The sequence below is a fragment of the Bradyrhizobium sp. USDA 4474 genome, assembly GCF_054057515.1.
In genome coordinates, this window is the sequence record NZ_JBSRZJ010000002.1 from 6,129,436 (window position 1) to 6,244,072 (window position 114,637).

The 114,637-nt window shown below is 64.5% G+C and carries 105 protein-coding genes, 1 pseudogene and 2 riboswitches (2 of these 108 running past the window's edge); of the genes and pseudogenes, 73 read left to right on the forward strand and 33 right to left on the reverse strand.

Translation table 11 applies throughout. From position 1 onward, the window contains the following. Nucleotides 1-441 carry the 5' portion of an oxalate/formate MFS antiporter gene (oxlT, locus tag ACVW16_RS30345; RefSeq protein ID WP_456702671.1) on the reverse strand. The gene continues 906 nt to the left of window position 1, outside the view, so the window shows 441 of its 1,347 coding nt (coding positions 1-441); its start codon is at nt 439-441; the stop codon falls past the left edge of the window. A 417-nt stretch (nt 442-858) separates the two neighbouring features. After that, nucleotides 859-996: a hypothetical protein gene (locus ACVW16_RS30350; RefSeq protein WP_237859263.1), complete on the reverse strand. Its 138-nt coding sequence runs from the start codon at nt 994-996 to the stop codon at nt 859-861. Between the two features lie 297 nt (nt 997-1,293). Here ACVW16_RS30350 and ACVW16_RS30355 point away from each other — a divergent pair, with 297 nt between their 5' ends. Further along, a complete protein-coding gene (locus tag ACVW16_RS30355) occupies nt 1,294-2,625 on the forward strand; it encodes an Hsp70 family protein (RefSeq protein ID WP_456702672.1) in 1,332 nt (443 codons plus the stop codon). A 267-nt stretch (nt 2,626-2,892) separates the two neighbouring features. Here the strand turns inward: ACVW16_RS30355 and ACVW16_RS30360 are convergent, their stop codons facing one another. After that, on the reverse strand, nt 2,893-3,336 hold the full coding sequence (locus ACVW16_RS30360) for an SRPBCC family protein (protein ID WP_456702673.1): 444 nt from the start codon (nt 3,334-3,336) through the stop codon (nt 2,893-2,895). 1,018 nt (nt 3,337-4,354) lie between these two features. On the opposite strand from ACVW16_RS30360, the gene ACVW16_RS30365 reads away from it, so the two are divergent. The 5 genes from ACVW16_RS30365 (at nt 4,355) to rarD (ending at nt 9,203) form a co-directional block, all read left to right on the forward strand. Beyond that, on the forward strand, nt 4,355-4,645 hold the full coding sequence (locus ACVW16_RS30365; RefSeq protein WP_456734589.1) for a hypothetical protein: 291 nt from the start codon (nt 4,355-4,357) through the stop codon (nt 4,643-4,645). Next, nucleotides 4,642-5,481, forward strand: coding sequence for a sugar phosphate isomerase/epimerase family protein (locus ACVW16_RS30370; RefSeq protein ID WP_456702675.1), 840 nt, complete (start codon nt 4,642-4,644; stop codon nt 5,479-5,481). Before ACVW16_RS30365 ends, ACVW16_RS30370 begins: the two co-directional genes overlap by 4 nt. Before the next feature lie 160 nt (nt 5,482-5,641). Further along, on the forward strand, nt 5,642-7,396 hold the full coding sequence (locus ACVW16_RS30375) for an FAD-dependent oxidoreductase (protein WP_456802540.1): 1,755 nt from the start codon (nt 5,642-5,644) through the stop codon (nt 7,394-7,396). A gap of 28 nt (nt 7,397-7,424) precedes the next feature. After that, a complete protein-coding gene (locus ACVW16_RS30380) occupies nt 7,425-8,258 on the forward strand; it encodes an aldo/keto reductase (protein ID WP_456734591.1) in 834 nt (277 codons plus the stop codon). Between the two features lie 57 nt (nt 8,259-8,315). Beyond that, nucleotides 8,316-9,203, forward strand: a complete 888-nt coding sequence (gene rarD, locus ACVW16_RS30385; protein ID WP_456702678.1) for an EamA family transporter RarD — start codon at nt 8,316-8,318, stop codon at nt 9,201-9,203. Nucleotides 9,204-9,365: 162 nt separating this feature from the next. Here the strand turns inward: rarD and ACVW16_RS30390 are convergent, their stop codons facing one another. Continuing rightward, nucleotides 9,366-10,049, reverse strand: coding sequence for a TetR/AcrR family transcriptional regulator (locus ACVW16_RS30390; protein WP_456702679.1), 684 nt, complete (start codon nt 10,047-10,049; stop codon nt 9,366-9,368). 208 nt (nt 10,050-10,257) lie between these two features. On the opposite strand from ACVW16_RS30390, the gene ACVW16_RS30395 reads away from it, so the two are divergent. The 4 genes and pseudogenes from ACVW16_RS30395 to ACVW16_RS30410 all read left to right on the forward strand — a co-directional run. Then, on the forward strand, nt 10,258-11,151 hold the full coding sequence (locus ACVW16_RS30395; RefSeq protein ID WP_456734593.1) for an NAD(P)/FAD-dependent oxidoreductase: 894 nt from the start codon (nt 10,258-10,260) through the stop codon (nt 11,149-11,151). 8 nt (nt 11,152-11,159) lie between these two features. Continuing rightward, nucleotides 11,160-11,945 carry an SDR family NAD(P)-dependent oxidoreductase gene (locus ACVW16_RS30400; RefSeq protein WP_456702681.1) on the forward strand — a complete coding sequence of 262 codons (786 nt, stop codon included), beginning with the start codon at nt 11,160-11,162 and terminating at the stop codon, nt 11,943-11,945. 190 nt (nt 11,946-12,135) lie between these two features. Further along, nucleotides 12,136-13,008, forward strand: coding sequence for a class I SAM-dependent methyltransferase (locus ACVW16_RS30405; protein WP_456734594.1), 873 nt, complete (start codon nt 12,136-12,138; stop codon nt 13,006-13,008). A gap of 29 nt (nt 13,009-13,037) precedes the next feature. Further along, nucleotides 13,038-13,157, forward strand: a pseudogene (locus ACVW16_RS30410) (efflux RND transporter periplasmic adaptor subunit); the annotation flags it as partial. 227 nt (nt 13,158-13,384) lie between these two features. Here ACVW16_RS30410 and frc read toward each other — a convergent pair. The 3 genes from frc to ACVW16_RS30425 all read right to left on the reverse strand — a co-directional run bounded on the left by frc (nt 13,385) and on the right by ACVW16_RS30425 (nt 17,264). Further along, nucleotides 13,385-14,662, reverse strand: coding sequence for a formyl-CoA transferase (gene frc / locus ACVW16_RS30415; RefSeq protein WP_456702683.1), 1,278 nt, complete (start codon nt 14,660-14,662; stop codon nt 13,385-13,387). A gap of 63 nt (nt 14,663-14,725) precedes the next feature. Beyond that, on the reverse strand, nt 14,726-16,459 hold the full coding sequence (gene oxc / locus ACVW16_RS30420) for an oxalyl-CoA decarboxylase (protein WP_092226699.1): 1,734 nt from the start codon (nt 16,457-16,459) through the stop codon (nt 14,726-14,728). A gap of 73 nt (nt 16,460-16,532) precedes the next feature. Continuing rightward, the gene (locus ACVW16_RS30425; RefSeq protein WP_456702684.1) at nt 16,533-17,264 is read right to left on the reverse strand and encodes a GntR family transcriptional regulator; all 732 of its coding nucleotides are present in this window, start codon (nt 17,262-17,264) and stop codon (nt 16,533-16,535) included. Between the two features lie 309 nt (nt 17,265-17,573). Here ACVW16_RS30425 and ACVW16_RS30430 point away from each other — a divergent pair, with 309 nt between their 5' ends. The 7 genes from ACVW16_RS30430 to ACVW16_RS30460 all read left to right on the forward strand — a co-directional run bounded on the left by ACVW16_RS30430 (nt 17,574) and on the right by ACVW16_RS30460 (nt 26,800). Next, nucleotides 17,574-19,703, forward strand: coding sequence for an acetate--CoA ligase family protein (locus tag ACVW16_RS30430; protein WP_456702685.1), 2,130 nt, complete (start codon nt 17,574-17,576; stop codon nt 19,701-19,703). Between the two features lie 114 nt (nt 19,704-19,817). Further along, a complete protein-coding gene (locus ACVW16_RS30435; protein WP_456802541.1) occupies nt 19,818-20,657 on the forward strand; it encodes an IclR family transcriptional regulator in 840 nt (279 codons plus the stop codon). 195 nt (nt 20,658-20,852) lie between these two features. Continuing rightward, the gene (locus ACVW16_RS30440; RefSeq protein WP_456734596.1) at nt 20,853-22,655 is read left to right on the forward strand and encodes an adenine deaminase C-terminal domain-containing protein; all 1,803 of its coding nucleotides are present in this window, start codon (nt 20,853-20,855) and stop codon (nt 22,653-22,655) included. Between the two features lie 166 nt (nt 22,656-22,821). Further along, complete coding sequence (gcl, locus tag ACVW16_RS30445) at nt 22,822-24,606, forward strand: glyoxylate carboligase (RefSeq protein ID WP_456734597.1); 1,785 nt, start codon at nt 22,822-22,824, stop codon at nt 24,604-24,606. Between the two features lie 11 nt (nt 24,607-24,617). Further along, nucleotides 24,618-25,403, forward strand: a complete 786-nt coding sequence (hyi, locus tag ACVW16_RS30450; RefSeq protein ID WP_456734598.1) for a hydroxypyruvate isomerase — start codon at nt 24,618-24,620, stop codon at nt 25,401-25,403. Nucleotides 25,404-25,414: 11 nt separating this feature from the next. Further along, nucleotides 25,415-26,302: a 2-hydroxy-3-oxopropionate reductase gene (locus ACVW16_RS30455; RefSeq protein ID WP_456734599.1), complete on the forward strand. Its 888-nt coding sequence runs from the start codon at nt 25,415-25,417 to the stop codon at nt 26,300-26,302. A gap of 114 nt (nt 26,303-26,416) precedes the next feature. Continuing rightward, complete coding sequence (locus ACVW16_RS30460; protein WP_092226691.1) at nt 26,417-26,800, forward strand: DUF1236 domain-containing protein; 384 nt, start codon at nt 26,417-26,419, stop codon at nt 26,798-26,800. A gap of 69 nt (nt 26,801-26,869) precedes the next feature. Here ACVW16_RS30460 and ACVW16_RS30465 read toward each other — a convergent pair whose 3' ends face one another. Both ACVW16_RS30465 and ACVW16_RS30470 read right to left on the reverse strand, forming a co-directional pair. Beyond that, nucleotides 26,870-27,466 (reverse strand): thiamine pyrophosphate-dependent enzyme, encoded by a 597-nt coding sequence (locus tag ACVW16_RS30465; RefSeq protein ID WP_456702691.1) that lies wholly within the window; start codon nt 27,464-27,466, stop codon nt 26,870-26,872. 8 nt (nt 27,467-27,474) lie between these two features. After that, complete coding sequence (locus ACVW16_RS30470) at nt 27,475-28,041, reverse strand: thiamine pyrophosphate-binding protein (protein ID WP_456702692.1); 567 nt, start codon at nt 28,039-28,041, stop codon at nt 27,475-27,477. Nucleotides 28,042-28,282: 241 nt separating this feature from the next. Between ACVW16_RS30470 and ACVW16_RS30475 the strand changes: the two genes are divergently transcribed. Further along, nucleotides 28,283-29,332, forward strand: coding sequence for a hydroxyacid dehydrogenase (locus ACVW16_RS30475; protein WP_456702693.1), 1,050 nt, complete (start codon nt 28,283-28,285; stop codon nt 29,330-29,332). A 172-nt stretch (nt 29,333-29,504) separates the two neighbouring features. Further along, nucleotides 29,505-29,717: a hypothetical protein gene (locus ACVW16_RS30480; RefSeq protein WP_177242959.1), complete on the forward strand. Its 213-nt coding sequence runs from the start codon at nt 29,505-29,507 to the stop codon at nt 29,715-29,717. Between the two features lie 3 nt (nt 29,718-29,720). Here ACVW16_RS30480 and ACVW16_RS30485 read toward each other — a convergent pair whose 3' ends face one another. The 3 genes from ACVW16_RS30485 to ACVW16_RS30495 all read right to left on the reverse strand — a co-directional run bounded on the left by ACVW16_RS30485 (nt 29,721) and on the right by ACVW16_RS30495 (nt 33,232). Further along, nucleotides 29,721-30,299, reverse strand: a complete 579-nt coding sequence (locus tag ACVW16_RS30485) for an N-acetyltransferase family protein (protein ID WP_456734600.1) — start codon at nt 30,297-30,299, stop codon at nt 29,721-29,723. A 6-nt stretch (nt 30,300-30,305) separates the two neighbouring features. Further along, nucleotides 30,306-32,663, reverse strand: a complete 2,358-nt coding sequence (locus ACVW16_RS30490) for an Orn/Lys/Arg family decarboxylase (protein ID WP_456734601.1) — start codon at nt 32,661-32,663, stop codon at nt 30,306-30,308. Between the two features lie 89 nt (nt 32,664-32,752). Then, complete coding sequence (locus ACVW16_RS30495; RefSeq protein WP_456702696.1) at nt 32,753-33,232, reverse strand: Lrp/AsnC family transcriptional regulator; 480 nt, start codon at nt 33,230-33,232, stop codon at nt 32,753-32,755. A 133-nt stretch (nt 33,233-33,365) separates the two neighbouring features. Between ACVW16_RS30495 and ald the strand changes: the two genes are divergently transcribed. From ald to ACVW16_RS30510, 3 genes are all read left to right on the forward strand, one after another. After that, nucleotides 33,366-34,481: an alanine dehydrogenase gene (gene ald, locus ACVW16_RS30500; protein WP_456702697.1), complete on the forward strand. Its 1,116-nt coding sequence runs from the start codon at nt 33,366-33,368 to the stop codon at nt 34,479-34,481. Nucleotides 34,482-34,795: 314 nt separating this feature from the next. Next, on the forward strand, nt 34,796-35,014 hold the full coding sequence (locus ACVW16_RS30505; RefSeq protein WP_456702698.1) for a hypothetical protein: 219 nt from the start codon (nt 34,796-34,798) through the stop codon (nt 35,012-35,014). A gap of 111 nt (nt 35,015-35,125) precedes the next feature. Then, nucleotides 35,126-36,184, forward strand: coding sequence for a YeiH family protein (locus ACVW16_RS30510; protein ID WP_456702699.1), 1,059 nt, complete (start codon nt 35,126-35,128; stop codon nt 36,182-36,184). Nucleotides 36,185-36,234: 50 nt separating this feature from the next. Here the strand turns inward: ACVW16_RS30510 and ACVW16_RS30515 are convergent, their stop codons facing one another. From ACVW16_RS30515 to ACVW16_RS30535, 5 genes are all read right to left on the reverse strand, one after another. Further along, the gene (locus ACVW16_RS30515; RefSeq protein WP_456734603.1) at nt 36,235-37,107 is read right to left on the reverse strand and encodes an ABC transporter ATP-binding protein; all 873 of its coding nucleotides are present in this window, start codon (nt 37,105-37,107) and stop codon (nt 36,235-36,237) included. After that, nucleotides 37,104-38,015, reverse strand: a complete 912-nt coding sequence (locus ACVW16_RS30520) for an ABC transporter permease (RefSeq protein WP_456734604.1) — start codon at nt 38,013-38,015, stop codon at nt 37,104-37,106. The genes ACVW16_RS30515 and ACVW16_RS30520 overlap by 4 nt, the downstream gene beginning before the upstream one ends. Further along, nucleotides 38,012-39,433, reverse strand: coding sequence for an ABC transporter substrate-binding protein (locus tag ACVW16_RS30525; RefSeq protein ID WP_456702701.1), 1,422 nt, complete (start codon nt 39,431-39,433; stop codon nt 38,012-38,014). The genes ACVW16_RS30520 and ACVW16_RS30525 overlap by 4 nt, the downstream gene beginning before the upstream one ends. A gap of 182 nt (nt 39,434-39,615) precedes the next feature. Next, nucleotides 39,616-40,389: a Crp/Fnr family transcriptional regulator gene (locus ACVW16_RS30530; RefSeq protein WP_456734605.1), complete on the reverse strand. Its 774-nt coding sequence runs from the start codon at nt 40,387-40,389 to the stop codon at nt 39,616-39,618. A gap of 73 nt (nt 40,390-40,462) precedes the next feature. Beyond that, nucleotides 40,463-40,759, reverse strand: coding sequence for a DUF971 domain-containing protein (locus tag ACVW16_RS30535; RefSeq protein ID WP_456738139.1), 297 nt, complete (start codon nt 40,757-40,759; stop codon nt 40,463-40,465). Between the two features lie 211 nt (nt 40,760-40,970). Here ACVW16_RS30535 and ACVW16_RS30540 point away from each other — a divergent pair, with 211 nt between their 5' ends. From ACVW16_RS30540 to ACVW16_RS30690, 31 genes are all read left to right on the forward strand, one after another. Further along, nucleotides 40,971-41,744 (forward strand): ferredoxin--NADP reductase, encoded by a 774-nt coding sequence (locus ACVW16_RS30540; protein WP_456702703.1) that lies wholly within the window; start codon nt 40,971-40,973, stop codon nt 41,742-41,744. Between the two features lie 101 nt (nt 41,745-41,845). Further along, nucleotides 41,846-43,588: a fumarate reductase/succinate dehydrogenase flavoprotein subunit gene (locus ACVW16_RS30545; RefSeq protein ID WP_456734606.1), complete on the forward strand. Its 1,743-nt coding sequence runs from the start codon at nt 41,846-41,848 to the stop codon at nt 43,586-43,588. 29 nt (nt 43,589-43,617) lie between these two features. Continuing rightward, nucleotides 43,618-43,851, forward strand: a complete 234-nt coding sequence (locus ACVW16_RS30550; RefSeq protein ID WP_092226673.1) for a 4Fe-4S dicluster domain-containing protein — start codon at nt 43,618-43,620, stop codon at nt 43,849-43,851. Between the two features lie 2 nt (nt 43,852-43,853). Next, nucleotides 43,854-44,831, forward strand: a complete 978-nt coding sequence (locus tag ACVW16_RS30555) for a HEAT repeat domain-containing protein (RefSeq protein ID WP_456702705.1) — start codon at nt 43,854-43,856, stop codon at nt 44,829-44,831. A gap of 114 nt (nt 44,832-44,945) precedes the next feature. Further along, nucleotides 44,946-46,118 carry a fumarylacetoacetate hydrolase family protein gene (locus tag ACVW16_RS30560; RefSeq protein ID WP_456702706.1) on the forward strand — a complete coding sequence of 391 codons (1,173 nt, stop codon included), beginning with the start codon at nt 44,946-44,948 and terminating at the stop codon, nt 46,116-46,118. 338 nt (nt 46,119-46,456) lie between these two features. Beyond that, nucleotides 46,457-47,422: a galactofuranose ABC transporter, galactofuranose-binding protein YtfQ gene (gene ytfQ / locus ACVW16_RS30565; RefSeq protein ID WP_456734607.1), complete on the forward strand. Its 966-nt coding sequence runs from the start codon at nt 46,457-46,459 to the stop codon at nt 47,420-47,422. Between the two features lie 116 nt (nt 47,423-47,538). Then, on the forward strand, nt 47,539-49,080 hold the full coding sequence (locus ACVW16_RS30570) for a sugar ABC transporter ATP-binding protein (RefSeq protein WP_456734608.1): 1,542 nt from the start codon (nt 47,539-47,541) through the stop codon (nt 49,078-49,080). Next, on the forward strand, nt 49,077-50,069 hold the full coding sequence (locus ACVW16_RS30575) for an ABC transporter permease (protein WP_456702708.1): 993 nt from the start codon (nt 49,077-49,079) through the stop codon (nt 50,067-50,069). The genes ACVW16_RS30570 and ACVW16_RS30575 overlap by 4 nt, the downstream gene beginning before the upstream one ends. Continuing rightward, nucleotides 50,066-51,046 (forward strand): galactofuranose ABC transporter, permease protein YjfF, encoded by a 981-nt coding sequence (yjfF, locus tag ACVW16_RS30580; RefSeq protein WP_456702709.1) that lies wholly within the window; start codon nt 50,066-50,068, stop codon nt 51,044-51,046. The genes ACVW16_RS30575 and yjfF overlap by 4 nt, the downstream gene beginning before the upstream one ends. Further along, entirely contained in the window at nt 51,043-51,810 is a 768-nt protein-coding gene (locus ACVW16_RS30585) for a FadR/GntR family transcriptional regulator (RefSeq protein ID WP_456734609.1), read from the forward strand. The genes yjfF and ACVW16_RS30585 overlap by 4 nt, the downstream gene beginning before the upstream one ends. Then, entirely contained in the window at nt 51,807-52,733 is a 927-nt protein-coding gene (locus tag ACVW16_RS30590) for a Gfo/Idh/MocA family protein (RefSeq protein ID WP_456702711.1), read from the forward strand. The genes ACVW16_RS30585 and ACVW16_RS30590 overlap by 4 nt, the downstream gene beginning before the upstream one ends. 2 nt (nt 52,734-52,735) lie before the next feature. Then, nucleotides 52,736-53,812 carry an aldose epimerase family protein gene (locus tag ACVW16_RS30595; protein ID WP_456734610.1) on the forward strand — a complete coding sequence of 359 codons (1,077 nt, stop codon included), beginning with the start codon at nt 52,736-52,738 and terminating at the stop codon, nt 53,810-53,812. Then, entirely contained in the window at nt 53,812-54,690 is an 879-nt protein-coding gene (locus ACVW16_RS30600) for an SMP-30/gluconolactonase/LRE family protein (protein WP_456802629.1), read from the forward strand. Before ACVW16_RS30595 ends, ACVW16_RS30600 begins: the two co-directional genes overlap by 1 nt. A gap of 76 nt (nt 54,691-54,766) precedes the next feature. Beyond that, nucleotides 54,767-55,843, forward strand: a complete 1,077-nt coding sequence (gene chvE, locus ACVW16_RS30605) for a multiple monosaccharide ABC transporter substrate-binding protein (protein ID WP_456702713.1) — start codon at nt 54,767-54,769, stop codon at nt 55,841-55,843. 163 nt (nt 55,844-56,006) lie between these two features. Beyond that, nucleotides 56,007-57,584, forward strand: a complete 1,578-nt coding sequence (gene mmsA, locus ACVW16_RS30610; RefSeq protein WP_456702714.1) for a multiple monosaccharide ABC transporter ATP-binding protein — start codon at nt 56,007-56,009, stop codon at nt 57,582-57,584. Beyond that, nucleotides 57,581-58,771 carry a multiple monosaccharide ABC transporter permease gene (mmsB, locus tag ACVW16_RS30615; RefSeq protein ID WP_456702715.1) on the forward strand — a complete coding sequence of 397 codons (1,191 nt, stop codon included), beginning with the start codon at nt 57,581-57,583 and terminating at the stop codon, nt 58,769-58,771. The genes mmsA and mmsB overlap by 4 nt, the downstream gene beginning before the upstream one ends. 215 nt (nt 58,772-58,986) lie before the next feature. Continuing rightward, nucleotides 58,987-59,649, forward strand: coding sequence for an HAD family hydrolase (locus ACVW16_RS30620; protein ID WP_456734611.1), 663 nt, complete (start codon nt 58,987-58,989; stop codon nt 59,647-59,649). A 6-nt stretch (nt 59,650-59,655) separates the two neighbouring features. Then, nucleotides 59,656-60,606 (forward strand): sugar-binding transcriptional regulator, encoded by a 951-nt coding sequence (locus ACVW16_RS30625; protein ID WP_456734612.1) that lies wholly within the window; start codon nt 59,656-59,658, stop codon nt 60,604-60,606. Between the two features lie 297 nt (nt 60,607-60,903). Then, a complete protein-coding gene (locus tag ACVW16_RS30630) occupies nt 60,904-62,157 on the forward strand; it encodes an ABC transporter substrate-binding protein (RefSeq protein WP_456705230.1) in 1,254 nt (417 codons plus the stop codon). A gap of 89 nt (nt 62,158-62,246) precedes the next feature. Then, entirely contained in the window at nt 62,247-63,119 is an 873-nt protein-coding gene (locus ACVW16_RS30635) for a carbohydrate ABC transporter permease (RefSeq protein ID WP_456702718.1), read from the forward strand. A gap of 4 nt (nt 63,120-63,123) precedes the next feature. Beyond that, on the forward strand, nt 63,124-63,954 hold the full coding sequence (locus ACVW16_RS30640) for a carbohydrate ABC transporter permease (protein ID WP_456734613.1): 831 nt from the start codon (nt 63,124-63,126) through the stop codon (nt 63,952-63,954). Nucleotides 63,955-63,970: 16 nt separating this feature from the next. Then, on the forward strand, nt 63,971-64,978 hold the full coding sequence (locus ACVW16_RS30645; RefSeq protein ID WP_456734614.1) for an ABC transporter ATP-binding protein: 1,008 nt from the start codon (nt 63,971-63,973) through the stop codon (nt 64,976-64,978). A 20-nt stretch (nt 64,979-64,998) separates the two neighbouring features. Continuing rightward, nucleotides 64,999-65,772, forward strand: a complete 774-nt coding sequence (locus tag ACVW16_RS30650) for an SDR family NAD(P)-dependent oxidoreductase (protein ID WP_456702721.1) — start codon at nt 64,999-65,001, stop codon at nt 65,770-65,772. A gap of 38 nt (nt 65,773-65,810) precedes the next feature. Continuing rightward, the gene (locus tag ACVW16_RS30655; protein WP_456734615.1) at nt 65,811-67,457 is read left to right on the forward strand and encodes an FGGY-family carbohydrate kinase; all 1,647 of its coding nucleotides are present in this window, start codon (nt 65,811-65,813) and stop codon (nt 67,455-67,457) included. 5 nt (nt 67,458-67,462) lie between these two features. Continuing rightward, nucleotides 67,463-68,398, forward strand: coding sequence for a carbohydrate kinase family protein (locus ACVW16_RS30660; RefSeq protein ID WP_456702723.1), 936 nt, complete (start codon nt 67,463-67,465; stop codon nt 68,396-68,398). 110 nt (nt 68,399-68,508) lie between these two features. Beyond that, complete coding sequence (locus tag ACVW16_RS30665) at nt 68,509-69,930, forward strand: amidase (RefSeq protein ID WP_456734616.1); 1,422 nt, start codon at nt 68,509-68,511, stop codon at nt 69,928-69,930. Between the two features lie 85 nt (nt 69,931-70,015). Then, nucleotides 70,016-70,966 (forward strand): ABC transporter permease, encoded by a 951-nt coding sequence (locus tag ACVW16_RS30670; RefSeq protein ID WP_456702725.1) that lies wholly within the window; start codon nt 70,016-70,018, stop codon nt 70,964-70,966. Then, nucleotides 70,963-71,856, forward strand: a complete 894-nt coding sequence (locus ACVW16_RS30675) for an ABC transporter permease (RefSeq protein WP_456702726.1) — start codon at nt 70,963-70,965, stop codon at nt 71,854-71,856. Before ACVW16_RS30670 ends, ACVW16_RS30675 begins: the two co-directional genes overlap by 4 nt. Nucleotides 71,857-71,858: 2 nt before the next feature. After that, nucleotides 71,859-72,866 carry an ABC transporter ATP-binding protein gene (locus ACVW16_RS30680; RefSeq protein ID WP_456734617.1) on the forward strand — a complete coding sequence of 336 codons (1,008 nt, stop codon included), beginning with the start codon at nt 71,859-71,861 and terminating at the stop codon, nt 72,864-72,866. Further along, on the forward strand, nt 72,863-73,867 hold the full coding sequence (locus tag ACVW16_RS30685) for an ABC transporter ATP-binding protein (RefSeq protein ID WP_456734618.1): 1,005 nt from the start codon (nt 72,863-72,865) through the stop codon (nt 73,865-73,867). Before ACVW16_RS30680 ends, ACVW16_RS30685 begins: the two co-directional genes overlap by 4 nt. 57 nt (nt 73,868-73,924) lie before the next feature. Continuing rightward, nucleotides 73,925-75,418: an ABC transporter substrate-binding protein gene (locus ACVW16_RS30690; RefSeq protein WP_456702729.1), complete on the forward strand. Its 1,494-nt coding sequence runs from the start codon at nt 73,925-73,927 to the stop codon at nt 75,416-75,418. 260 nt (nt 75,419-75,678) lie between these two features. On the opposite strand, the gene ACVW16_RS30695 is transcribed toward ACVW16_RS30690, so the two are convergent. The 8 genes from ACVW16_RS30695 to ACVW16_RS30730 all read right to left on the reverse strand — a co-directional run bounded on the left by ACVW16_RS30695 (nt 75,679) and on the right by ACVW16_RS30730 (nt 84,872). Then, entirely contained in the window at nt 75,679-76,731 is a 1,053-nt protein-coding gene (locus ACVW16_RS30695) for an SDR family oxidoreductase (protein ID WP_456738140.1), read from the reverse strand. 5 nt (nt 76,732-76,736) lie between these two features. After that, a complete protein-coding gene (locus tag ACVW16_RS30700) occupies nt 76,737-78,443 on the reverse strand; it encodes a GMC family oxidoreductase (protein WP_456734619.1) in 1,707 nt (568 codons plus the stop codon). After that, nucleotides 78,433-79,083, reverse strand: a complete 651-nt coding sequence (locus tag ACVW16_RS30705) for a gluconate 2-dehydrogenase subunit 3 family protein (protein WP_456702730.1) — start codon at nt 79,081-79,083, stop codon at nt 78,433-78,435. The genes ACVW16_RS30700 and ACVW16_RS30705 overlap by 11 nt, the downstream gene beginning before the upstream one ends. Further along, nucleotides 79,076-80,038, reverse strand: a complete 963-nt coding sequence (locus ACVW16_RS30710) for a hypothetical protein (RefSeq protein ID WP_456702731.1) — start codon at nt 80,036-80,038, stop codon at nt 79,076-79,078. The genes ACVW16_RS30705 and ACVW16_RS30710 overlap by 8 nt, the downstream gene beginning before the upstream one ends. Then, entirely contained in the window at nt 80,035-81,141 is a 1,107-nt protein-coding gene (locus ACVW16_RS30715) for an enolase C-terminal domain-like protein (RefSeq protein WP_456702732.1), read from the reverse strand. The genes ACVW16_RS30710 and ACVW16_RS30715 overlap by 4 nt, the downstream gene beginning before the upstream one ends. Continuing rightward, nucleotides 81,141-82,916: a thiamine pyrophosphate-requiring protein gene (locus ACVW16_RS30720; RefSeq protein ID WP_456702733.1), complete on the reverse strand. Its 1,776-nt coding sequence runs from the start codon at nt 82,914-82,916 to the stop codon at nt 81,141-81,143. Before ACVW16_RS30720 ends, ACVW16_RS30715 begins: the two co-directional genes overlap by 1 nt. Before the next feature lie 388 nt (nt 82,917-83,304). Continuing rightward, complete coding sequence (locus ACVW16_RS30725) at nt 83,305-83,925, reverse strand: alpha/beta hydrolase (protein WP_456734621.1); 621 nt, start codon at nt 83,923-83,925, stop codon at nt 83,305-83,307. After that, nucleotides 83,922-84,872 carry a ring-cleaving dioxygenase gene (locus tag ACVW16_RS30730; protein WP_456702735.1) on the reverse strand — a complete coding sequence of 317 codons (951 nt, stop codon included), beginning with the start codon at nt 84,870-84,872 and terminating at the stop codon, nt 83,922-83,924. Before ACVW16_RS30730 ends, ACVW16_RS30725 begins: the two co-directional genes overlap by 4 nt. Nucleotides 84,873-84,996: 124 nt before the next feature. Here ACVW16_RS30730 and ACVW16_RS30735 point away from each other — a divergent pair, with 124 nt between their 5' ends. Then, on the forward strand, nt 84,997-85,914 hold the full coding sequence (locus ACVW16_RS30735; RefSeq protein ID WP_456702736.1) for a LysR substrate-binding domain-containing protein: 918 nt from the start codon (nt 84,997-84,999) through the stop codon (nt 85,912-85,914). 172 nt (nt 85,915-86,086) lie between these two features. Here ACVW16_RS30735 and bluB read toward each other — a convergent pair whose 3' ends face one another. Genes bluB through cobU form a run of 3 tightly spaced genes read right to left on the reverse strand, consistent with a single transcriptional unit; the run spans nt 86,087 to nt 88,008 of the window. Beyond that, nucleotides 86,087-86,719 carry a 5,6-dimethylbenzimidazole synthase gene (gene bluB, locus ACVW16_RS30740; protein ID WP_456734622.1) on the reverse strand — a complete coding sequence of 211 codons (633 nt, stop codon included), beginning with the start codon at nt 86,717-86,719 and terminating at the stop codon, nt 86,087-86,089. A 3-nt stretch (nt 86,720-86,722) separates the two neighbouring features. Then, nucleotides 86,723-87,508: an adenosylcobinamide-GDP ribazoletransferase gene (gene cobS, locus ACVW16_RS30745; RefSeq protein WP_456734623.1), complete on the reverse strand. Its 786-nt coding sequence runs from the start codon at nt 87,506-87,508 to the stop codon at nt 86,723-86,725. Then, nucleotides 87,505-88,008, reverse strand: a complete 504-nt coding sequence (cobU, locus tag ACVW16_RS30750) for a bifunctional adenosylcobinamide kinase/adenosylcobinamide-phosphate guanylyltransferase (protein ID WP_456734624.1) — start codon at nt 88,006-88,008, stop codon at nt 87,505-87,507. The genes cobS and cobU overlap by 4 nt, the downstream gene beginning before the upstream one ends. A gap of 120 nt (nt 88,009-88,128) precedes the next feature. Here cobU and cbiB point away from each other — a divergent pair, with 120 nt between their 5' ends. After that, nucleotides 88,129-89,070: an adenosylcobinamide-phosphate synthase CbiB gene (cbiB, locus tag ACVW16_RS30755; RefSeq protein WP_456734625.1), complete on the forward strand. Its 942-nt coding sequence runs from the start codon at nt 88,129-88,131 to the stop codon at nt 89,068-89,070. Nucleotides 89,071-89,081: 11 nt separating this feature from the next. Continuing rightward, nucleotides 89,082-90,047, forward strand: coding sequence for a threonine-phosphate decarboxylase CobD (gene cobD, locus ACVW16_RS30760; RefSeq protein WP_456734626.1), 966 nt, complete (start codon nt 89,082-89,084; stop codon nt 90,045-90,047). Here the strand turns inward: cobD and ACVW16_RS30765 are convergent. Then, nucleotides 90,036-91,469, reverse strand: coding sequence for a cobyric acid synthase (locus ACVW16_RS30765; protein WP_456738141.1), 1,434 nt, complete (start codon nt 91,467-91,469; stop codon nt 90,036-90,038). The two genes, cobD and ACVW16_RS30765, sit on opposite strands and share 12 nt — an antisense overlap. A gap of 20 nt (nt 91,470-91,489) precedes the next feature. Beyond that, nucleotides 91,490-92,173, reverse strand: coding sequence for a cob(I)yrinic acid a,c-diamide adenosyltransferase (cobO, locus tag ACVW16_RS30770; protein WP_456734627.1), 684 nt, complete (start codon nt 92,171-92,173; stop codon nt 91,490-91,492). Nucleotides 92,174-92,213: 40 nt separating this feature from the next. Beyond that, nucleotides 92,214-92,432: riboswitch (cobalamin riboswitch) on the forward strand. Nucleotides 92,433-92,528: 96 nt separating this feature from the next. Between cobO and ACVW16_RS30775 the strand changes: the two genes are divergently transcribed. Genes ACVW16_RS30775 through cobJ form a run of 7 tightly spaced genes read left to right on the forward strand, consistent with a single transcriptional unit; the run spans nt 92,529 to nt 100,418 of the window. After that, nucleotides 92,529-92,903, forward strand: a complete 375-nt coding sequence (locus ACVW16_RS30775) for a DUF1636 family protein (protein ID WP_456734628.1) — start codon at nt 92,529-92,531, stop codon at nt 92,901-92,903. Further along, nucleotides 92,900-93,934: a cobalamin biosynthesis protein CobW gene (gene cobW / locus ACVW16_RS30780; RefSeq protein ID WP_456702744.1), complete on the forward strand. Its 1,035-nt coding sequence runs from the start codon at nt 92,900-92,902 to the stop codon at nt 93,932-93,934. The genes ACVW16_RS30775 and cobW overlap by 4 nt, the downstream gene beginning before the upstream one ends. Beyond that, complete coding sequence (cobN, locus tag ACVW16_RS30785) at nt 93,934-97,176, forward strand: cobaltochelatase subunit CobN (RefSeq protein WP_456734629.1); 3,243 nt, start codon at nt 93,934-93,936, stop codon at nt 97,174-97,176. The genes cobW and cobN overlap by 1 nt, the downstream gene beginning before the upstream one ends. Continuing rightward, nucleotides 97,173-98,324: a precorrin-3B synthase gene (gene cobG / locus ACVW16_RS30790; protein ID WP_456734630.1), complete on the forward strand. Its 1,152-nt coding sequence runs from the start codon at nt 97,173-97,175 to the stop codon at nt 98,322-98,324. Before cobN ends, cobG begins: the two co-directional genes overlap by 4 nt. Next, nucleotides 98,324-98,953 carry a precorrin-8X methylmutase gene (locus ACVW16_RS30795; RefSeq protein ID WP_456734631.1) on the forward strand — a complete coding sequence of 210 codons (630 nt, stop codon included), beginning with the start codon at nt 98,324-98,326 and terminating at the stop codon, nt 98,951-98,953. Before cobG ends, ACVW16_RS30795 begins: the two co-directional genes overlap by 1 nt. Before the next feature lie 2 nt (nt 98,954-98,955). Next, the gene (locus ACVW16_RS30800; RefSeq protein WP_456734632.1) at nt 98,956-99,687 is read left to right on the forward strand and encodes a precorrin-2 C(20)-methyltransferase; all 732 of its coding nucleotides are present in this window, start codon (nt 98,956-98,958) and stop codon (nt 99,685-99,687) included. After that, a complete protein-coding gene (cobJ, locus tag ACVW16_RS30805) occupies nt 99,684-100,418 on the forward strand; it encodes a precorrin-3B C(17)-methyltransferase (protein ID WP_456734633.1) in 735 nt (244 codons plus the stop codon). The genes ACVW16_RS30800 and cobJ overlap by 4 nt, the downstream gene beginning before the upstream one ends. Here cobJ and ACVW16_RS30810 read toward each other — a convergent pair. Continuing rightward, nucleotides 100,394-101,140: a cobalt-precorrin-6A reductase gene (locus ACVW16_RS30810; protein WP_456702750.1), complete on the reverse strand. Its 747-nt coding sequence runs from the start codon at nt 101,138-101,140 to the stop codon at nt 100,394-100,396. The two genes, cobJ and ACVW16_RS30810, sit on opposite strands and share 25 nt — an antisense overlap. A gap of 10 nt (nt 101,141-101,150) precedes the next feature. Here ACVW16_RS30810 and cbiE point away from each other — a divergent pair, with 10 nt between their 5' ends. Genes cbiE through cobT form a run of 7 tightly spaced genes read left to right on the forward strand, consistent with a single transcriptional unit; the run spans nt 101,151 to nt 107,323 of the window. Next, a complete protein-coding gene (gene cbiE / locus ACVW16_RS30815) occupies nt 101,151-102,332 on the forward strand; it encodes a precorrin-6y C5,15-methyltransferase (decarboxylating) subunit CbiE (RefSeq protein WP_456738142.1) in 1,182 nt (393 codons plus the stop codon). Further along, entirely contained in the window at nt 102,329-102,697 is a 369-nt protein-coding gene (locus ACVW16_RS30820) for a cobalamin biosynthesis protein (RefSeq protein ID WP_456734634.1), read from the forward strand. Before cbiE ends, ACVW16_RS30820 begins: the two co-directional genes overlap by 4 nt. After that, nucleotides 102,694-103,476, forward strand: a complete 783-nt coding sequence (gene cobM / locus ACVW16_RS30825; RefSeq protein WP_456734635.1) for a precorrin-4 C(11)-methyltransferase — start codon at nt 102,694-102,696, stop codon at nt 103,474-103,476. Before ACVW16_RS30820 ends, cobM begins: the two co-directional genes overlap by 4 nt. Further along, entirely contained in the window at nt 103,476-104,786 is a 1,311-nt protein-coding gene (locus ACVW16_RS30830; protein WP_456734636.1) for a cobyrinate a,c-diamide synthase, read from the forward strand. Before cobM ends, ACVW16_RS30830 begins: the two co-directional genes overlap by 1 nt. Further along, a complete protein-coding gene (gene cobA, locus ACVW16_RS30835; RefSeq protein ID WP_456734637.1) occupies nt 104,783-105,514 on the forward strand; it encodes a uroporphyrinogen-III C-methyltransferase in 732 nt (243 codons plus the stop codon). Before ACVW16_RS30830 ends, cobA begins: the two co-directional genes overlap by 4 nt. Further along, nucleotides 105,511-106,260 carry a precorrin-6A synthase (deacetylating) gene (gene cobF / locus ACVW16_RS30840; protein ID WP_456734638.1) on the forward strand — a complete coding sequence of 250 codons (750 nt, stop codon included), beginning with the start codon at nt 105,511-105,513 and terminating at the stop codon, nt 106,258-106,260. The genes cobA and cobF overlap by 4 nt, the downstream gene beginning before the upstream one ends. A 10-nt stretch (nt 106,261-106,270) precedes the next feature. Then, nucleotides 106,271-107,323: a nicotinate-nucleotide--dimethylbenzimidazole phosphoribosyltransferase gene (cobT, locus tag ACVW16_RS30845; protein WP_456734639.1), complete on the forward strand. Its 1,053-nt coding sequence runs from the start codon at nt 106,271-106,273 to the stop codon at nt 107,321-107,323. Here cobT and ACVW16_RS30850 read toward each other — a convergent pair. Then, nucleotides 107,316-107,888 (reverse strand): histidine phosphatase family protein, encoded by a 573-nt coding sequence (locus ACVW16_RS30850; RefSeq protein ID WP_456734640.1) that lies wholly within the window; start codon nt 107,886-107,888, stop codon nt 107,316-107,318. The two genes, cobT and ACVW16_RS30850, sit on opposite strands and share 8 nt — an antisense overlap. 73 nt (nt 107,889-107,961) lie before the next feature. Beyond that, a riboswitch (cobalamin riboswitch) is annotated at nt 107,962-108,164 on the forward strand. Between the two features lie 116 nt (nt 108,165-108,280). Between ACVW16_RS30850 and ACVW16_RS30855 the strand changes: the two genes are divergently transcribed. From ACVW16_RS30855 to ACVW16_RS30865, 3 genes are all read left to right on the forward strand, one after another. Next, the gene (locus ACVW16_RS30855) at nt 108,281-110,629 is read left to right on the forward strand and encodes a TonB-dependent receptor domain-containing protein (protein WP_456734641.1); all 2,349 of its coding nucleotides are present in this window, start codon (nt 108,281-108,283) and stop codon (nt 110,627-110,629) included. Nucleotides 110,630-110,641: 12 nt separating this feature from the next. Then, nucleotides 110,642-112,084: a PepSY domain-containing protein gene (locus ACVW16_RS30860; protein ID WP_456734642.1), complete on the forward strand. Its 1,443-nt coding sequence runs from the start codon at nt 110,642-110,644 to the stop codon at nt 112,082-112,084. A gap of 135 nt (nt 112,085-112,219) precedes the next feature. Beyond that, complete coding sequence (locus ACVW16_RS30865; protein ID WP_456702760.1) at nt 112,220-113,653, forward strand: NAD-dependent succinate-semialdehyde dehydrogenase; 1,434 nt, start codon at nt 112,220-112,222, stop codon at nt 113,651-113,653. Between the two features lie 54 nt (nt 113,654-113,707). Here the strand turns inward: ACVW16_RS30865 and ACVW16_RS30870 are convergent, their stop codons facing one another. After that, a protein-coding gene (locus ACVW16_RS30870; protein ID WP_456734643.1) for an MFS transporter crosses the window boundary here: on the reverse strand, nt 113,708-114,637 show its 3' portion. Its footprint extends 207 nt past the window's final position; only the last 930 of its 1,137 coding nucleotides appear in the window; its start codon lies off the right edge, out of view; the stop codon is at nt 113,708-113,710.

Consider the following 114,637-nt stretch of genomic DNA (forward strand, 5'->3'; position numbering starts at 1 on the left):
ACCGGCGGCGAGGCCGCGGCGATCGGGAAACCATTTCAGCGCATTGCCGACGCAGGTGCCGTACACCGCGCCCGCGCCCATGCCGCCGAACACGGCCGCCGCGTAGAGCAGGGGAAGCGAGTCAGCATAGGAGTTGAGCACCCAGGACAGCGTGATCATCACGGCACCGAACATGATGACGATGCGCGGGCCGTATTTGTCGACGAACCACGCCTCGACCGGCACCAGCCACGTCTCCGTGATGACGAAGATGGTGAAAGCGAGCTGGATCGAGGCGCGACCCCAATGGTGTGCGTGATCGATCGGATCGACGAACAGGGTCCAGCCATATTGCAGGTTGGCAATCATCGCCATGCAGGCGATGCCCATGGCGAGCTGGAGCCAGCGGAAACCTGTGCGAAGAGGCGCAGCGGTGACGGCGCCGTCCGTGCTGGAAATCATCAACAACCTCCCAAGCGCCTGTCTGTCACGACAGCGCCGCCCACATGGCGGAGTGTCGCAAATATTGTGGCTTATGGTGCAAGCGCGGCAAGCAGCTTGGTATACCATATTCCAGAATGCAAGCCCTATGTCGGGGGTAAGCTCAAGAAAAGTGCAGGATTCCCCGGGGTTTCCGGTATCGGGGTATTTTCGGGAAGCCGAAACGCCCGGCCAAGAGGCGGGCGCGATGCGCGAGATGGAAGCGAGGTCGGATGTTGATTGCGCCGCCACCACCTTGCGCCAGCGCTTGAACGCCACGAGCGCCAGCAGCAAGGTCAGGATCCGGCCGCGAGGACGAGCACGTGGATCTCGCGGCGGGCGAAGAACACGAGGCCCGACAGGACCACGAACCAGATCGGATCATGGCCCCGGGTGCGCTTACAGGCCGAAGCGGGGGAGATCGCCGTTCTGGTTGGAAATCTCGGCGCTCGCCATCAGGAAGCGGTCGACGGCCGCCATGAAGCGGGCGAACAGCGAGGCGGAGGGCGCAAGCGCGACGGAAGCGGTCTTGGACATCGGAATTCCCTTTCTTAAAGACAGTCAGCAATACTGCCTCATTTCGAAGGTTGTTCTATGTATACCAGATGCCAATGTCCACACACACCACTGCATAACAGCATGTGAATGCCGCATTGCAGCATACTACCTTCGTTAAAGCAGGCCGTTTAGGCCTGGAAACGGGGCTTTTTCGGCCTCAGAACAGCGAGAGGTAGGTCCGGGCTACTCCGGACCGGGCCGTGCCGGGCTCTTGGCACCGCAGTGCAAAACCGTTAGTGGTTCGCCCCCTTTTCCTATCATCAGTCAGAGTGGTTCATGTCGAGCGCCTCGCCCGCCGTCTCGATCGGCATCGATTTTGGGACCAGCAACACTGTCGTCGCACTTGCCGCGGACGATCGCCGGGTCGAGGCCATCAGGTTCGACCACGGCGGACAGCGCCACAGCACTTACGTCTCGGCACTGTGCTTCTGGGAGGACCGGCCGGGCGCCGGCGCCCAGGCCGAAGGCGGACCGTGGGCGATCGAGCAGTTTCTCGAGGGGCGCCACGTCTATCGTTTCCTGCAGTCGTTCAAGACCTTTGCGGCAAGCTCGAGCTTCAACACCACGCAGGTGTTCCGGCAGCGCTTCAAGTTCGAGGACATTCTGGCGGCATTCCTGCGCACGCTGGCGCGTCATGGCGGTGACAGGTTCGGCTTCGAGGCAGCTAACATCACCGTCGGCCGTCCCGTGCGCTTTGCCGGCGGCAATCCCGACGACGATCTCGCCATGCAGCGCTACCGCGCCGCGTTCGAGCGCCTGGGCGCCGGTCACGCGCGTTATGTCTACGAGCCCGTCGGCGCGGCGTTCTCCTTCGCCCGGCGCCTCGAGCGCGACGCCACCGTGCTGGTTGCGGATTTCGGCGGCGGCACCAGCGATTTCTCGGTGATGCGGTTCTCCCGCGCCGGCGGCCATTTGCGGGCCGAACCGCTCGGACACGCCGGCATCGGGATTGCGGGCGACACGTTCGATTATCGCATCGTCGACCACGTGGTCTCGCCGCGGCTCGGCAAGGGTTCGAGCTTCCGCTCGTTCGACAAGGTGCTGCCGATCCCGAACAGCCACTACACCAACCTCGCACGCTGGCATCAGCTCGCGCTGATGAAGAGCAACGGCGATTTGCGCGAGCTCAGGGAGCTTGCGCGCACGGCGGTGGAGCCTGAACAGCTCGAGGATTTCATCACCATCGTCGACCTCGATCTCGGCTTCTCGCTGTACCGCGCGGTGTCTGACGCCAAGGTCGCGCTGTCGGCCAAAGACGAGGTGGATTTCCGCTTCAAGGGCGGCGGCGTCGATATCGGCTCCGCCATCACGCGGAAGAAATTTGATAGCTGGATTGCCGACGACATCGCGCGGCTGGGCGCTACCGTCGACAAGGTGCTGGGCGAAGCCCGCATCACCGCGCGCGAGGTGGAGAAGGTGTTCTTGACCGGCGGCACCTCCTTCGTTCCGGCGGTTCGAAAACTGTTCGCCGACCGGTTCGGCAACGAGCGGCTGATGTCGGGCGACCAGTTCGAATCGATCGCCTACGGCCTGGCGCTGATCGGACACAGTGCCGAACCGGATCGCTGGACCGCGGATGGTGGGTTGAAGTCGAAGGCCGGCGCATAACCCTCGTTGCGATCAGCGGCCGCACACCCGGTGCGGGTTATTCTCGCGGAGGGTTCCTCATTCTCCGTGATTGCGACGAGCTCTTGCGGCGAAGCAATCCAGGCTGCCACCGCGGAGGGATTCTGGATTGCTTGCCGGCGCCCTCATCGGGCCGCGCTTCGCGCGGACCCGCTGGCTCGTTATGACGACGTGCGGAGATGCGCGCATCCGATCGAACAGATTGACCCGCGGCTTTCATTCGGATCGCACCCGACGGCGCGCTACAAGCTACTGATTGATCTCGGGCTCGACGAGCTTGGCAAGATTGCGCAGCGATTCCTGCCAGCCGAGATAGCAGGCCTCGACTGGAATGGCGTCGGGTAGGCCGGCCTGCGTGATATCGACTTCGGTGCCGACCAAGACCTTCTTCAGGGTTACGGTCACCTCGATCACGCCCGGCAGGTTGGGGTCGTCGAATCGATCCGTGTAGCGCAGGCGCTGGCCGGGGACGAGCTCGAGATATTCGCCGCCAAACGAATGGCCGTTGCCCGTGGTGAAGTTCCGGAAGGACATCTTGAACGTGCCCCCGACCTTCGGCTCGAGATGATGCACGGTGCAGGTGAAGCCGTTGGGCGGAAGCCATTTCGCCAATGCATCCGCCTCCACGAAGGCGCGATAGACTTTTTCCGGGCTGGTCGTGAGAACGCGGTGCAGGCGTACGGTGCCGGGCATGTTTGTCATTCCTTATAAGCTGATGGGCTCGACATTATCGTCTGTTGGCCCTTCATGCACCGAGGACGAAGGAGAGGCTCTCGATCCGACAAAGCATTGCAGAAAAAGAGAGCCGCCGGAACCGGCGGCTATGTCGCCTGGCTGATCTGCGGCTCATCGCGTGCAGTCTTCACCTGCACACAACGTTCCCATGCGGCCCCGGCCGTTGAGATTGCCTGGCGGCAGCAGGGGTCACCGTGCTCGCGGAAGTCTTGCCATTGTCCGCATTGTAGATCCTGCCCGACGACTTCCTGGCGCCGCCGCATGCATGTCGATGAAGAGGGAGATGCCGACCGTCTTCCGGCCGCGCAGCGCCGGATCGGAAATCTCGCCGCAATCAAAATCCCTTCCAGCTCTGTTAGTCCGGTAGAAGCAAAGCAGCCCGTAGCCCCGCAAGACGCCGTCAATCGAGCGCCTCAACGGCGAGATCAAGCCCCGCGGCGAGCCTTCGGGGTCTTCCCAACGGGGATGCCATCGTCCGGTTCATCGGCGCGATGCTGCTCGATCAGGATACACCCGCTACACCACGCTGACACAACCGGTTATTGACATTGACGCACTTAAAAATTGCATATCACACATAGGCAATTAAGAGTTGCATATGTCCGCCGTGCCCGCTATAGGGCGGTAGTGGCAGAGGGAAGCAAGCGTGAAGCAGCATTGGAGACAGAACCAAAGAAGCAACCGGGAAAAATGCGCGTGGCTTTTGCCGGGTGCGCTTGATGCGGAACGTCGGAGATCTTCAGAAAATCTCGGCCGATGTCCCGTGTCGCTCGCCTGTGAAGAGAGCGGTGAAAGCCGGTGCAGGGCGCACGGACTGATGAGTTCGCCGTTCAAGTGAGCCGATGGGCCATCAACATGTGGGATGCCGCGGCATGACCATGCTGACCCGTGATCCTAACTATCGTTGCCGCTGGTTTTCGGCTGAGAGGATCGTCGCATCTTTTGGTTGTGTTCCTGAGTTCCTCTGGGGCATCGGATGATCCGCGATCTGCTGGCGTCTCGTGAGTTCATCGTTTCGCAGGACTGGCCGAAGAGTTTGGCGCGGACCTTCCCGGCACTCTCCAGACGCGAGCAGCCCTCAGTCGCCCGGGGCACGATCGCGGACGATCTCCGGTCGCATGGCCTGCCGCGACAGCAATTTCGAACCCCGCTGGAGCCGAAAGCGACGCGCGTCGCGATGGACGATCCCGCGATCGACCTGCCTGATTTGCAGATGAGCGAGCGTGGCCTGCGTGGTCAAGCGACGCGCGGGGGAAGGTCACCATGAGCAATCCCTATTCATTGGCGCACCTGACGGCTTTGGGACTTCCTCCACCCCAGTTGATCGAGGCCGCAAGCGATGCCGGTTACCAATATGTGGGCCTGCGGCTCAACCGGACGACACCCAACGAGCCATTGTACGATCTGCTTCATGATCCGAAGCTCATGAGGGAAACAAAGGCGAGCCTCGCCAATTCCGGGTTGGAGGTCTGGGACATCGAGGCGGCCCGCATGGATCCACCACGTGATCATCTGCACTATCGGGAGTTTCTCGAAGCCGGTGCCGAACTCGGAGCTCGGTATATCCTCGCCCAGTTGCCAGATCCCGAAAAGAATCGCGCGATTGACCGGTTTGGGTCCTTATGTGAGATGGCCAAGCCGCTCAATCTGAATGTTAGTCTCGAGTTCGTGTCGTGGACGGAGACGCCGGGTCTCGTCGATGCCGCTTATATCGTGCGCGAGGCCAATCGTCCTAACGCCAGTATCTTGCTCGACACGCTGCACTTCGATCGTTCTTGCTCGAGCCTGGAGCTTCTAAGGGCGCTCCCGCCCGAATGGTTCAAGTGGGCTCACGTTTGCGACGCTCCGGCGCATCATCCGCCTGATCCCGAAGGGGTGATCTATGCGGCGCGGTGTGAAAGACTTGTTCCCGGTGAAGGAGGAATAGACATAAAGCGTATCCTCGCCTGCTTGCCGGACGACATCGTATACGCTCTCGAGATACCCAACGACGCCTCCGTGTCGAAAATCGGATTTCGCGAACATGCTCGCCGGGCAATAGGTGAAACCAGATTTCATTTGGAAGACGATCGAGTCTCCAAAAAGTTCGATGCAAGACGGTAGTGCAAACACTCGGTGCTGAGCTCAGTCATGTCGCTGCATCTGCAATCGCAATCGAACCGACGTCGAGCCGATGCAGATCAAGCGTACACCCTGACATTGACAGGCATCTGCGGACCTCTGCCATGCGGAGTGACGGCTATGGCGGTAAAGGGTGCAACACATGAACCATGAACGAATACTCGAATGCGACGTGCTTGTGCTCGGCTCCGGCGCGAGCGGCTTGTCGGCGGCGGTCACTGCCGCAACGCATGGCCTGCGTGTGATAGTGATGGAGAAGGAAGAGGTTTTCGGTGGAACGAGCGCGTGGTCGGGAGGCTGGATGTGGATTCCTCGCAATCCGCTGGCGAGGCGTGCCGGCATCCGGGAAGAGATTGATGCGCCACTGACGTACCTGAAAGGTGAATTAGGGACACAATTCGATGCCGCTAAGGCGACCACGCTGCTTGAACGTGGCCCCGAAATGGTTGATTTCTTCGAGCGTCACACCTCAGTGCGCTTCGTCGAAGGCAATATTCCGGATTTCCATCCGACACCTGGTGCCGCGGCAGGGGGGCGGTCGGTTTGTGCCATGCCATTCGACGCGCGCGAACTTGGCCCATTGCTCGACAAGCTACGCGAACCCCTATCGGTCATTACGATCAAGGGCATGGGGATTGCGGCCGGCCAAGACATCACAAATTTCTATCGAGCGACGCGCTCGATAGAGTCCGCGCTCTACGTAGCTCGCCGGCTGCTCGCATTTGCTTGGCATAAGCTCCGGTACGGACGTTCGATGCACCTCGTCAATGGCAACGCGCTGGTCGCCCGCCTGCTGAAATCGGCGGTCGATCGCGAAGTCGACTTGCGCACTCGTGCGCGCGCCGTTGCCTTGCTGAGGAATGATCGCCGCGTGACGGGAGCCATTGTCGAAGTCGCCGGTACCAGGCATGAGGTGCGCGCGACGCGCGGCGTCGTGCTTGCCTGTGGTGGCTATCCACACGACGTAGAAAGAAGGGCTCAGACGTTTGCCTATACACCCTCTGGTCTCGACCATTGGTCTGCGGCTCCGCGCACAAATACCGGAGACGGCATCCGTCTTGGGGAGGCCGTCGGGGGGCGCTTCAACAATACACTTGACGCGCCTGCCGCGTGGGCGCCCGTTTCGCTGGTTCCTCAGCGCGGGGGCGCGGATATCGTCTTTCCCCACTTGCTCGACCGTGCAAAGCCTGGCGTGATTGCGGTGACGCGCGCCGGCAGACGTTTTGTCAACGAAGCCGCGTCATATCGAGACTTTGTCTCCGCGCTGCTGGCAAGCACGCCATCCGGCGAAGAGGTGTGCGCCTGGCTGATCTGCGATCATCGTTTCCAGCGACGCTACGGTCTCGGCTTCTCCAAGCCATTTCCCTTTCCCGTAGGCCCATATCGACGCTCGGGATATCTCGTGCAGGCCGCGAGCTTGAGCGAACTCGCGATGAAATGCCACATCGACCCGCAAGCGTTGAAGAACACCGTAGAAAGCTACAACACGCATGCCAAGGAAGGCACTGATCCCCAATTCCACAAAGGCTCTACAGTCTATAACCGCGCGCAGGGAGATGCCGAACATCAGCCGAATCCCTGCCTCGCCCCGATCGAAGAGAGTCCGTTTTACGCGGTTAAACTGTTGCCCGGGAGTCTCGGCACGTTCGCGGGATTGGCGACCGACATCGACGCGCGGGTGCTCGATGAGAACAATTGCGCTATTCCCGGCCTGTACGCGGTAGGCAACGACAGCGCCAGCATGATGGGCGGCTTTTATCCGAGCGGCGGCATAACTCTGGGTCCGGCAATGACGTTCGGATACCTCGCGGGGCTCGCGCTTGCCCGTAGAAATGGGGCGCCGCAGCGCGATTTCTTCGCAGCTAAGGACAAAGCGGCTGCCGACAGCCCAGTTTGATTTCGAGAGCTAAGTGGAAAGACGAACCATGAACAATACTGTCATCAAATCCCGCCAGCTGAACATGCCGAAACTCGGCCTGGGGACGTGGCCAATGGTCGGCGAAGAATGCACCCGGGCCGTGCTTCAGGCGCTCGAGCTCGGATACCGTCACGTGGACACTGCGGCGGCCTACCAAAACGAAGATGCGGTGGGCCGAGCGCTCGTCGAAACCGACGTGCCGCGCGAAAACATCCATGTGACGAGCAAGGTCTGGTGGGACAAGTTGGCCCCGGACGACATGCGTCAGTCGTTTGACAACACGCTCCGGGCGTTGCGGAGCGAGTACGTAGATCTGTTTCTGATTCACTGGCCGGGAAAAGGTGGCGACCTGGCGCGCTCGATCGAGACGCTGGTCTCGCTCAAAGAGCAGGGGCGCGCGCGCAACATCGGCGTGGCAAACTTTCCCCTGCCATTGCTGCGCCAGGTCGTTGAGGGGATGGGGGCTCCCTTGGCCGCCATCCAGGTCGAGTATCACGTCACATTGGGCCAGAGAAACTTGCTTCAATTCGCTCGTGACCATGAAATGGCATTGACCGCCTATAGTCCACTCATGCGCAACAAAGCGCACGAAATACCTGAGCTTGTTCGCATCGCTGAGAAGCACCGGGTGCTTCCGACCCAGGTGGCCCTCAAATGGCTGCTCGATCAACCGAATGTTGCCGCGATTCCCAAAGCCAGCAGCAGGAAAAACCAGTCGAGCAATCTGGCGTCCTTCGACGTGCAACTCGACGATGAGGATCGCGCATTGATTGCGACCTTGCCGAAGGATCAACGGGTGGTTAGTCCGGAGTACGCACCGCAGTGGGACCCGCCGGTCTGATCGCGGTTCCGAGGACGCCTCGGCAGCAGGCCGCCGTCAATCTCGCAGTCGGGTACGATGAATTTGGGATTTCTTTACGCGCTGATCGCCTTCACGATTTGGGGGCTTTTTCCGTTCTATTTCAGGTTGCTGAAGGTCGTCCCACCTCTCGAAGTGCTTGCGCACCGGATGGTATGGTCGCTTGTCTTCGTAGCCGTTGCGCTTGCGATACGTCGCGACACGCGTTGGCTCGTCACTGCGCTTCGCGAGCCAGGCAATTTGGTGCGTTTCGGAGCGTGCGCTGGGCTGCTGTCTGCGAATTGGGGCTTATATATCTGGGCGGTCAACAGCGGCCGCATCGTCGAGGCGAGCCTTGGATACTTCATCAATCCACTCGTCAGCGTGCTATTCGGGTTTGCGTTCTTGCACGAGCGTCTGCGGCCTCTGCAATGGGGGGCAATCGCATTCGCAGTAGGGGGCGTTCTGTGGCTTACGTGGGAAAATAGTGCGCTGCCATGGATCAGCCTGGTGCTCGGGGTCACGTTCGGTGCATATGGCCTGTTGCGCAAGACCGCGAAACTCGGTCCCCTCGATGGGCTGGCATTGGAAATCACGCTGCTCTTTCCTGCCGCGTTTTTCTATTTGTTATGGCTCGCAGCGCACGGCGACAGCCATTTCGGCAGCGTGCATCCCGGCCTGCAGCTGCTGCTGGCCGGAGCCGGTCCCGTGACGGCGGTACCACTGTTGCTGTTCGCGGCGGGAGCACGTCGCATCCCGCTGTCAACACTGGGGATCATGCAATACATAACGCCTACGCTGCAGCTGCTCCTCGGCGTATTTGCTTATGATGAGCCGTTCGGTCGTGTGCAGCTGATCGGCTATGGTGCGATCTGGATCGCGCTCATGTTGTACTCGGTCGAAAGTCTGTGGCCTCGGGAAGCGAAGGTGGAGGCGAGGGCGCACTGATCCTGAAGGGTGGGGCGAGCAGCCTCGGAAGCACGTTCTGCAAGGCACAGGCTGTTCACGCCGGGCATGTCCAGTTTGTAAGCAGGACGAAGGCGGACATCAGGACGTGGACTCATTACGGCTGTCTGCCTTGACCTGCTGGCCGACTAGGTGACGCACGATTCAAATTTTGTTTTTTGACCTTGAGGCAGGCAAATCTCCGCCCACTTGGTCGTTGTCACGGTGCGCGGCGATGAACATGGCGACGGCCGACCGGCAATAGGATTCGATTTCGTTGTCGTCCTCTGCTTTCGCCTGATCGAAGCGTGCGATCATCAGGAGATCGGATCCTTTGAAAAGCGCGGCGAACAATCGGGCGGACCGGAGAGGATCGGGCACGTTCAGAACCGCCTTCGCGTGCAACTGACGCAACAGGGCCTCGATTTCGGCGATGACATGGGCGGGGCCGGCTTCGAAATGGAGCTTGCTTAACGCGTTTTGACTCGTCTTGTCAGCCATGACCATGGCTTCGAGGCTGCGGACGTCTGATCTCAACAGCGTGCGAAGCAGTGATGATCCCACCGCCACGAGCTGATCTTCGACCGAACCGTCTACGCCTTCAAGAAGGGGCTGTGGTGCAAACAACTGGTGGCAGCCGGCCGCCATGGCCGCGCTGAACAGCGCCTCCTTGTTCTCGAAGTGCCTGTAGATGCTGAGCTTGGATATCTTCGCTCGCTGGGCGACCTTGTCCAATGTCGTCGCTTGAAAACCCAACTCCACAAAGAGCTCGCGCGCGGCGTCGATGATGGTTTGGCCAAGCGCCTCGTTGGCGGGCCGGCCGCGCCGGCCCTGGCTGTTTTCGGTCACGGAAATTCCAGTACTTGACAGTATCCTAATTCTTGAATTACGATACCATGAAGTATCTGAAATGTGCAAGCCAGGGGTAGGGTGACTCCTTCGATGCAAAGACGAGCCCTGCTGAAGTTGGCTGCGCTTTCCCATCGACCTCGCACGCGCTCAGGCCACCGCCAAGCCCAACTCGTCTCCCTCCATCCACAACACGGAGCCCATCACCATGGATGACGTCATCATCATCGGCGGCAGCTTTGCCGGTCTCGCCGGCGCCCTTCAGCTCGGCCGCGCCCGCCGCAAGGTCACCGTTCTCGATACCGGTCTGCCACGCAACCGCTTCGCCGGCCACTCGCATGGACTGCTCGGCCACGATCACAAGCCGCCGCTGGACATCCTGGCGGAGGCGCGGCGGCAGTTGGCGCGTTATCCCGCGATCAAGCTTTTCAGTGCCCGGGCCGACAGCGTCTCCGGCGCCATCGACAATTTCTCTGTCCTTACTGGCGATGGTGAAAGCCTTCCGGCGCGTCGTCTGATCCTGAGCTATGGAGTAGCCGACCAGATGCCTGATGTTCCGGGCTACGCCGAAAGCTGGGGCACGTCCATCGTGCCATGCCCCTATTGCGACGGCTTTGAAGTCGCCGGCCAGCATTGGGGCCTCGTCTGGTCCGGCCCGCAGTCGCACAATCAGGTCAGGCTGTTCCACGATTGGACCGACAAGTTGACGCTCTTCGCCGATGGTCATGACATTCCGGCTGATATCCAGGCCGATCTGGCGCGCCGCAACACACCGCTCGTCGATGGCCGGATCATCGAGATCGCCCATCACGCGGGCCATATAGCGACCGTCAATCTCGATACCGGCCGCAAAGTCGCGGTCGACATCCTGTTCGCCAATCCGCGCAACAAGCCGTCCGCAAGCCTGCATGAATCACTGGGCCTTGCCACCGTGGCTACGGCCGCTGGCATCGTCCTCAAGGTCGACGAGCGCCGTCAAACCAGCACGCCCGGCATCTACGCCGCCGGCGACCTCACCACGCCCTTCTTGCCCTCGGTCACCCAGGCATCATCGCAGGGCGCGATGGCGGGTATCTTTGCCCAGCAGTCGATGGTGGTTTGAGAGGACCAATGAACAGCTTCGCAGGAAAATGGGCCCTGATCACTGGGGCGTCGAGTGGCCTCGGCCTCGACTTCGCAGATCTCCTGGCTGCGCAGAAAGTCAATCTCGTATTGGCGGCCCGAAGGCGGGAGTCGATGGAAAAGCTTGCCGCCGATCTTCGCCGCAAATACGGGGTGGATGTGCTGGTCGAGGCGATCGATCTTGCCGCGCCGGGCGCGGCCAGCCACTTGAAAAGCAGTCTCGATGCGAGGTCGGTGACGATCGACATCTTGCTGAACAGTGCCGGATACGGCTTGCACGGCGCTTTGTTGGACATGCCAATCGAGCGCACGACGGACATGATCCAGCTCAACATCACGACGCTTACAGAGCTGACCTACCTGTTCGGCCGTGACATGGCCGCGCGGCGATCTGGACATATCCTTCTCGTCGCCAGCCTCATGGCCTTCCAAGCCGTTCCAAGCTACGCGGCCTATGCGGCGACCAAGGCGTATGTCCTAGCCCTTGGCGAGGCCCTGCACGACGAACTCCGCTCGCATGGTGTGGTTGTTACCACTCTCTGCCCGGGGCACACCGCGACGGGCTTCGATGCGGTTGCCGGTGCAGCCACAACCGCCTTGCTGCGCCTCCTCACCATGAAGCCTCGTCCGGTCGCCGCGAGTGGTATCGCGGCGCTCTCAGAAGGAAGGGCGATAGTGATCCCGGGCCTGGCGAACAAGATGGCAGCCTTTTCTAATCGCCTGACGCCGCGATCAATGCAAAGGGCCACGTTGAAAAGAATAGTGAACGCTTAACTCCTGGAGCGCTGGCGCGGCTCATCGAAAAAAGCGCGGGTTCTGAAGGCCAAAAGATGCAGACGGGCGTCGGTCCGGACCTGATCGTTCCTCCAGCGGAGAATGGATCGATTCATCCCGTTCGCCCTCGCTACTCGCTAAAGACGATGCGCGCTTTGGCATCGGACAGCTTAGAGAACAAGGATATGTCATGGCGCAGCAAAATGCCGATCGTCCCGATTGGAATGGCCAAAGCGGGGAGCGCTGGATCGTCCACCAGGCCCAGCTCGACGCCAGGCTGGCGGTGTTCGGCGAGGCCGCGATCGAAGCCGCCGCGCCCGCGGCGGGCGAGCGCGTGCTGGACGTCGGCTGCGGCGCGGGCACGTCAAGCCTGGCTCTGGCCGTCCGCGTCGGCGCGGGGGGCCAAGTGCTGGGCGTGGACATATCCGAGCCACTGATCGCCCGAGCGCGCGCGATTGCGCCACCGGATATGCCGGTCGTGTTCCGCGTGGCCGACGCCAGCAGCGCCGAGCTGCCAGAGGGGGCGTTCGACATTTTGTTCTCGCGTTTCGGGGTGATGTTCTTCGGCGATCCGACGGGGGCGTTTGTCCATATGCGCCGCGCGCTCAAGCCGGGCGGGCGGGTCGCTTTCGTCTGCTGGCGCGGCGCGGCCGAGAACGATTGGATGCGCCTGCCGATGGGCGCGATTAAGGGCATCGTCCCGGCGACCGCGCCGCCCGATCCCGAAACGCCCGGCCCGTTCTCGTTCGGAGACCGGGGGCGGGTGGCGCGCATCCTGACGGGGGCCGGCTTCAACGATATCGCTATCGCGCCCTTCGATGCTTCCGTTCCGTTTGGCGAGGGCGCGATGCGGGACGCGGCGATCGACGACGCGGTGAAGATGACGTTCGAGGTCGGCCCGCTGTCGCGCGCGCTTGTTGATCAGCCCGACGACATCCGCGCCCGCGCCTCGGCCGCGGTTCGTGCCGCCTTCGCGGACTGCCCCGGCGAGCGGTCGGTGATGATCGACGGCGCGACGTGGATCGTCACGGCGCGCAATCCCGCGCAAGCTGATAGCGATTAGCAGGGGGAGACGCCGCCTCGCTGGCGTTGATGGCCGCTGCGCTGGCCGGGTGCAAGGATACCGTGGCGCAAAAAGCCGAACCGCCCCGGTCGGTTGTGGTTGCGACCGCGCATTTTGACGCTCAGACCCCAGAGCGCATCACAGCTGGTTAATGAGTACACAGCCTGGCCTTTTTCGAGTGATGGCATCATGCCCCTGTTTTGCCCGACGCGTCAACCGATAATTCGAAAAATACGAAGTTGCATTTGGCGCGGGGGGCTACGGTGCATGGGGTTGTTTTCGGGTTTTGGTGTGAGCCCGTGGCCGGACGGTCTCACCACGCAAAAAAGGGCCGCCCGGAAGGCGGCCCTTTCGTCTCGCTCGAAGCGGCTCCGCGTTACTCGGCGGCCTGCTTCTGCGGCGGGTCGAGTGCGCCTGACTTGTGGATATCGGCGACCTGGTGGTCGCTGAAGCCGAGCACGCTGCGCAGGATCTCGTCGGTGTGCTCGCCGAGCAGCGGAGAGCGGGTGACCTCGGCCGGGCTATCCGACAGCTTGATCGGGTTGCCGACCGAGATGTACTTGCCGCGGGTGGGGTGATCGACCTCGACCACCGTGCCGGTCGCGCGCAGCGACTGGTCCTCGGCGATCTCCTTCATCGACAGAATCGGGCCGCACGGGATGTCGTCCTTGTTGAGAATCTCCATCGCCTCGAACTTCGTCTTCGTCATCGTCCACTGTTCGATGCGGGCGAAGATCTCGTTCAGGCGCGGCAGGCGCGCCGCCGGCTTGGCATAATTCGGATCGGTCTTCCAGGTCGGCTCGCCGATCACGTCGCAGATCTTCTCCCAGACCGGCGCCTGGGTGATGAAGTAAATGTAGGCGTTGGGATCGGTCTCCCAGCCTTTGCACTTCAGGATGCGGCCGGGCTGGCCGCCGCCGGAGTCGTTGCCGGCGCGCGGCACGGCATCGCCGAACGGAATGCCTTCGCCGAACTGGCTGTACTCCTTGAGCGGGCCGTGGGCGAGGCGCTGCTGGTCGCGCAGCTTGACGCGGGCGAGGTTGAGCACGCCATCCTGCATCGCAGCCGTGACGCGCTGGCCCTTGCCCGAATGCGTGCGCTGATAGAGCGCGGTGACGATGCCGAGCGCCAGATGCAGGCCGGTGCCGCTGTCGCCGATCTGCGCGCCGGTGACGAGCGGAAGCCCATCGCGGAAGCCGGTGGTGGAGGCGGCGCCGCCGGTGCATTGCGCGACGTTCTCATAGACCTTGCAGTCTTCGTACGGTCCCGGGCCGAAGCCCTTAATCGACGCCACGATCATCTTCGGGTTGATCGCCTGGATCTTCTCCCAGGGGAAGCCCATGCGGTCGAGCACGCCCGGGCCGAAGTTCTCGACCAGCACGTCGCACTTCTTGATCAGCTCGGTCAGGACTTCCTTACCCTTGGGGTTCTTGGTGTCGAGCGTGATCGAGCGCTTGTTGTGGTTGAGCATGGTGAAATACAGGCTGTCCACGTTCGGGATGTCCTGCAGCTGGCCGCGGGTGATGTCACCCACGCCCGGGCGTTCCACCTTGATCACGTCGGCGCCGAACCATGCCAGCAGCTGCGTGCAGGTCGGTCCTGACTGGACGTGCGTGAAGTCGAGAATGCGAACGCCCTCGAGCGCCTTGGTCATGATGTTGCTCCGTACTCTGTCTGCCCCTGCAAACCACAGGGAATAAGGGTTGAAGGGGAGGACTTACTTCTTCTTCTGCAGAACGCTCTGCGGATTGAGGTTGCCGATGCGGCCGCTCTCGGAACCTGCGGCCGGATCGATCACCGCGTTGATCAGGGTGGGCTTGCGTGACGCCATCGCCTCAACGACGGCGCGCTTCAGCTCGTCCGGCGAGGTCGCGTTCACGCCGACGCCGCCGAAGGCTTCCATCATCTTGTCGTATCGCGCGCCCTTGACGAACACCGTGGTTGCGGGATCGGCGTTGGCACCGTTGACGTCGGTGCCGCGATAGATGCCGTCATTGTTGAAGATGACCACGCAGATCGGCAGATTGTAGCGGCAGATCGTCTCGACCTCCATGCCGGAGAAGCCGAAGGCCGAGTCGCCTTCAACCGCCAGCACGGGATGGCCGGTCTCGAGCGCAGCCGCAATCGCCTGGCCCATGCCGATGCCCATCACGCCCCAAGTGCCGACGTCGAGACGCTTGCGCGGGCGGTACATGTCGATGACGCCGCGGGCGAGGTCGAGCGTGTTGGCGCCTTCGTTGACGAGGATCGCTTCGGGATGATCCTTGATCACGTTCTTCAAAACGCCGAGCGCGCCGTGATAGTCCATCGGCGATTTGTTGTTCATAAGCTTCGGCGCCATCTTGGCGACGTTCTCGTCGCGCTTGGTCGCGATCGCCTTCGTCCATTCGGCGGGCGGCGCGGTCCAGCCCGAGGCGATCGCCTGATTGAAGGCTGAGACCACCGAGCCGATGTCGCCGACGACGGGCGCGACGATCTCGACGTTGGAGTCCATTTCCTTCGGCTCGATGTCGACCTGGATGAACTTCTTCGGAGCTTCGCCCCAGCTCTTGCCCTTGCCGTGCGAGAGCAGCCAGTTCAACCGCGCGCCGATCAGCATGACGACGTCGGAATCCTTCAGCACCGTCGAGCGCGCAGCGCCGGCGCATTGCGGATGCGTGTCGGGCAGGAGGCCTTTGGCCATGCTCATCGGGAGGAACGGCACGCCGCTCTTCTCGACGAAGCTCCTGATCTCTTCATCGGCCTGCGCATAGGCCGCGCCCTTGCCGAGGATGATGAGCGGACGCTTCGCGTTCTTCAGGACATCAAGGGCGCGCTTGACCGAAGCGGGCGAGGGGATTTGCGCGGGCGCCGCGTCGATCACCTTGACCAGCGACTTCTGGCCGGCATCGGCGCTCATCACCTGGCCGAACAATTTTGCCGGCAGATCGAGATAGACGCCGCCCGGACGGCCCGAAACCGCGGCGCGGATCGCACGGGCAAACGCGATGCCGATGTCTTGGGCGTGCAGCACGCGATAGGCCGCCTTGCACAGCGGCTTTGCAATCGCGAGCTGGTCCATCTCTTCGTAGTCGCCCTGCTGGAGGTCGACGATCTCGCGCTCGGAAGAGCCCGAGACCAGGATCATCGGGTAGCAGTTGGTGGTGGCGTGGGCGAGCGCGGTGAGACCATTGAGGAAGCCGGGGGCGGACACCGTGAGGCAGACGCCGGGCTTCTTGGTGAGATAGCCGGCGATGCCAGCGGCGTAGCCGGCGTTCTGCTCGTGACGGAAGGAAATCACGCGAATGCCGGCAGCCTGCGCCATGCGGCCCAAATCCGTGATCGGGATGCCCGGCACATTATAGATGGTGTTGATGCCGTTCAGCTTGAGCGCGTCGATGACGAGATGAAAGCCATCCGTCAGTTCCTGCTCGGTGCCCGGTGCTTCGGACTTGGTCGCGGTGTTCAGCATGGGCCTTGTCTCCCTGGTCTCAGGATACGGGGCGAGTGCTTCGCCCTCCTGGTGAATGTTGCTAGGTGAAGAGTTACGTGAACAGTTCCTGACCGTGCTCTTCGACGTAAGCGGCAAGCCCAAGGGTGTGGTCGCGGGCCCGCTTCTCGGCGAGTTCGGTGTCGCGCGCTTCCAGCGCCTCGATCATGGCAAGATGCTCGGGCAGCGACACCGCGATGCGGTCCTTGCGGCCGATGGTCAGCTGGCGATAGCCGCGCACGTGCAGCAAGAGGTCGTTGGTGAGATCGACAAGAACAGGGGATTCCGACAACGAGATCAGCGACTGGTGGAAGGCGATGTTGGCGCGCGAATATTCCTCGACGTGGTCCTCGGGCAGGCGGTCCTTGCCGAAGTCCTTGAAGAAGTCGCGCAGCGCCGAGATATCCTTCTTGCGTGCGGTGGTGGTGATGAGGCGCGCCGCCATGCTCTCCAACGCCGCCCAGGCGCGGATCATGTCGACGATCTCGCTCTTGGTCCTTCGCACCACCATGATGCCGCGGCGCGGCACGGTCTTCACGAAACCGTCCTGCTCCAGCATCGCGATGGCTTCGCGGATCGGCGTACGGCTGACGCCCAGGCGTTCGGACAGTGCGCGCTCGTCCAGCATCACCGGTTCGGGCGTCGAGTAGATGTCCATCCTGAGGATGGCTTCCTTCAAGGCGTCATACGCCTTGTTCTTGAAGCTGCTCTCCGGGGCGATACGAACGATTGCGATGTCTGCCTCGGCCATGTTCGGCAACGCCTTGGTTGTTTTCCGCAGTGACACGACGATTCTCCTCCAGTGGGAGTCGTCTTTTACAGGAATATTTACCGGAAAGTTTTTGGCATACCACATGCCAGAATGTCAAGCCGGCTATTTTTTGCGGCGTTCTGGGTGATGCTGTGACTTGACAAGTTGGCTTCTGGCATACCAAATGCCATCGTCAGTGATTTATGATCCAGAGCTGGCGGACTCATCAAGGCATTTCGCCGCTCCGTTCCGCTGGATGGAACAGAGCGCGTCGACGGCAGGTATCACGGCAGCCGCATCACGCGCGCTTTGCAAAGCAAGAACTGAAGGTCAAGGGAGAAGCTCATGTCCAATTCCAAAGACGTCGTCCGCAGGGTCCTTGACCAGGTCAAGGCCGATAACCGCACCAGCCTGACCGCGCCGGAAGGCAAAATGGTCTGCGACGCCTATGGCATTCCGGTGCCGAAGGAGGGCGTGGCGAAGTCGGCGGGCGAGGCCGGCAGGATGGCGTCCTCGATGGGCTTCCCGGTCGTGATGAAGATCGTCTCACCGGACATTCTCCACAAGACCGAGGCCGGCGGCGTCATCGTCGGCGTCAAGACGGCCGAGGATGCCGAGAAGGCCTACGAGACCATCCTCGGCAACGCCAAGAAGTACAAGGCGGACGCCAAGATCGAGGGCATCCAGGTTCAGCAGATGCTGGCCGGCGGCACCGAAGTCATTGTCGGTTCGATCACCGACGGCTCGTTCGGCAAGTTGGTCGCCTTCGGCCTCGGCGGTGTGCTGGTCGAAGTGTTGAAGGACGTCACCTTCCGCCTCGCGCCCGCGACCAAGGAAGACGCGCTGTCGATGCTCGATGGCATCCAGGCACACGAAATTTTGAAGGGCGTACGCGGCGGCGAGCCGGTGAACCGCACGGCGCTTGCTGACGTCATCGTCAAGGTCTCGCAACTCGTGACCGATTTCCCTGAGATCGTCGAGCTCGACCTCAACCCCGTCTTCGCCACCGCGAAGGACGCGATCGCGGCCGACGTGCGCATCGTCGTCGACTTCGCCTATGTGCCGAAGCCGAAGCCGCGTCCGACCGCAGAGATTGTCGCAGCCATGAGCCGCATCATGCAGCCGAAGGCGGTCGCCGTTGTCGGCGCCTCCGCTGAGGACGGCAAGATCGGCAACTCCGTGATGAAGAACCTCATCAACGGCGGCTACAAGGGCGAGATCTATCCGATCCACCCCAAGGCATCCGAGATCCTCGGCTACAAGGCGTACAAGAGCGTCAAGGACGTGCCCGGCGTGATCGACACTGCGGTGTTCGCAATCCCCGCGAAGTTCGTGGCGGCGGCGCTTACCGAATGCGGTGAGAAGAAAATCCCGGGCGCGGTGCTGATCCCGTCGGGCTTCGCGGAGGCCGGCGCGCCGGAACTCCAGGCCGAGATCGTCGAGGTCGGCAAGAAGTACGATATCCGCCTGATGGGGCCGAACATTTACGGCTTCTATTATACGCCGGCGAATCTGTGCGCGACCTTCTGCACAGCCTACGATGTCAAGGGGCACGCAGCGCTGTCGTCGCAGTCGGGCGGCATCGGCATGGCCATCATCGGTTTTTCGCGCTCGGCGAAAATGGGTGTGTCGGCGATCGTCGGCCTCGGCAACAAATCCGACATCGACGAGGACGATCTGCTCGCCTTCTTCGAGCAGGATCCGAACACGAACCTGATCGCGCAGCACTGCGAAGACCTCAAGGACGGCCGCGCCTTTGCGGAAGCCGCCAAGCGTGTCTCCAAGAAGAAGCCAGTCGTCGTGCTCAAGGCCGGCCGCACCTCGGCGGGCGCGAAGGCGGCCTCGTCGCACACCGGCGCGCTGGCGGGTAACGACAAGATCTATGAGGACGTCCTGGCGCAATCGGGCGTGATCCGTGCGCGCAGCTTGCGTCAGCTGCTCGAATTCGCCCGCGGCGTGCCGGTGCTGCCGACGCCGAAGGGCGAGAACGTGCTGATCATCACCGGTGCCGGTGGCTCGGGCGTGCTGCTGTCGGATTCCTGCGTCGACAACGGCCTGTCGCTGATGTCGATGCCGCCGGATCTTGATGCGGCCTTCCGCAAGTTCATCCCGCCGTTTGGCGCCGCTGGAAATCCCGTGGATATCACCGGCGGCGAGCCGCCGATCACCTATGTCAACACGGTGAAGCTCGGTCTGTCGGACGAGCGCATCCACTCGCTGATCCTTGGCTACTGGCACACCATCGTCACGCCGCCGATGGTGTTCGCCCGCAATATGGTCGAGGTGAAGAAGGAGATGGAGGCCAAGGGGTTTGTGAAGCCGATCGTCGCCTCGCTCGCCGGCGACGTCGAGGTTGAGGAGGCCGCCGAATATCTCTACCAGAACGGCATTCCGGCCTATGCTTACTCGACCGAGCTTCCAGTCGAAGTGCTCGGTGCCAAGTACAAGTGGGCCCGCGGCGCGGGCCTGCTCTAAGCTAACTCTTCTGTCGTCCTGGGACGTCGCGAAGCGTCGAACCCGGGATCTCGAGATTCCGGGGTCGCGCTCATGCGCGCCCCGGAATGACGCCAGCCGAAGCGGCAGGTCGCGATGGGCAAGAACGTGATCCGGCGTAAATCCATCGAGCCACGATCGGCATCCGAGGCCGACCGGGACGGCGGCGTGCAATCCGTCGACCGTGCGCTGTCGATCTTGGAAACTCTGGCTGAGGACGACGAAGGCTATCGCCTCAGCGATCTCGCCGTCCGCACCGGCCTGTCGGCCTCGACGGTGCATCGCCTGCTGGCGACGCTGGAAAGCCGCCGCTTCGTGCAGTTCGACCGTGTCGAATCCAAATGGCATGTCGGCGTGCGCAGCTTTACCGTGGGCGCACGCTTTGCGCGCCGGCGCAATTTTACCGCGCAGGCGATTCCCTATTTGCGCAGGCTGCGCGACCTCACCCGCGAGACCGCCAATCTTGCTGTGGTCGACGACGAGTTCATCATCGTGCTGACCCGCATGGAGAGCCGCGAGATCATGCGTTCGCTGACCAAGGTCGGCGGCCGCGTCGCGATGGTGACATCGGGCGTCGGCAAGGCGGTGCTCGCGACCTATTCCGACGAGGACGTCAGCGCCGTCATTCGCCATCACGGCATGCCAAGGTTGACGGAGAAATCCATCGTGCGGCCGGGCGATCTGTTCAAGGAGCTCGCATCGGTTCGCAAACAGGGATTTGCCGTTGACGACGAGGAGGCGGAAATCGGTCTGCGTTGCGTCGCCGCCGTGGTCTATAGTGCGCTCGCTGAGCCGCTTGCCGCGATCTCGGTGTCCGGCATGACCAGCCGCATCACCGATACGCGGCTGCCGGAGATCGGCCGCGTGGTGCGGGAGGTCGCGGCGGAGCTCACGGCGGCGCTCGGCGGCGTCGTGCCGGCGATGAAACAGGGGTGAATTATGGGAGCGGATTTGGGTCAAACCCGCCACTGCACCACGGCCGAGAGACGGAACTCGCGCAGATCTGCGAGGTGGGGGACAGCCGGCGGTTCGCCGCCTACAGCTTAAGCAGGCGTGCTGCTATATTTGAGCTTGCCCGCTATGGCGCAGAGCGTAACGATTGTGGGGGTGTAAAGCCACACAAGGGTTCTAATGACCAAACTCACCCGGTTTGCCGTCGCGCCACTGCATACGATGACACGGCGTCTCGCCGATGTCGCCTCCGCGCGTATCGCGCCCGACCTTGTCATCACGGGCGCGCGGGTGCTCTCGACCTATTCGGAGCGGATCCACCCGGGCCGGGAGGTCTGGATCACCGCGGGCCGCATCGCCGCGGTGAAGCCGTCAGGCACGGCGAAGAAGGCTTGGAACGATGTGCCGCAGTATGACGCCGCTGGGGGCATCCTCGCGCCGGGGCTGGTCGATCCGCACATCCACATCGAATCCTCGATGGTGACGGCCTGCGCCTACGCGGAGGCCGCGCTGCTGAACGGTACCACCACGATTTTCTGCGATAGCCACGAGATCGGCAACGTCATGGACGTTGCCGGCGTCGAGGCGATGCTGGAGGACGCTCGCGAGGCGCCGCTTTCGATCTTCTTGACGGTGCCGAGCACGGTGCCGGCGACCTCGGCGGAGCTCGAGACCGCCGGCGGGGACCTCACGCCCGAGAAGATCGCCGGCCTGTTCGATCGCTGGCCTGAAGCTGTCGCACTCGGCGAGAAGATGGATTTCGTCCCCGTGACTATGGGCGACGAGCGCAGCCACGCTATCCTCGCGGCGGCCTTGAAGCGCGGGCGGCCAGTGTCCGGCCATGTCTACGGCCGCGAATTCGTCGCGGCCTACGCAGCCTCCGGTGTCACCGACACCCATGAAGCGATCGATCGCGACATTGCCGACGATCTGCTCGACGCCGGCGTCTGGGTGTTTTTGCGCGGCGGACCACCGACCACGCCGTGGCATTCGTTGCCGCAGGCGATCCGGACGATCACCGAGCTTGCAGCCTCGCACAAGCGGACTGCTGTTTGCACCGACGACCGCGATGCCGACGATCTGCTGCTCTTCGGCCTCGACTGGGTGGTGCGCGAGGCCGTGAAGGCGGGGATGTCGCCGGAGCAGGCCTGGTCGATGGGCTCGCTGCACGGCGCCACGCGTTTCAACATGGACGGCGACATCGGCGGGCTCGGCGGCGGCCGCCGTGCCGATCTCGTGCTGATGGACGATCAGCTCAAGCCGCAATGCACCTGGTATGGCGGTGAGTTCGTGGTCGAGCACGGCAAGATTACGCCGCTTCTCGACCGAGCGCTGTCGCAGCGCTATCAATATCCCAAGGCGGCCTATGCGACCGTCAAGCTGTCGGACAAGCTGAAGCTTACGCCGGAGCTGCCGGCGAAGGCCTGCACCGTCAATGCGATCAAGACCGCGCTGCCGGGCATTACGCTGATTCATGAGAAAGTCGCGATCGAGCCCGCGAAGGATTGGCCGTCGCTGTTTGCGCGTTACGGCCTGTGCTTCGTCTCGGTGGTCGAACGGCACGGCAAGTCGGCCGGCAACGTTGCTCATGGCTTGCTGAAGGATTTTGGCCTGAAGCGCGGCGCGGTCGCGTCCAGCGTCGGCCACGATAGCCACAATATCATCGTCGCCGGAACCAACGAGGGCGATATGCAGGTCGCGATCTCAGCGATTAAAGCCCAGCAGGGTGGCGTCTGCGTCGTCGCTGATGGCAAGGTGAGGGCGCTGGTCCCCCTCCCCATCGCCGGCCTCTTGTCCGACAAGCGCGTCACCGAGGTGGCCGAGGAGGTCAAGGTGTTGAAGAAGGAATGGGCGGAGGCGGGTTGCACCATCCCCTACATGGGCTTCAACCTGATTCCGCTATCGGTCATTCCGGAAATTCGCATCACCGACAAGGGCCTCGTGCTGGTGCCGCAGATGGAGCTGGCGCCGCTCTTCGAATGATCTTCCTTGACGTATTTTCTTTCACGTATTTTTCGGTCTAACTGCTTGAGCCGGATGTGGTTTTCTCGCAGCTGCCGCATCGTGGAAAATAATTTCCATCTCGTTGAGATCGGCTTCCACGCACCCGATGATCTCGCTCGCTGACTTAAACCGAGCGAGGTCCGATATGGCGAAGATGCGAGCTATCGATGCGGCCGTGCGCATTCTGGAGAAGGAAGGCATCTCGACGGCCTTCGGCGTCCCCGGGGCTGCGATCAATCCGCTTTACTCGGCGCTGAAGAAGCGCGGCTCGATCCGTCATATCCTGGCGCGCCATGTCGAGGGCGCCTCCCACATGGCCGAGGGCTATACCCGGGCCAAGGCCGGCAATATCGGCGTCTGCATCGGCACATCGGGGCCGGCGGGCACCGACATGATCACCGGACTCTATTCGGCGATCGCCGATTCCATTCCGATCCTCTGCATCACCGGACAGGCGCCCCGTGCGCGGCTCTACAAGGAGGATTTCCAGGCGGTCGATATCGAGTCGATCGCGAAGCCCGTGACCAAATGGGCCGTGACGGTGCGCGAGCCGGCGCTGGTGCCGCGTGTGTTCAGCCAGGCTTTCCATGTGATGCGCTCGGGCCGTCCAGGGCCGGTGCTGATCGACATGCCGCTCGACGTGCAGCTTGCCGAGATCGAGTTCGACGACGAGACCTACGAGCCCTTGCCGGTCTATAAGCCGACTGCAACGCGCAAGCAGATCGAGAAGGCGCTGGAGATGCTCAACGCCGCCGAACGGCCGCTGATCGTGGCGGGCGGCGGCATCATCAATGCTGATGCCTCGGAGCTGCTGGTCGAGTTCGCCGAGATCGCGAACGTGCCTGTCGTGCCGACGCTGATGGGATGGGGTGCGATTCCCGACGATCACGTCCTGATGGCCGGCATGGTCGGCCTTCAGACCAGCCACCGTTATGGTAACGCCACGATGCTGGAGTCGGACTTCGTGCTCGGCATCGGTAATCGCTGGGCCAACCGTCACACCGGATCGGTCGAGACCTACACCAAGGGCCGCACCTTCGTGCATGTCGATATCGAGCCGACCCAGATCGGGCGCGTGTTCAATCCTGATCTCGGCATCGTCTCGGACGCGAAGGCCGCGCTCGAGCTCTTCGTTGCCGTCGCCAGGGAGTGGCGACGTTCCGGCAGGCTCCGCGAGCGCCAGGCGTGGCCCGCGGCCTGCCGTGACCGCAAGAAGACCATGCTGCGCAAGAGCCATTTCGATAACGTTCCGATCAAGCCGCAGCGCGTCTATGAGGAGATGAACGAGGCGTTCGGCCGCGATACCTGCTACGTCTCCGTGATCGGCCTGTCGCAGATCGCTGGTGCGCAGTTCCTCGGCGTCTACAAGCCGCGCAACTGGATCAATGCGGGGCAGGCGGGGCCTTTGGGCTGGACGCTGCCGGCGGCGCTTGGCGTGCGCGCGGCGTGCCCGGATCGCGAGATCGTCGCGTTGTCGGGTGATTACGACTTTCAGTTCCTGATCGAGGAGCTCGCGGTCGGGGCGCAGTTCAATCTGCCTTACATCCACGTCGTCGTGAACAATTCATACCTCGGCCTGATCCGCCAGGCGCAGCGCGGCTTCGACATGGACTATCACGTCCAGCTTTCGTTCGAGAACATCAACGCGCCGGAGATCGGCGGCTACGGCGTCGACCATGTCGCCGTCGCCGAGGGGCTCGGCTGCAAGGCGATCCGCGTCACCCGCCCTGGGGACACGCAGGCGGCATTCGCCACCGCACGCGAGTTGATCAAGCAGCACCGCGTGCCCGTGGTGGTCGAGTTCATCCTCGAGCGCGTCACCAACATCGCAATGGGGACGGAGATCGACAACATCGTCGAGTTCGAGGAGGTGCTGGACCTCCCGCTCGACGAGGTCGGGGTCGCGCGCGTGTTGCAGCCGGCAGAATAAGGGAGCGCATCATGCCGAAATTCGCCGCCAACCTGACCATGCTCTTCAACGAGGTGCCGTTCATCGACCGCTTCGCTGCTGCCAAGGCGGCCGGTTTTGGCGGGGTCGAATACCTCTTCCCCTATGATCTCGGCAAGGAGCTGTTGCGCGAGCAGCTCGAAGCCCACGGGTTGACGCAAGTTCTACACAATCTGCCCGCCGGCAACTGGGGCGCCGGCGAGCGCGGCATCGCGATCATGCCCGATCGCGCTGCTGAATTCCGCGACGGCGTGTTCCGCGCCATCGACTATGCCAAGGCGCTCGATTGCGACCGGCTCAACTGCCTCGTCGGCATCGCGCCTGCGGATGCCGATCCGCGCGAGCTGCGGGAAACGCTGGTTGGAAACCTGCGATTCGCGGCCTCGACGCTGGCGCGCGAAAACATCAAGCTGCTGGTCGAGCCGATCAATACGCTCGACATTCCCGGCTTCTTTCTCAACGGCACCGAGCAGGCAGTGCAGCTGATCTCCGAGGTGCGGTCGAACAATCTGTTCGTCCAGTACGACATCTATCACATGCAGATCATGGAGGGCGATCTCGCTCGCACCATGCAGAAATATCTGCCGGAGATCGCGCACATCCAGCTCGCCGACAATCCGGGCCGAAATGAGCCCGGCAGCGGCGAGATCAATTATCCTTTCCTGTTCCGCCATCTCGACGCGATTGGCTATCGCGGCTGGATCGGCTGTGAATACAAGCCGCGCACCACGACGCTGGGAGGCTTGTCCTGGCACGCGGCGCAGACTTTCGAGACCTGAGGACATCTGACATGATCGACATCGGTTTCATCGGACTTGGCACCATGGGACGGCCGATGGCCGGCCATCTTCTGGCCGCGGGCCATCGCGTTCTCCTGCATGACGTCGCGCCTGTCGCGCCGGATCTGATCGCCGCCGGCGGCATCGCGTGTAAATCGGCCAAGGAGGTCGCGGAGGAGGCGGATGCCGTCATCATCATGGTGCCGGATACGCCGCACGTCGAAGCCGTGCTGTTCGGCCAGGACGGCGTTGCGGGCGGCATCTCCAAAGGCAAGATCGTGGTCGACATGAGCTCGATCTCGCCGCTGGCGACCAAGGAGTTTGCGAAGAAGATCGCGGCGCTCGGCGCGGACTATCTCGATGCGCCGGTGTCGGGCGGCGAGGTCGGCGCCAAGGCCGCGAGCCTCACCATCATGGTCGGCGGTCCCGAGCGGGCCTTTGGCACCATGAGGCCTGTTTTCGACAAGATGGGCAAGAACGTCACCCACGTCGGCGCCAATGGCGACGGTCAGACTACGAAGGTCGCCAACCAGATCATCGTCGCGCTGACGATCGGGGCGGTCAGCGAGGCGCTGCTGTTTGCGTCCAAGGCAGGCGCCAATCCCGCGCTCGTACGCAAGGCGCTGATGGGCGGCTTCGCCTCGTCGCGGATCCTCGAAGTGCATGGCGAGCGCATGGTGAAGCGCAATTTCGATCCAGGTTTCCGCATCGAACTGCACCAAAAGGACCTCAATCTCGCGCTCGAAGGCGCGCGTGCGCTTGGCCTGTCGCTGCCCAGCACAGCAGTGGCGCAGCAATTGTTCTCGTCCTGCACCGCGCATGGCGGCAAGGGCTGGGATCATTCTGCGATGATACGCGCCCTGGAACTCATGGCAGGCCACGAGATCGCTGCGTCCTGAACTGTTACGCCGTAACAGTCGCCCGTGCTGATGTGTGTTTCATCATGCGGGAACCGGAACAATGATCCGGTCCCGCGGTTGATGGCGCATAACAATCACTGGAGACATCAGGACATGAAAACCCGTTTTGCGATTTCGTTGGCTGCCGCGTCGCTGCTGGCGTCGAGTGCAGCCTTTGCTCAGTCGACGACCGCCGAAGGCGCAGCGAACGGTGCGCGTGCGGGCGGCGACATCGGCGGCCCGGTCGGTGCGATGGTCGGCGGCACTGTCGGTGCGGCCGTCGGCGCCGGCCTTGAAATTCCGAATGCGATTCTTGGCGGCATCCCGCGCGACGACTCCGTCGTGGTGCACGAGCGCGTCGTGGTCGGCGAACCGCTGCCTGATACCGTGGTGTTGCGCCCGGTGCCGAATTACACGCAGTATCGGTATGCGGTCGTGAACGATCGCCGCGTGATCGTCGAGCCGCGCACGCGCCGCGTCGTCAAGATCATCGACTGATCGGCAAAGCAGGCGACTAGAAATGGAGCCCGCGGACGTTCCGCGGGGCTTCTCGTTGATGACGAAGGCCTAAAGCGGCTGGCGCACGCCAAGACCGTGCATGAAGCGCTCCCGAATCTGCACGGGATCCCGGCGGGTGGTGCCGACGCCAGGCTTGTCGTCGATGCGCAGCGCGATCAGGCTTGGCTCGTCGACCGCCATGGCCTCGTCGACGAGCCGCTCGAAATCCTCCTCGTCCGCAGCCCAGGCGCTGTTGCTGAGGCCCGAGCCCGAGGCGATTGCGACGAGATCGGCAACGCCCGCGGCCGGCGTCGGCTGCGCACCGGTGATCTGGTAGATGCCGTTGTCCATGACGATCATGATGAGGTTCTTCGGCTTCAAGGCTGCGATGGTCGAGAGTGCGCCGAGTTGCATCAGCAGCGAGCCGTCGCCTTCGAGCGCGAACACGCGGCGCTCGGGCTGCGCCAGTGCGACGCCAAGCGCGATCGGGAAGGCGAGGCCCATGCTGCCCAGCATGTAAAAATTCTGCGGGCGGTGGCCGGCAGCCCAGAGATCGAAATTGGTGTTGCCGATGCCGCCGATCACCGCTTCCTCGTGCTTGAGTTTCGCAATCAGGCGCGAGGTCACATCGAAGCGGTTCATCACCTTGGTGTTGCGCGTGGTCATGACCGGGCTCACTTGTCGAAAACCTTGCCGCCGGTGAGCAGCGGATTGAGGATCAGCGCCACCGGCGCCTGCGTGGTGACGGCCTGCTTGATCGAGCGGTCCGCGATGAATTCGAGCTCGTCGAGCCGGGTGATCGTGTGATGCTCCAGCGCCAGCGAATCCAGCACCGGACGCATGGTACGGCAGACCAGCGACTGGCCGTAGTTGAATTCGCCGAGCGTGCCGCGCTCGGAGACGAACATGATCAGCGGGATCTGGTAGGGCACCGCGAGCGAGGCGAGCGTATTGGCGAGCGTCGCAAAGCCCGAGGTCTGCATCAGCACCGCGCCGCGGCGTCCGCCCATCCAGGCGCCGGAGACGATGCCCACCGCCTCTTCCTCGCGGGCGGTGGCAAAGGTCGTGAAGAAGGGATCGGCGTGCAAACTCTTGATCAGCGGCGTCAGCACGCGGTCGGGCACATAGGGGATGAGGCTGATCTCGTTCCGCTTCAGGGTATCCAGGACGATGCCATGCCAACTTCTGTCGCCGGACGCCTGCGTCACCTGGGACGAGGTCTGCTGTTCCGCAATCGCCATCGCGCTCTCCCTTCAGCCACGCATGCTTCTTCCTTGTCAGCCGCAGCGATCGGCCGAACTTGACGGAGCGGGCGGGATTGTCAACATGTCCGGGCCGACACCGTGATCTGCGCCAGACGGCCTGCCATAGCCAGCACCGCCATGTCATAAGCGGCGCAATGAGAAAGCGGAGAGAACGCGGGAAGGGGGCGCGCATTGCGCTGAGCTTGCGGGTCTCCATGAGAGAGCCGGAAGGGTCCTGATGTCAGCCAACAGCAAGCGCGTCTTCTATGTCAAATACCTTGCCAGTCCCGTCTATATCGACATCCTGAAGGCGCGGCCCGACGTCCGGCTCGATCGCATCGAGAACGACAGTCCTGAAGAGTTCTACGCCCCGACCCTGAGTGCGGCGCATGTCTACCAGATTGGCGCTGCCCGCGACGAGCTGGCGCCACATTTCCACGTCGACGCCGCGTTCCTGAAGCGCACGCCGAACCTGCTGCTGGTCTCCAGCAATGGCGCCGGCTTTGATCCCGTCGACGTCGAGGCCTGCACGGATGCGGGCGTGCTGGTCGTCAACCAGTCCGGTGGCAACGCGCATTCGGTGGCCGAGCACGCGCTGGCGATGATGCTGACGCTGTCCAAGCGCATCATCCAGTCGGATCGCAAGCTGCGCCGAGAATCCAACGTCAACCGCAATGAGCTCATCGGTAACGAGGTCGAGCACAAAACCGTCGGCATCATTGGCCTCGGCAATGTGGGCCGCCGCATCGCGGCGTTGTGCAAGGGTCTGCTGGGCATGACGGTGCTGGCTTACGATCCCTATCTCTCGAAAGAGGTGATGGCCGAGCGTGGCGGTGAGAAGGTCGAGCTCGACGAGCTGCTGCGCCGCGCCGACTTCGTCTCGATCTCCTGCCCGCTGAACAGGGGTAGCCGCAACATGATCAGCGTGCGCGAATTCGGCCTGATGCAGCCGCACGCCTATTTCATCACGACCGCGCGCGGTTTCATTCACGACGAGGATGCGCTGCTTGGGGCGCTGCGCGACAAGCGGATCGCGGGTGCCGGCCTCGACGTCTGGTCCAAGGAGCCACCGCCGCCGGAGCATCCGCTGCTGCAGTTCGACAACGTGCTGGCGAGCCCGCACACCGCGGGCGTCACCGTCGAGGCGCGCCAGAACATGGGCCGCATCGCCGCCGAGCAGGTGCTGGAGACGCTCGACGGCAAGCGCCCGCCGCGCATCATCAATCCCGAGGTCTGGCCTGTTTATGCCGAGCGCTTCAGGCAGGCGTTTGGTGTCTCGCCCGGGTAGCGGCGCTTCGATCCTCGGCTACAAGGATAAAAACAGCAGTCGGCGGATTTTGCCGACGGCGTGAGCGTGGGTTACGGGAACCTCGCCAGGGCTTTTTGATCCACCTCAAAATCTCCTTCCCCCATTCGGCCTAAATGGGATTAGAGTGCCGCCGGGGCAGCAGGGAGGTCCCATGTCCACTTACGTCGTCAAGTTCATGAAGGACGTGCTTGGTCAGTACGGCCGGCAGATCGAAGTTTGCCAGGGGGCACTCGAGATCGACGCCGCCGACGAGGACGAAGCCAGGGAGCGGGCGAAGGCGAGGTTTTGCAAGGACCAGGCGTTGCATCACTGGTCCCTGCACGCCGACCGCATCCAGGTCAGACCGGCTGACTTTCCTTCGTAAGGTTTAGCGGCCGGGAGCGGTGAGCGATGGCGGCGCGGTGACGCCGGCGCCTAGCGAGCGCTGCACCATGGCCGTATCCGACCAGTGGCCGTGCCGGTAGGCCACGCCGCAGAGCAGGCCGACTCGCGCAAAACCGAACTTTTCGTGTAGCGCCAGCGACGGCGCATTGTCGGCATCGATATAACCGATCATCTGGCGGAAGCCGGCGGCCGCACAGGCGTCGATCAACTCCCGCAGCAGCAGCCGTCCGACGCCGCGGCCGAGATGCGCGTGGTGGACGTAGATCGAGTGCTTGGCCGTGTAGCGGTAGGCCGGGCGCTTCCGAAACAGCACCGCATAGGCATAGCCGACAACATCGCCGTGCCAGGTCGCGACCAGATGGGGCAGGCGGGTCTGTTTCAGATTCTTGCGCCGGTCGCGCAGATCGTCCGGCTCCGGCGCGCCGGTTCCTTCGACCTCGCGCGGCACGCCATTGCGGACGTGATGACGATAGATTGCCAGCATCGCCTCGACATCGCTCTCGCGTGAGGGCCGGACCAGGACCGGCTCGTCCTCGGAGCGTGGAATCGCTGTCTGGTTCATCGGCACCTACTCGGCAACGACATAAGTATAGAGCCCGATGCGACCGCGTGCATCCACCTCCTTGTAGACGCCCTGGATTTCCACATCGAAGCCGGGAAACCTGTTGAAGCAGGTCTCGAACATCTTGAGATAGTCCACCATGGGCTTGGCCCGCTCCGTCAGCCGCTCGCCGGGTACGATGGTGGCGATCCCCGGCGGATAGACCACGAAGGGCGTGGTGGCGATGCGGCCCTCAATCGCCTCGATCGGCAGATAGTCGACGTCGTTCTTGAACAGATAACGCGCCGCATCGCGTGGCGACATGGCGATCTCGGGCATCTGCTCGGGCTTGAACTGCCGTGCCTGGAGTGCGCTGACATCGGCTGAGCGGAAGAAGCGGTGCATCTCGCCGCAGAGATCGCGCAGTCGCACTCCGGCATAGCGCGCCTGCCGCCGCTGATAAAATTCCGGGATGGCATCGGCCAACAGGGCATTGTCATCGTGCAGCCTCTTGAACGCGACGAGCCCGGAGATCAGCGTGCCGGCCTTGCTCGCCTCCACGCCGGGCGTGAGCAGGAAGAGCAGCGAGTTGAGGTCGTTCTTTTCGGGCACGATGCGGTTTTCGCGCAGATATTGCGCGACGACCGGGGCTGGAATGCCGTGCTCGGCATAGGCGCCGGTGGCGCGGTCGAAGCCGGGCGTGAGCAGCGTCAGCTTGTTCGGATCGGTCATGGCAAAGCCTTCCACCAGATCGGGAAAGCCGTGCCAATTGCCGTCGGGCGAAAGCTGCCAAAGCACGGGATTGGTGGCGAGCTCGTCGGTCGACAGGGTTTCCCAGGCGACGTCGTGCGCGGCGCCGGGGCGGCTGACGTCGGGGATGGCGATGCGATCCGGAACGAAGGGTTCGAAGAACCAGCGCCGGTCCGCGTTCTGCTCCTTCTCCTCGAATTCCCGGCGCATGGCTCGGATTTTTTTGCGGAGCTCGATGCCGAGACGAATCGTGTCGTCCCACAGCACCTCGCCGGAGCGGCCCTTCATCATCTGCGCACCGACATCGAGCGACGCGAAGAGTGGATAGAACGGCGAGGTCGATGCGTGCTGCATGAAGCTTTCGTTGAAACGGCGGTGCTCGACGCGCCGCTTCTGGCCGCGGATGTGGCGGTCCTTGATGTGGATCTGCGAGGCCTGTGAGAAGCTCGCGAGCTGCTTGTGGGTCGATTGGGTCGCGATGATACCCGGCGCCTCGGGGGGAAGGTTGGTGAGGCCCATGGCGAAGCGGCCGGCATAGAGAGGGTGGAATTTCATGAAGCCGGCCCACGCTTCGTCGAACAGGATGTATTCGCAGAGATGGCCGATGCGCTTCAGGATCATCTCGGCATTGTGGATCGTACCGTCATAGGTGCATTGCTCGACCACGGCGACGCGGAATGGCCGTTCCTTGCGCCACGCCTCCTTGTCCGAGACCAGCGGATGATAGCGAATCGCTTCCCGCAAGGCTTTTTCGTCGAGTGCATCCCAGCGCATCGGGCCGATCAAGCCCCAGGCGTTGCGGATGGTCGGGACATAGACCGGGATGCCGCCATTGATCATCAGCGCTCCGTGATGCGCCGCCTTATGGTTGTTGCGGTCGAACAGCACGAGGTCGCCATCGGTGACGAGCGCGCCGAGTGCGACCTTGTTCGAGGTCGAGGTGCCGTTGAGCACGAAATAGGTCTTCTCCGCGCCGAAGATCTGGGCCGCTTCCTTCTGCGCCTTGAGTGCCGGACCCTCATGGGTGAGGAGGTCGCCGAGATCGAGCACGGAATTGTCGAGATCGTCGCGGAACACGGACTCGCCGAGATGCTCGACGAAGACCCGGCCGATCGGGCTGCGGTTGTAGAACACCCCGCCATTGTGGCCCGGACAGGTCCAGAGTTGGTTGCCTTCCTCGGCATAGTCGACCAGCGCGCCGAAGAACGGCGTCTTCAGCGTCTCGGCATATTGCTTGAGCCGGCTGATCAGGTTCTTGGCGATGAAGGTCGGCGTCTCCTCGGACAGGAAGACGTAGCCGTCGATGAAGTCGAGCACCTCGACCGGCAAATCCTCGAACCGCTTGCGCCGGATCAGCAGGATGATCGGGAAGTCGAGGCCCCGGCGACGCATCAAATTGATCAGTGCCGAGGTCCTGCCTTCAAGCCCCTTCTTGCCCCAGTCCACCACCATGCAGCCGATCGCGGCATCGGTTTGCACCGCAATTTCGGCGTCCTCCAGCTTGCGGGCCCGAACCACTTCGAAGCCGGAGCGCTGGATTTCCTCGATGATCTGGTTGAAGCGGATGCCCTCGAGATCGTCGGCGTCGAACACGGGTGCGGCGAACAGGAAGTTGAAGCGCTTGAAATAGTCCATGGCGTGTCCCGAATGAGCGAGACGGACAGGTCTCTGCACATTCGGTGACAGTTATATGACAGGGGTGGCGATTGAGCGCAGGAAGCGCTCTACCGCTTCGCTTCGCCGAACACCACGGTCGGTACCGCGCGATTGACGACCTCGCGCAGCGCGAAGCTCGATTGCACGCGCGCCACCCGCGGCAGGCGCGACAACTCGGTGCGGTGAATGCGCTCGAAATCCTGGATGTCGCGGGCGAGCACGATCAGAATGTAGTCGTCCGTGCCCGACATCAGGAAGCAGCGCACGACCGAGGGGCACTTTACCACCTCCGCCTCGAACGCGCGCAGCGCCTCGTCGCTCTGGCTCTCCAGTGCGATGCGCACCAGCACCGTCGTGGTGAGCCCGAACTGCGCCAGATCGAGCGCCGCCTGATAGGCCTGGATGTAGCCATCGTCCTCCAGCGCTTTCTGCCGCCGCGCGAGTGCCGTGCTCGACAGGCCGATCTTGTTGGCGAGCTCTGTATGGCTGGCTCGCGCATTGGCAGTGAGTTCCGCGAGGATTGCGAGGTCTTTGCGGTCCAGGGCCAAGGTTTCGTTTCCAGCGTGAAAGGGCGTTTGCGCGCTCACAACCGGCGCGGAGAGGTTGAAGCTAGCGGATATTTGCACGAAACCAAACCCGCGACGTCGTTACGATCATGGGGTGAATCGAAAGGAGCCCAGGATGCGCGTCGGTGTGCCCAAGGAGATCAAGGTTCAGGAATATCGCGTCGGGCTCACCCCGGGCGCTGTCCGCGAGTATGTCGCGGCCGGGCATCAGGTGATGGTCGAGACTGCCGCCGGCAGCGGTATTGGCGCCTCCGACGAGGTCTACCAGCGGGCAGGGGCATCCATTGCTGCGAGTGCGAGCGACATCTTTGCCAGGTCAGACATGATCGTGAAGGTGAAGGAGCCGCAGAAGAGCGAATGGGGTCAGCTCCGCGAAAACCAGATCCTCTTTACTTATCTCCATCTCGCGCCGGACCCTGATCAGGCCAAGGGCTTGCTTGCCTCCGGCTGCACTGCGATCGCTTATGAAACCGTCACTGACGCGGCAGGTCACCTTCCCCTGCTTGCGCCGATGAGCGAAGTCGCCGGCCGTCTCGCCATCGAGGCCGCCGGCGCCGCGCTCAGGCGACCGGCCGGCGGTCGCGGCCTGCTGCTTGGCGGCGTCCCCGGCGTCCAGCCCGCGCGTGTCGTCGTGCTGGGTGGTGGCGTGGTGGGAACGCAGGCCGCGCGCATGGCCGCAGGCCTTGGCGCGGAGGTCTCTGTGATTGATCGCTCGATTCCGCGTTTGCGCGAGCTCGACGATCTCTTTGCCGGACGCGTGCGCACGCGCTTCTCGACCATCGAGTCCGTCGAGGAGGAGGTGTTCGCGGCCGACGTCGTGATCGGCGCGGTGCTGGTGCCGGGCGCCAGCGCACCAAAGCTCGTCACGCGTGCGATGCTGAAATCGATGCGGCCGGGCGCCGTGCTGGTCGATGTCGCGATCGACCAGGGCGGTTGTTTCGAGACCTCGCATGCGACGACGCACGCGGAGCCGACTTACGAGGTCGACGGCGTCGTGCATTATTGCGTCGCCAACATGCCCGGCGCGGTGCCGGTGACGTCGAGCCAGGCGTTGAACAATGCGACGCTGCCATTCGGGCTGATGCTGGCCAACAAGGGCTTTGCCGCCGTGTTGGAGAACCCGCACTTACGCAACGGGCTGAATGTGCATCGCGGGCGCATCACCAACAAGGCGGTGGCGGAAAGCCTCGGCCTGGAATTCGCGCCAGTCGGTGGTGGGCTGGCGGCGTAACTTACTTTCCTTTTCCCGTTGCGGGAGAAGGCGGCGCGAAGCGCGGGATGAATAGCCTCACCCGGCTTCGCTTCGCGAACCCCGGCTCGGAAGCTGACCCCTCTATAGGCGAGATTCGCACAGGGGCGGCGACCGTGCCGGCGAGATCGTTGCCCTCGCTTCGGTGCCCAGATCGGCCAGAAGAAGAAAACTATTGTCGCGACACCGTCCCACGGAAGGACTTTCCCCTCGGAAGGACAAAAACGCCAATCGCTTCCATTGCCGTTTAGGCCCGAAACGACGACATTCAACCAGGATTTGATGGATTGACGGCCATGGAACGCACTGGATTTGAGCCCTTCGGCGAGCCGCTGGTGTCCTCAGCGGACACCCAGCCGCAGTCGCGCGCATCAAAGCTGCTGCTGCGGGCCGGCACGGGCGTGTTCTGGACGCTGGTGGCGGGCATCGTGCTCGCGCGCGCGGCGTTCTTCCAGCCGGGCGTCTACGACAGCTTCAGCCACGTGGCTTCCCTGGCCAAGAACCTGTTGTTCTGAGCCCGATTATTCCGGGCTGAGGATACGACTTCCCTCGGCCCTGATATGCCGAAAACTTATTCCCCAACCCGAGCGCCGTGCGTATAAATCTTTCTCCTCTGGGAGAGATTTGTGTCGCAGAATCAAGCATCCAGCCCGGCCGGCGCCAAGCCGACCACAGCCTTTGGCCGCGTTGTCGCGCTGATTCCCGGCATTCTCCTGTGCATCGCGGTGGCCGGCGTCTCGGCTCTTCTGGAACGGGCAGAACTCGGCGTGTTCGAACATCCTTACGTCGAGGCCCTGGTCATGGCGATCCTGCTGGGAATGGCCTTGCGCAGTTTCTGGAAGCCGGCGCCGCGCTGGCAGGCCGGCATCGCCTTCAGCGCCAAGCAGCTGCTCGAAGTCGCCGTCATGCTGCTGGGCGCCTCCATCAGCTTTGCCGCGATTGCGGCCTCCGGCATTGCGCTTCTGGCGTCGATCGCCGCTGTTGTCGTGATCGCGCTCTCCGTCTCCTTCGGCCTCAGCCGGCTGCTGGGCCTCTCCACGCGACTGTCGATCTTGATCGCTTGCGGCAACTCCATCTGTGGCAATTCCGCGATTGCGGCAGTCGCGCCGATTATCGGCGCCAACAGCGACGAGATCGCATCCTCGATCTCCTTCACCGCCATTCTCGGCGTGATGATGGTGCTGGGCCTGCCGTTGTTGATTCCGCTGTTGCAGCTCACCGCGACGCAATATGGCATCCTCGCAGGGCTGACTGTCTATGCCGTGCCGCAGGTGCTCGCGGCGACGGTACCGGCGGGGCTGGTATCCACGCAGATCGGCACGCTGGTCAAGCTGATGCGTGTGCTGATGCTGGGACCCGTGGTCGTCGGTCTCTCGCTGATCGCCTCGCGCTGGCAGGCCGGCGCCAAGAAGACCAATGTCGGCTTCTTCCGCCTGGTGCCCTGGTTCATTCTCGGCTTCCTCGCGCTGGCGACGTTGCGGTCGCTCGAGATTGTCCCGGGTACGGTGGTTGGTCCCGTGACGAAGATCACGAGCTTCCTCACGGTGGTATCGATGGCCGCGCTGGGCCTTGGGGTTGATGTTCGCGTGCTCGCCAATGTCGGAGGCAGAGTGACGGCGGCGGTGACGCTGTCGCTGATGCTGCTGCTCGGCATCAGCATCGCCCTGGTGCACTGGTTCAAGTAAGGCACGCGAAGCGCGTGCACTGGCTCTCCGTGCAAGCCGGGCCGAGTAAGCTAAATCACATCCGCCAGCGAATGGCCGTGCAGCTCTATGTTCAGCCCCTGCATACCCAAGTCGTTGATTTCGCCACCCATCGCTTTCAGGCTCTCCTCGCGAATCAATGACATCAGCCCGCGACGCAGCGCCAGAAATTCAGACGACATCATCATCGACTGCTGCCGCGGCCGCTCCAGGGGAATCGGGATCTCCGCCTTGATCGAGCCGGGGCGGGCGGTCATGCAGTAGACGCGGTCGGACAGGAAGATCGCTTCATCGATGTCGTGGGTGACGAACAGCACCGAAATCTTCAGTCGCTGCCACATGTTGGTGAGGATCTGCTGCATGATGACGCGCGTCTGCGCGTCCAGCGCCCCGAAGGGCTCGTCCAGCAGCAGCACTTTCGGGCCGGTCGCGAGCGCGCGGACGATGCCGACGCGCTGCTTCATGCCGCCGGAGAGCTTTTCCGGATAGTGCTTTTCGAACGCTTCGAGCCCGGCTAGCCCGAGCAGGGTGCGCGCGGCTCGCTCGCGCTGCGAGCGAGGCATGCCGCGCATCTTCAGGCCGAATTCGACATTTTCCCGGACCGTCTTCCAGGGAAACAGCGAATATTGCTGGAACACCATGCCGCGCTCGGCGCTCGGGCCGTTCACGCGCTCGCCATCGACGGTGACAATACCCGTGGTGGGCTTGAGGAAGCCCGCGACCGCGTTGAGCAGGGTCGACTTTCCGCAACCGGAGGGCCCGACGATCGACACGAACTCGCCGGGCTTCACATGGATCTGCGTGTCTGTGACGGCCTGGACGGGGCCCTCGATGCTGTCGTAGCTGAGAGAAAAATTCCTGACCTCGATATGGCCTTTCGGTTCGCTCGCAAGCATCTCGCTCATCTTGTCGACCTCCACGGCATCACCAGATGTCCCGCGCCCCTGATCAGCAGGCTCGACCCGAGACCGAGCACGCCGATCGCGATCATGCCGAGTGCGATGTCGGCATACTGGACCAGCGAATAGGCCTCCCAGGTGAAGTAGCCGATGCCGTACTGGCCGGAGATCATCTCGGCGGCGATCAGCGACACCCAGGCGACGCCCATACCCACGGTGAGACCAGTGAAGATGTGCGGCAACGACGCCGGAAAATACACCTCGCGGAAAATCGAGCGTTCGCGTGCGCCAAGACATTGAGCCGCGCGCACCAGCACGGGATCGACCAGCGTCATGCCGTGAAGCGTGTTGACCAGGATCGGGAAGAACGAGCCGAGGAAGGTGATGAAGACGATGCTCTGCTCGTTGGTCGGCCACAGCATGATCGCCATCGGGACCCAGGCAATTGCCGGAATCGGCCGCAGCACTTCCGCGACCGGGAAGATGACCTCGTGGACCAGCTTGAATCGACCCATGATCAGGCCGAGCGGCACGCCGACGATGGCCGCGAGGGAGAAGCCGACGAGAATGCGCCGGCAGCTCAGCACGATGTGCATCAGGAACTTGGGATCGTGGATCGCCTTGGTGAAACTCCCATAGACTGCGACCGGCGAGGGCACGTTGGTGAAGCGCACGAAGAACACGACGCGGTAGGTCGTGAGCAGGTGCCAGACCAGCAGGAACGCAAGCAGCGAAATGATGCCGATCGCGGTCGCGCGGAGCCGGCCCTGGTTCAGCCGGTACCAGCGCAGCGCGAGCGTGCCGAACGAGGGCGGAGTCACCGGGGGCGTGACGGCGGGCAATCGCGCCGCCTCGGCAATCGCTGCCGGCATGTTGCTGTCCTCGGGGTGTCTGACGAGGGCGGGACTGCTCACGTCTTGCCTCCGCCGACTGCCGCTTTCACCGCATCGTCGAAACCGAGCACCTTGCCGCTGATCTTGGCGGCGTAGGCCTCCGCGTCCTTCTTCAGCAGGAACGGCGCGACCTCGCCATTGCCGACCGCGAAGAAGGCCTGGTCGGCGAACAGCTTGATGCCGCGGGTGGTGTCGAAGACGTAGGCGACGTTGATCTTCTTGCCCTTGGCCTTGAAGTCGGCATAGGCCCCCAAGGTGCAGGCGGCGGATGAGAACGGCATGATGCCGGCCTCATCCACCCAGACTTCACCGGCCTTGCGCGGATCGGTGATCGGCTTCTTGCAGAAAGCGTCTTCGCCGGTGATTTCGTAGTTCTTGGTGCTGCCAAGCTGCGCGTCATAGTCGAGCTTCATCTCGGCATAGGCCTTGCGGACGTAGCTGTCGTCGACCCATTTCTTCGGATCGAACTCCTTCATGCGTCCGAGGTTTTGCAGCACCTTGACGTCGGTGGCGGCCGCATCGACCAGCGCCGGCTTGACGGTGGGATCGGTGATCATGTTTCCACCCGGGCCCAAGAAGATGTAGACGACCTCCTTGTTGATGCCGGTCCATTCCTGGATTTTTTCAGATGCAAGCTTGGGATCGTCGCGTAGCCATTGATTGGCGGCGATCAGCGCCTTCATGTAGGCCACGACGACTTCGGGGTACTTTTCGGCGAAGTCGGTACGGACGACGATGCCGTGGAAGGTCGGCAGATTGGTCTCGACGCCGTCAAAAATCTTGCGCGCAAAGCCGCGGAAAGGCAGCAATTCGGCGAATGGAACGAAGTCGGCATGCGCGTCGATCTTTTTTTCCTGGAGATTGGTTGAGCCGACTTCAGGGCTCTGGCTCACGAGCTGGAAGAAATCCGATGAATAGCCGCGGTCCTGCATCGCCTTCAGCACCATTCCGTGCGCGGCGGAGCCGAAGGGCACGCTGACCAGCTTGCCCTTGAGATCGGCCAGATCGTAGTACGGCGAATCCTTGTGGACGACGATGCCATTGCCGGAGCCGGAGAGGCTGTAGGCCGCGATGCCGATCAGCCGGCTCTTGCTCTCGGGATTGCTGTCGAAAGTGAAGCCGTTCACGATCAGCGGGTAGTCGCCCATCATGCCGATCTGCAACTTGTTCGCCATCATCGCGTTGGTGACGGGCGGACCTGACGTGAAATTCTGCCACTCCAGCTCGAACTTGATGTTCGCGTATTTGCCGTCCTTGGGCAGGTATTTTTCCAAAAGATGAAGCTGCCGGATGACGACGCCTGCGGTCACCGTGTTGGTGGTGGTGTCCTGCGTTCCGATACCGAGCGTGACGGTTTCCGCCGCGGCCGGCTGCGCAATCAGAAGCGCCAGCGACGTCACCGACATCGCGATCGAGGGTGTGGGAAGATGGCGGACCATTCTCATCCTCATCAGGTTGGATGTGCTGTGGTTGCCATGATTGGGGGAGGGCGTGGACAGGGCAAATCCGGAATGTTGACGGCAGTCGATTAGTTGCCGGGGAAAAGCTGATTGCATACTCCTTGAGCAATCCTGCACTATAAAGCCGCTTGCCTGGGCAGTGATCTTGCCCGCAAACTCGTTCAGTCAGATGCGTGGCCGCGCATCTCTTCCAGTACGTCGGTCCGACAGACCACGATCTGGGACCGCCTGGTCACGACGATTCCCTTCTCCTGCATCCGCTTCAGGCTGATCGTGACCCATTGCCTTGTCGCGCCGACCATATGGGCGATGTCGGCATGGGTGAATGCTGCCGCGATCACCCGGCCCTCCCCATCCTCTACGCCGTAGAGCTCGACGAGGTGCAGCAACAGATGTGCAAGGCGCTGCGTAATCGAGCGCGTTCCCAACATCTGCGCCAGTGCCGAATAGCACTTGCCCTTGAAGGTGAGGCCTTCGATCAGACCGATCGCAAGGTTTGGGATCTCTGCAGCAAGGGACCGCAGTTCCTTTCCGGGCAGGTGCACCACGCTGCAATTGCTGGACGCGACGCCGGACCATTGATGGACGGTGCCCTCGAACACCTCGGGACCGCCGACGAAATTGCCGACGTGCCAGTAGGCCAGCGTGATCTCGCGCCCGAGCGGGGAGCTGTAGAACACGCGGATGCGGCCACTTTCGATCAGCCAGATACCGTCATGCTTCCCGCCCTGGCTGAACAGCGTCTGGCCGCGGTTAAGCACCTTTCGCCGGCCCTGCTTCAGCACCAGTTCCCGCTCGCGCGGTGAGAGCTTGTCCATCAGAGGCGGCGGCCCACCGATGGATTGCTGGTTCTCGGTCAGCAGCAGCGAGGAGCTGCCCGCAGGCCGGACTGCCGGGGGAACAGTCCCGCTAACCGCACTCGCCGCCTGCAACATCGTCTGCCTCCGGACCGTTCAAGTCGTTCCAAAGAGGAGCAATGTCCGTGCCAGATGGGTGGCAAGCGGGTCGCTAGGGCCCTGCAAGGCTTGGCAAATAGGACTTTGGGTAGATTCCGCGATTATGCCCGTCCGAGAACGAGATGTTGAGCCCATAGCCGAGATCGCCGATCCCGATGATGGCGATCCCCGGCAACCGTTCGGGAAAGCGCTCGTCGAAGCGGGCGCGGGTGCAGTGAGCGCACTTGCAGGACAAACGGAGCCGCTCGGCGGAAACGCTGAGCGTTTCGCCGTCGGTGGTCCGCACGAGAAGTGTCGCCAGATCGGCGCTTGCTTCGTAGCCGGTCACCGTCGGTGCCACCAGGGTCATGTTCATGACGAACCTCCGACTCCTCTCTAGGCGCAGGTCGTCACGCGCGGATAGCAACTAATTGCCGGCCCAAGTGCGCAGTCGACCCGGCAGTGTGCCTCCGCTTCGATCATCGCCGACGAAATGTGAAACTAATCCACCGGGAATTTCACTTCCGAATTGCGGGACTCCGCTCTCTCCGAAACTTTCTGCGTCGTCGAGAGGAGAGACCATGAGCGCATTTCAGAAGGAAACGGTTTTGTCGGTCAGGCACTGGACCGATTCCCTTTTCAGCTTCACCGCGACGCGCGATCCCGGCTTCCGCTTCCAGAACGGCCAGTTTGCGATGATCGGGCTGGAGGTGGAGGGCAAGCCCGTGATGCGCGCCTACAGCATGGCGAGCGCCAATCACGAGGAAGCGCTCGAATTCTTCTCGATCAAGGTGCAGGACGGTCCATTGACCTCCCGCCTGCAAAAGATCAGGGAAGGCGATATCATTCTGGTCGGTCGCAAGGCGACAGGCACGCTGATCACCGGTAACCTCATTCCTGGCAAACGCCTGTTGCTGCTTTCGACCGGCACGGGACTCGCGCCCTTCGCGAGCTTGATCAAGGACCCCGACGTCTACGAGAATTACGAGACAATCGTGCTCGCTCACGGCTGCCGCCAGGTCTCCGAGCTTGCTTATGGCGAGCACCTGGTCGATGGACTGCGCAACCACGAGTACTTCGGGCCGCTGATCCGCGATAAACTCGTCTACTACCCGACGGTCACCCGCGAACCGTTCAGGAATCGCGGTCGCATCACCGATTTGATCGCCTCCAGCCAGCTGTTCGACGACATCGGCCTATCGGGCCTGGATATCGAGACCGACCGCATCATGCTGTGCGGCAGCCCGGCGATGCTGGAGGAACTGCCCGCGATGTTTTCAGCGCGCGGCTTTGTCGAGGGCAGCCACAGCCAGCCCGGCCATTTCGTCATCGAGAAGGCCTTCGTCGAGCGGTGAGCGCAAATCGCGTCCCGGCGACAACTAATTGCTATCGGCGGGACGCCACCTGAACAAATCTGATGCAAAGGCGCCGGCTATCGGCGAACCAGGAGCAAGTGATGGCACTAGATCAGATCGTCGATGGGCTTTCGGAAGTATCTTGCGATGTGCTCGTGATCGGCGGCGGCACGGCCGGCCCGATGGCGGCGCTGAAGGCGAAGCTGAAGAACCCGAAGGCCAACGTCGTCCTGCTCGAAAAGGCCAACGTCAAGCGCTCCGGTGCGATTTCGATGGGCATGGACGGACTGAACAACGCCGTCATCCCCGGCTACGCGACGCCGGAGCAGTACACCAAGGAAATCACCATAGCCAACGACGGCATCGTCGACCAGAAGGCGGTCTACAAATACGCGCAAAACTGCTACAGCATCATCGAAGAGCTCGATAGTTTTGGCATTCGCTTCCTGAAGAACGAGAATGGCGACTACGCCGTCAAGAAGGTGCACCACATCGGCACCTATGTTCTGCCGATGCCGAACGGCGAGACCGTGAAGAAGGCGTTGTACCGCCAGCTCCGCCGCGCCCGCATTCTGATCTCCAATCGCTACATGGCGACGCGGCTGCTGAAATCGTCCGACGGCCGCATCGCCGGCGCAATCTCCGTCAACACCCGCACCGCCGAGATCCTGGTGATCAAGGCCAAGGCCGTGATCCTCTGCATGGGCGCCGCCGGCCGCCTGGGCCTGCCGACCTCCGGCTACATGTTCGGCACCTACGAGAATGCCGCCAATTCCGGCGACGGCTATTCCATGGCCTATCACGCCGGGGCCGCGCTCGCGAACCTCGAATGCTACCAGATCAATCCGCTGATCAAGGACTACAATGGCCCGGCGTGCGCTTATGTCGCCGGTCCCTTCGGCGCCTTCACGGCCAACAACGAGGGCTCGCGCTTCATCGAATGCGACTATTGGTCGGGCCAGATGATGCTGGAGTTCTACAACGAACTGCTGTCAGGCAAGGGCCCTGTGTTTCTCCAGCTCAAGCACCTCCACCCCGACACCATCTCGGAGATTGAATCCACGCTGCACAAGGTCGAGCGTCCCACGCGCGGCCTGTTCCAGCAGGGGCGCGGCGTCGACTACCGCAACGACTCGATCGAGATGCACATCTCCGAAATCGGCTTCTGCTCCGGCCACAGCGCCTCTGGCGTGTTCGTCGACGACAATGCCCGCACCACCGTGCCCGGCCTTTACGCCGCCGGCGACATGGCGAGCGTGCCTCACAATTACATGCTGGGCGCCTTTACCAACGGCTCGGTCGCCGGCATCGACGCGATGGAATTTGCCGAGAACCATGATTTCGCGGAGTTCGATGCGCAGGACGTGGCGAGGGAACAAGAGCGCGTGATGGCACCGACCAGGCGCGAGGACGGCATTCCACCCAACCAGCTCGAGTACAAGACCCGCCGTTTGGTCAACGACTATCTGCAGCCGCCGAAGGTCACGCGCAAGTACGAGCTCGGCATGCGTCGCCTCGCCGAAACCCGGCAGGACATGCAGGAGCATATGATCGCGCGCAACGCGCACGAGTTGCTCCGCGCCCTCGAAGTACAGTCGATCATGGACTGCGCCGACATGGCGGTGCATGCCTCGTTGTACCGCGAAGAGAGCCGCTGGGGCCTCTACCACTGGCGCACGGATTTTCCGGAGAAGGACAACGAGAACTGGTTCTGCCACACGCTGCTCAGCAAGGAGAACGGCAAAATGACCAGCCAGAAGCGTGCCGTAGAGCCCTATGTCGTGCCGATCGCCGACGACGAGAAGGACCTCTACGACAAGCAGCGCATTCGCGCCACCGCCTGATCCACCGCACGATCAACAGGAGACATGAAATGCCTCTCGCGTCCCATCAGACATCGGTTCCGGTCGTCGTCGACGACGCCAAATGCATTGCCGACAAGGGCTGCACCGTGTGTGTCGACGTCTGTCCGCTCGACGTGCTGCGCATCAGCGATATGACCGGCAAGGCCTACATGGCCTATGACGAGTGCTGGTACTGCATGCCCTGCGAGGCCGATTGCCCGACCGGTGCCGTCACCGTCAATATTCCCTATCTGTTGAGGTGATCATGTCGAGCCCGTTCGAATCCTACGACGATCTCGAAGACGCCGACGAGCGGCTTCAGGCGGCAGATCCCGCCGAACGCCGCGTCGCCATCATCGCGCTCGGCCATTCCGGCGATCCCGCGGCCGTGGTCCATCTCACCAACATGGTCGCCGATCCCGACGCCGGCGTGCGCCAGCAGGTGGCGATGGCGCTCGGTGAGTTCGACGGGCCGGAAGCCGCAAGTGCGCTGGTCAAGCTGCTGGTCGATCCGGAACGGATCGTGGCGGCGGCGGCGGCCGACAGCATGGCCGAGTTCAAGGATCCCGCTTGCGCCAACGTCGTCCTGCCGCTGGTCAAGCATGCCCATGCCTTCGTTCGCATGGGGGCGCTACGTGCGCTGAAGGAGCTGCGCTGCAAGGATACCCTGAAGCCGGCGCTGGAGGCGCTGCAGGATTCCGATGCTGCGGTGCGCGTGCAGGCGATCGGCGTGATCGGCTTCCTCAAGCTGGAGGAATCCATCCCCGCGCTGACCGCGCTGATCAACGATCCCGACGCACATGTCCGCCGCGCCGCGGTTAGCGCGTTGGCATTTTCGCAGATGAAGCCCGCAGCCGAGACTATCACGCGTGCGCTGAAGGACAGCGACTGGATGGTCCGCGAAATGGCCGCGGAGACGCTCGGCCTCAACGTCAACGGCTCGCTTGCCGCCGACCCGCTCGTTAGCTCACTCTCCGACGAATACTGGCAGGTGCGGTTGAAGGCGATCCGCAGCCTCGGCAAGATGAAAATCGAGCGGGCGGTGCGCCCGATCGGCAACTGCATCAACCACGATCAGGCGAATTTGCGGAAGGAAGCGGCCGCCGCGCTCGGCGAGATCGCCCATCCCGACGGTGAGGCATTCTTGGCCGTCATCGCCGACGATGCCGATCCCGATGTCCGCAAGAACGCGCGCTGGGCGCTGCAACAGATTGCCGCCCGGAAGGCACGCGCAGGCGCATAGCAGCGGGGCATCCTGCCGCTCTGGACTTCCCATGCCAGACGTTTATTGGTCTTCGCCAATCTGATCGGCCGTCGTTCGAACGCGGCCGATCCAAAAACAGCGAGGACGCCGGCCATGACCATTTTGACGGTTGAAGATCTTCTCCCCGAGGATGGAACGAAGGGAACGCTGGTCGGTCGGGTCTGGCTGCCGCAGGCGAACGGTCCGGCCGTTGTCGCCGTGCGCGGCGATGGTGTCTTCGACGTCACTGCGACGTTTCCGACCATCAGCGCGCTCTGTGAAGAGGACAATCCGGCCAAGGCGCTCGCCACGACCAAGGGCGAGCGTATCGGCGATCTCGAGGCGATCGTCGCCAACACTGCGCCGGATGGCCGTGATCCCAGCAAGCCCTGGCTGCTTGCGCCGGTCGATCTCCAGACGTTGAAAGCCGCCGGCGTCACCTTCGCGATCTCAATGCTCGAGCGCGTGATCGAGGAGCGGGCAAAGGGCAATCCGGCCTCGGCCGAAGCGATCCGCAAAGAGGTCACGCGGCTGATCGGTGACGATCTGTCAAAACTCAGGCCGGGCTCGGACCAGGCGATGCACCTGAAGCAGGTGCTGATCGATCAGAACGCCTGGAGCCAGTATCTCGAAGTCGGCATCGGCCCCGATGCCGAAGTCTTCACCAAGGCGCCGACCTTATCCTCGGTCGGCACCGGCATGGATGCCGGCCTGCATCCGAAGTCGACCTGGAACAATCCGGAGCCGGAGCTGGTGCTGTTCGTATCGAGCCGCGGCAACATCGTCGGCGCGGCGCTTGGCAACGACGTGAATCTGCGAGACTTCGAAGGCCGCTCGGCGCTGCTGTTGTCGAAGGCCAAGGATAACAATGCGTCGTGCTCGATCGGTCCGCTGCTGCGGCTGTTCGATGACGGCTTCACGCTGGATGATGCGCGCAAGCTCGACATCAGCCTGAACGTGAAGGGCACGGACGGCTTCGTTCTCGACGGCCATTCCTCGATCAGCAAGATCAGCCGCGATCCGACCGACCTCGTCGCGCAGACCATCGGTAAGGTGCACCAATATCCCGATGGGTTCGTGCTGTTCCTCGGCACCATGTTCGCGCCTGTAAAGGATCGCGATGCGCCGGGGCAGGGGTTCACCCATAAGCGCGACGACATCGTCACCATTGCCGCCCCTCAGCTCGGCAAGCTCGTCAATCGCATGCGCACCAGCGACGAGTGCGAGCCGTGGACCTTCGGCATCGGCGCGCTGATGAAGAATCTGGCGCAGCGGAAACTGATCTAGCGCCTCGCCTCAGCCTCTTGCGGCTGCAGAACTGCGCGCACTTCCTTTTATGAGGCCGTTATGCCCGGGGCTTGTCCGGACATAACGCGTTGCCGAGCGGCTGGACGGCCCACGGAATCGTACGCAACTATAAATTGAGTTTTGTTCGAAACATCTTGCTTGGCGTGTGTTTGCGCTTACCCTCCCTGTCTCCACATCATTCGGCTCAATAGTCAAATAATATGACTATACAGCGGCGAACTTCCGTGAAATGGTGCCCTCCGCCGCCGCAGGGGCCGGCCCGAAGGTGCCATATTACCAAATGGTGCCTCGGATAACATTCTTGGGAGATACGCCTGATGACCCTCAAAGCCCTTTTTGCGGCCAGCGCCACGGCCGCGTTGCTGCTTTCGCTGCCGGCCAATGCCGCCGAGCTGACTGTCGGCTTCTCTCAGATCGGATCGGAATCCGGCTGGCGCGCCGCCGAGACGTCGGTCACCAAGCAGGAGGCGACCAAGCGCAAGATCAACCTCAAGATCGCCGACGCGCAGCAGAAGCAGGAGAACCAGATCAAGGCGATCCGCTCCTTCATCGCGCAGAACGTCGATGCGATCTTCCTGGCGCCGGTTGTCGCGACGGGTTGGGATGCGGTGCTGAAGGAAGCCAAAGAAGCCAAGATCCCGGTCGTGCTGCTCGACCGCGACATCGACCCGTCGGGCAAGGACCTCTATCTCACCGCCGTCACCTCGGACAGCGTGCACGAAGGCGAGGTCGCCGGCGACTGGCTGGCCAAGACCGTCGGCGACAAGGCCTGCAACATCGTCGAATTGCAGGGCACGGTCGGCGCGAGCGTCGCGGCCAACCGCAAGAAGGGCTTTGACACTGCCATCGCCAAGCACGCCAACCTGAAAATCGTGCGCAGCCAGACCGGTGACTTCACCCGCGCCAAGGGCAAGGAAGTCATGGAGAGCTTCATCAAGGCCGAAGGCGGCGGCAAGAACATCTGCGCGGTCTACGCCCACAACGACGACATGATGGTTGGCGCGATCCAGGCGATGAAGGAAGCCGGTCTCAAGCCGGGCAAGGACATCCTCACGGTGTCGATCGATGCCGTGCCAGATATCTTCAAGGCGATGGTGGCCGGCGAGGCCAATGCGACGGTCGAGCTGACGCCGAACATGGCCGGCCCGGCCTTCGATGCGGTTACGGCGTTCAAGGAGAAGGGTACCGTTCCACCGAAGTGGATCCAGACCGAATCCAGGCTGCTCACCGCCACAGACAATCCGCAGAAGGAATACGACAGCAAGAAGGGCCTCGGTTACTGAGGCGGGCGTCTCGCCGGACCACGTCCTGTGGTCCGGCACCCCCTTCGCAATCGTTGCGCGAACGAATAGGCTGGGCGTCCGCAGCATAAGCGGGCGCCGGTGGGAGTGACGTCGTTATGGAGAACAGCCTCGATCCTGCTCCGCCCCTCCTGGAGGTGCGCGGGATCAGCAAGAGCTTTGGCGCGGTGCGCGCGTTGCAGGAGGTCGACTTCACGCTTCGCGCCGGCGAGATCCATGCGCTGCTCGGCGAGAACGGTGCCGGCAAATCCACGCTGATCAAGGTGGTTACCGGCGTGTTTCCGCGCGATGCCGGTGTTGTGAGGCTGGGCGGCGAAGAGGTCGCGCCGCGTTCGGCCAAGGCGGCGGTGCAGGCCGGCATTGCGACCGTCTACCAGGAAGTCAATCTGCTTCCAAACCTTTCGGTGGCACAGAACCTGTTTCTCGACCGCCAGCCGATGCGCTTCGGCGTCGTGCGCGAAGGCGAGATGCGCCGTCGCGCCAAAGCGCTGCTCACGGAGTTCGGCCTCGATATCGACGTCGCGGCATCGCTCGGCGATTATTCGGTGGCCATACAGCACGTCACTGCGATCGCGCGCGCGGTCGATCTCTCCGCACGCGTGCTGATTTTGGACGAGCCGACGGCGAGCCTCGACCGCCATGAGGTCGAGATCCTCTTCCGCATCATGCGCCAGTTGGCCAAGCGCGGCATCGGTATCGTCTTCGTCAGCCATTTCCTCGATCAGGTCTACGAGATATCCGATCGCCTTACCGTCTTGCGCAATGGCCGCCTGGTCGGCGAGCGCGAGATCGCGTCGCTGCCGCGGCTCGAGTTGATCCGGATGATGCTCGGCCGGGAGCTCGCCGAGACCACCAACGCGCGGGCTGCCGCCGGCGAGCACATGGTGCGCGAGGTCTGCGCGCGTTTCGACAATTACGGCAGGGCCGGCTATGTCGCCCCCTTCAATCTCGAGCTGCGCCATGGCGAGGTCGTCGGCCTCGCCGGGCTCCTCGGATCGGGTCGGACCGAGACGGCGCGGTTGGTGTTCGGTGCCGAGCGCGCTGACGTTGGGCAGGCGAGCGTTGAGGGCGCCCCCGTACGCCTTCAGTCGCCGCGCGACGGCGTGCGCCACGGCTTTGGCTATTGCCCGGAGGAGCGCAAGACCGACGGCATTGTCGCCGAGCTCACCGTGCGCGAGAATATCGTGCTCGCGCTTCAGGCCAAACGCGGCCTGCATCGGCCACTGTCCCGTCGCGAGCAGGACGAGATTGCACGTCGCTACGTGAAGATGCTCGACATTCGTCCGCCCGATCCCGAGCGTCCGGTGGGCCTGCTCTCCGGCGGCAATCAACAGAAGGTTCTGCTGGCGCGTTGGCTCGCGACGTCGCCGCGGCTCCTCGTGCTGGACGAACCCACCCGTGGCATCGATGTCGGCGCGCATGCCGAAATCATCCGCCTGATCCGCGAACTCTGCGACGACGGGCTGGCGCTGCTTGTGATCTCCTCCGAACTGGATGAAATCGTGACTTATTCCGACCGCGTGGTCGTGCTGCGCGACCGCGCCCATGTCGAGGAGCTCTCGGGCGAGGCAATCGACGTCACCAACATTCTTGCGGCGATCGCCGCCGATGGCGCCGCGATGCAAGAGGTGCGGGCATGACAGCGCTGTTGCCGCGCCGCGGCCTTGCCCAGATCCTGGCCTTGATCGTCATCCTCGCGGTCGACCGCGTGGTTTCGCCGCAATTCTTCGACCTGCGCCTCCAGGACGGCCGTCTGTTCGGTAGCCTGATCGACGTGCTCAACCGAGGCACGCCGGTGGCGTTGCTCTCGCTCGGTATGGTGCTGGTGATCGCGACGCGCGGCATCGATCTTTCCGTCGGCGCGGTGATGGCGATCTCCGGTGCAATCGCTGCGAGCCTTGCCGACAGCCACGGCTTGCCGGTGGTGCTGGCCGCGGCGCTCGGTATCGGCATCCTCTGCGGCCTCTGGAACGGTTTTCTTGTCGCGGTCCTTGGCATGCAGCCGATCGTGGCGACGCTGATCCTGATGGTGGCTGGGCGTGGCATCGCCCAGCTCATCACAGAAGGGCGGATTGTGACCTTCACGTCGCCGGACCTGGTCTGGCTCGGCAACGGTGCCATTCTCGGGGTGCCGGTACCGATCACGATTGCGGTCGGCATGTTGATCCTCACCGGCGCCATCGTACGCGGCTCCGCGCTCGGTCTCCTGATCGAGGCGACTGGTGGCAACGCCCGCGCGAGCGAGCTTGCCGGTGTGGGCACGCGCGCGATGATTCTGGCGGTCTATGTCTGGTGCGGGGTCTGTGCGGCGCTCGCCGGCGTGATCGCCGCGGCCGACATCATGGGCGCGGATGCCAACAATGCCGGCCTCTGGCTCGAGCTCGACGCCATTCTGGCCGTCGTGATCGGCGGCACCTCGCTGTTCGGCGGGCGCTTCAGCCTGATCCTGGCAGTGTTAGGCGCGCTGATCATCCAAACCATGAATACCGGTATTCTGCTATCGGGCTATCCGCCGGAGTTCAACCTGCTGGTCAAGGCCGTGGTGGTGCTCGCGGTGCTGCTGCTGCAATCACCGAAGCTGTCGGGCTTTTCCGGTATCATGGCGCGGCTGCGGGGGACGAAACCATGAAAGGCCTGCCGCCCGTCCTGATCACGGCCATCGTGCTGGTCGCCGGCTTCGCAGCCTGCGCACTGCAGTTTCCCAACATCGCCTCGACCCGCGTCGTCGGCAATCTTCTCACCGACAACGCCTTTCTCGGCATCGTCGCGACCGGTATGACCTTCGTCATCATCTCCGGTGGTATCGATCTGTCGGTCGGCTCGGTGATTGGCTTCACCACCGTGTTCGTCGCGCTTGCGATCGAGCGCTGGGGCATGCCGCCGCTGGTCGCGTTTGTCGCCATCCTCGTGCTCTCGGCGGCCTTTGGCGCTGCGATGGGCGCCATCATCCACGTATTTGATCTGCCGCCGTTCATTGTGACGCTGGCCGGGATGTTTCTGGCGCGCGGCGCGAGTTTTCTGCTTTCGACAGAATCGGTGCCGATCACCGCGCCGGTCTATTCGACCGTGTCGGATTTTGCGCTGCACATGCCCGGTGGCGGGCGGCTGACGGCGATAGCGATCATCATGCTGGTGATCGTGATCGGCGGCATTCTGCTGCTGCGTCTCACCCGGTTCGGCGCAAATGTCTATGCGCTTGGCGGCGGCCGGGCCACCGCAAGCCTGATGGGTGTTGCGGTAGGCAAAATGACGGTGAAGATCTACATGCTGTCGAGCCTGCTCGCGGGCATCGCCGGCATCGTGTTTTCCTTCTATACCAGCGCCGGCTATTCGCTCTCCGCCGTCGGTGTCGAGCTCGATAGCATCGCGGCCGTGGTCATCGGCGGCACGCTGCTCACGGGCGGGCAGGGCTCGGTGATCGGCACCTTCCTCGGCGTGCTGATCCAGGGCATGATCCAGACCTACATCAATTTTGACGGCACGCTGTCGAGTTGGTGGACGAAGATCGCGACCGGCATCCTGCTGTTCGCCTTCATCGCACTTCAGCAGGGGCTGGTCGCGCTGGCGCGCCGGCCGGTGTCGAACCGCGCGGGAGCCGTCCCATGACCTCGCGTATCGTCGTCATCCCGACACGGCGGGCGCATTCGAACCATGCGGAGGTGGCCCGCTCGATCGGCGTCGACATCATCGGTGGGCGCTATGCGGAAGGGGTGCGGCTTCCGGGCGATGCCGAGCTGACGGCAATGTTCGGCGTATCGCGGCCGGTGTTGCGCGAGAGCGTGAAGACGCTGGTCGCCAAGGGGCTTTTGACGACCAAGGCGCGGGTCGGCACAGTCGTGCGCGGGCGCGCGGCCTGGAACATGTTCGACGCCGACGTGCTGGCCTGGCATCTCGACGCCGGCATCGACAGACACTTTCTCAACGATCTCGCCGAAATACGTCTTGCGGTCGAGCCGCGCGCGGCGGCGCTCGCGGCCAAGCGTCGTTCCGAAGACGACATTGCCGAGCTTCAGCGCAGCATGGATTGCATGCGGCAGGAGACGTCGGAATCAGTCGGCTTTGCCGAAGCCGATCTCGCCCTGCATCTTGCGGTCGCGCGAGCGTCGGGCAATCCGTTCATGCGTTCCATCGGTCACGTGATCGAGGCTGCGTTACGTACGGCTTTCATGCTCAGTGCACCGGCCGGTTCGGAAGACCGCGAGATCGCCTTGATCTGGCACCAGAAGATCGTCGATTCGATCGCAGCCGGGGATGCGGACGCGGCGGCCGAGGCCATGGCCTTCGTCATTCACAACGGCATGCGCCGGCATAAGGGGATGGCGGCCGAAACAGCTCCGGCGGCACCTGCAGAACCTGGAGACAATTCGTGACAGCCCTTCGTATCGCCATCGTCGGTTTCGGTAAAATCGCCCGCGACCAGCATGTCGGCGCTATTGCTGCGACAGCTGGCGCGACGCTTGCCGCCGTTGCCAGCCGCAACGCCTCGCTGCCGGGCCTGCCGCATTTTGCGACCATCGAGGAACTGCTGGAAAAGGGTCCGGAGATCGATGCGGTGTCGCTCTGCACACCACCTCAGGTGCGCCGCGCCCAGGCTGCTGCGGCGCTCGCGGCCGGCAAACATGTCATGCTGGAGAAGCCGCCCGGCATCGGCGTGGCCGAACTCGATCCGCTGATCGCAATGGCGGCGGATGCAAAGCGCACTTTGTTTGCGACCTGGCATTCGCGCCATGCGCCGGCGGTCGAGCCGGCCCGCGAATGGCTGGCTACGCGCCGGATCAACTCGGTGCACATCAATTGGAAGGAAGACGTCCGCGTCTGGCATCCCGGCCAGACCTGGATTTGGGAGCCCGGCGGCCTCGGCGTGTTCGACCCCGGCATCAACGCGCTCTCGATCCTGACCCGCATCCTGCCAAAGCCGGTGTTCGTCACCGCGGCGGAGCTGGCCTTTCCGGCCAATTGCCAGTCCCCGATTGCCGCCAATCTGACGCTGACCGACATCAGCGGCCTGCCGATCACGGCCGAATTCGATTTCCGCCAGACCGGGCCGCAGAGCTGGGATATCGTCGCGGAAACCGACCAGGGCCGGATGACGTTGTCCCGTGGTGGCAGGATTATGGCGGTCGACGGCAATGTTGTTGCCGACGCGCCCGATGAGGAATATCGAGAACTCTACCGGCACTTCGTCAAGCTCGCCGCATCAGGCGCGAGCGATGTCGATCTGGCACCGCTTCGTCTCGTCGCCGACTCGTTCCTGCTCGGCAAGCGCAACATCGTCGAACCGTTCGTGGACTAGGCATGTTTGGTGCGAAAATTGCAAAGGACGTGTTCGGAACGCTGCCGGACGGGCGCCATGTCGAGCGTATCGTGCTGCGTGGGGAGGGCGGGTTTGAGGTCCGCATCATCACCCATGGCGCGGTGATCCAGGCGCTCGTCGCGCCGGACGCCAAAGGCGGCTACGACGATGTTGTGCTCGGTCATGACGCCTTTGCCGGCTATCTCTCCGAACGCAAGTTCTTTGGCGCGACCGTCGGCCGCTATGCCAACCGCATCGCCGACGGGCAGTTCTCGCTCGATGGCGAGACCTTCCAGCTTGCAATCAATAATGGTCCGAATGCGCTCCATGGCGGCCTCGACGGCTTCGACCGCAAGCTCTGGGACGTTGCCGAGATCGACGACGGGGCCAACCCTGCGGTCACGCTAACCTACACGAGCCCGCATGGCGAGGAGAACTACCCCGGCAAGCTCGACGTCCGCCTGACCTATCGCGTCACCGGCCCGACAGAGCTGTCGCTGACGATGGAGGCAAGGACCGATCGGCCGACCATCGTGAACCTGACCAACCACAGCTTCTTCAATCTGGAAGGCGCCACGTCAGGCACGTCTGCACTCGACCACAAACTGACGGTCGCGGCCGAGCGTTTCCTGGCCATTGACCCCACTGCCATTCCATTGCCGGAACCGCCCCGTGCGGTGGCTGACACACCGTTTGACTTCCGACACGCTCACGCCGTCGGCACGCGCATCCGCGAGAGCGATCAGCAATTGCACAACGGCAGGGGCTACGACCACACTTATTGCCTCGCGCGCGATGGCAAGCTCGCGCTCGCGGCCCGGCTGGAGGCCCCGCGCTCGGGGCGGGTGATGGAGCTGTTCACCGACCAGCCCGGCTTGCAAGTCTATTCCGGCAACTATCTCGACGGCACGATCTCGGGCAAGGGCGGCAAGCTGATCCGCCAATCGGACGCGTTGTGTCTGGAGCCGCAAATGTGGCCCAACTCGCCGAACCGGCCGGACTTTCCGAGCCCTCGCCTCGATCCCGGCGAGGTCTATCACCATCACACCGTCTATCGCTTTGCGGTGAGGTCGCCATGATGGAGGAGGTGCCGACATCCGTTCTTTCGGATCATCCCTGCCATCTTGGCGAGGGGCCAACCTATGACGTGACGACCGACACCGCCTGGTGGTTCGACATTCGTGAGGGGAAGCTGTTCGAGGCGCATCTTGGCCGCGGTGACATCCGAATCCACGCGCTCGGCCGGATGGCGAGCGCGCTGGGGCGGATCGACGCGGCACGGCAGTTGGTCGTCGCGGAGGATGGTTGTTACGTCCGTACCGTGGCCGATGGCGCGATGACACTGTTCTGTCCGCTCGAAGCGGATGATCCCACCACGCGCTCCAATGATGGCCGCGTGCACCAATCCGGCACGTTCTGGATCGGCACCATGGGGCGCAAGGCCGAGCGCGGGGCGGGGGCGATCTACGCGCTCCACCGCGGCAAGATCTCGACGCTGTTTCCGGGCATCAGCATTCCGAACTCGATATGCTTCTCGCCGGATGGCGCGACCGGCTATTTCGCCGACACCGCCCGCGCCGTGCTCTATGCCGTGCCGCTCAATCCCGATACGGGGCTGCCGCGCGGCAAGCCGGAGGTATTGCTGCGCCACACCGGCGTCGGAGGGCTCGACGGGTCGGTGTGCGATGCCGACGGGCAGATCTGGAACGCCTGCTGGGGCGCAGGCCGCGTCGATGTCTATTCTCCGCAAGGCGAGCGCCTGCGCTCGCTGCGCGTGCCGGCCAGGCAGGCGAGCTGTCCCGCTTTCGTCGGTCCGGATCTGTCGCGGCTGCTCGTCACGTCTGCCTGGCAGGATATGGATGCGGAGGCGCGCGCCGCCGATTCGCTGGCCGGCTCCACTTTTGTGCTACAAGCCTCCGCGCACGGTCGCGCGGAGCCCGACGTCAAGCTTGCATAGGAGATCCGAAACCGACCTCTACCTGCGTACTGGACCAAAACCCAACAAACAGTCTGACACCCAAAGGGAGTGAAGCATGTTGAAATTGAAGACCACGTTTCTCGCGATGGCGCTGGCCGGCGCCGCAACCATGGCCTCGGGCCTCACCGCCTCCGCGCAGGACAAGGCAACCGTCGGCATCGCCATGCCGACGAAATCCTCCGCGCGCTGGATCGCAGACGGCGACAACATGGTGAAGGTGCTGAAGGAGCGCGGCTACAACACCGACCTGCAATATGCCGAGGACGACATTCCGAACCAGCTCTCGCAGGTCGAGAACATGGTGACCAAGGGCGCCAAGGCGCTGGTGATCGCCGCGATCGATGGCACAACGCTGTCGGACGTGCTCAAGCAGGCCAAGGCCAAGGGCATCACGGTCATCGCCTATGACCGCCTGATCCGCGGTACGCCGAACGTCGATTACTATGCGACCTTCGACAACTTCCAGGTCGGCGTGCTCCAGGCGGAATCGATCGTGAAGGGACTCGGCCTGAAGGACGGGAAGGAAGGACCGTTCAACATCGAACTGTTCGGGGGCTCGCCCGACGACAACAACGCCTTCTTCTTCTACAACGGCGCGATGTCGGTGCTTCAGCCCCTCATCGACAGCAAGAAGCTCGTCGTCGTGTCCGGCCAGATGGGCATGGACAAGGTTGCGACCTTGCGTTGGGACGGCGCCACCGCCCAGGCCCGCATGGACAACCTGCTCAGCGCCTACTACGGCAACAAGAAGGTCAACGCGGTGCTGTCGCCCTATGACGGCCTCTCGATCGGTATCATCTCCTCGCTGAAGGGCGTCGGCTACGGCAGCGCCGATCAGCCAATGCCGATCATCTCGGGTCAGGACGCCGAAGTGCCCTCGATCAAGGCGATGCTGCGCGGCGATCAGTACTCGACCATCTTCAAGGACACCCGCGATCTCGCCAAGGTGACCGCCGACATGGTCGATGCCGCGCTCGCCGGCAAGCAGGTCACGGTGAACGACACCAAGACCTACGAGAACGGCGCCAAGACCGTTCCGTCCTATCTCCTGAAGCCGGTCGTGGTGTACAAGGACAATTGGGAGAAGGTCCTGGTTGAGAGCGGCTACTACAAGAAGTCGCAGTTCCAGTAAGACTTTCTTCCCTCTCCCCGCGTGCGGGGAGGGGGTTAGGGTGAGGGGCTCTCCACGGGGTGGTGACAGCCGCTCTCGCGGAGCCTGCGCCTCACCCGTACCAACGGCCGCGACCTCTCCCCGCAAGCGGGGAGAGGTGAATTGAATAGACGGGACGAAACCAATGACCGCCATGCTGGAGATGCGGAACGTCAGCAAGAGTTTTGCTGGTGTGCAGGCGCTGCGCGACGTCAACTTCTCGGTCGAGGCTGGCCAGATCCACGCCCTGGTCGGCGAGAACGGCGCCGGCAAATCGACCTTGATGAAGGTGCTGAGCGGGGTCTACCCGGCAGGCAGCTACGAGGGGACCATCGTCTTCGAGGGCGAGGAGCGCCGCTTCCGCGACATCAACGATTCCGAGGCGCTCGGCATCATCATCATCCACCAGGAGCTGGCGCTGATCCCGCTGATGTCGATCGCTGAAAACATCTTTCTCTCGCACCCGCCCTCCAGGCTCGGCGTGATCGATCGCGACGAGGTTTACCGGCGCACGCGCGAGCTGCTCGCGCAGGTCGGCCTCAAGGAGTCGCCGGATACGCTGATCACCGATCTCGGCGTCGGCAAGCAGCAGCTGGTCGAGATTGCGAAAGCCCTATCCAAGCGCGTGCGGATGCTGATCCTGGACGAGCCGACCGCGAGCCTCAACGAGGCCGACAGCGCCGCGCTGCTTGAACGGCTGATGAAGTTTCGCGAGCAGGGCATCGGCTCGATCCTGATCTCCCACAAGCTGAACGAAGTCGCCCGCGTTGCCGACCACATTACCGTGCTGCGCGACGGCCGCACGGTCGACGGTATCGACTGCCGCGCCGAGCCGATTCAGGAAGACCGCATCATCCGCAGCATGGTCAACCGCGATCTCGCCCATCGCTTTCCAGAACGCAAGCCTCAGATCGGCGGGCCTGTGCTTGAGGTTTCGAACTGGTCGGTCTACCACCCCATTCATCCCGAACGGCAGGTGATCAAGAACGTCAATTTCGGCGTGAAGCGCGGCGAGGTCGTTGGAATCGCCGGGCTGATGGGGGCAGGCCGCACCGAGTTCGCCATGAGCCTGTTTGGCCGCTCCTGGGGCACCAATATCAGCGGCCGGATCGTGCTTGAGGGCCATGAGATCGCGCTGCCGAGCGTTGCCGCCGCGATCGACGCCGGCCTTGCCTATGTCACCGAGGACCGCAAGCAGCTCGGCCTGATTCTGGCTGACGATGTCCGCAAGAATATTACCCTGGCAAGCCTCGACCAGGTCGCGCCGCGGCGGGTGATCGACGATATCGCCGAGCTGAAGGTCGCCAGCGACTACCGCAACCGCATGCGGATCCGCTGTTCCGACGTCTACCAGGAGACCGGCCAGCTCTCCGGCGGCAACCAGCAGAAGGTCGTCCTGTCGAAATGGCTGATGACCGACCCCAAGGTGCTGATCCTGGACGAGCCGACACGGGGCATCGACGTCGGTGCCAAATACGAGATTTATTGTATCATCAACGAGCTTGCGGAGGCCGGCCGCGGCGTGGTGGTAATCTCTTCGGAGATGCCCGAGCTGCTCGGCATCTGCGACCGCATCTGCGTCATGAACGACGGCGCCTTCGTCGGCGAGTTCCGGGGCGCGGATGCGACACAGGAAAAGATCATGCGCGCCATCATGCGCAACGAACGAAGCAACGGTAACGGCGCGGTCGAGGCCGCGGAGATGGGAGGGTCGCAGCCATGACCGACAAGACGGTTTCGCTGCCTGAGGAGCGCCGGCACGGCAGCTTCATCAAGAACAATCTGCGAAACTACGGCATGCTGATGTCGCTGATCGCGATCATGCTGTTTTTCCAGGTCATGACCAGCGGCACGCTGCTGCAGCCGCTCAACCTGACCAACCTTGTGCTGCAGAACAGCTACATCGTCATCATGGCGCTGGGCATGCTGCTGGTGATCGTCACCGGGCACATCGACTTGTCGGTCGGATCGGTCGCCGGCTTCGTCGGCGCAGTCGCCGCTCTCCTCATGGTGACCTACAAGGTCGACTATACCCTCGCCTTCATCGCCTGTCTCATCGTCGGCGCGGCCATTGGTGCCGCGCAGGGCTATTGGGTGGCCTATTTCAAGATCCCGTCCTTCATCGTGACCTTGGCCGGCATGCTCGTGTTCAAGGGTCTCGCGCTCGCGGTGTTGCAGGGCCAATCGCTCGGGCCGTTCCCGTCGACCTTCCAGAAACTGTCCTCGGGTTTCATTCCGGAACTGCTGCCCGAGACCGGTACGCTGCATCCGACATCGATGCTGATCGGCGCGTTGCTGGCGCTGGGGCTGGTCTACGCCAGCGCCAAGGGCCGCGCGCGCGAGGTCTCGCACGGCATCGAGGTCGAGCCCTACGCGTTCTTCCTCGGCAAGAGCGTGGTGCTCGCCTGCGCCGTGCTGTACTTCACCTATCTGATCGCGACCTATCGTGGCCTGCCCAACGTGCTGGTGATCATGAGCGTCCTGATCGCGCTCTATGGCTTCGTCACCCGCCGTACCGTGATCGGCCGGCATATCTATGCCGTCGGCGGCAACGCCAAGGCGGCTGGCTTATCGGGTATCAAGACCGAGCGGCTGACTTTCTTCACGTTCGTCAACATGGGCGTGCTGGCCGCGCTCGCCGGGCTCGTCTTCGCCGCACGCCTCAACACCGCGACGCCGAAAGCGGGTCTCGGCTTCGAGCTCGACGTCATCGCCGCCTGCTTCATCGGCGGTGCCTCGGCCTATGGCGGCGTGGGCCGGGTCGGCGGCGCCGTGGTCGGCGCCATGATCATGGGTGTGATGAACAACGGCATGTCCATCCTCGGCATCGGCATCGACTACCAGCAGGTCATCAAGGGCCTGGTCCTGCTCGGAGCCGTCTGCATCGACGTGTATAACCAGCGGCGGTAGGTGGTCTCGTGGGTGGGCATCGGCGCGCAGCACCGGGCCCACCATCTTTCCCCGATTGAAAAGAAGTGGTGGGCGCGCCTCTGCCCTCGCTCCTTCGACCGACGGCGGACAAGTCGCTTTGCCGCCTACCTGACGGAAAGGCCCGCCACGCCCCGAGACGCTCTGTTCCCTTGTGAGCTATTGCTCATCATCTGGGTATATGATCGAATGCGGGGATGGACCAGCGCCGGCCTGAACCCGATCTCATCATCTTCGATTGTGACGGCGTGCTCGTCGACAGCGAGTTGCTCAGCTGTCGCTGCCTGTCCGACGTCTTGGCGGAGTTCGGCTTTCAACTCAGCGTGGAGCAGGCGCTCGAGCTATTTCTCGGACGCAGCACCAAGGCGATCGAGGAGCACTATGGCGATCTCGGCCAGGCCTTGCCTGACGACTTTCTTCCGCGCCTGAAGGCCCGTGTGCTCGAGACGTTTGCGGGCGCGCTCCAGCCGATCCCCGGCGTCGGCGCGGTCCTGTCCGAATTGAATACGCCGCGCTGTGTCGCATCGTCGAGCGACCTCGACCGTGTCTCCTTGTCGCTTGACGTCACCGGCCTCGCGCCGCATTTCGGCGATCGGCTCTACACCGCGCAGATGGTCAGGCGCGGCAAGCCGGCGCCGGATCTCTTTCTGCACGCCGCCGGGAAGATGCAGGCCAGCCCTTCGCGCACGCTGGTGATCGAGGACAGTGTCAGCGGCGTACAGGCCGCCAAGGCGGCGGGCATGACGGTCTGGGGATTTGTCGGCGGTGGCCATTATCGCGCCCGCGATGGCCGGGCTATATTATCCGCTGCCGGAGCCGATCGGGTCTTCGCGCACATGAGCGATTTCTGGGAGGCGTGAGGCCGTATGGCCGCGGAGAACGAAAAATCAAGGCTCGATGACGCGGCGCGCGCCGGCTGGCTCTATTTCATTGCCGGCCACACCCAGGACGAGATCGCAAAGATGCTGCAGGTATCGCGCGCCTCGGCGCAGCGGCTGGTGTCGCTGTGCCTCGCCGAACGGCTCATCACCTTTCGACTCGATCATCCGATCGCTGCCTGCATGGAACTGGCCGCACGGTTGAAGGAGCGGTTTCACCTCAGCCATTGCGAGGTCGTGCCGGCCGACCCTGCTGCGCCACAGGCCACGGCCGGTATCGCCGAGCGCTGCGCCAACCTGCTCGATGCGACGCTACGCTCGGAGACCCCCGTGATCGTCGCGCTTGGCACGGGGCGGGCGGTGCGCGCCGCGGTCGAGCGCGTCACGCCGATCGACCGGCCCAACCATCAGATCGTCTCGCTGGTCGGCAACATCTCGGCCGACGGCTCGGCGAGCTTCTACGACACCGTCGGCCGTCTCGCCGACCGGACCGGCGCGCGGCACTATCCGATGCCGCTGCCGTTCCTGATGTCGTCCGAAGACGAGCGCAACAAGATGGTACGGATCGAGCCGATCGCCAAGGTGAAGGCGGTCGCGGCCAAGGCGGATCTGCGCCTCGTCGGCATCGGCCAGATGGACCAGAAGGCGCAGGTCCATGTCGACGGCTTTGTCACGCGTGACGAATTGTTCGAGATGATGCGGCAGGGTGCCATCGGCGAGATCACCGGCTGGGCCTATGATTCCAAGGGGCGACTGCTCAAGGCCGGCACCAACAAGCGCCTCACCAGCATTCCGCCGGAGGTGCCGGCGAAGACCACGACGATCGGGGCTGCAATCGGTGCGGCCAAGGTGCCGGCGATTGCGGCCGCGCTGAACGGGCGACTGATCAACGGCCTGATCACCGACGAGGCCACCGCCAGGGCGATCCTGGAGCGCTGAGCTGGCGCGGCAACGGGATTCGGCTCCGTCTCCCGCTTGCGGAAGAGGTCGAGCAAGCCGTGGGCGCTCGGCTCGAATAATGATCATCATCCGCGCACGCACTACGCCGTCCGCTCCCGCACCGCAGCACTCATAAGTTGCCGAGATGCGTGCGCGCCTGCTTGACATCTGCCGCACCTCGGCCGAACATACGCTCAACGCGTGGGCATATGCTCAAAGCGCGAGTTGAGGGAGGACACCGTGAAACACGTTCTGGGCGCCGTCTGCGGCGCATACGTACTGCTTGCCGTCCCCGCGATGGCTGAAACGACCCTGACGATCGCCACCGTCAATAACGGCGACATGATCCGGATGCAGGGCCTGACCGGCGAATTCACCAAGGCAAACCCCGACATCTCCGTGAAATGGGTGACCCTCGAGGAAAACGTGCTGCGCCAGCGCGTCACCACCGACATCGCCACCAAGGGCGGCCAGTTCGACGTGCTGACCATCGGTACCTACGAGGTGCCGATCTGGGCCAAGAAGGGCTGGCTGGTGCCGCTCGCCAATCTCGGCGCCGATTACGACGTCGCCGACCTCCTGCCGAAGATCAGGGATGCGGTCTCCGTCGACGGCAAGCTCTATGCCGCGCCGTTCTACGGCGAGAGCTCGATGGTGATGTACCGCACCGACCTGTTCGACAAGGCCGGCTTGAAGATGCCGGAGAAGCCGACCTGGGACTTCATCATCGACGCCGCCAAGAAGCTGACCGACAAGAACGCTGGCGTCTATGGCATCTGCCTGCGCGGCAAGGCCGGCTGGGGCGAGAACATGGCCTTCCTCTCGGCCATGGCCAATTCCTACGGCGCGCGCTGGTTCGACGAGAAGTGGGAGCCGCAGTTCAACACGCCGGAATGGAAGACGACGCTCACGACCTACGTCAATTTGATGAAGGAGGCCGGCCCTCCCGGCGCGAGCTCGAACGGCTTCAACGAGAATCTGGCGCTGTTCAACGCCGGCAAGTGCGGCATGTGGATCGATGCGACGGTGGCGGCATCCTTCGTCACCAATCCAAAGGACTCCAAGGTCGCCGACAAGGTCGGTTTTGCGCTCGCGCCCAACGCCGGACTCGGCAAGAACGCCAACTGGCTGTGGGCGTGGAGCCTCGCCATACCCGCCGGCTCGAAGAAGGCCGAAGCCGCCGAGAAGTTCATCGCTTGGGCCACCAGCAAGGACTACACCAAGCTCGTGGCCTCGAAGGAAGGCTGGGCCAACGTGCCGCCGGGCACGCGCACCTCGCTCTACGAGAACCCTGAGTACCTGAAGGCCGCCCCGTTCGCCAAAATGACCTTGGCCTCGATCGACGCGGCGGACCCGAACCATCCAACCGTGAAGCCGGTGCCGTATGTCGGCGTGCAATATGCCGCGATCCCCGAGTTCCAGGGCATCGGCACGCAGGTGGGGCAGCAGTTCTCCGCCGCGCTTGCGGGCTCGATGACGGTCGATGCGGCGCTCGCCGCTGCGCAATCCGCAACCGAGCGTGAGATGAAGCGCGCCGGCTACATCAAATGAACCCGAGCTCTCCCTGAGCTCAAACTCGCGGCCATCCACTCCTTGCGCGATGGATGGCCGCCTTCTTCCTCCAAGCGGAGAGCCTGAGGATGGCAACCCGGCAGACGCAATTCCTGGCGCGGTCGCTCCTGACCCCGGCCGTCGGACTGCTGTTCATCTGGATGATCGTTCCGCTCGCGCTGACGATCTATTTTGCGACGCTGCATTACAGCCTGCTCGATCCCGGCTCGGAATCGTTCGTCGGGCTTGAAAACTTCCGCTACTTCCTCACCGATCCGGCCTTCCTCGCCTCGCTTCAGAACACGCTGGTGCTGGTCGGTTCGGTGCTGGCATTGACGATCCTGCTGGGTATTCCCCTGGCGCTGTTGATGGACCAGCCCGTCATCGGCCGTAACTTCGTCCGGCTCATGGTGATCGCGCCATTCTTCGTCATGCCGACGGTGAGCGCGCTGGTCTGGAAGAATTTGCTGATGCACCCGGTGTCTGGCCTGTTCGCCTGGCTCGCCAAGCTGATCGGGCTGACGCCAGTGGACTGGTTCAACGACCTGCCGCTGTTCTCGGTGATCCTGATCGTGGCCTGGCAATGGCTGCCATTCGCGACCCTGATCCTGCTCACTGCGCTGCAATCGCTCGACGAGGAGCAGAAGGAGGCAGCCGAGATGGATGGCGCCAGCGCCATCTCGACCTTCATCTACATCACGCTGCCGCATCTGGCACGCCCGATCACCGTGGTGATCCTGATCGAGACCATCTTCCTGTTGACCGTGTTCGCCGAAATCTTCGTCACTACCGGCGGTGGGCCCGGCCTGCAAACCACCAACATCGCCTTCCTGATCTATTCGCAGGCGCTGATCCAGTTCGACGTCGGCAGCGCATCCGCAGGCGGCCTCGTGGCTGTGGTCATCGCCAACGTCGTCGCCTTCTTCCTCGTCCGCATCGTCGGCCGCAACCTGGAAGCCTGACATCATGGCGCGCAAGTCAACCACACGGCAGGTCGCGATCTCGACGATCGGGGCATGGTTCTTCGGCTTCCTGATCTTCTTCCCGATCCTCTGGATGGTGCTGGCGAGCTTCAAGACCGAGCTCGAGGCCTTTGCCATCCCGCCATCCTTCCTGTTCTTCCACTGGACCACGGAAAACTATGCGACGGTGCAGGAGCGCAGCGACTATCTGCTCCACGCCATGAACTCGATCATCATCGCCGGCGGTTCGACGCTGGTTGCGCTCGTGATCGCGGTCCCCGCGGCCTGGTCGATGGCGTTCTCGCCGACCAAGCGCACCAAGGATCTCCTGCTCTGGATGCTGTCGACCAAGATGATGCCGCCGGTCGGCGTTCTGGTCCCGATCTACCTGATCTACAAGATGTTTGGATTGCTCGATTCCCGCATCGGCCTCGTCTTTATCCTTTGCCTCGGAAATCTTCCGATCGTCATCTGGATGCTCTTCACCTATTTCAAGGAGATCCCGCGCGACATCCTCGAAGCGGCGCGCATGGACGGCGCCACGATCGGCCGCGAGCTCGTCTACGTGCTGACGCCGATGGCGATCCCGGGGCTCGCGTCGACCTTGCTGCTCAATCTGATCCTGGCTTGGAACGAGGCGTTCTGGACGTTGAACCTGTCGACCTCGAATGCCGCGCCGCTCACGACGTTCATCGCGTCCTATTCCAGTCCGGAAGGACTGTTCTGGGCAAAGCTGTCGGCGGCATCCACGCTGGCGATCGCTCCCATTCTCGTCCTCGGTTGGTTCAGCCAGAAGCAGCTCGTGCGCGGGCTCACCTTCGGCGCGGTGAAGTAAAAGGGGCTGGCGGAACATGGGTCAGATCACACTTCAGGGCGTACAGAAATCGTTTGGCCCGGTGCACATCATCAAGGGCGCGGATCTTGATATCGCCGACGGATCTTTCGTTGTCTTCGTCGGTCCGTCCGGCTGCGGCAAGACTACGCTTCTCCGGCTGATAGCGGGCCTTGAGGATGTCACGGGCGGCGCCATCCTGATCGATGGCAAGAATGTCGTCGACACGCCGCCCGCCAGGCGCGGGCTGTCGATGGTATTCCAGTCCTACGCGCTCTATCCGCATATGAGCGTGCGTGGCAATATCGGCTTCGGCCTGAAGATGGCGGGATTGCCCAAGGACGAGATCAACCGCAAGGTCGAGGCCGCCGCTGCGACGCTGAACCTCACGCCTTACCTCGACCGCAAGCCGCGTGAGCTCTCCGGCGGCCAGCGCCAGCGCGTCGCGATCGGCCGTGCCATCGTTCGCGAGCCCAAGGGGTTCCTGTTCGACGAGCCGCTGTCCAATCTCGACGCCGCATTGCGCGTACAGATGCGCATCGAGGTGACACGGCTCCAGAAGCAGCTCGGCACCACGGCGATCTACGTCACCCACGACCAGGTCGAGGCCATGACCATGGCCGACAAGATCGTCGTGCTCAACGCCGGCAAGATCGAGCAATACGGCTCGCCGCTGGAGCTGTACGAGCGGCCTGCCAACCTTTTCGTCGCCGGCTTCATCGGCTCGCCCAAGATGAACTTCGTGACAGGCGAAAGCGCCGCGCAGCAGGGCGCCGCTACGATCGGCGTTCGGCCGGAGCATCTCAAGATTGAGCGCGACGGTGATGGCGGCTGGCAGGGCACGATCGCGGTGGCCGAGCACCTCGGCAGCGACACCTTTCTTTACGTCGATGCGGGGCCGCTCGGGATGTTGACGGCGCGTTACATCGGCGAATTGAGCCTGCATGCCGGCGACCGCGTGTCGCTGGTGCCGGACCCCGCCCGCATTCACCGCTTCGATGCCAGCGGCAATGCGATCAGGAACTAACAAGAAACGGGAAGACGACCATGTATCTGGAAAAATTCAAGCTGAGCGGCAAGACCGCGTTCATCACCGGCGGCGGGCAGGGCATTGGCCTGGCCTGCGCCGAAGCGCTGGCCGAGGCCGGAGCCAAAGTGATCATCGGCGACCGCGACAGCAAGGTCGCTGGCGATGCCAGGGCCAGCCTGAAGGCGAAAGGTTACGATATCGAGACCGCCATTATGGACGTCACCGACACCAAGCGGGTGGCGGAGGTGGCGAACGATCTCGTCGCCCGCCACGGCAGGGTCGACGTCCTCGTCAACAATGCCGGAATTGCCCGCAGCGAAACGCCGGCTGAGACGGTGACCGACGAGCACTGGCTCAATGTCATCGACGTCAACCTCAACGGCACCTTCTGGTGCTGCCGCGAGTTCGGCAAGCACATGCTCAAGGCCAAGAGCGGCGCTATCGTCAATGTCGGCTCGATGTCCGGCTTCATCGTCAACAAGCCGCAGGAGCAGTGCTTTTACAATGCCTCGAAGGCCGGCGTGCACCATCTGACCAAGTCGTTGGCCGCGGAATGGGGCGCCCGGGGCATCCGCGTCAATGCGGTGGCGCCGACCTATATCGAGACGCCGCTCAACGCCTTCGTGAAAAGCAACGCCAAGATGTACGACGCCTGGATCGGTGGAACCCCCATGGCGCGGATGGGGCAGGTCGAGGAGATCGCCTCGGTCGTCCTGTTCCTGGCATCCGAGGCTGCCAGCCTGATGACCGGCAGCATCGTGCTGGTGGATGGCGGCTACACTTGCTGGTAGGCTTGCGTCAAGACTGACGGAAGCGACCGGGAGCGACAATGCCGCGAGCGTATATCGGCGTCGACGTAGGGACCACGAGCACGCGGGCAGGGGTGTTTGACGAAGCGGGAACGCTGCTTGCGACCGCCAGGCATCCGATTCGGATCTGGCACGAGGCCGGCGACATCGTCGAGCAGTCGTCGGAAGATATCTGGGAGGCCTGCGTCAAATCGGTACGGGCGGCGATCGCGGAAGCAGCGATTGCGCCTGAGAGCGTCGGCGGCATTGGTTTCGACGCAACCTGTTCCCTGGTGGTGCTCGATATCAGGGGCCAGCCGGTTACGGTCAGCGCCTCTGGCGAGGCGCAGCGCAACGTCATCGTCTGGATGGATCACCGTGCCATCGCGGAGGCGCGGCTGATCAACGAGACCGAAGACGCCGTGCTGCGCTATGTCGGCGGCTCGATCTCGCCCGAGATGGAGATGCCGAAACTGTTGTGGCTCAAGCGGCACATGCGTGCGAGCTTTGACGCCGCCGGGCATTTCTTCGATCTGGCGGACTATCTGACCTGGCGCGCCACCGGATCGCTGCAGCGCTCGACCTGCACCGTTACCTGCAAATGGAACTACCTCGCGCATGATGGCGGCGGCTGGAGTGCCCCGTTCTTCAAGCGCATTGGCCTGGCCGACTTCGTCAGCGAGAACTACGCCCGCATCGGCACCGAGATCGTCGCACCCGGCACACGGCTCGGTGCTGGTCTGACCCGCGGGGCCGCCGCCGATCTCGGCCTGTCCGCAGGCATTCCGGTTGGTGCTTCCTTGATCGATGCCCATGCCGGCGGCATCGGCGCGATTGGCGGCCGTGACGGGTCGGGCGGAACGACCGATGTCACGGACCGCCTGGCCTACATCATGGGGACGTCGGCCTGCATCATGGCGACGACGAAGGACCCCTGCTTTGTGCCCGGCGTCTGGGGTCCTTATTATTCGGGCATGGTGCCGGACTTCTGGCTCAACGAGGGAGGGCAGTCGGCCGCCGGCGCGGCGATCGACCATCTCCTGAACTCGCATCCGGGACACGCGAAGGCGAGCGCGGCGGCGAAGACCGAGGGTGTCGACCTCATCGAGTTCCTCGAACGCCGCATCATCGCGCGTGCCGGCGATGCCAGCCGCGCAGCGCTGCTCGCCCGCGACGTCCACGTGCTCCCCGAATTCATCGGCAATCGCTCGCCTTACGCCGATCCCGATACGCGCGCGGTGATCGCAGGCCTTGATCTCGACACCGATGTCGGTTCGATGGAACGGCTGTTCATCGCGGGTCTGTGCGGGCTCGCCTATGGGCTCGCGGAGGTGATCGAGGCCTTTGCCGCACATGGCGTGCATGCCGGCATCATGATCATGGGCGGCGGCGCCAGCCGCAGCCCGCTGGTGCGGCAGATCATGGCTGATACCACCGGCCTCACCGTCGCGTTGCCCCAGACGAAGGAGCCGGTGCTGCTGGGTGCAGCGATGCTCGGCGCGGTCGCCGGTGGCGCCTATGCCTCGATCGGCGAGACCATGGCAAAGATGTCGGCGCTTGGGCGCAAGAGCGAGCCGACGACGCCTGAAATGGCGGCGTTTCACACGAGGAAGCGCGAGGTATATAAGCTGCTGCGCGACGTCGATCGCCGCAGCCGCGCGGCGATGCGCGATATCGTCAAGGGTTGAGGGACATGCTGATTTCCTGCGGCGATGCGCTGATCGATTTCGTGCCGACGAGAAACGCGGAGGGACGCGAGGCCGTGATGCCGGCGGTTGGCGGCTCCTGTCTCAACGTTGCGATCGGGATGGCGCGGCTCGGCGCTCCGACGGGTTTCGTCGGCGGCATCTCGACGGACATGTTCGGACGCATGATCGCGGAGCACGCCGTGGCGTCGAACGTCGATCTGGGTCTCGCCACCCGCGGCGATCATCAGACCACGCTGGCCTTCGTGCGCATCGTCGCCGGCGAGTCCAATTACGCCTTCTATGACGCCGAGACCGCGACGCGGAATTGGAGGTTTCTGCGTGGGACCATTCCGTTCAATAAGGTGGCGGCTGTCCATGTCGGCTCGACCACGCTGGTCAACGACCAGGGCGCTGCCGAAACGAAGGCTCTGATTGCGGATGCGAAGGCCTCGTCGACGATTTCCTTCGATCCGAACTGCCGGCCCAACCTCGTCAAGGATAAACCGGCCTATCTCGCACGAATGAATGAGTTCGCTGCCAGCGCCGATCTCGTCAAAATGTCAGACGTCGACTTCGCCTATCTTTTCGGCGAAGAGTCGTATCAACAGCGCGCGAGCGCGATGTTGGGGCGGGGTCCGAGCCTTGTCGTGGTCACCCGCGGCAACAACGGCGCCATTGCCTGGCATGCAAAGGCCGGGCAGATCGAGGTCGAGGCGCCGAAGATTGAGGTCGCCGACACCATCGGCGCCGGCGACACCTTTCAGGCTGCCTTGCTGTTCGCGCTTTACAAGCAAGAGCGTATCGCCCGGGCGCAATTGAAGGACATCGGCCCAGACGAGCTCCGCCGCGCGCTGTCCTTTGCCGCCAACTGCGCCGGCCTGACCTGCACCCGCCCCGGTGCCGATCCGCCCTGGAGCCACGAGATCAGCTGGAGCTGGTAGTCCGCGCGATTCCCGGGATGTCCCGGCGGATTGCGGCCATGCATCCGCCGAAATGGACAGGTGAGTTGCGCGCTGGCAAGGTCCGCACATCCTGACGCGAGCCTGTCCTGATGAGCGACGACCTCTGTTTCCTCTCTGCCACGGAACTGCGCGAACGTATCACCCGCAAGAAGGTGTCGCCGGTCGAAATCACCACCGCGGTGCTCGCGCGCGCCGAAGCGTTGCAGCCCGAGCTGAATTGCTTCATCACATTGTGCGGCGACGAAGCGATGGCCGCGGCGCGCGAAGCCGAGCGCAAGGTCATGTCTGACGAGCCACTCGGCTTGCTGCATGGGCTGCCCGTCACCGTCAAGGACATCGTCAACACCAAGGGGGTGAAGACGACCTTCGGCGCCGTTCCCTACAAGGACAATGTGCCCGCCGAGGATGCTGTCGCGGTCGCAAAGCTGCGCAGCGCAGGTGCGATCCTGATCGGCAAGACCACGACGCCGGAGTTCGGGAGCAAGTGCCTGACCGACTCGCCGCTGTTCGGCCGCACCCGCAACGCCTGGGACGCGCGGCGCTCCTCCGGCGGCTCCAGCGGCGGCGCGGCGGTGGCCGTGGCGAGCGGCATCGCGCCGCTGGCGATTGCCACCGACGGCGGCGGCTCGACGCGGATTCCCGCGGCCTGCAACGGCGTGGTCGGGCTGAAGCAGAGCAATGGCGTGATCGCGCACAGTCAGGCGCTGGATGCGTTCGGAAACCAGACCTATGTCACGCCGACCACGCGCACCGTCGCGGACACCGCGCTGATGATGCAGGCAATGGCCGGCGAGGATGCCTGCGATCCCTGGTCGATCGGCGTGCCCGTGCCCGACTTCATCGGCACGGCCGCCCCGCGCGGCGATCTGCGCGGACAAAAGATCCTGTTCTGTGCGTCGCCACCGGGCCGACCCGTGTCCTCGGATGTGACCACGGCCTTCAGGGCGAGCCTTGATCGCCTCGCGGGTCTGGGCGCGGAGCTGGAGGAGTTTTCGGGCGAGGGATACGACGTCGAGCCGATCTGGCGCGCTATCAACCACACCGTCTGGCGCTCGCGATTTTCAAAGCTGGTGGCCGAGCATGGTGACGTCCTCAGCGAAGCCTTCGTCAAGCAAATCGCGTTGGCGACTGATGTCAGCGGCGTCGACTACCAGGAGGCGATGTTCGCGCGCACCGCGTTGTTCCGTCGCGTGCAATCCCTGCTTGCGCGCGGGCACCTTCTGGCGATGCCAACCCTCACCCGCACCGCGCTGCCGATCGACCAGGACCTGTTCGGCCGGATCGAGATCGACGGCCAGCAGTTTGACAGCGTCCGGCCGCACTGGTTCCCCTGGACCATGCCGTTCAACATGACCGGCCACCCCGCGATCAGTCTACCCTGCGGTTTTGGTCGCGACGGAATGCCGATTGGGCTCCAGCTCGTGGGCCGCTTCCGGGGCGACGCGGAATTGCTGCACGTCAGCGCGCTGTTTGAGGCCTCGTCCGATCTCCTGTCCCGTCGGCCGGCCTAGGAGGGGACGATGGGCCGCAAAGGGCTTGCGTCCGGCGTCCGGACATGTTGATCGTGCCGCGGATGAGCCCTGAAGCTGAGCGCGCATGAGCGTATTTGTCCTCCGACGTGTCCTGACATTGCTGGCGACGCTGGTCGGCGCATCCGTCATCATTTTCCTGGTGTTGGACGCGCTGCCGGGTAATGCCGCGCAGATGCTGATGGGTGCCGATGCGTCGCCCGATGCGGTGCGCGCGCTCACCGTCAAGCTCGGGCTCGATCAGCCGCTGGCGGTTCGTTATCTGCATTGGATCACGGGTCTCCTCGTCGGCGATCTCGGCAACTCCTATGTCTACGGCACGCCGGTCGCGAGCCTGATCGCGGAACGGCTGGTGCTGACCGTTCCGCTCGCAATCATGTCGATGCTGATCACGGTGGTGCTGGCGCTCTCGGCCGGCATCTACACTGCCGCCAACCATAACAAGCTCGGCGATGTCGGGGTGATGTCGCTAACCCAAATCGGCATCGCGCTGCCGAATTTCTGGTTCGCCATTCTCCTTGTGCTGCTGTTCGCCGTTCGGCTGCAATGGCTGTCCGCCGGCGGTTTTGCCGGTTGGGACGACGGCATCTGGCCCGGCGTCAAGTCGCTGCTGCTGCCGTCGATCTCATTGGCTGTGGTGCAGGCCGCCATTCTTGCCCGTGTCACGCGGTCTGCGGTGCTGGAAGTGCTGCGCGAAGACTTTGTCCGCACGGCGCGCGCGAAGGGGCTCGGCAGGCGCGAGGTGCTGTGGAGCCATGTGCTGCGCAATGCCATGATTCCTGTCATGACAGTGATGGGCTTGCAATTCGCCAATCTGCTTGCGGGCACGATCGTGATCGAGAACGTGTTCTACCTGCCGGGGCTTGGCCGCCTGATCTTCCAGTCGATCGCCAACCGCGATCTGATCGTGGTGCGCAACTGCGTGATGCTGTTGGCGGCCATGGTCGTCATCGTCAATTTCGTGGTCGACGTGCTCTATGCCTTCATCGATCCTCGCATCAAGGTGCACGACCTGTGAGTGCGCCCCTGACCACCTCTGCCGACGCAACGGTCGCAACGCAACCCTTGTCGGCCCAGACGTTCTGGGGTCGCGCGCTGCGGCACCCCAGCTTTGTGATCGGCGGCGCGCTGAGCCTTTTGGTGGTCATCTCCGCGCTGCTTTCGCTGGTCTGGACACCGTGGTCGCCCTATGAGATCGACATCGCCTCGAAACTCCAGCCGCCGTCGGCGGCGCATTGGCTGGGCACCGATACGTTCGGTCGCGACATCGTATCGCTGTTGCTCGCCGGCGCGCGCTCGACCATCCTGGTCGGCGTCATCGCCGTCAGCATCGGTCTGACCTTCGGCGTCTGTCTCGGCCTGATCGCATCGGCCAAGCGCGGCTGGACCGAAGAGATCATCATGCGCTTCTCCGACTTCACTTTCGCCTTTCCGGCCGTGCTCTCGGCCATCATGCTTGCCGCGGTCGCGGGTCCAGGCATGGTGACCTCGATCATCGCGATCGGTATCTTCCAGATCCCGACCTTGACCCGGCTGACGCGCGGTTCGGCAAACGCGGTCTGGGCGCGCGAATTCGTGCTGGCCGCGCGCGCGTCAGGGAAGGGCGCCTTCCGCATCACCGTCGAGCATGTGCTGCCGAACATCCTGTCGATCCTGATCGTGCAGGCGACCATCCAGTTTGCGCTGGCCATTCTCGCCGAAGCCGCGCTGTCTTATCTCGGCCTCGGCACGCAGCCGCCGCAGCCTTCATGGGGCCGCATGTTGAACGATGCGCAGACCATGCTGTTCCAGTCCCCAATGCTCGCGGTGTATCCCGGTGCTGCGATCGCAGTCGCCGTGCTCGGCCTCAATCTGCTCGGTGATGGATTGCGAGATTTGCTTGATCCCAGACTGGCGCGGGAGCGGTGACGATGGTTGATCCCGCAACCCTGATCGAAGTCGCTGGTCTCGGCGTCCGTCTCAACACCAGCCGCGGTCCGGCACAGGCGGTCCGCGGCGTGAGCTTTGCGCTGAAACGCGGCGAGACGCTCGGGCTCGTCGGCGAATCCGGCTGCGGCAAGTCGGTTACGGCGCTGTCGCTGATGGGGCTGCTGCCTGACAGCGCCGTTGTGAGCGGCAGCATCAAGCTCGATGGACGCGAGCTCGCGCGCCTCCCGGACGCGGATTACTGTAAGCTGCGCGGCAACCGCATCAGCATGATTTTTCAGGAGCCCATGACGGCTCTGAACCCGATGCACACGATCGGCCATCAGGTCGCCGAGCCGCTGCGGCGTCACAAGAATTATTCCACAGCCCAAGCGCGCAAGGAGGCGATCGCCTTGCTCGACCGCGTCGGGCTGCCCGATCCGGCCAAACGTATCGATGCCTATCCGCATCAGTTCTCCGGCGGCCAGCGCCAGCGCGTCACGATTGCGATGGCGCTCGCCTGCGAGCCTGATCTCTTGATCGCAGATGAACCGACCACTGCGCTTGACGTTACCATCCAGGGCCAGATTCTCGATCTCATCGCCGATCTCGTCGAAGAACGCGGCATGTCGATGATCCTGATCTCGCATGATCTCGGCGTCATCGCCGAGAACGTGCAGCGCATGATGGTGATGTATGGCGGCACCGTCGTCGAGAGCGGGCCGACGGACCAGGTGTTTCGCCGCATGGGCCATCCCTACACGCAGGGCCTGTTCCGAGCGCGCCCGCGGCTCGGCGCGCGCAGGGGGACGCGACTGAGGACGATCTCGGGCACGGTGCCGGAGCTCGCCGATCTGCCTGTCGGTTGCACATTCGCCGATCGATGTCCGCTCGTGATCGACGCGTGCCGGGCGGCGCTGCCGCCGATGGTCGAGGTCGGACCGCTGCATGGCGTGCGCTGCATCAGAACCGATGTCTCCATGGCTGCGAATGTCGGGGCGCTGTCCGCATGACCGCAGCGCCCCTTCTCGACGTGAGGAATCTCGAGCAGCGCTACACGCTGCCGCGCGAAAGTCTGTTCCGCCCGCCCGGGCAGGTCCGTGCCCTCAACGGCGTCAGCGTCCAGGTTGAGGCTGGCAAGAGCCTCGGCATCGTCGGCGAGTCCGGCTCCGGCAAATCCACGTTCGCGCGCGTGGTGATGGCGCTGGAGCGGCCGACGGCGGGCGAGGTCACGCTGCTCGGCCGCGATCTCAATCGCATCTCTCCCGACGAATTGCGCCGCGCCCGGCGCGATTTCCAGATGGTGTTCCAGGACCCTTACGGATCGCTCGATCCACGCCAGACCATTGCGCGTATCGTCGCCGAGCCGCTCACCGTGCTCGACGACGCCGACCGCACGATGTTCCGCGCTCGCGTCTCGGCGGTGCTGAAGCAGGTCGGCTTGCGCGAAGCGGACATGGACAAATATCCGCACGAATTCTCCGGTGGCCAGCGCCAGCGCATCGCGATCGCGCGCGCGTTGATCACGCAACCGAAACTGATCGTCGCGGACGAGCCGGTCTCCGCGCTCGATGTTTCCGTCCAGGCGCAGGTCCTGAACCTGATGCAGGACCTCCAGGAGCAGTTCGGGCTGAGCTACATCCTGATCAGCCACGACCTCGCGGTGGTCGACCATCTCTGCGACGAGGTCGCGGTGATGTATCTCGGCCGTATCGTCGAGCAGGGGCGGCCTGAGGATCTGTTCGAGCACTGCGCACATCCCTACACGCGGGCGCTGCTGGATGCCGTGCCGCGGGCGCGCGCCGGTGGCGGCCGGCGCCGGCGCGGGGCCCAGGCGATCGCCTCGCAATCGGCGGTCGCGACGGGGTGCCCCTATGTCGCGCGATGTCCGCACGCCGACCAGCATTGCCGCGAGGTTCCGCCCTTGCTACGCAGGGTGGGCGAGGGACACCTTGCCGCCTGCCACAAGGCGGAGACCGTGATGGCATTGCCGCAGGCGGCCATGGAAGGTTAATGTCGGCTACAGACTTGGCGTAGCCTCGAGAAGCAGAAGAAGGCCCGGGAGTTAGGCATGTTGAAGAAGCTATCGATCGTCGCTTTCGCCGCAGCGCTGGCCGCGGCGCCGCTGCCGGTGCTGGCGCAGAGCAAGAAGGACAGCGTCGTCATGGGCATGACGCTGGAGCCGCCGGGGCTTGATCCCACCAACGCAGCCGCCGCCGCAATCGCCGAGGTCACGCTTTACAACATCTACGAGACCCTGACCAAGATCAACGAGGACGGCTCGGTCTCGCCGTTGCTCGCCGAGAGCTGGACCGCATCGCCCGACCTGAAGACCTACACGTTCAAGCTGCGCAAGGGCGTCAAATTCCAGAACGGCGAAGCCTTCGATTCCGCCGCCGTCAAATTCTCGTACGAGCGCAACGCGGCCGCGAACAGCACCAACAAGGACAAGAGCCTGTTCCAGGCTTTCGAGAAGGTCGACGCGCCCGACGCCGACACGATCGTGCTCACGCTGAAATATCCGGAGCCGAACCTGCCGTTCCTGCTGGGGCAGGCGAGCGCCTCGATCGTCGAGCCGAAGAGCGCGGCCACCAACGTGACGCAGCCGGTCGGCACCGGCCCCTACCAGCTCGGCGCCTGGGTCAAGGGCTCCTCGCTCACGCTCAACAAATGGGCCGACTATCGGGGCGCCTCGGCGATCAAGCTCGCGAAGGTGACGATCCGCTTCATCTCCGATCCCGCCGCTCAGGCCGCGGCTCTCCTGTCGAATGACGTGGATGCGTTTCCGCGCATCGCAACCCGCGTTGTCGCCCAATTCAAGGCCGACCCGCGCTTCACGGTGCTGGTCGGCGGCTCCAAGGCCAAGACCATCGTCGCCATCAACGAGAAGAAGAAGCCGCTCGACGACGTGCGCGTGCGCCGCGCGATCCTCGCCGCGATCGATCGCAAGGCGATCATCGACGGCGCTGTGGAAGGTTTCGGCACACCGATCGGCAGCTTCTACACGCCGGGCTCGCTCGGCTATGTCGACACCACAGGCATCAACCCTTACGACCCCGAGAAGGCAAAGAAGCTGCTGGCTGAGGCCGGCGTGACCACGCCGCTCGAGCTCAGCCTGAAGCTGCCGCCGCCACCTTATGCGCGGCAGGGCGGCGAGATCCTCGCAGCCCAGCTCGCCAAGGTCGGCATCGTCGCCAAGATCGAGAACGTCGAATGGGCGCAGTGGCTGTCGCAGGTGTTCGCGCCCAGCGGCCCCCACAACTACGATCTCACCATCGTCTCGCATGTCGAGCCGTTCGATCTCGTCAAGCTGACGGAGCCCGACTTCTACCTCGGCTACAACAACGACGCGTTCAACGCGTTGTACAAGCAGATCGTATCGACCCCCGACGAGGCCGCCCGCGCAAAGCTGCTCGGCGATGCCCAGAAGATGCTGGCGACCGACGCGGTGGCCGGCTTCCTGTTCCAGCCGCAATGGCCGACGGTGATCAACAAGAAGCTGAAGGGCGTCTGGAAGGAAGTCCCGCAGTTCGAGAACGATTTCTCGGCCTGGTCCTGGGAGTAGGGCCAGTCGCTGAAGTCAGATCCAACACCAATGACCTCTCCCTGATCGGGAGAGGTCTTTTTTTGGGACGCATCAAAACAGAATCTGCAAAACAACCCCATGCACCGTAGCCGGGTGGTCAGTTCTTTCAAGGACTTGCGCGACCGACCCGGATATTTTCGTAAAAACCGAAATATTTCTTGATCCGTCGGGCAAAACACTGGCATGATGCCATCATTGCAGTCGGGGTGACCGGGGCGCGAGATCGCGGGCGGCTCTCGTCAATGGTCGCGTCCAGCCATGCCACGTCCTTCGAGTTGATGCCGTCCGATCCGGCCCGTCCGCGTGCCGAGCAGAAGGCCGGCTGCGAAAGCCATGAGAGCGCCGACCGCCAGGGGCACGACGCGCGCCAGGGGGCCGTCGACGACGACCGCACGATCGTCCGCCTCCGCGCCGAAGCGCCCGCGCGTGCGGTGCAAAGACCGAACCGAATGCATCAGATTGTCGGGGCGTTCGGACCCCACGGGCTTGGGCGTTTCCTGCGCCGAAAACGCCACCTTCGCAAGATAGCGGTCGAGCCACGCCGGAAGCACGGTATTGCCCAGGATGACCTTGAGCGTGCTGAGTCCGATCCAGTATTCGCGGCCGGGACGGAGGACAGCCTGATAAACCGCATTCGCGATGACTTCCGGCTGCACCACCGGCGCGACCGGACGAGGTTCTCGCGGCATGTGGGTTCGCGCCCAGTCGAATTGCGGCGTGTTGACCGCGGGCAGCTCCATCATGGTGAGCCGGATGCGGCTCCGGTCGTGGATCAACTCGGTCCGCAATGAATCGGTGAAGCCGCGGATGGCGTGCTTGGCGCCGCAATAGGCCGATTGCAGCGGGATGCCGCGATAGGCCAGTGCGGACCCGATCTGGATGATGTGCCCGCGATCAGCCGGCCGCATGTGACGCAGGGCCGCCATCGTGCCATGCACGAAGCCGAGATAGGTCACCTCTGTGACGCGGCGAAACTCCTCGGCGGTCATCTTCCATACCGGCGAGAACACCGTGACCATGGCATCATTGATCCAGACGTCGATCGTCCCGAACGTCCGGACGACGCGGTCCGCCGCAGCGGTCATTGCGTCCGCGTCGGCGACGTCGGACGGCATGGGCAGCGCCGTTCCACCCATCTGCTCGACCTCGCGCCGGGTTTCCTCGAGCGCCTCCGCATCACGCGCGATCAGGCCGATGCGCCAGCCGTCGCGGGCGAAGCGATGCGCGATGGCCCGCCCGACGCCCGCCGAAGCTCCGGTGATGACGACGACCCGGCCCGAGTGAAGTGGCACCATGCTCATGATCTGTGCACCTCCGTTGAACGTTGATGGAGTGAGGTTCGCCGTGGGACGGCGGCGTCGAGTTCGCCCCGTCGCGCCAGAACGCGAATGCGGTCCGCGGTCCTGCAGGCGATCGCTTGAATCGTCAGTGACGGATTGGCACCTCCGACCGTCGGAAAGACCGAGCCGTCACAGATCCACAAGTTCGGAATGTCCCAGCTGCGACAGTCGGCATCGACGACGCTGGTCCGGGCGTCGCTCCCCATGCGCGCGGTTCCGTTGAGGTGGCAGGTATCGTCGTCCTGGATCCATATGTCGTGTGCATCGATCGCCTCCAACGCGCGGCCCATGAACTTGAGGGAGTGATCGATCAAACGCTTGTCGTTGTCGCACCAGGAATAGGTGATGCGGGGAATTCGTAAGCCATACTGGTCGACCTCGTCGGCCAGGGTGACCCGATTGGATTCCTGCGGCAGCATCTCGCCGACGATCTTGAGACCGACCACGTGGTTGTAGTCTTTCATGGCCTCGACCAGGCGCTCCCCCCAGAGCCCGCGAGCGCTGAACAGCGTGTTCGCCCAGAGCTGCGGTAGCGGGCCCTGGCTCATGTAGGAATAGCCGCCGAAGAAATCCTTGCCCTTGTCTTCGTAGTTCCAGTGCTCGGTAATGGCGAGCGACGGCGGCCCCTTGTAGGAGCGCACCTCGTGCTCCAGCCGCCCCCACACCGCCTGATTGGATTGCGCCATCAGGTTCTTTCCGACCAGGCCCGAGCTGTTGGCGAGGCCGTCCGGAAAGCGGGACGTCGCGGAATTCAAGAGAAGCCGGGGCGTTTCGATGGCATAGCCAGCGACCACGACGTTGCGGGCACGCTGAAAGCGCCATGCGCCGTCCCGATGATAGTGAACCCCGGACACGAGCCCCGACGGCTCGACCTCGACGCGACCGACCATCGCGAGATCGCGGATTTCCGCGCCCGCGGCGATCGCGCGCGGAATCCATGTGACCAGCGCGCTCTGCTTGGCGTTGGTCGAACAGCCGGTGACGCAGAAGCCGCGATAGACGCAAGGATGGGCCAGACCCCGGGGCGCCGACAGCGTCGCGAGCGGCGTCTCGGTCCATTGGATGCCCAGTGCCTCGCAACCCTTGGCCAGCGCTCGCGCCGCGCCGTTCAACGGATGGGCGCGGTAGGGGTAGCGCGGACGCGGCGGGCCCCAGGGATAGGTCACCGGACCCGATATCTTCAGGGCCTGCTCGACCTCGGTGTAGTAGTCCCACATCTCGCGCCAATCGAGTGGCCAGTCGGCGCCGTAGCCGAGCAGGGTGCGCGACTTGAACCATTCGGGGCGGAAGCGCAGCGAGACCATTGCGAAGTGCACCGTCGAGCCGCCCACGGCCTTGCCGCTGTTGTTGCTGCCGAGATGGAGCGGATTGGCGCCATCGACGATGCGGTCATCGGTCCAGTAAAGCTTGGTCTGCTCGGATTCGTCGGAGGCGAAATCCTCCAGCGGCCTGAAATAGGGGCCGGCGTCGAGGGCGACGACGGAGAAGCCGTATTCGGCAAGCTTGCAGGCGAGCGTTCCTCCGCCTGCGCCGGTCCCGACGATGGCAAAATCGACCGGCTCGCTCTCGCGGTATTGCCGCATCGGTATCCAGCCGCCTGGACGGAACACGTCCGGCGCCCGGCCATCGTGCGCCCGCGGCGCATGGAGGGGATCATCGGACACGGCGATTGCTCCGGCGGGCTGTGGCATCATTCCCGTCTTTCGCCTCGGCCGCTTCCCAGGGATCGCGCTCGTCGAGACCGAGGCGCACATAACCGCGCGGGCTCGCAGGGCCGCCCCAGCCGATCTCGCTCCAGGCGGTCGGGTGAGCGTAATAGGCGAATACGATGTCCCGCCCCATGCGCGCCTTGAAGAAGACGTCGCAGCGCAAGCCGCCCCATTCGGGCGCTTTCAACTCGCCGCATTGGGCGGCGCGCAGCAGCTTACCCTGTAAGGCTTCGGGCAACTGCGCAAAGCGCTTGCCGTATGCCGCGGCGGCCTCGGCGTTCAGCGCCTTCAGGCCGAGACGCCAGGCTTCGCCGTCCCGGGGCATATCGGGCACGCGAAACCCGTCCATGATTCCGTCGTGCAGCTTGCGGTCGACCAGCGCGGCAATCGGCACGGGCGGACGATCGGATGGCTGCGGAACGATGCGGCTCGCGATCGCCACGACGGTCTCGTATTCGTCGGGTGTGAAGAAGCGTGGTTCGGGCGCGATCGACAGCCGCCGCGTGATGACCTCGCGCGTCTTGTCGTTCCAGGATGGTCCCGACAATTTGGCGAGAACGTCATATTCGGGATAGCGGTCGCGACTGTCATGCATCGGGATGCGCCCTCATGAGACCGAGTGCGGCAAGGCCGGCCAATGCGAGGCCGGCGAAGCTCGGCGGCGCGGGGATCGGCGGTCCGTTCAGGATGTTCTGACTCCAGTTGCGCCAGCCGCCCATGTTTCGTGACACGCCGTATGCGTGGAAGCCGACACCGGCCACACCCATGGCCGTCAGCACACGCATCCACCAGCGGGTGAAGCGATGCGTCCCGCCGGAACCGCTCCCGGCCGCCGACAGCAGCAGCGCTGCGCCGATCGGCGGCAGCGTCACCGGCAGAAGCATGAAGGGGTTGTGATAGGCGCCCCGGAAATGCAGCAGGCCGGCCTCGCCGGTGGTGCCGAGCAGGCCCGCACTCGCCACCGCGGCGATCGTGCGTCCCGCCGGCAGACCGAAGATGCGCGGCCGCGTTCGGCTCGCCTCCCGCACCCGTTCGGAACAGAAGCCGAGCAGGCCCGAGAGCAGGATCGCCATCGGCGCGCCGATCGGCGCACCGTAAAACAAATTCTGCCAGCTGAAGCCGCCCACGCGCTTGCCGACGTTGTAGAGATGGAATCCGGAACCGACCAGCCCGGTGGCTGCCGCCAGCAGGTAGGTCGCGTCGCGCGCCTTGTGGGCGAGCGGACGCATATCGGCCGTGCCGTGCAGGCTCGTCGCCAGGGTCAGCGCCGAAACTGCAAGCGGGGTGTACATGGCCTTGTTCTTGAACGAGCCGCGGTAATGCTCGACGCTGGAATCGGCGAGCACGGAGGCGGCGAGCGTTCCCGCGGCCCGGTTGAGCTCCCGCGCTGTTTTGACCGTTGCTGCGCGGCTGGCACGAATGCGACGCGGCGCGAGGCGCGAGCCGGAGCTGCGAGCCGGCGCGGCTGCCGAAAGCAGTGAGACAAGCGCCATGCCGGATGCAGCGATCCCGGCCAGAGCAATCAGATTGCGCTCCGCGGGAAGCTTCATGCGGCCTCCGACACGGCGTAAGCGGCGGCATCGCTCCGCTTGAAGACCAACCCGTTACCCGGCACCGTCAGATCGGGGGCGATCCGGCCATCGCGCGGCTGCGGCGCGCCGTCGAAAAACATGCGCTCGATCCGGACATGGTCGTGAAACCATTCGAGATGGCGCATGCGGGGGGCAGCACAGGCAACGGCGAGATGCAGCGCCGGCGCGCAGTGACCGGAAAGGTCGACGTGAAAGGCGTCACACAGCGCCGCAATCCCGAGAAAGCCGGTGAAGCCGCCGCATCGGGTCGCGTCCGCCTGCTGCACGTCGACGGCACCGGCCGCAAGCATCGCGCGCACATAGTCGACAGTGTAGGCATATTCGCCGGCCGCCACGTCCATTCCATCAGGAGCGTGCTGCCGCACCATGGCCAAACCAGGCAGATCGTCCGACGACACGGGCTCTTCGAACCAGCTGACGCCCTGTTCACGGAAGATGTGCGCCAGCCGGATCGCCTGCCTGGGGGTGCAGGCGCCATTGGCATCGACGAACAGGTCCGCATCGCCGATCGCGCGCCTGGCCACCGCGACGCGATGTGGGTCCCGGTCCGGCTCGGAGCCGATTTTCATCTTGACGTAAGCGCAGCCGTCCTGCGCGACCCAGCCGCCGAGCTGATGCTCCAGCTCGTCGTCGGAATAGGTGGTGAAGCCGCCGCTGCCATAGATCGGAATGGAGGTGCGCCGCGCGCCGAGAGCAACGACGAGCGGCAGCGCGAGCAGACGCGCCTTCAGATCATGCAGAGCGGTATCCACCGCGGAGATGGCCGTCGCCGCAAGGCCCTCACGTCCCAGATTGCGGACTGCGCGCTGCATCGCCTCGAAACAGGCCTGCGGCGCCAGGGCGTCCTTGCCCGCGATCACCGCGGCGAGCGTGTCCCGGATCAGCGGCGCAATGCTGGCACCGGCATAGGTGTAGCCGAGGCCAACCTGCCCTCCGCCCTCGACCTCGACAAGCACGAGGGTGGTGGAATTCCAGGCGATGGTGCCGTCCGCCTCGGGGCGATCGGTCGGCACCGTGTACGCCTGCGCGCGCACGCTCCGGATTGGGACCTCGCACAGCATCAGTCTTTTCCGGGCAGAACACCCGTCAGCAGCTCTTTGGCGCTGTTCTTCAGCACGCTTCCCAACTCTGGCTCGGACGGGATCATGCTGACGAAATTCTTGGCGTCCTTCAGGGTGATGTGCGGCGGAAGCGGCGGCACGTTGGGGTCGGTATAGGCTTCGAGGATCACAGGCCGATCGGACGCCAGCGCTTCGTCCCAAGCCGCACCGACGCGATCGGGATTGTCGACGAAGATACCCTTCAGGCCGAGCAGCTCGGCGTAGCGATGATAGGGAAAATCCGGAATGCTCTGGGTCGACTCGGTCTTTCCGGCACCGAGCTGGATGCGCTCCTCCCACGTCACCTGGTTGAGATCACGGTTGTTGAGCACCAGCACGATCAGCCGCGGGTTCGACCAGCGTTGCCAGTATTTGGAAATGGTGATCATGACATTGAGGCCGTTCATCTGCATCGCGCCGTCGCCCATGCAGGCGATCACGGTGCGCTCAGGGTAGGCCATCTTTCCCGCGAGCGCGTAAGGCGTGCCGGCGCCGAGCGAGGCAAGGCCGCCGGACAGCGACGCTTTCATGCCGCGCCGCATCTTGAGATCACGGGCGTACCAGTTGGCGACGGAGCCCGAATCCGCGGTGATGATGGCGTTATCAGGCAGACGCGGCGACAACTCCCAGAACACCCGCTGCGGATTGAGCGGTTCGGCGGAATTCATCGCTCGTTGCTTCAGCGTGTCCCACCAATCGGCCATGCCTTTCTCGATGTCGCGCCGCCAGGACGACGGCTTCTTCTGCGTGAGCAGCGGCAACAATGCGCGCAACGTCGTCGCGCTGTCGCCGACCATGTTGACCTCCATCGGATAGCGCAGACTGAGCCGGCTGCCGTCGATGTCGATCTGCACGCCGCGCGCATCGCCCGGCTCGGGCAGGAATTCGCTGTAGGGGAAAGCGGAACCCACCATGAGGAACGTGTCGCAGTTCTTCATGAGATCCCAGCTCGGGCGCGTTCCCAACAGCCCGATCGAACCGGTGACAAACGGCAGATCGTCGGGCACCGCGGCCTTACCGAGCAGCGCCTTGGCGACGCCCGCCTGCAGGCGCTGCGCGACTTCGATCACCTCGTCCGTTGCATCGAGCGCGCCCGCACCGACGAGCATGGCAACCTTGCTGCCGGCATTGAGGACATCAGCAGCGGCACGAAGCAAAGCCTCGTCCGGCAGCTTCGCCGGCCCGGCATAACCGACGCCCGTGTGGGTGGCGCCATGCGCCACCGGCGGATCCTTGTAGTCGAGCTCCTGCAGATCGTTGGGCAGGATCACGCAGGTGACCGCGCGCTTGGTGTTGGCGATGCGTACCGCGCGGTCGATCAGATGGCGAACCTGTTCGGGAACGCTGGCCATCGCGACGTATTCGGTCACGCCCTGGAATAAGGTCTGGAGATCGACTTCCTGCTGATAGCTCGCGCCGATTGCGCTCCGCGCCTGCTGGCCGACGAGCGCGACCACGGGAACGTGATCCATCTTGGCGTCGTAAAGCCCGTTGAGCAGGTGAATCGCGCCAGGGCCCGACGTCGCGTAGCAAAGCCCGACTTCGCCCGTGAACTTGGCGTGGGCCGAGGCCATGAAGGCTGCCATCTCCTCATGGCGAACCTGCACGTACTCCATTTTGTCCTTGGCCTTTTCGAGGGCGACATCGAGGCCGCCCACCCCGTCGCCGGGATAACCGTACACGCGCTTCAAACCCCATTCGGACAGGCGATGCCAAACATAGTCGCTAACATTCATCGGAAAGGTTCCCGTATGTCGATCGGCGATGACCGGTTGGATATCAAGTCAAACGGGAAGCAACGTCGAATGTTGCAGGCTAAATGATTGTTTAGGTTCACGAGCGGCCGACAGCCGACAGATGCGGCCAGGCAAACGACGCCCGCTCCGCCACGCGAATGGAGTCACGTCACCGCAGGACAAAGCCTTTGCTTCCGCGAATTCATGCTGCGCGGAGTGCGATGGTTCCTAAAGAGGTGAGATAAAGCCTGAGATCGTCGGGGCCGATCTCGTCGATGCGAACGCGGAGGAGAAGCGGCTCGTCGAGAAGCGGCTGAAGTCGATGTTCCGTCCGAAAGGTCGAAAAACATCGCGGCGCATGGTCCGGAAACGATGCGCCGCTGCTCGCTCACGCCGCCTTCGACTCGACCTCGCTGATCCAACTGCGGGCCAGCGTCACGTCGGCTTGCGACAGCTGATGCCCTGCTGGAAGCACCTTATGGTCGACGCGCGCTCCTGCTTCGGACAACAACGCCCCAAGCTTTGCCGAATTGCTCGCAGGCACGATCGGATCAGCCTGCCCGGACAGCAACAGAACAGGCTCGCCGTTGAGCCCGGCCCTGGTTGGTTCCGAGAACGGCACCATGGCCCGCAGCAGGATCGCGCCGGCCAGCACATCCGGCTGCAGCAGCAGCAGCGCGGCGGCGATGTTGGCGCCGTTGGAGAAGCCGACTGCAATGGGTGCGGGGATGCAGTAGCGCTCACGTGAATGGGCGATGAATTCGCCGAGTTCGACCGTGCGCCGGCGCAAATCGTCCTCGTCGAACACGCCCTCGGCGAGGCGACGGAAGAAGCGCGGCATGCCGTGCTCGAGCACGCGGCCGCGCGGCGAGAGCAGCGCCGAGCCCGGTGAGATCATCTTGCCGAGCCCGAGCAGGTCGTTCTCGTCGCCGCCGGTGCCGTGCAGCAGCAGGAGCGGAGGGGAGCCCGCGCTGGTCGCGGGCTCGAAACGATGGATGAAGTCGGTCATGCGGCGGTCTCTTCCAGGTTCGGCAGCACGCCCTCGATCTGCTTGCGATGCTGTTCGAGGAAAACAGGCAGCTTCAAATCGCGTCCGAGCGTCTCGACGGGCTCGTCTACGGCGAAGCCGGGGATATCGGTTGCGATCTCGAACAGCACGCCGCCGGGCTCGCGGAAATAGATCGAGCGGAAGTAGTTGCGGTCGCGCTGCTCGGTCGGATGCAGGCCATGATTGCTCACGAGCTTTTGCGCCATCTTGCCCTGTTCGGCATCGTCGGCGGCGCGGAAGGCGATGTGGTGCACCGAGCCGCCACCCTGATGCCCGCGCAAAAAGCCCTTGGCCTCGTAGATGTCGACGACGCTGCCGAGGACACTGCCTTGGGCATCGCCTGATGCCTTGAAGCGGATTACCGAGCCTTCGCGCCCCGTCTCCTTGAAGCCGAACACGTCGGTGAGGACGGCAGCCGTCTTCGCCGCGCTGTCGAGCAGCAGGGTCACGCCGTGGAAGCCACGGATCGCGTGCTCGGCCGGTACGTCGCCATTGCTCCAGCCGGGCTCGTTCTCTGCGCCTGATATGCCGACCAGCGCGAGCGCCATGCCGTCAGGGTCGGTGAACGGCAGCACGGACTCGCCAAAGCGCTTCTCAAGCGCCTCGTAAGCGATGCCCTTTTCGATGAAGCGCTGCGTCCAGTAACCGAGCGAGCGCTGCGGCACGCGGAACGCGGTCTGATGGGTCTCGCCGACGCCGCGGCGCCCGGGCGACACGCCGGCCCAGGGAAAGAAGGTCAGGATGGTGCCGGGGCGGCCGGTCTCGTCGCCGTAATAGAAATGATAGGTGCCGGGATCGTCGAAATTGACCGTCTTCTTGACGAAGCGCAGGCCGAGATCCCTGGTGTAGAATCCGAAATTGCGGATGGGATCGCCGGCGATCGCGGTCACGTGGTGCAGTCCAGACATTGTCGTCCTCCAACTCAGGGAGCGGTCTTGCTCTGGGTGGAAATATCGTTCCGCTTTGGATTGGAGACAATCCATGCAAATATGACGTCTATGTCTATGATTTGGAAACAATCGGGACCGGCCCTTGGATAAGGTCGCCAGCCTCCGCGCCTTCGTGAAGGTGGTCGAAAGCGGTAGCTTTGCCGAGGCGGGCCGGCAATTGCGGCTATCGCGCTCGGCGATCAGCAAATACATCGCCGACCTCGAGGAGAGCCTCGGCGTCCAGCTCCTGAACCGGACCACCCGCCACGCCAGCCCGACCGAGAACGGCCAGCGCTATTTCGAGCGCGCGGTCGTGATCCTCTCGGAGATCGAGGCCGCCGATCAGGCGGTGACGCAGGCGCAGTCGTCGCCGCGGGGACTGTTGCGCGTCAACGCGCCGATGTCATTCGGCACGATGCGGCTTGGGCCGGTGCTCGCGGACTTCATGGAAGCGTTCCCGGAGCTTCAGCTTCAGATCGTGCTCAGCGACGACCTGCTCGATCCCGTCCAGGACGGCTTTGACGTGACGCTGCGGATTGCGGAATTGGAATCGTCGAGCCTGATCGCGAGGAAAATCATGCCGGTGCCGCGCATGATCTGCGCCTCGCCTGATTATCTCGCGCGTCACGGCACGCCAGGGCATCCGCAGGATCTTCGTGAGCATGCCTCGCTGACCTACGGCTTCCTCCTGACGGGCAATCAGTGGAAGCTTACAGGCGTCGATGGCGACCACTGGATCCAGCCGGCCTGGTCGCTCTGCGTCAACAATGCGGAGGTGCTGCGCGATGCCGCGATCAAGGGCAGGGGACTCGCGCTTCTGCCTGACTTCATTGCGGCGGAGCCTTTGCGGAAAGGCGAGCTGCGGACGGTGCTGGACGATTATTCGGCACCGCCGCTTTCGCTCTATGCGGTCTATCCGCCGACGCGACATTTGTCGGTGAAGGTGCGGCTGTTCATCGATTTTCTGGTGGCGCGGTTTGGGCGGGAGGAGATGGGCTCAGCGAACGCGCGCGCTAGCTGACCGAACGCTGCCCTGCGGGCGCGCTTGCTGACGACCTGGCTGATCCCCGCGTATTTGAGCCACGCTCTCGTGCTGCGCGCCACGTCGGCGGTCACGACGATGATCCGGGGCATCGGTTGCAGCGGAAGCTGTCGATCCGGACGGTCTCTGCGGAGTGATGCGTGCGATCTGACTAGCGCCGTAGCGTGAATTCGCCCGCACCGCGCCGGTGTTCCCACTTCGCCCGTTCGAGCTCGGGCTGGTCGCACTCCTCCTCGGGATAGCCGATGCAGAGATAGGCGATGAATTTCCAGGCGGCGGGCACGTCGAGCACGCCGCGGATGTGCTCGGGATTGAGGATCGAGACCCAGCCGAGTCCGACTCCCTCGGCACGCGCGGCGAGCCACATCGCGGTGATGGCGGCGACCACGGAATATTCGGTGGTCTCCGGCATGGTCATGCGGCCGAGGCCCTGGCCGATGTCGCTGGCCTTGTCGGCGAACACGGCGAGATGGCCGGGAGCCTGTTCGAGGCCCGAGAGCTTGAGCGCCGCGTAGCGGCCGGCGCGCTCGCCGGAGTAGCAGCTGAGCGCCTCGGCGTTGCAGGCCTTGAAATCGTCGATCACAGCGCGCCGCCGTACCGCATCATCGACGATGACGAAGCGCCATGGCTGGCTCAGGCCGACCGAGGGCGAGAGGCAGGCCGTCTCGATCAACCGCTCCATGGCGCCGCCTGGCAATGGATCGCTGCGAAAGCGGCGCACATCGCGGCGCCACACGAACAGCTCGCGCAAGTGCTGGCGGAAGGCGTCGTCGAACGCGACCATGATCTATCCTCCCGTGTGAAGGAAGGCTGCGGCGACCAGCAGGATCAGGATCTCTCCGACCTGTTCGAACGCGCCGAGGATATCGCCGGTCTGTCCGCCGATCTGACCGATGGCGAGCCGCGTCAGGATCAGTCCGGCCAGCGACAGCAGGACCAGGCCGACCAGCGCCTTGGCCGGCCCGAGCGCCAGCGCCAGCACAAGGGTTCCAACCGCGAACGCGATGGCCACGCTGCGGCCCGGCGGCGATCCGGCGCTTGCCGACAATCCGTCTGGCCGCGCCGGCGGCACGAGCGACATGAACGCAGGCACGCCCGCGCGCGCCGCGGCATGGGCCGAGACGAGCGCGAGCATCACGGCCCACGGAGTGGCGATCGCGGCAAGCGCGCACCAGCGCAGACCGAACGACAGGATCAGCGCGCAGACGCCGTAGCTGCCGATCCGGCTGTCGCGCATGATCGCGAGCTTGCGCTCACGCGTCCGGCCGCCGCCGAGGCCGTCGGCGGTATCGGCGAGCCCGTCCTCGTGGAGCGCGCCGGTAATGAGCGCCGTCGTGCCGAGCGCGAGCAGGGCGGCCGTGCCTGGTGTCAGTCCCAGTCTGCTCGCGAGCGCGTAGACCGCGCCGCCTGCAACTCCGACCATCAATCCCGCAACCGGCAGCGCCCAGGTCGCGCGCGCGACGGCGCCGTCGCTGGCAGGCTTCGGCGAGGTCACCGGCACGATCGTGATGAAGGACGCCGCGATCCTGAGGTCGGCGACGAGGTCTTTCAAAATGTGGGCGGGCGGCATCATTTCAGTTTCATCGGCAGGCCGGCAACGACGAACTCGACCTCGTCGGCAACACCGGCGATGGTCTGGTTCATGATGCCGGCGGCGTCGCGATAGCTGCGCGCCAAAGCGTTGTCGGGCACGATGCCGAGGCCCACCTCGTTGCTGACGAGGACGACAGGGCTTTTGAGCCGGGGCAGGGTGGCGGCGAGTTCACTCACCTCGTGCTCCCAGCCGCGTTCAGCATGCATCAGGTTGGAGAGCCACAGCGTGAGGCAGTCGACGAGCCGCGCGCCGGCGCCATCGGTTGCGACCAGCGCGGGCACGAGATCGAGCGGCACCTCGCGTTCGATCCAGTCGGTTCCGCGCCGTGCGCGATGTTGCGCGATGCGCGCGTCCATTTCCGCATCGAGCGCCTCGGCCGTCGCGAGATAGACGGGTTGCCCGGGAAAGGCCCGCGTGCGCGTTTCCGCGCGCCTGCTCTTGCCCGATCGCGCTCCGCCCGTGATCAAGATGACGGCCATGAACTCTCCTGTTGGCCTGACTAATCACCAAACGCGGCCAAAGACAAAGCCGAAATCAGGCGGCGAGGGGCTTGCGCTCGCCCCGCGCTTTGCGCAACAGGGGCGTGACAGGAGGCAGGCGTGGGTTTTGCGGGTGCGATGGTGGTGGCGATGGCGGTAGATGCCCTCACGGGCTGGCCGTCGCCGCTATTTGCACGAATCGGCCATCCCGTGACCTGGTTGGGCCGGCTCATCGCTGCCATCGACAGTGGCTGGAATCGCGCGTCCGATCCGCCGGGCCTCCGCCGCGCGGCAGGCGTTGCCGGCGCGCTTCTGGTGATTGCGATGGCGCTTGTGCTCGGTTGCGTGCTCCAGTCCGCGCTTTCCCCGGGCTGGATCCAGATCGTGCTGGTCGGCATCCTGGCCTGGCCGCTGGTCGCGCTGCGCTCGCTGCATGATCACGTCGCCGCCGTCGCTGATCCTCTGCTGGGCGGTGACATCGCTGCGGCGCGCGGAGCCGTGTCGCGCATCGTCGGCCGCGATCCGGCTGCGCTCGACGAGGCCGGTATCGCACGTGCGGCGATCGAGAGCCTCGCCGAAAACGCCTCTGACGGCATCGTCGCGCCGGTGTTCTGGGGCGCGCTGTTCGGCCTGCCGGGAATCCTCGGCTACAAGGCGATCAATACGCTGGACTCCATGATCGGCCATCGCAGCGAACGCCACGAAGCGTTCGGCTGGGCCGCCGCCCGCATCGACGATGTCGCCAACTTCGTTCCGGCACGCCTGACCGGCTTTCTCTTCGTGCTGCTCGCGCCGCGACGATCGGAGGCGCTGTCCTGCATGACGCGCGATGCGCGGCGCCATCGCTCGCCCAATGCCGGCTGGCCGGAGGCGGCGATGGCCGGCGCGCTCGGCGTGCGCCTCAGCGGCCCGCGGATCTATCACGGCTGCGCGACCGATGAGCCCTGGCTCAACGAAGGCGCGCGCGATCCGCAGGCCTGCGACATCATCGAGGGACTGACGGTCTATCGCCGCGCCATGGTGCTGCTCGCGGGCGTCCTTGCGATCCTCGCCTTCGCGTGAAAGAAGAAGGCATGCGCGAGCACGGTGGAAATCTCGATCTGGCCCGGCAGCGTTTCGGCGGACGCGCTGAAGACTGGATCGACCTGTCGACCGGGATCAACCGGCGGCCTTATCCCGTGGGCGAGATATCAGCACATCATTGGCAGGCTCTGCCGTCGCGTTCCGAGATCGAGGCCCTGCACCAGGCGGCTCAACGTGCCTATGGCACGATCGCGCCAGTTGTCGCGATGGGCGGTGCGCAAGCCGCCATTCAACTGCTGCCGCAGCTCGCGCCGCGCGGACGGGCGCGCATCCTCGGGCCGACCTACAACGAATATGCCCCTGTGCTGTCGGCCGCGGGATGGGAGGTCGAGGACGTCGGTGAGCTCGATGCGCTCGCCGGCGCGAGCCTCGCCATCGTCGTCAATCCCAACAATCCCGACGGGCGCCGTGCCGCGCCGAAGGAATTGCTCGCGCTATTGCCGCGCGTCGGTCGTCTCGTCGTCGACGAGAGTTTTGCCGATGCTGTTCCCGAGCTCTCGCTCGCTTCGGAAGCGGGGCGGCCGGGGCTCTTGATCCTGCGCTCGTTTGGAAAGTTTTATGGGATTGCCGGCCTCCGGCTCGGCTTCGCGATTGGCCATGCGACTGACATCGCCAAGCTCGCGGCAGCATCGGGTCCGTGGCCTGTGTCGGGCCCGGCGATCGCGATCGGCTGCCGCGCCTTGCGCGATGACGCCTGGGCCAAGGCGACGACGGCGCGGCTTGCGCAGGATTGCGCGCGCCTCGATGAGATGGCGCAAGGGCAGGGCTGGCGGCTCGCCGGCGGCGCGCCGCTGTTTCGTCTCTACGAAACGCCTGACGCAATGGCCGCGCAGGAGAAGCTCGCGCGCCGCCAGATCTGGTCGCGCGTCTTCGCGCAAAATCGGACCTGGTTGCGCCTCGGTCTTCCGGGCGTCGAGTCCGAATGGATGCGCCTCGCCGGAGCCTTAGCGCGCTAGCGCGAGCAGGCCTTCGACGCCGAGATGCCTTTCGATGTGATCGGCCAACGCATCGAGCGCGCTCTCGACCCGGGCGCCATACGGGTCCTCACCCGCGGGAATGTCGAGCCCTGCAAGGAATGCCTTGCGAAAGGCGTCCGACGTGAACAGGCCATGCAGATAGCTGCCTTGCACGCGCCCATCGCGCGAGATCGCGCCTTCGAGCTCGCCATTCAGCTTGGCGAATGGACGCGCACGATCAGCCCCGTCGGTACGGCCGATGTGGATTTCGTAAGCGTGGATCGGTTGATCGGTCGCCGCGTGCACAGCCGCGACCCGTGTCAGCGTCTTCTGCGGGCTCATCACCGTTTCCACATCCAACAGCCCGAGGCCCGGCGTGTCGCCCGCGGGTCCTTCGATGCCGTCGGGATCAGCAACGCTGCGTCCGAGCATCTGGTAGCCGCCGCAGAGGCCGAGCACATGGCCACCCCTGCGGTGATGCGCGAGCAGGTCGATGTCCCAGCCCTGCGCGCGCAGGAACGCGAGGTCGCCACGCGTGGACTTCGAGCCGGGGATGATGACGAGACGCACGTCGCCCGGTATCGCTTCGCCCGGACGCACCATCACGAGATCGACTGAAGGCTCGAGCTTCAGCGGATCGAGATCATCGAAATTGGCGATCCGCGACAATGCGAGGCAGGCGATCTTGCGCTGGCCCGGCTTGCGGGCATCGCTTAGGCCCAGCGCATCTTCGGCCGGCAACTCGCCGGCCCGTGCGAACCACGGCAGTACGCCAAAGCCGCGCCAGGCGGTCCTTTGCTCGATCAGTCTGTAGCCGTCATCGAACAGCGTGGGATCGCCGCGGAACTTGTTGATGACAAAGCCCTGGACCATCGCGGCATCATCAGGTTCGATGACCGTCTTGATGCCGACGAGCTGGGCGATGACGCCGCCACGGTCGATGTCGCCGACCAGCACCACGGGCACGCCGGCCTTGCGGGCAAAACCCATATTGGCGATGTCGGCCTTGCGCAGGTTCACCTCGGCCGGGCTGCCGGCGCCTTCGACCAGCACCAGATCGCTGCGCGCCTTCAACCGCTCAAAGCTCTCCAGCACCGCGCCCATCAGCTGTGGCTTCATCGCCGCATAGTCGCGCGCGCGCGCGGTTGCGATGCGCTTGCCATGCACGATGACTTGCGCGCCGACATCGGTCTCGGGTTTCAGCAGCACCGGGTTCATGTCCGTGTGCGGCTCGACGCCCGCGGCGAGCGCCTGCAGCGCCTGGGCGCGGCCGATCTCGCCGCCATCGACGGTGACGGCGGCATTGTTGGACATGTTCTGCGGCTTGAACGGGAGCACGCGCAAGCCGCGCCGCGTAAACGCACGCGCGAGGCCGGCGACGATGAGCGATTTGCCCACGTCCGAACCGGCCCCCTGGATCATCAGCGCGCGTGCCGTCACGTTCAGAACTCGACGCCGGCCTGCGCCTTGATGCCGGAGCGGAACGGATGCTTCACCAGCGTCATCTCGGTAACGAGGTCGGCGATCTCGATCAGCTCGTCCTTGGCGTTGCGCCCGGTGAGCACGACATGCGTCATCGGCGGCTTCGACGTCTTGAGGAAATCGACGATTTCGCCGATGTCGAGATAATCGTAGCGCAGCGCGATGTTGATCTCATCGAGCACGACCATGCGCAGATTGGAATCGAGAATCAGCTCCTTTGCCTTCTCCCAGCCGGCGCGCGCAGCCGCGATGTCGCGCGCGCGGTCCTGCGTCTCCCAGGTGAAGCCTTCGCCCATGGCGTGGAACTGGCACAGTTCGCCGAAATGGCCGGTGAGCAGGCGTCGTTCGCCGGTATCCCAGGCGCCCTTGATGAACTGCACGACCGCGCAGGGGAAGCCATGAGCGACGCAGCGCACGATCATGCCGAAGGCGGAGGACGACTTGCCCTTCCCGGCGCCGGTGTGGACGATGATGAGCCCCTTTTCGCCGCTCTTGGTCGCCATGATCCTGTCGCGGGCGACCTTGATCTTCGCCATTTTTGCGGCGTGCTTCGCCTCGTTCTTCGCGTCTGTCTTGGCGTGGGTCTTGGCGTGGGTCTTGGCGTCGGTTTCGTCGGCCGTTTGGCTATCCGGTTCAGGCGTCATCTGACAGGGTCCTTCGGCTTGACAAGAGGCGGCCGGGGGCAAATGGTGGCCCGGCGTTGGTTCCTGTCCTATGACAGGCGAAGAGGGAATGCGATAGGGTCCGAATCGGCAAGATTGGGTCCAAAATGCAGCCGCCCCCGCGACCGTGACCGGAGAGATGCCCAAAGCCACTGAACCCCCAGGGGATCGGGAAGGCGGGGATCGAAGGGCAAAGCCCTGCTCCGCAAGCCGGGAGACCTGCCAGCGCGGACGATTTTTGGACCGGCGGACGGGGTGTTCCGCGACGGGGAAACGAGCCTTCGCAAGAACGGTTCGTGGGCCTCTTCGCCTCCGGCTGATACTTCTGGAAGAGGCGATGACCGTCACACTGCATGTCTGCATCACCTGTCGCGCCGGCCAGACGCTCGGCGAAGGCGAGGTTACGCCCGGCAAGCGTCTGCATGGCGCGATCCTCGAGGCCGGTGTTCCCGACGGTGTCAAACTGGTTCCCGTCGAATGCCTCTCTGCCTGTAGCCAGGGTTGCTCGGTCGCGCTCAGCGCGCCCGGCCGCTGGTCCTATGTCTACGGCCGGCTCTCGGATGCCAACGCGCAGGACGTCGTTGCCGGCGCCGCCGCGTATGCCGCCGCGCCAGATGGCCTCGTGCCCTGGCGCAGCCGGCCTGAAATCTTCCGCAAGCAATCGCTTGCCCGCATTCCCCCCATTGTCGCGTTGCCGGAGGCCGCCGAATGAACTCGCTCGCAAAAGTCCCGGTGACCGTCGTCACCGGCTTTCTCGGCTCCGGCAAGACGACGTTGATCCAGCATCTGCTCGGAAATCCCGGCGGCAAGAAGCTCGCCGTGCTGGTCAACGAGTTCGGCAGCGAGGGGGTCGACGGCGAGATCCTGAAGTCCTGCGCCGACGAGAACTGTCCGGAAGAGAACATCGTCGAGCTAGCCAATGGCTGCATCTGCTGCACCGTTGCCGACGATTTCATTCCGACCATGGAGAAGTTGCTCGCTCGCCCTGTGAAGCCCGATCACATCCTGATCGAGACCTCGGGCCTGGCATTGCCGAAACCGCTGCTGAAGGCATTCGACTGGCCCGAGATCCGCTCGCGCATCACCGTGGACGGTGTGATCGCGCTCGCCGATGCCGAGGCTGTCGCCGCCGGCCGTTTTGCACCGGACCCGGATGCCGTCGAAGCGCAACGCGCGGCCGACGGGAATCTCGATCACGAGACGCCGCTGTCGGAGGTGTTCGAGGATCAGATCGCCTGCGCCGACATCGTGCTGCTCACCAAGGCCGATCTTGCGGGTGCTGCGGGCATTGAAGCCGCCAAGGCCGCGATCACCGCCGAGATGCCGCGCCGCGTGCCGATGCTGCCCATTACCGATGGTGCGATCGACGCACGCGTCATCCTTGGCCTTGGCGCCGCCGCCGAGAACGATCTCGCCGCGCGTCCCTCGCATCACGACGGCGAGGAGGAGCACGAGCACGACGATTTCGCCTCTCTCGTGATCGATCTCCCTGAGATTGCTGACGTCGATGCGTTGCTCGCATCGGTCCAGAAGCTGGCGCGCGAGCAGAACGTGCTGCGCGCCAAGGGCTATATCGCGGTCGCGGGCAAGCCGATGCGGCTGCTGCTGCAAGCGGTCGGCGAGCGCGTGCGCCACCAGTTCGACAGGCCCTGGGGCGCAGGTCTCAGGCAATCAAAGCTCGTCGTGATCGGCGAGCACGGCGATATCGACGAGGCTGCGATCAAGGCGGGATTGGGAGTCTGATGCACGTCGTCTTCCGCGAGAGCCGCGGTCTGGAGGAGACCGCGACGCCAAGGGACATCGGCCAGGACCCGGCCGATCTCGTGGTGCTCTCGTTCTCGGATTCCGACCTTGCCGCCTTTGCAGCGGGCTGGCGGCGTGGCCGTGACAGCCTGCCGTCGTTGCGGCTCGCCAATCTCGCGGAACTACGTCATCCGCTCTCGGTCGACACCTATATCGAGCGCACGCTGTCGCAGGCGCGTGGCATTCTGGTGCGCTTGATTGGAGGCGAGTCTTATTGGCCCTACGGGCTCGCGGCACTCCAGCAACTGGCAAAAGATCGCAATATCGTGCTCGCCGTGCTGCCGGCCGATGGCCGCGACGATATCAGGCTCGACGCTTATTCGACTTTGCCGGTCTCGACGCTGCGCCGGCTCAAGGTGCTGTGCGACACCGGCGGTCCCGTTGCGGCGCAGGCGGCGATTGCGCAGCTTGCGCTGGCCTCGGGTCTCTATGCCGGGCCCGTCGTCGGCGAAATGACCGTGCCCGAGATGGGCTTTTACGATTCCGCGCGAGGCGTGATCGCCGCCGTCCCGAGCGGGGGGAAGCCGTCCGCGCTGGTGACGTTCTATCGCTCTTACCTCACTGCCGCGGACACTGGGCCGATCGACGCGTTGATCGCTGCGCTGCGCGAGAAGGGGTTTGACGCCTATGGCGTGTTCGTCACCTCGCTGAAGGCCGCGGGCGTCGCTGACTGGCTGCGAGACCATCTCGCCAGGAATCCTCCTGCCGCGATCGTCAATGCGACGGCGTTCTCGGCGAGGGGCGACGACGGCACGACGCCGTTCGATGCCGCGCCGTGCCCCGTGTTCCAGGTCGCGCTCTCATCGGCGCAGCGCGAGGACTGGACGGAGTCGCTGCGCGGCCTGTCGCCCGGCGATCTCGCGATGCATGTGGTGCTGCCGGAGGTCGACGGCCGCCTGTTTGCGGGCGTGGCGAGTTTCAAATCGGCCGGGATGCGCGATCCCGATCTGCAGTTCTCGCATCTGGCTCATCGGCCGGATGAGGAGCGCGTGAGGGCCGTTGCGGCACGTGTTGCGGCCTGGCATCGCCTGGCCGAGAAGCCCGCTGCGGAGAAGCAGCTGGCGATCGTGCTCTCGAACTATCCGGGACGACCGCACCAGATCGCGCATGCGGTTGGTCTCGATGCGCTGGCCTCGGTGGAAGCCTTGGCGTCTGATCTTGCCGATGGTGGCTTCAACCTTTCGCCCGTCGGAGCGCTTGGCGAGACGCTGATCAAGCAAAAATTGACGTGGAGCGTTGCCGACTATCGCGCGGCGCTTTCGCGCCTGCCGCAAGCCTTGCAGGACGATCTCGCGCGAGCCTGGGGCGCGCCGGAGAACGATCCGAGCTGCCGTGACGGCGCCTTCCACTTCGCTGCGATCCCGTGCGGCCGATCGATCATCGCAGTCCAGCCCGAGCGCGGCGATGCGGCTACGCGCGATTCCGACTATCACGATCTCGCCCGCACACCGCGCCATGCCTATGTCGCGTTCCATCTCTGGCTCCGCGGGCAGGGGATTGATGCCGTCGTGCATATGGGCGCGCATGGCACTCTGGAATGGCTGCCCGGGAAATCCGTGGCGCTGTCCTCACACTGCTGGCCGGAGGCGCTGGTCGGCGATCTGCCCGTCATCTATCCCTTTATCGTCAACGATCCCGGCGAGGCCGCGCAGGCCAAGCGGCGCATTGGTGCCATCACCATCGGCCATCTGCCGCCGCCGCTGGAACAATCTGCCGTGCCTGACGGCTTGCGCCGGCTCGAACGTCTGCTCGACGAATATTCGACCGCCGATGGTCTCGATCCCGCGCGTCGCCAGCGCCTGATCGCGGCGATCCGCGAGGAGGCGCGTGCGGCGGGTCTCGAAGACGATCTCGGCCTGGATGCTTCGGCCGCACCGGCTGAAGCCATCCCTCGCATCGACCGCTTCGTCTGTGATCTCAAGGAAAGCCAATTCGGCGACGGCCTGCATGTATTCGGCCGCGGCGCCTGCGGTGACGCCGAGCGGGATGCGCTGTGCGCGGCGCTTGCAGGCCAGCGCATCGCGTCGGGCCCGGCAGGCTCGCCGTATCGCGGGCGTCAGGACGTCATGCCGACGGGGCGCAATCTCTTCGCCGTCGATCCCCGCGCGGTGCCGACATCGTCGGCGCATGCGCAGGGGATCAAACTCGCCGAAGAGCTGCTGCGCCGTCACCTGCAGGATCACGGCGATTGGCCGAAGGGTCTGGTCGTCGATCTCTGGGGCTCGGCCACCATGCGCACCGCGGGCGAGGAATTCGCGATGGCGCTGCATCTCGCCGGTCTCGCGCCGCGCTGGGATCATGCCTCCGGACGCGTCACCGGCTACGACATCATCGCGCCGGCCGAGCTCGGCCGTCCCCGCATCGACGTCACGCTGCGTGTCTCGGGCCTGTTCCGCGACGTCTTCCCGGGCCTTGCCCAGATGTTCGAAGCCGCCACCGAGGCGCTCGCATCGCGCGAGGAGGGCGAGGCGAATCCCTATCGCCACCGCGCCTCCCGCGTGTTCGCGCCGCGTCCCGGACAATACGGCGTCGGCCTTTCGGCGATCCCCGATGCCTTCTCGCCCGAGACGCGCGATGCCGCCGGTGAAGCCTGGCTGTCGGCCTCGTCCTGGGCGTTTTCCGCCGATGGCGAGATCAAGCCGGATCGCGCGGGCATCGAGCAGCGGCTCGCGTCCGCCGATGCGTTCGTTCACCTCCAGGATCTGCCGGAGACCGATCTGCTGCTCGCCGCCGACTATGCCGCGCACGAGGCCGGCATCGCCGCGGCGGCGGCGCATCTCGGCGCAGCAGGGCCATCGCTCTATCACCTCGACACCACGCGCCCCGACGAGCCGCACGCGCGTACGCTGACGGAAGAAATCTCCCGCGTCGTGCGCGCCCGCGCTGCCAATCCGGCCTGGATCGCCGGCATGATGCGGCACGGTTTTCGCGGCGCGGCGGAGGTCACTGCGACGCTGGAGCACATGGCGGCCTTCGCCCATCTCGCCGGCGCCGTACCGCCGCATCTGTTCGATCTGTATTATGACGCGACGCTCGGCGATGCCCATGTCCGCGCCTTCATGGCGCGCGAAAACCCGTCGGCGCTCGCCGCGATGGAGACCTGCTTCACCCGCCTGCACGAGGCTTCGCTCTGGCGAACGCGCCGCAACTCGATCGCGGCCGCGCTGAAGGAGGCGTCATGAGCGTGGCGTCAGTGAAGGGCTGGTGCCCCGGCGCTATCAGGCCGATGCAATCGGGCGACGGGCTCGTGGTCCGCGTGCGCCCGTTCGGCGGCCGCGTCGACGCGGAACAGGCCGCCGGGCTCGCGCGTCTCGCCGAGCGCCATGGCAATGGTCTGATCGACGTGACCAGCCGAGCCAATCTCCAGATCCGAGGCGTCAGCGAGAGCAGCCATCGGCGGCTGCTTGATGGTCTCGCACAGCTGGCGCTGCTGGACCCTGACGCCGACACCGAATCCCGGCGCAATATCCTGGTCACCCCGTTCTGGCGCGGCGGCGACGAGACCCAGGCGCTTGTCGCGGAGCTCGAAGAGGCGCTGGCGGACTCTGCGCTCGCGTTGCCGACGAAATTCGGCTTCGCCATCGATGACGGCACCTCGCGCGTGCTCGCGGGCAATTCCGCCGATGTGCGGATCGAGCGCGACGCGGCAGGCGGTCTCATGGTGCGTGCCGATGGCGCAAGGTTCGGCCGCTGCGTCGCGCGCGGCGAAGCGGTGACCACCGCACTTGCTGTCGCTCGCTGGTTTATCGCCTCGGGCGGACGCGGGCGGATGGCAACGCATCTTGCCGCGGGCGCAAAACTGCCTGAGGCGCTACGTGGCGAGGCGGAGCCGGCGCCGATCACGGCAGCTGTGCGCCCCGGTCTCTATCCGCACGGGGCGATGGTCGGGATCGCCTTCGGGCAGGTGCCGCATACGACGCTCCACCAGCTCTCCGGCTGCGGGCATGCGCTGCGGATGACGCCGTGGCGGATGGTCTTGAGCGAGGGCACGCGGACGATGCCGTCAGCCTCGGGCCTCATCACCGAGCCTGACGACCCGGCGCTGCGCGTCATCGCCTGTAGCGGCGCGCCGCGCTGCCGCGAGGCCCATGCCGATACCCGCGCGCTGGCCGCGGCGCTCGCGCCTGATATCGGGGCAGCTGCCCAGCTGCATGTCTCCGGCTGCGCCAAGGGCTGCGCCCATTCCGGCGCGGCCGCGATCACGCTGGTGGCGACGGCGACCGGGTTCGATCTCGTGCGCGGCGGCTCGACCCGCGACCTGCCTGTTCTGCGCGGTCTCGACCGCGACGACATGATCAGCGATCCCTCCATCCTGATGCGGGGCCACTGATGCCGCATACTTACGAGACGGACGGCGTTGCGATCTATCGGCAATCCTTTGCGACCATCAGGGCCGAGGCCGATCTGGGGCGCTTCAAAGCCGACGAAGAACAGGTCGTGGTGCGGATGATCCACGCCGCCGGCATGGTTGGTCTCGAAGCGCATATCCGCTTCACGCCCGGCATGGCGACCGCCGCGCGCGCGGCCTTGCAGAAGGGCGCGCCGATCCTGTGCGATGCGCGCATGGTGTCCGAAGGCATTACGCGCGCGCGACTGCCCGCGGCCAACGCGGTGATCTGCACGCTCGGCGAGGAGGCCGTTCCTGCGCTGGCGCAGTCGATGCGCAACACGCGCTCGGCCGCGGCGCTGGAACTGTGGCGCCCGCATCTCGACGGCGCGATCGTCGCGATCGGCAATGCGCCGACGGCGTTGTTTCATCTGCTCAACATGCTCGAGGACCGCGACTGCCCGCGGCCAGCGGCCATCATCGGCTGCCCGGTCGGCTTCGTCGGCGCGGCCGAATCCAAGGCCGCGCTGATGGCCGATCCACCCGTGCCGGCGCTGACGGTCGAAGGCCGCCTCGGCGGCTCCGCCATCACGGTCGCTGCCGTGAACGCGCTGGCGAGCCGGAGCGAATAGAGATGGGACGCATCATCTGCTGCGGTCTGGGACCCGGTGATCCCGATCTGATGAGCGTGCGCGCCGATCGTACCGTGCGCGGCGCGAAGCACGTCGCCTATTTCCGCAAGAAGGGTAGGCCGGGCCAGGCGCGGCGCATCGTCGAGGCGATGCTGGCTGCCGACGTCACCGAATATCCCATGGAATATCCGGTGACCACGGAGATCGCCTTCGATGGCCCGGAGTATGTCCAGCTGCTATCAGGCTTCTACGAGGAATGGGCCGAGCGCCTGGCGCGGCTCTCGCGCGCAGTCGACGTCATCGTGCTGTGCGAGGGCGATCCCTATTTCTACGGCTCCTTCATGCACCTGCACACGCGCCTGCAGGGCCGCGTCGAGATCGAGGTGATCGCCGGCATTCCCGGCATGGTCGGCTGCTGGAACGGCGTGGGACAGCCGATTGCGCTCGGCGACGACGTGACGACGGTGCTGATGGGCACGCTCGCCGAAGAGGAACTCGAGCGGCGCATGCGCGATTCCGATGCGCTCGTCATCATGAAGACCGGCCGCAATCTCGCGAAGGTGCGCCGCGCGCTTGCATCCGCGGGCCGGCTGGACGATGCCTGGCTGGTCGAGCGCGGCACCATGCCTGGCGAGCGCGTGGTGCGGCTTTCCGAGATCGATACCACTGAGTGTCCTTACTTCGCGATCGTGCTCGTGCACGGTAAGGGCCGGCATCCGGACGCCGCCGAATGAGTGGCACGCTCACCATCGCGGGCCTCGGCCCTGGCAGTGACGCGCTGGTGACGCCGGAGGTCTCGGCCGCGCTTGCTACCGCGACCGACATCTTGGGCTATGCGCCTTACGTTTCGCGCGTGGCGCCGCGGCCCGGGCTCACCCTGCATCCGTCCGATAATCGTGCGGAACTTCAACGGGCCGCCGAGGCTCTGCGGCTCGCGGCCGATGGCGGCGAGGTGGTTGTCGTCTCCTCCGGCGACCCCGGCGTCTTCGCGATGGCCGCTGCCGTGTTCGAAGCGCTCGAACTGGCGCCGCAATATCAGGACCTGCCGATCCGCGTGCTCCCGGGGATCACCGCGATGCTGGCGGCGGCGGCGCGCGCCGGCGCGCCACTCGGCCACGATTTCTGCGCGATCAACCTCTCCGACAATCTCAAACCATGGGCGGTGATCGAGAAGCGGCTGCGGCTCGCCGCGGAAGCTGATTTTTCGATCGCGATGTACAATCCCCGCTCGGCGAGCCGGCCGGATGGATTTGGTCGCGCGCTCTTGGTGTTGAAGGAAGCCGGCTGTGGTGAGCGCCTTGCGATCTTCGCGCGCGCGATCAGCGCTGCCGACGAAAAAATCGTGACGGTTACGCTAAACGATGCGACGCCGGAGATGGCCGACATGCGCACGCTTGTCATCGTCGGCAATTCGCAGACGCGCCGCGTCGGTCGCTGGGTCTATGCGCCGAGGCAGGTCCGATGATCGAGCCACTGCATCACCTCGGCGACGCTCTCGACCCGCAGCCGCTCGGGCAATTGCGGCCGCGAGATCATGATCACGGGCAGGCCAAGCCTGCGCGCGGCGTCGATCTTGGCGCGGGCGCCGTCGCCGCCGGAGTTGCGGGCGACGATCCATGCGATGCCGCGCGTGCGCAGCATCTCCAGTTCGCCCTCGAGCGTGAACGGCCCGCGCGATACGATGACATCGGCGGCGAAGGGCAGGGGCGCCTCCGGCGGATCGACGAACCGCAGCGTGTAGGCATGCTGCGGCCTGGCGGCGAACGGGGCGATGTGCTGGCGGCCGATGGCGAGGAAGACGTTTGCCGGCGCTTCGGGCAGCGCAGCCGCCGCAGCATTGACATCGCTGGCCTCAATCCAGATGTCGCCGGGCGTCTTGCTCCAGGGCGCGCGCTCCAGCGCGATCAGCGGCGTGCCGGTCTCAGCGCACGCTTCGATGGCGTGACGGCTCATCTCGGCCGCGAAGGGATGCGTCGCGTCGATCACATGGGTGATGCGTTCGCGCTTGATGTAGCCGGCAAGCCCGCTCACGCCGCCAAAACCGCCGATGCGGGTCGGCAGCGGCTGATCCGCCGGGACCCGCGTGCGGCCACCATAGGAATACACGGCGTCAATGCCCACGCGCGCGATCTCCGCGGCGAGCACGTTCGCATCGGCAATTCCGCCCAGAATGAGGGCGCGAATCATGGCTGAGTCCTTGGCTGATCCCTGGCTGAGCATCATCGGTATCGGCGAAGATGGCCTTGCCGGGCTGCCGGACGCAAGCCGAAAGGCGCTCGCCAACGCGGAAACCGTGTTCGGCGGCGAGCGCCATCTTGCACTTGCAGACGTAGGAAGCCGCGGCCGCGCGTGGCCGGTGCCGTTCGATGCCGACATCGTGTTGAGCTGTCGCGGCCGGCCGACGGCGGTGCTCGCCTCCGGCGATCCCTTCTGGCACGGCGCCGGCGCGGGCCTCGCCGAGAAGCTCGGCAGCGACGAGTGGATCGCATATCCGGCGCCATCGACCTTCTCGCTCGCGGCCGCGCGGCTGGGCTGGCGGCTCGAGTCCGTCGTCTGTCTCGGGCTCCACGCCGCGCCGTTCGAGCGTCTGATCGCCCATCTGGCGCAAGATGCGCGGATCATTTGCCTTCTGCGCGACGGAAAGACGGTCGGCGAACTGGCGAAATGGCTGACGCAACGAGGATGGGGTGCCTCGCTCGTATGGACCCTCGAGGCGCTTGGCGGCCCGCGCGAATACATCGACCGGCACCGCGCCGATCGCTTTGCCGAGGATATTGCCGGCAATCTCGTTGCGGTGGCGGTCCTGGCGATAGGCGGGCAGGGGATTCCCCGCAGCTCAGGTCTTCGAGACGATCTCTTTGTCCATGATGGCCAGATCACCAAACGGCCGGTACGCGCGCTCGCGCTCTCCGCGCTGGCGCCGCGCCCCGGCGAGCGCCTATGGGATATCGGCGCAGGCTCAGGCTCGATCTCGGTGGAGTGGGCGCTGTGCGGGGGGGCGGCGACTGCGATCGAGGCGCGCGAGGATCGCGTTGCGAACATCCGCAGCAATGCGGCGGCGTTCGGGCTGACGCACCGGATCACCATCATCACGGGAACGGCGCCCGAAGCACTTGCCGCGTTGGAGGCACCCGATGCCATCTTCGTCGGCGGCGGCCTCGATCGCGCGATGTTCGATGCGATCTGGTCGCGTCTTTCACCGGGCGCGCGGCTCGTCGCGCATGCCGTGACGCTGGAGACCGAGGCGCTGCTCGGCGGATTGCACCGGCAGCATGGTGGCGAGTTGATGCGGGTCGAGATCGCGCATGCCGCTCCGCTCGGCCGTTACCGCTCGTGGGAGGCGGCACGGCCGTTGCTGCAGTGGAGTACGGTCCGATGAAAATCGCCGGGCTCGGATTCAAGAGAGATGTGACGCTGGCCTCGTTGCGCGAAGCGCTGCTGGCAGCCGGCGGTCCCGAAGGGCTCACCGCTGTGGCTACTGTCAGCGAGAAGGCCGATGCGGAGGCGTTGATACTGCTTGCGCTGGAATGCGGCGTGCCGATCAAGGCGGTACCGGCCGACATATTGGCTCGTATCGACACGCCGACGCAATCGAAGCTCGTCACCGAAAAATTTGGTACGGGATCCCTCGCCGAGGCAGCGGCGCTCGCTGCCGCCGGCCCGCACGCGCGATTGATCGGGACACGCGCGATCTCGCAGGATCGCACCGCGACGGCTGCGATCGCGGAAGGAGACGGCCCATGACGGTGCATTTCATCGGCGCCGGACCGGGCGCTCCGGACTTACTGACGCTGCGTGGCCGGGACTTGATCGCGGCCTGTCCGGTTTGTCTCTATGCGGGATCGCTGGTGCCCGAAGGCGTGTTGGCGCATTGCCCGCCAGGTGCGCGCATCGTCAACACGGCGCCGCTGTCGCTCGACGATATCATCGCCGAGATCGGCGCGGCGCACGCGCAGGGCAAGGACGTCGCGCGGCTGCATTCGGGCGATCTCTCGATCTGGTCGGCGATGGGCGAGCAGCTTCGCCGGCTGCGCGCGCTCGGCATTCCCGTCACGATCACGCCGGGCGTGCCGTCGTTCTCCGCGGCCGCCGCCGCCCTCGAAGCCGAGCTGACCTTGCCTGGGCTCGCGCAGTCGGTCGTGCTGACCCGCACGCCGGGCCGCGCCAGTGCGATGCCAGAGGGCGAGAAGCTAGCCGCGTTCGCCGCGACGGGCGCGGTGCTCGCGATTCATTTGTCGATCCATCTGCTCGGCCAGGTCGCCGCCGAGCTCACGCCGCACTACGGTGCCGGCTGTCCAGTCGCCATCGTCTGGCGCGCGAGCTGGCCGGACCAGCGCATCGTCCGCGCGACGCTGGCAACGCTCGATGCCGCCGTCGGTACGGAGATGGAGCGCACCGCCTTGATCCTGGTCGGCAAGACGCTTGGCGCTGCGGAGTTTGACGAGAGCCGGCTCTACGCCGCCGACTACGATCGGCGCTATCGCCCGATCGGTGCCGAGCCGCGCTTCCCGGAGGCATCGTGATGGCGGCGGGCCTCGTCATATCCGCGCCAGCGTCCGGCGTCGGCAAGACCACGCTGACGCTCGCGCTGGCGCGCGCCTGGCGCAATCGCGGATTGAAGGTGCAGTGCTTCAAGAGCGGGCCCGACTATATCGATCCCGCCTTCCATGCCGCGGCCACGGGCCGTGCCTCCGTCAACGTCGACAGCTGGGCGATGGACCGCGCGACCATCGCGCATCTCGTCAGCCGCGGCAGCGATGCGGACATCGTGCTCGCCGAGGGCTCGATGGGCCTGTTCGACGGCGTTGCCGTGCGCGGTGTTTCCGGCACCGGCGCCACCGCTGACATCGCGGAGATGCTGGGCTGGCCGGTGGTTTTGGTGATCGATCCCTCGGGACAGGCGCAGACGGCGGCGGCGATCGCGGCGGGCCTGCGCGATTACCGCGCCGGTCTGCGCCTTGCCGGCGTCGTGCTCAATCGTGTGGCGAGCCCGCGCCATGAAGAGCTCGTGCGGCGCGCGCTCAACGACGTCGGCATCGCCGTCTTCGGCGCACTGCCGCGCCATGCCGAGATCAGCCTGCCGAAACGGCATCTCGGCCTGGTGCAGGCCGAGGAGCAGGCGGAGATCGGCAAGCTGATCGACGAGGCCGCGCGCTTCGTCGCCGAGCATGTCGATCTCGATGCGGTGCTGCGCTCGGCTGCCGACTGGTCGGTGCGATCAGCCAGCGATGGCCTGAACGTGACGCCGCCCGGCCAGCGCATCGCGCTTGCCCGCGATGCCGCATTCTCCTTCGTCTACCCGCACATGCTGGAAGCCTGGCGCGCGGCCGGCGCGGAGATCTCGACATTCTCGCCGCTCGCCGATGAAGCGCCGGATGCGGGCGCCGATGTCTGCTGGCTGCCCGGCGGCTATCCCGAGCTTCATGCCGGCAAGATCTCCGCCAATGCGCGCTTCCACAACGGCCTACGTGCCTTCGCCGAGACACGGCCGGTGCACGGCGAATGCGGGGGGTATATGGTGCTGGGCACCGCTTTGACCGATGCCGAAGGTATCCGTCATGAGATGACGGGTCTGCTCGGACTGGAGACGAGCTTTGCCAAGCGCCGCATGCATCTGGGCTATCGTCTCGCCACGCTCTCAGCGCCGATGCCGGGGCATCAGGCCGGTGCGCGGCTGCGCGGGCATGAATTCCACTATTCGACGATCCTCGCCCAGCCTGATACGCCGCTGGCGGTGGTGCACGACGCAGCCGGTGCGGTCATCGCCGAGGCCGGCTCGCGGCGTGGCCACGCCACCGGCACGTTCTTCCATCTGATCGCGGAGGACCGGTGAGCGGCTTTGTCTCCTTCGTCTCCGCCGGCCCCGGCGATCCCGAGCTTCTCACGGTCAAGGGCGCCGCGCGGCTGCGCGAGGCCGACGTCGTGCTCTATGACGATCTCGCCTCCGGCGCGATCCTCGACCTGGCGCGGCCCGGCGCCAATCTCGTCGCGGTCGGCAAACGTGCAGGGCGGCCTTCGACCAAGCAGCACCATGTCAATCGGCTGCTGGTCGATTATGCCGCCACCGGCGTCCGCGTCGTGCGGTTGAAGTCGGGCGATGCCGGCATCTTTGGCCGGCTCGAGGAGGAGCTGGAGACGCTGCGCGAGGCGGGCATCGGCTACGAGATCATTCCCGGCGTCACTTCGGCCTGCGTGGCCGCCGCGCAAGCCGGCATTCCCCTGACGCGTCGCCATACCTCGCGCCGGGTGCAGTTCGTGACCGGGGCCGATGTCACCGGCGAGCTGCCGCCGAATCTAAATTGGGCGGCGCTGGCCGATCCGGATGCAACGACGGTGGTCTATATGGGCCGACGCACCTTTCCGGCGCTGGTCTCGAAATTGATCGAGCACGGTCTGTCACCTGGCACTCCGGCACTGTTCGCGGAATCGCTTGGCCGCGCCGACCAGCTGATAGTGCGCACCACGATCGCCGAGCTGGCCGCGCAGCTGGCGCGCGGCGGCGCGGCGTCCACGGCGGCCGTCATCATGTTCGGCGCGCTGGCGGGGGGCGGATCATCATGATGACCCTCTCGCTGATCGGCATCGGTTGCGGCGATCCCGCGCAGCTCACGCGCGCGGCTGTTCACGCCATCAATGCTGCCGATCTTGTCCTGATCCCGCGCAAGGGCACCGCGAAGTCTGATCTCGCTGATCTCAGGCGAACGATTTGCGCGGACGTGCTCACCACTGCCACCACGCGCATTGCGGAATTCGAGCTTCCCGTGCGCGACGCGCTCGAAGCCGACTATCGCAAGGGCGTTGACGATTGGCACGATGCGGTCGCCGCCACGTGGTCGCGGACGATAGCCGATCATCTCGGCGGTGACGGCAAGGTCGCGCTGCTGATCTGGGGTGATCCGTCCCTCTACGATTCCTCGCTGCGTATTGCGCAGCGGCTCGCTCCCCAGCCGACCATTGAGGTCGTGCCGGGTATCACCTCGATCCAGGCGCTTTGCGCGGCGCATGCGCTGCCGCTCAATGACATCGGTGAGCCCTTTCTGGTCACGACGGGACGGCGCCTGCGCGAAGGCGGCTGGCCTGAAGGCGTCGATACGGTCGTTGTGATGCTCGACGGCGGCACCGCGTTCCAGTCGCTCGATCCTGACAGAATTCAAATCTGGTGGGGTGCCTATCTCGGCATGGCCGATCAGATCATCATGTCCGGCGCGCTGGCCGATATTGGTCCGCGCATCGTGGCGGCGCGGCAGGATGCGCGCGAGCGGCACGGCTGGATCATGGACTGTTATATTCTCAAACGCAGGCCATAAGCGAGGCAGCATGCTCCCTGAATGGATCACTCAAAACTGCCCTGAGCCATCAGCTGTTCATCGCGATGCGGCGATCGCGCGGCAGGCGCAACTGACAAAGCCGACGGGCGCGCTCGGCCGACTCGAGCAGCTCGCGATCGAGCTTGGCGGTCTGCAAGCGACCGAACGCCCCCGCGCGGCACGCGTGCCGATCATCATCTTCGCCGGCGATCACGGCATTGTCGCCCAGGGCGTGTCGGCCTATCCGCAGGCCGTCACCATTGCGATGATGGCGAATTTTGCCTCGGGCGGCGCTGCGATCTCGGTGCTGGCACGCGAGCTCGGCTCGACGCTTGAAGTTGTTGACGCGGGAACGCTGGCGCAAGAGCCGATGCCAGATATCGTCACGGACAAGCCGCGTCACGGCACGCGGGATTTCAGCATTGAGCCTGCGCTCACGCTCGCCGAGCTGGCATTCGCCTTCGAGGCCGGTCAGCGCGCAGTCACGCGAGCGAAGGCCAATCAACCCGATCTCCTGATCTTCGGCGAGATGGGTATCGGCAACACCACGACGTCTGCGGCGATCGCCGCAGGCCTGCTCGGCATCAGCGCCGAAGAGATCGCAGGCCACGGCACCGGCGTCGATGCGGCGGGGCGCGTGCACAAGGCGCGCGTGATCGATGCCGCGATCGCGCGTCATGGCGTGGCCGGCGCGGCGCCCGAAAAAATCCTGTGCGCCGTGGGCGGTTTCGAGATCGCGGCCATATCCGGGGCCATCATCGCGGCCGCGCAAGCGCGAATTCCCGTGCTGATCGACGGGTTCATCGTCTCGGTAGCGGCGCTCGCGGCGGTGCGGCTGAACCCGTCGTGCCAGCCGTTCCTGCTGCCGTCACACCAGTCGGCGGAACAGGGGCATCGGCTGGTGCTGCGCGCGCTGAACGTGCAGCCGCTGATCAGCCTCGATCTCCGGCTCGGCGAGGGGTCGGGCGCCGCGATCGCCCTGCCGCTGGTGCGTTCGGCCTGCGCGCTGCACAATGACATGGCGACGTTCGCGCAGGCCAATGTGCCGGACAGAGCTAGCTGACTTGCCGATTGACTGACACAACCCGCCATCCGGTCGCGAGCCGGTCGATCCGGGTCAGTGACAGCGGATCGATCACGAAGCGCAAGGCTGCTTGCGGCGGGAGATCGAGGGCGATGCAGAGGGCGGCGCGGATGGTGCCGGAATGCACGACGAGCGTTGCGGGGCCGGCACCTATCGGCGCAAGCCCGAGCCGGACGCGCGCGACCTGATCCTCAAAACTCTCTCCACCTGGTGGCCGTCGGCGTGCCGGATCACTCCAGAACTGCGCATAGGTTTCGCCCCCGCTGGCTGCGAGCTCGTCATGCCGGCGGCCGGTCCAGCCGCCAAAATCCTGCTCGCCGAATTCGGGCATCAGTTCAGGCTCAAGCCCCAGCGCCCGCGCCGTCTCGACCGTGCGGCGCGCCGGGCTGGCATAGCTCGCCGCATTCGGCGGCAGAAGACGGCGCAGCGCCTCGAGCTGCGCGCGATCGTCGAGATCGGCCGGAGCGTCGGCCGCATGGATGGTCCCCGCGACACCGTCGACGCGGGCATGGCGTATCAGCCAAAGGAAGGTCTCGCCTTCCATGCAGATCTCCCAGGGAAGCTCGCCGCCGCGGCAATATCGCCGCATCCGGCACATTGACTCTGTCTTCGCCGTAATCCTAGATGGCGGTGACGGTTTCCCCGAAAGGGGATGAAAAGGGAATGCGGTGCGGGGACGTTGCCCCCAATGCCGCAGCTGCCCCCGCAACTGTAAGCGGTGAATCCTTCGTCGAAAAGCCACTGGGTCCTCGGTCCCGGGAAGGCGACGAAGCGGTCACGACCCGCGAGCCAGGAGACCTGCCGTCAGCCGTGGTCACACGCGAAGATGTCGGTCGGGGAGTACAGACATTCGGCTTCATCGGAAGGCTGACAGCCTGATGGTGGGACCTTGGTTCGCGGTGACGTGCCACTGACGTCACACCGAGGTCCAGGACCGTGTCTTCCATCCGTATTGTACGACCACGCCGCCTTCTGCTGGCGTCCGCCGCTCTCACATCTTTCGCTACCATCGACATGACGGCTGCCCTGGCGCAGCAGGCCCGCGAGCCCCTGCCGCCCGTGGAGGTGTCGCCGCCGCAATCGCGCAAGCAGGCCAAACCCAATGGCCAAAGTGCAGAGAGCGCGCGCCGTAGGGCCGTGCGGCGACCCTCGACCGCGTCGACCGCGTCCAAGCCGGTCGTGCCGAATTCCGCAGCGCCAACGCCACTCAACAGCAACGCGGTCGCGGAGAGCGCTTCGCGCCTCGGCCTGACGGTGCGCGAGACGCCGGCAACCGTCGAGGTCATCCGCGCCGAGACCATCCGCGAGCAGGGCTACCGCACCGTCTCCGACGTCGCGCAAGGCGCGGTCGGGGTCACTGCCGGAGACAATCCGGCCGAGCCGTCCGCGTTCTCGATGCGCGGCTTCACCAACAGCCAGATCAACACGCTCTACAACGGCATCAAGATCGGTCCGCAGAACATGACCTCGCGGATCATGGACACGGCCAATCTCGAAGCCGTGGAAATCCTCAAAGGTCCGGCCTCGCTGATGTCGGGCGAGGGCGCCGCAGGCGGCGCCATCAATTTCGTGAGCAAGCAGCCGCGCACGGGGCAGATCCAGAACGAAGCAGACTTTTCGTTCGATTCCTTGAATTCCTTCCGTACGCATTACGGTTCCGGGGGTAGCACCAACGTGCAGGGTCTGGACTACCGTTTCGACGTCAGCCGGTCCTCGCTCAACGGCTTTGCCGACGACACCAATACCAAGACACTCGACGTCTCCGGCCAGCTCAATGACCGCATCTCCGACAGCCTCAAGGTCTGGGGGGCGATCGAGTATCGCGAGGACCGTTCAAAAGCCTATTGGGGCGCGCCGCTGGTGTCGGCGGCCTTCAGCGGTTCGCACGCGACGAGCGGCATCGTCTCCGGCAGCTATTTCAACAGAACCGACCTTGGGGCCGTCACCATCGATGACCGTACCTTCAATACGAACTACAATGTCCTCGACAATAGAAACGTTGCGCAGGAAGTGTGGCTGCGCGGCGGTTTCGAGCTGAAGCTGGCGCCCGACCTGACGCTGAAGAGCCAAGCCTACGGCTATGACGCCGAGCGCAGCTGGTTCAACAACGAGATCGAGGCGTTCAATTCCACAAACAACCAGGTCTATCGCGAGCGCTTCTATGTCGCGCACAGCCAGCGCCTCGTCGGCAACATCACTGATCTGGTCTGGGACGCCAACATCGCGGGTTTCGACAACCGCATGGTCACGACGCTGTCGTCGAGCTACCTCGACTTCGTCCGGCCGGGCGCGGCAAACTTCCCGAACGATTTTGTCTCGCTGGTCGATCCCGACCGCGGCCTCTACGGCTTACTCACGACGCAGCAGCAGACAGCGCGGATCGACAACGAGGCGCTGTCGTTCGAGGACCGGCTGAAGCTGACGCGGACCTTCTCGCTCATCGGCGGCCTGCGCGTCGAGCATATCGGGCTCGATCGCAACTCGACCGACGTCAACGGCCTGGAGAAGGCGAGCTTCCCGTTCACAAAGGACTGGGCGCCCGTCACCGGTCGCATCGGCTACACCTGGGAAGCCGTTCCCGGCCTGACCTTTTTCAGCCAGTACGCCACCGGTGCCGACATCTCGGCCAACAACATCTTCTTGCTCGCGCCGACCCAGAATCTGGATCTGACCACCGCGCGCACCTACGAGACCGGTGTCAAGCACGTGTTTTGGGACAACAGGGCGGAGTGGTCGTTCTCGGCCTACGACATCCTGCGCAAGAATGTCTATGCGGCGGCCGGCGGCATGACGCTCAACATCGCGGGGCGGCAGGAGTCCAAGGGCGTCGAGCTCGCCGGATCGATCCGCCCAATCGAGCCTTTGCGTCTCTGGGGCAACGTCGCCTATGTCGATGCGCGCTATGCCGATTATGATTTTGCCGGCGGCTCGTTCTCCGGCAACACGCCGCCGAATGTGCCGCGCGTCGTCGCCAATGCGGGCGCATCCTGGCGCTTCGCGACGCCGTGGCCCGTGGAGCTCGGCATCGTCGGCCGCCATGTCGGCGACCGCTACAACAGCGATGCCAACGCCGTGACCATGAATGCCTACACGGTCGGCGATCTCTACGCCTTCGTCGACGTCCCCAAGACGGTCTTCTTTGCCGTCGACCAGGCTCGCCTGGCCTTCCGGGTCCGCAACTTCACCGACAGGCGCTATGCGATCTGGGGTGACCCGTTCTATCCCGACCAGGTCCTGCTGGGCGCGCCGCGAACCTACGAAATCTCCGCGGCTTTCAAATGGTAGGGCGCTGACCGCATGATGGGCGCGATCGTGCTCTTGCACCGCTGGCTCGGGATCGCATTCTGCCTCCTGTTCGCGATGTGGTTCGCGAGCGGGATCGTGATGCACTTCGTTCCGTTTCCGTCGCTGACGGAAGCGGAGCGGTTTGCAGGCCTGGCGCCGGTCGAGCGCACAGGGCCGATCATGGCGATTGCCGACGCGGTGGCCGCCAGCGGGATCGCCGAGGCCACGCGCGTTCGCCTGATCCAGCGCAGCGACGGGCCGGTCTATGTCGTATCAGGGCCGTCGCATCTGCGCGCAGTCCGCGCATCCGATGGGGCCGATGCATCGGTGGAATCTGCGGACCTCGCGCTCGCTATCGCCAGGGATCACGCCCGCAGCCGCGGGCTCGATGCTGTTCACGCCGTGGTTGTCGCACGCGCCGATTACGATCAATGGAGCGTGCCGAACGGCCTTGACCGGCACCGGCCTCTGTTCCGCATCACGCTCGGCGATGCTGCCGGAACCGAAGTGTATGTCTCCTCGCGCGCGGGCGAGGTCGTGCTGGATACGACGCGCGGCGAGCGTGGCTGGAATCTTGTCGGCAGCGTGCTGCACTGGATCTATCCCACGGTGCTCCGCAGCAACTGGGCGCTGTGGGACCAGATGGTCTCGTCGATGTCGCTGATGGCCCTGATCGCGGCGATGTCCGGGGCGGTACTCGGAATTCTCAGGATCCGAATTCACAGGGACAGAACTCACGGGCGCCTGATCCCTTCGCCTTATCGCGGATGGCACGCCCTGCATCACGTCGTCGGTCTCCTATCGACCGTTTTCCTGTTGACCTGGATCTTCAGCGGCTGGCTCTCGATGGATCACGGCCGGCTGTTCTCGCGTGGGCACTTGACCGCAGCCGAAGTCGGCCTGGCGAACGCCGGGCCGGACTGGCGCGCGGCTCCAACGCTTGATCGGCAGCCGCTGTCGACTCCAGCCCGTGAAGTCGAATGGTTTGCTTTCAATGGCAGCGTCTATCGGCGCGACCGGATCGGACTTGGCAGGCAGAGCTTGATCAAACCGGGCGAGCCGGCCCGCTATCGACAGACGGCGTTCCTGGATGGGCGGGACGTTCTCAACCTGACGGAGCGCCTGGCGGCAGGCTGCGGCGTGCCCTCCGTTCTTGCCGACAACGACGACTATCCCGCTCGGTCCGCCGTCCCCGGAGCCCCGGTCTACCGTTCCCGCTGTGGCGGTCTCTGGTTCGACATTGACGGCGCCGACGGCAGTATCCTGCAACGGCTCGATGCCTCGCGACGGGCCTATCGCTGGGCCTACGGCGCGCTCCATACGTTCGACTTTCCCATTCTGATGGCGCATCCGCGCGTCCGCGATGTCCTGATCGTCGGGCTCTGCGCGCTCGGGCTGCTGTTCTCCGTCACCGGCATCGTGATCGGCTGGCGGCGCCTGCGCCTGTCGATCTGAGCCGCCCCTTGCGCATAGCTTCCGCGCTGGGCTGCGGAGTCATTGATCCCTTTCCGCCGGCCGCCTTTCAGTGTAGCTCTGCGCCCACCTAAGCGGCAGCCGTCAGTCGGGCCGCCGCAATCATGCAGGAGAGCCATGTACCCGAAAGTTCAGATGTTCATCGCCGGCGAGTGGACCGACGGCACTTCCGGCAAGTCGGAGGACGTCCTCAATCCCGCAACCGGACAGCCGATCGGCAAGACCCCGCACGCCTCGCGGGCGGACCTCGATCGCGCCCTGGAAGCCGCCAGGTCCGGCTTCGATATCTGGCGCAAGACCTCGCCTTTCGACCGCTACAAGCTGATGCGCAAGGCTGCGGACATCATCCGTTCGCGCGCCGCCGACATCGCGCCCGTCATGACCATGGAACAGGGCAAGCCGGTCGTGGAAGCGCAGGGCGAGACCATGCTGGCCGGCGACCTCATCGACTGGTTCTCCGAGGAAGCCCGCCGCGCCTATGGCCGCATCGTGCCGCCGCGGATGGGCAACGTCTCCCAGCTCGTGACCAAGGAGCCGGTCGGTCCGGTCGCCGCGTTCACGCCCTGGAATTTCCCGATCAACCAGGCGGTCCGCAAAATCTCGGCTGCTCTCGCCGCCGGCTGCTCGATCATCGTCAAGGGCCCGGAAGAAACGCCCGCCAGCTGCATGGAGCTGGTGCGCGCCTATGCCGATGCCGGCATTCCCCCCGGCGTCGTCCAGCTGGTGTTCGGCGTGCCCTCGGAAGTCTCGGAATATCTCATTCCGCATCCGATCATCCGCAAGATCAGCTTCACGGGCTCGACCGCGGTCGGCAAGCATCTGGCCGCGCTCGCGGGCCTGCACATGAAGCGTGTCACCATGGAACTCGGCGGCCATGCGCCGGCGATCGTGTTCGCGGACGCTGATCTCGACAACGCGGCGAAAATCCTGTCGACCAACAAGTTCCGCAACGCCGGCCAGGTCTGCGTTTCGCCGACGCGCTTCCTCGTGCACGAAAGCGTCTACCAACCCTTCGTCGACAAGTTCGTCGCCGCAGCCAGGGGCCTCAAGGTCGGCAACGGCCTCGACAAGGACACGCGAATGGGGCCGCTGGCCAATCCGCGCCGTGTCGATGCCATGGAAGGTCTGGTCTCCGACGCGGTTCAGCACGGTGCCAAGATCCAGGCCGGCGGCAAGCGTATCGGCAATGAAGGCTTCTTTTTCGAGCCGACCGTCATCACCGACGTGCCGCGCGAGGCCCGTATCATGAACGAGGAGCCCTTCGGACCTCTTGCCCCGATTACATCCTTCCGCAGCTATGACGAAGTCGTGGCCGAGGCGAACCGTCTGCCTTATGGCCTGGCGGCCTATGCCTACACCACCTCGACCAAGACGATGCAGGCGATCGGCGCCGACATCGAGAGCGGCATGGTCTCGATCAACCATCATGGCCTCGCGCTGCCCGAGGTGCCGTTCGGCGGCATCAAGGATTCCGGCTACGGATCGGAAGGCGGCCTCGAGGCGATCGAAGGTTATCTCAACACCAAGTTCGTGACCCAGGCGAGCGCGTAAAGCCCGCACCACGTTCATTGCAAGGCGCGTCACGGCATGCCGTGGCGCGCTTTGTTATGTCGCGGTCACGGCACGTGCGGACAGGGTGACGACGCACATCATCGCGGCCAGCATCCAGAACGCCATTGGCAGGCCCACGGCGTGGGCGACAAAGCCGATGCCGGCAGGACCAACCAGAACACCAGCATAGCCGGCGGTCGTGATCGACGCCACCGCAAGCCCCGTAGGCATTGCGGTCTGCCTGGCGGCGCGCCGGAACAGCACCGGCACGAGATTCGAGGCGCCGAGACCGATGAGCAGAAAGCCGGCGATGGCGATCCCCGCGCCCGGTGCCAGCAGCAGCACCGCAAGCCCCGCGACCGCGAGCAGGCTTCCACCGACCAGCGTTGCACGGTCGCCGACACGCGCGACGACGACGTCGCCACCAAGCCGGCCTGATGTCATCGCGATCGAGAACACGATGTAGCCGATCCCGCCTTGCGCCGCGCTGACGAGGCCCTCGCCGATGACGAGCAGCGCGCCCCAGTCGAGCATCGCGCCTTCGATCAGGAAGGTGATGGCCGCCAGCAGCGCCAGCAGCAGCACGATGCCATGCGGCAGCACGAACAAAGGTCCGTCCGGCGCTTGTGACGAGCGTCGCAGCAGGCGCGGCCAGGCGAGCGCCATCGCGATCAGCATCAGGACGGAGCACATTAAAGTGCATGCGAGCGGGCCAAAATGGAACGACAGCAGCGCCGTCATCACCGCCGAGCCGGCAAACCCGCCGATGCTGAAGAGGGCGTGAAAGCCCGACATCAACGGTACCCCTGCCGCACGCTCGACCTCGACGGCATGGATGTTCATGGCGACATCGATGGAGCCGAGCGCCGCTCCGAATGCGAGCAGGGCAAGCGCCAATGTCACGGGCGTGCCGGCGACGACCAGAAGGGGCAAGACCAAAGCGAGGCCGATCCCGCCCGCGATGACGATCGGCTTGGTGCCGTG

Coding starts and splice junctions, on each gene's coding strand:
- ACVW16_RS30350 (WP_237859263.1), bottom strand. CDS start 996: ATGTCCAAGACCGCTTCCGTCGCGCTTGCGCCCTCCGCCTCGCTGTTC.
- ACVW16_RS30355 (WP_456702672.1), top strand. CDS start 1,294: ATGTCGAGCGCCTCGCCCGCCGTCTCGATCGGCATCGATTTTGGGACC.
- ACVW16_RS30360 (WP_456702673.1), bottom strand. CDS start 3,336: ATGCCCGGCACCGTACGCCTGCACCGCGTTCTCACGACCAGCCCGGAA.
- ACVW16_RS30365 (WP_456734589.1), top strand. CDS start 4,355: ATGATCCGCGATCTGCTGGCGTCTCGTGAGTTCATCGTTTCGCAGGAC.
- ACVW16_RS30370 (WP_456702675.1), top strand. CDS start 4,642: ATGAGCAATCCCTATTCATTGGCGCACCTGACGGCTTTGGGACTTCCT.
- ACVW16_RS30375 (WP_456802540.1), top strand. CDS start 5,642: ATGAACCATGAACGAATACTCGAATGCGACGTGCTTGTGCTCGGCTCC.
- ACVW16_RS30380 (WP_456734591.1), top strand. CDS start 7,425: ATGAACAATACTGTCATCAAATCCCGCCAGCTGAACATGCCGAAACTC.
- rarD (WP_456702678.1), top strand. CDS start 8,316: ATGAATTTGGGATTTCTTTACGCGCTGATCGCCTTCACGATTTGGGGG.
- ACVW16_RS30395 (WP_456734593.1), top strand. CDS start 10,258: ATGGATGACGTCATCATCATCGGCGGCAGCTTTGCCGGTCTCGCCGGC.
- ACVW16_RS30400 (WP_456702681.1), top strand. CDS start 11,160: ATGAACAGCTTCGCAGGAAAATGGGCCCTGATCACTGGGGCGTCGAGT.
- ACVW16_RS30405 (WP_456734594.1), top strand. CDS start 12,136: ATGGCGCAGCAAAATGCCGATCGTCCCGATTGGAATGGCCAAAGCGGG.
- frc (WP_456702683.1), bottom strand. CDS start 14,662: ATGACCAAGGCGCTCGAGGGCGTTCGCATTCTCGACTTCACGCACGTC.
- oxc (WP_092226699.1), bottom strand. CDS start 16,459: ATGCTGAACACCGCGACCAAGTCCGAAGCACCGGGCACCGAGCAGGAA.
- ACVW16_RS30430 (WP_456702685.1), top strand. CDS start 17,574: ATGTCCAATTCCAAAGACGTCGTCCGCAGGGTCCTTGACCAGGTCAAG.
- ACVW16_RS30435 (WP_456802541.1), top strand. CDS start 19,818: ATGGGCAAGAACGTGATCCGGCGTAAATCCATCGAGCCACGATCGGCA.
- ACVW16_RS30440 (WP_456734596.1), top strand. CDS start 20,853: ATGACCAAACTCACCCGGTTTGCCGTCGCGCCACTGCATACGATGACA.
- gcl (WP_456734597.1), top strand. CDS start 22,822: ATGGCGAAGATGCGAGCTATCGATGCGGCCGTGCGCATTCTGGAGAAG.
- hyi (WP_456734598.1), top strand. CDS start 24,618: ATGCCGAAATTCGCCGCCAACCTGACCATGCTCTTCAACGAGGTGCCG.
- ACVW16_RS30455 (WP_456734599.1), top strand. CDS start 25,415: ATGATCGACATCGGTTTCATCGGACTTGGCACCATGGGACGGCCGATG.
- ACVW16_RS30460 (WP_092226691.1), top strand. CDS start 26,417: ATGAAAACCCGTTTTGCGATTTCGTTGGCTGCCGCGTCGCTGCTGGCG.
- ACVW16_RS30465 (WP_456702691.1), bottom strand. CDS start 27,466: ATGACCACGCGCAACACCAAGGTGATGAACCGCTTCGATGTGACCTCG.
- ACVW16_RS30470 (WP_456702692.1), bottom strand. CDS start 28,041: ATGGCGATTGCGGAACAGCAGACCTCGTCCCAGGTGACGCAGGCGTCC.
- ACVW16_RS30475 (WP_456702693.1), top strand. CDS start 28,283: ATGTCAGCCAACAGCAAGCGCGTCTTCTATGTCAAATACCTTGCCAGT.
- ACVW16_RS30480 (WP_177242959.1), top strand. CDS start 29,505: ATGTCCACTTACGTCGTCAAGTTCATGAAGGACGTGCTTGGTCAGTAC.
- ACVW16_RS30485 (WP_456734600.1), bottom strand. CDS start 30,299: ATGAACCAGACAGCGATTCCACGCTCCGAGGACGAGCCGGTCCTGGTC.
- ACVW16_RS30490 (WP_456734601.1), bottom strand. CDS start 32,663: ATGGACTATTTCAAGCGCTTCAACTTCCTGTTCGCCGCACCCGTGTTC.
- ald (WP_456702697.1), top strand. CDS start 33,366: ATGCGCGTCGGTGTGCCCAAGGAGATCAAGGTTCAGGAATATCGCGTC.
- ACVW16_RS30505 (WP_456702698.1), top strand. CDS start 34,796: ATGGAACGCACTGGATTTGAGCCCTTCGGCGAGCCGCTGGTGTCCTCA.
- ACVW16_RS30515 (WP_456734603.1), bottom strand. CDS start 37,107: ATGAGCGAGATGCTTGCGAGCGAACCGAAAGGCCATATCGAGGTCAGG.
- ACVW16_RS30525 (WP_456702701.1), bottom strand. CDS start 39,433: ATGGTCCGCCATCTTCCCACACCCTCGATCGCGATGTCGGTGACGTCG.
- ACVW16_RS30530 (WP_456734605.1), bottom strand. CDS start 40,389: ATGTTGCAGGCGGCGAGTGCGGTTAGCGGGACTGTTCCCCCGGCAGTC.
- ACVW16_RS30535 (WP_456738139.1), bottom strand. CDS start 40,759: ATGACCCTGGTGGCACCGACGGTGACCGGCTACGAAGCAAGCGCCGAT.
- ACVW16_RS30540 (WP_456702703.1), top strand. CDS start 40,971: ATGAGCGCATTTCAGAAGGAAACGGTTTTGTCGGTCAGGCACTGGACC.
- ACVW16_RS30545 (WP_456734606.1), top strand. CDS start 41,846: ATGGCACTAGATCAGATCGTCGATGGGCTTTCGGAAGTATCTTGCGAT.
- ACVW16_RS30550 (WP_092226673.1), top strand. CDS start 43,618: ATGCCTCTCGCGTCCCATCAGACATCGGTTCCGGTCGTCGTCGACGAC.
- ACVW16_RS30555 (WP_456702705.1), top strand. CDS start 43,854: ATGTCGAGCCCGTTCGAATCCTACGACGATCTCGAAGACGCCGACGAG.
- ACVW16_RS30560 (WP_456702706.1), top strand. CDS start 44,946: ATGACCATTTTGACGGTTGAAGATCTTCTCCCCGAGGATGGAACGAAG.
- ytfQ (WP_456734607.1), top strand. CDS start 46,457: ATGACCCTCAAAGCCCTTTTTGCGGCCAGCGCCACGGCCGCGTTGCTG.
- ACVW16_RS30570 (WP_456734608.1), top strand. CDS start 47,539: ATGGAGAACAGCCTCGATCCTGCTCCGCCCCTCCTGGAGGTGCGCGGG.
- ACVW16_RS30575 (WP_456702708.1), top strand. CDS start 49,077: ATGACAGCGCTGTTGCCGCGCCGCGGCCTTGCCCAGATCCTGGCCTTG.
- yjfF (WP_456702709.1), top strand. CDS start 50,066: ATGAAAGGCCTGCCGCCCGTCCTGATCACGGCCATCGTGCTGGTCGCC.
- ACVW16_RS30585 (WP_456734609.1), top strand. CDS start 51,043: ATGACCTCGCGTATCGTCGTCATCCCGACACGGCGGGCGCATTCGAAC.
- ACVW16_RS30595 (WP_456734610.1), top strand. CDS start 52,736: ATGTTTGGTGCGAAAATTGCAAAGGACGTGTTCGGAACGCTGCCGGAC.
- ACVW16_RS30600 (WP_456802629.1), top strand. CDS start 53,812: ATGGAGGAGGTGCCGACATCCGTTCTTTCGGATCATCCCTGCCATCTT.
- chvE (WP_456702713.1), top strand. CDS start 54,767: ATGTTGAAATTGAAGACCACGTTTCTCGCGATGGCGCTGGCCGGCGCC.
- mmsA (WP_456702714.1), top strand. CDS start 56,007: ATGACCGCCATGCTGGAGATGCGGAACGTCAGCAAGAGTTTTGCTGGT.
- mmsB (WP_456702715.1), top strand. CDS start 57,581: ATGACCGACAAGACGGTTTCGCTGCCTGAGGAGCGCCGGCACGGCAGC.
- ACVW16_RS30620 (WP_456734611.1), top strand. CDS start 58,987: ATGGACCAGCGCCGGCCTGAACCCGATCTCATCATCTTCGATTGTGAC.
- ACVW16_RS30625 (WP_456734612.1), top strand. CDS start 59,656: ATGGCCGCGGAGAACGAAAAATCAAGGCTCGATGACGCGGCGCGCGCC.
- ACVW16_RS30630 (WP_456705230.1), top strand. CDS start 60,904: ATGGCTGAAACGACCCTGACGATCGCCACCGTCAATAACGGCGACATG.
- ACVW16_RS30635 (WP_456702718.1), top strand. CDS start 62,247: ATGGCAACCCGGCAGACGCAATTCCTGGCGCGGTCGCTCCTGACCCCG.
- ACVW16_RS30640 (WP_456734613.1), top strand. CDS start 63,124: ATGGCGCGCAAGTCAACCACACGGCAGGTCGCGATCTCGACGATCGGG.
- ACVW16_RS30645 (WP_456734614.1), top strand. CDS start 63,971: ATGGGTCAGATCACACTTCAGGGCGTACAGAAATCGTTTGGCCCGGTG.
- ACVW16_RS30650 (WP_456702721.1), top strand. CDS start 64,999: ATGTATCTGGAAAAATTCAAGCTGAGCGGCAAGACCGCGTTCATCACC.
- ACVW16_RS30655 (WP_456734615.1), top strand. CDS start 65,811: ATGCCGCGAGCGTATATCGGCGTCGACGTAGGGACCACGAGCACGCGG.
- ACVW16_RS30660 (WP_456702723.1), top strand. CDS start 67,463: ATGCTGATTTCCTGCGGCGATGCGCTGATCGATTTCGTGCCGACGAGA.
- ACVW16_RS30665 (WP_456734616.1), top strand. CDS start 68,509: ATGAGCGACGACCTCTGTTTCCTCTCTGCCACGGAACTGCGCGAACGT.
- ACVW16_RS30670 (WP_456702725.1), top strand. CDS start 70,016: ATGAGCGTATTTGTCCTCCGACGTGTCCTGACATTGCTGGCGACGCTG.
- ACVW16_RS30680 (WP_456734617.1), top strand. CDS start 71,859: ATGGTTGATCCCGCAACCCTGATCGAAGTCGCTGGTCTCGGCGTCCGT.
- ACVW16_RS30685 (WP_456734618.1), top strand. CDS start 72,863: ATGACCGCAGCGCCCCTTCTCGACGTGAGGAATCTCGAGCAGCGCTAC.
- ACVW16_RS30690 (WP_456702729.1), top strand. CDS start 73,925: ATGTTGAAGAAGCTATCGATCGTCGCTTTCGCCGCAGCGCTGGCCGCG.
- ACVW16_RS30705 (WP_456702730.1), bottom strand. CDS start 79,083: ATGCATGACAGTCGCGACCGCTATCCCGAATATGACGTTCTCGCCAAA.
- ACVW16_RS30710 (WP_456702731.1), bottom strand. CDS start 80,038: ATGAAGCTTCCCGCGGAGCGCAATCTGATTGCTCTGGCCGGGATCGCT.
- ACVW16_RS30715 (WP_456702732.1), bottom strand. CDS start 81,141: ATGCTGTGCGAGGTCCCAATCCGGAGCGTGCGCGCGCAGGCGTACACG.
- ACVW16_RS30720 (WP_456702733.1), bottom strand. CDS start 82,916: ATGAATGTTAGCGACTATGTTTGGCATCGCCTGTCCGAATGGGGTTTG.
- ACVW16_RS30725 (WP_456734621.1), bottom strand. CDS start 83,925: ATGACCGACTTCATCCATCGTTTCGAGCCCGCGACCAGCGCGGGCTCC.
- ACVW16_RS30730 (WP_456702735.1), bottom strand. CDS start 84,872: ATGTCTGGACTGCACCACGTGACCGCGATCGCCGGCGATCCCATCCGC.
- bluB (WP_456734622.1), bottom strand. CDS start 86,719: ATGGTCGCGTTCGACGACGCCTTCCGCCAGCACTTGCGCGAGCTGTTC.
- cobS (WP_456734623.1), bottom strand. CDS start 87,508: ATGATGCCGCCCGCCCACATTTTGAAAGACCTCGTCGCCGACCTCAGG.
- cobU (WP_456734624.1), bottom strand. CDS start 88,008: ATGGCCGTCATCTTGATCACGGGCGGAGCGCGATCGGGCAAGAGCAGG.
- cobD (WP_456734626.1), top strand. CDS start 89,082: ATGCGCGAGCACGGTGGAAATCTCGATCTGGCCCGGCAGCGTTTCGGC.
- ACVW16_RS30765 (WP_456738141.1), bottom strand. CDS start 91,469: ATGATCCAGGGGGCCGGTTCGGACGTGGGCAAATCGCTCATCGTCGCC.
- cobO (WP_456734627.1), bottom strand. CDS start 92,173: ATGACGCCTGAACCGGATAGCCAAACGGCCGACGAAACCGACGCCAAG.
- ACVW16_RS30775 (WP_456734628.1), top strand. CDS start 92,529: ATGACCGTCACACTGCATGTCTGCATCACCTGTCGCGCCGGCCAGACG.
- cobW (WP_456702744.1), top strand. CDS start 92,900: ATGAACTCGCTCGCAAAAGTCCCGGTGACCGTCGTCACCGGCTTTCTC.
- cobN (WP_456734629.1), top strand. CDS start 93,934: ATGCACGTCGTCTTCCGCGAGAGCCGCGGTCTGGAGGAGACCGCGACG.
- cobG (WP_456734630.1), top strand. CDS start 97,173: ATGAGCGTGGCGTCAGTGAAGGGCTGGTGCCCCGGCGCTATCAGGCCG.
- ACVW16_RS30795 (WP_456734631.1), top strand. CDS start 98,324: ATGCCGCATACTTACGAGACGGACGGCGTTGCGATCTATCGGCAATCC.
- ACVW16_RS30800 (WP_456734632.1), top strand. CDS start 98,956: ATGGGACGCATCATCTGCTGCGGTCTGGGACCCGGTGATCCCGATCTG.
- cobJ (WP_456734633.1), top strand. CDS start 99,684: ATGAGTGGCACGCTCACCATCGCGGGCCTCGGCCCTGGCAGTGACGCG.
- ACVW16_RS30810 (WP_456702750.1), bottom strand. CDS start 101,140: ATGATTCGCGCCCTCATTCTGGGCGGAATTGCCGATGCGAACGTGCTC.
- ACVW16_RS30820 (WP_456734634.1), top strand. CDS start 102,329: ATGAAAATCGCCGGGCTCGGATTCAAGAGAGATGTGACGCTGGCCTCG.
- cobM (WP_456734635.1), top strand. CDS start 102,694: ATGACGGTGCATTTCATCGGCGCCGGACCGGGCGCTCCGGACTTACTG.
- ACVW16_RS30830 (WP_456734636.1), top strand. CDS start 103,476: ATGGCGGCGGGCCTCGTCATATCCGCGCCAGCGTCCGGCGTCGGCAAG.
- cobF (WP_456734638.1), top strand. CDS start 105,511: ATGATGACCCTCTCGCTGATCGGCATCGGTTGCGGCGATCCCGCGCAG.
- cobT (WP_456734639.1), top strand. CDS start 106,271: ATGCTCCCTGAATGGATCACTCAAAACTGCCCTGAGCCATCAGCTGTT.
- ACVW16_RS30850 (WP_456734640.1), bottom strand. CDS start 107,888: ATGGAAGGCGAGACCTTCCTTTGGCTGATACGCCATGCCCGCGTCGAC.
- ACVW16_RS30860 (WP_456734642.1), top strand. CDS start 110,642: ATGATGGGCGCGATCGTGCTCTTGCACCGCTGGCTCGGGATCGCATTC.
- ACVW16_RS30865 (WP_456702760.1), top strand. CDS start 112,220: ATGTACCCGAAAGTTCAGATGTTCATCGCCGGCGAGTGGACCGACGGC.